This is a genomic window from Yoonia sp. KMU-150, from assembly GCF_056858355.1.
This window is the reverse complement of the sequence record NZ_JBXEQF010000001.1, coordinates 112,671-225,803: the sequence shown is the minus strand read 5'-3', so window position 1 is coordinate 225,803 and position 113,133 is coordinate 112,671. Positions and strand designations below refer to the sequence as shown.

113 protein-coding genes (2 of these 113 running past the window's edge) are annotated in these 113,133 nt (G+C 60.7%); 69 read left to right on the top strand and 44 right to left on the bottom strand.

Going from position 1 to position 113,133, the window contains the following annotated elements:
* The 3 genes from AC04PH_RS01105 to AC04PH_RS01095 form a co-directional block, all read right to left on the bottom strand.
* Positions 1–463, bottom strand: the 5' portion of a protein-coding gene (locus tag AC04PH_RS01105; protein WP_483063899.1) for a heme biosynthesis HemY N-terminal domain-containing protein. Its footprint begins 1,007 nt before the window's first position; only the first 463 of its 1,470 coding nucleotides appear in the window; the start codon lies at positions 461–463; the stop codon falls past the left edge of the window.
* 11 nt (positions 464–474) lie between these two features.
* Entirely contained in the window at positions 475–1,698 is a 1,224-nt protein-coding gene (locus tag AC04PH_RS01100; protein ID WP_483063898.1) for a COG4223 family protein, read from the bottom strand.
* An 89-nt stretch (positions 1,699–1,787) separates the two neighbouring features.
* Positions 1,788–2,468: a uroporphyrinogen-III synthase gene (locus AC04PH_RS01095; RefSeq protein WP_483063897.1), complete on the bottom strand. Its 681-nt coding sequence runs from the start codon at positions 2,466–2,468 to the stop codon at positions 1,788–1,790.
* A gap of 115 nt (positions 2,469–2,583) precedes the next feature.
* Between AC04PH_RS01095 and tsaD the strand changes: the two genes are divergently transcribed.
* From tsaD to AC04PH_RS01070, 5 genes are all read left to right on the top strand, one after another.
* Positions 2,584–3,663 (top strand): tRNA (adenosine(37)-N6)-threonylcarbamoyltransferase complex transferase subunit TsaD, encoded by a 1,080-nt coding sequence (gene tsaD / locus AC04PH_RS01090; protein ID WP_483063896.1) that lies wholly within the window; start codon positions 2,584–2,586, stop codon positions 3,661–3,663.
* Positions 3,660–4,616 (top strand): NAD(P)H-dependent glycerol-3-phosphate dehydrogenase, encoded by a 957-nt coding sequence (locus AC04PH_RS01085; RefSeq protein WP_483063895.1) that lies wholly within the window; start codon positions 3,660–3,662, stop codon positions 4,614–4,616. Before tsaD ends, AC04PH_RS01085 begins: the two co-directional genes overlap by 4 nt.
* Position 4,617: 1 nt before the next feature.
* Positions 4,618–4,890, top strand: a complete 273-nt coding sequence (locus AC04PH_RS01080) for a YciI family protein (protein ID WP_483063894.1) — start codon at positions 4,618–4,620, stop codon at positions 4,888–4,890.
* Complete coding sequence (locus tag AC04PH_RS01075) at positions 4,890–5,309, top strand: EVE domain-containing protein (protein WP_483063893.1); 420 nt, start codon at positions 4,890–4,892, stop codon at positions 5,307–5,309. The genes AC04PH_RS01080 and AC04PH_RS01075 overlap by 1 nt, the downstream gene beginning before the upstream one ends.
* A 70-nt stretch (positions 5,310–5,379) precedes the next feature.
* Positions 5,380–5,778, top strand: a complete 399-nt coding sequence (locus AC04PH_RS01070; RefSeq protein ID WP_483063892.1) for a DUF1761 domain-containing protein — start codon at positions 5,380–5,382, stop codon at positions 5,776–5,778.
* A gap of 49 nt (positions 5,779–5,827) precedes the next feature.
* Here AC04PH_RS01070 and AC04PH_RS01065 read toward each other — a convergent pair whose 3' ends face one another.
* The 4 genes from AC04PH_RS01065 to ahcY all read right to left on the bottom strand — a co-directional run bounded on the left by AC04PH_RS01065 (position 5,828) and on the right by ahcY (position 9,023).
* On the bottom strand, positions 5,828–6,169 hold the full coding sequence (locus AC04PH_RS01065) for a DUF2853 family protein (RefSeq protein ID WP_483063891.1): 342 nt from the start codon (positions 6,167–6,169) through the stop codon (positions 5,828–5,830).
* Positions 6,170–6,324: 155 nt separating this feature from the next.
* The gene (locus tag AC04PH_RS01060; protein ID WP_483066123.1) at positions 6,325–6,741 is read right to left on the bottom strand and encodes a VOC family protein; all 417 of its coding nucleotides are present in this window, start codon (positions 6,739–6,741) and stop codon (positions 6,325–6,327) included.
* 141 nt (positions 6,742–6,882) lie between these two features.
* Positions 6,883–7,566, bottom strand: coding sequence for an extensin-like domain-containing protein (locus tag AC04PH_RS01055; protein ID WP_483066122.1), 684 nt, complete (start codon positions 7,564–7,566; stop codon positions 6,883–6,885).
* 68 nt (positions 7,567–7,634) lie between these two features.
* Positions 7,635–9,023 (bottom strand): adenosylhomocysteinase, encoded by a 1,389-nt coding sequence (gene ahcY, locus AC04PH_RS01050; RefSeq protein WP_483063890.1) that lies wholly within the window; start codon positions 9,021–9,023, stop codon positions 7,635–7,637.
* Between the two features lie 108 nt (positions 9,024–9,131).
* On the opposite strand from ahcY, the gene AC04PH_RS01045 reads away from it, so the two are divergent.
* Positions 9,132–9,722, top strand: coding sequence for an HD domain-containing protein (locus AC04PH_RS01045; RefSeq protein ID WP_483063889.1), 591 nt, complete (start codon positions 9,132–9,134; stop codon positions 9,720–9,722).
* Positions 9,719–10,186 carry a GNAT family N-acetyltransferase gene (locus AC04PH_RS01040; protein WP_483063888.1) on the top strand — a complete coding sequence of 156 codons (468 nt, stop codon included), beginning with the start codon at positions 9,719–9,721 and terminating at the stop codon, positions 10,184–10,186. Before AC04PH_RS01045 ends, AC04PH_RS01040 begins: the two co-directional genes overlap by 4 nt.
* On the opposite strand, the gene AC04PH_RS01035 is transcribed toward AC04PH_RS01040, so the two are convergent.
* The gene (locus AC04PH_RS01035; protein ID WP_483063887.1) at positions 10,187–10,351 is read right to left on the bottom strand and encodes a hypothetical protein; all 165 of its coding nucleotides are present in this window, start codon (positions 10,349–10,351) and stop codon (positions 10,187–10,189) included. It lies immediately after the preceding gene.
* 106 nt (positions 10,352–10,457) lie between these two features.
* Here AC04PH_RS01035 and AC04PH_RS01030 point away from each other — a divergent pair, with 106 nt between their 5' ends.
* Positions 10,458–11,327, top strand: coding sequence for a LysR family transcriptional regulator (locus AC04PH_RS01030; protein WP_483063886.1), 870 nt, complete (start codon positions 10,458–10,460; stop codon positions 11,325–11,327).
* On the opposite strand, the gene AC04PH_RS01025 is transcribed toward AC04PH_RS01030, so the two are convergent.
* Positions 11,324–11,872: an ActR/PrrA/RegA family redox response regulator transcription factor gene (locus tag AC04PH_RS01025; RefSeq protein ID WP_483063885.1), complete on the bottom strand. Its 549-nt coding sequence runs from the start codon at positions 11,870–11,872 to the stop codon at positions 11,324–11,326. The two genes, AC04PH_RS01030 and AC04PH_RS01025, sit on opposite strands and share 4 nt — an antisense overlap.
* Positions 11,873–11,934: 62 nt before the next feature.
* Positions 11,935–12,546, bottom strand: coding sequence for an SCO family protein (locus tag AC04PH_RS01020; protein ID WP_483063884.1), 612 nt, complete (start codon positions 12,544–12,546; stop codon positions 11,935–11,937).
* Between the two features lie 96 nt (positions 12,547–12,642).
* Between AC04PH_RS01020 and regB the strand changes: the two genes are divergently transcribed.
* The 9 genes from regB (at position 12,643) to hslV (ending at position 25,169) form a co-directional block, all read left to right on the top strand.
* The gene (regB, locus tag AC04PH_RS01015) at positions 12,643–14,013 is read left to right on the top strand and encodes a sensor histidine kinase RegB (protein WP_483063883.1); all 1,371 of its coding nucleotides are present in this window, start codon (positions 12,643–12,645) and stop codon (positions 14,011–14,013) included.
* 82 nt (positions 14,014–14,095) lie between these two features.
* Positions 14,096–15,664: a PAS-domain containing protein gene (locus tag AC04PH_RS01010; protein ID WP_483063882.1), complete on the top strand. Its 1,569-nt coding sequence runs from the start codon at positions 14,096–14,098 to the stop codon at positions 15,662–15,664.
* A gap of 39 nt (positions 15,665–15,703) precedes the next feature.
* Complete coding sequence (tsaE, locus tag AC04PH_RS01005) at positions 15,704–16,168, top strand: tRNA (adenosine(37)-N6)-threonylcarbamoyltransferase complex ATPase subunit type 1 TsaE (protein WP_483063881.1); 465 nt, start codon at positions 15,704–15,706, stop codon at positions 16,166–16,168.
* Positions 16,161–17,138, top strand: a complete 978-nt coding sequence (locus tag AC04PH_RS01000) for an aminoglycoside phosphotransferase family protein (protein ID WP_483063880.1) — start codon at positions 16,161–16,163, stop codon at positions 17,136–17,138. Before tsaE ends, AC04PH_RS01000 begins: the two co-directional genes overlap by 8 nt.
* Entirely contained in the window at positions 17,135–17,812 is a 678-nt protein-coding gene (locus tag AC04PH_RS00995; RefSeq protein WP_483063879.1) for a nucleotidyltransferase family protein, read from the top strand. Before AC04PH_RS01000 ends, AC04PH_RS00995 begins: the two co-directional genes overlap by 4 nt.
* Positions 17,805–20,747, top strand: a complete 2,943-nt coding sequence (gene addB, locus AC04PH_RS00990; protein WP_483063878.1) for a double-strand break repair protein AddB — start codon at positions 17,805–17,807, stop codon at positions 20,745–20,747. Before AC04PH_RS00995 ends, addB begins: the two co-directional genes overlap by 8 nt.
* Positions 20,744–24,124 carry a double-strand break repair helicase AddA gene (addA, locus tag AC04PH_RS00985; RefSeq protein ID WP_483063877.1) on the top strand — a complete coding sequence of 1,127 codons (3,381 nt, stop codon included), beginning with the start codon at positions 20,744–20,746 and terminating at the stop codon, positions 24,122–24,124. The genes addB and addA overlap by 4 nt, the downstream gene beginning before the upstream one ends.
* A 26-nt stretch (positions 24,125–24,150) precedes the next feature.
* Positions 24,151–24,486 carry a thioredoxin gene (gene trxA, locus AC04PH_RS00980; RefSeq protein WP_483063876.1) on the top strand — a complete coding sequence of 112 codons (336 nt, stop codon included), beginning with the start codon at positions 24,151–24,153 and terminating at the stop codon, positions 24,484–24,486.
* 125 nt (positions 24,487–24,611) lie between these two features.
* Entirely contained in the window at positions 24,612–25,169 is a 558-nt protein-coding gene (gene hslV, locus AC04PH_RS00975) for an ATP-dependent protease subunit HslV (RefSeq protein ID WP_483063875.1), read from the top strand.
* Here hslV and AC04PH_RS00970 read toward each other — a convergent pair.
* Entirely contained in the window at positions 25,166–25,531 is a 366-nt protein-coding gene (locus AC04PH_RS00970; protein ID WP_483063874.1) for a DM13 domain-containing protein, read from the bottom strand. The genes hslV and AC04PH_RS00970 overlap by 4 nt on opposite strands.
* 170 nt (positions 25,532–25,701) lie before the next feature.
* Between AC04PH_RS00970 and AC04PH_RS00965 the strand changes: the two genes are divergently transcribed.
* From AC04PH_RS00965 to AC04PH_RS00955, 3 genes are read left to right on the top strand one after another with little or no spacing between them, the layout of a single operon-like run.
* Positions 25,702–26,766, top strand: coding sequence for a hypothetical protein (locus AC04PH_RS00965; protein ID WP_483063873.1), 1,065 nt, complete (start codon positions 25,702–25,704; stop codon positions 26,764–26,766).
* 10 nt (positions 26,767–26,776) lie between these two features.
* Complete coding sequence (gene hslU / locus AC04PH_RS00960) at positions 26,777–28,087, top strand: ATP-dependent protease ATPase subunit HslU (RefSeq protein ID WP_483063872.1); 1,311 nt, start codon at positions 26,777–26,779, stop codon at positions 28,085–28,087.
* 39 nt (positions 28,088–28,126) lie between these two features.
* Entirely contained in the window at positions 28,127–29,362 is a 1,236-nt protein-coding gene (locus AC04PH_RS00955; protein ID WP_483063871.1) for an MFS transporter, read from the top strand.
* On the opposite strand, the gene AC04PH_RS00950 is transcribed toward AC04PH_RS00955, so the two are convergent.
* From AC04PH_RS00950 to AC04PH_RS00940, 3 genes are read right to left on the bottom strand one after another with little or no spacing between them, the layout of a single operon-like run.
* Positions 29,345–29,947, bottom strand: coding sequence for a Smr/MutS family protein (locus tag AC04PH_RS00950; RefSeq protein ID WP_483063870.1), 603 nt, complete (start codon positions 29,945–29,947; stop codon positions 29,345–29,347). The two genes, AC04PH_RS00955 and AC04PH_RS00950, sit on opposite strands and share 18 nt — an antisense overlap.
* Positions 29,947–30,960: a murein transglycosylase A gene (gene mltA, locus AC04PH_RS00945; RefSeq protein ID WP_483066121.1), complete on the bottom strand. Its 1,014-nt coding sequence runs from the start codon at positions 30,958–30,960 to the stop codon at positions 29,947–29,949. Before mltA ends, AC04PH_RS00950 begins: the two co-directional genes overlap by 1 nt.
* 45 nt (positions 30,961–31,005) lie before the next feature.
* Positions 31,006–31,665 (bottom strand): Tim44/TimA family putative adaptor protein, encoded by a 660-nt coding sequence (locus AC04PH_RS00940; protein ID WP_483066120.1) that lies wholly within the window; start codon positions 31,663–31,665, stop codon positions 31,006–31,008.
* Between the two features lie 112 nt (positions 31,666–31,777).
* Here AC04PH_RS00940 and AC04PH_RS00935 point away from each other — a divergent pair, with 112 nt between their 5' ends.
* Entirely contained in the window at positions 31,778–32,260 is a 483-nt protein-coding gene (locus tag AC04PH_RS00935) for an FxsA family protein (protein ID WP_483063869.1), read from the top strand.
* Between the two features lie 102 nt (positions 32,261–32,362).
* A complete protein-coding gene (gene secB / locus AC04PH_RS00930; protein WP_483063868.1) occupies positions 32,363–32,884 on the top strand; it encodes a protein-export chaperone SecB in 522 nt (173 codons plus the stop codon).
* A gap of 18 nt (positions 32,885–32,902) precedes the next feature.
* Here secB and dnaQ read toward each other — a convergent pair whose 3' ends face one another.
* Genes dnaQ through AC04PH_RS00910 form a run of 4 tightly spaced genes read right to left on the bottom strand, consistent with a single transcriptional unit; the run spans position 32,903 to position 35,649 of the window.
* A complete protein-coding gene (dnaQ, locus tag AC04PH_RS00925; RefSeq protein ID WP_483063867.1) occupies positions 32,903–33,637 on the bottom strand; it encodes a DNA polymerase III subunit epsilon in 735 nt (244 codons plus the stop codon).
* Positions 33,630–34,223, bottom strand: a complete 594-nt coding sequence (gene coaE, locus AC04PH_RS00920; RefSeq protein WP_483063866.1) for a dephospho-CoA kinase — start codon at positions 34,221–34,223, stop codon at positions 33,630–33,632. The genes dnaQ and coaE overlap by 8 nt, the downstream gene beginning before the upstream one ends.
* Positions 34,223–35,053 carry a shikimate dehydrogenase gene (locus AC04PH_RS00915; protein WP_483063865.1) on the bottom strand — a complete coding sequence of 277 codons (831 nt, stop codon included), beginning with the start codon at positions 35,051–35,053 and terminating at the stop codon, positions 34,223–34,225. Before AC04PH_RS00915 ends, coaE begins: the two co-directional genes overlap by 1 nt.
* Positions 35,050–35,649, bottom strand: coding sequence for a Maf family protein (locus AC04PH_RS00910; protein WP_483063864.1), 600 nt, complete (start codon positions 35,647–35,649; stop codon positions 35,050–35,052). The genes AC04PH_RS00915 and AC04PH_RS00910 overlap by 4 nt, the downstream gene beginning before the upstream one ends.
* Before the next feature lie 404 nt (positions 35,650–36,053).
* Between AC04PH_RS00910 and hemJ the strand changes: the two genes are divergently transcribed.
* The 7 genes from hemJ (at position 36,054) to AC04PH_RS00875 (ending at position 43,419) form a co-directional block, all read left to right on the top strand.
* On the top strand, positions 36,054–36,500 hold the full coding sequence (hemJ, locus tag AC04PH_RS00905; RefSeq protein ID WP_483063863.1) for a protoporphyrinogen oxidase HemJ: 447 nt from the start codon (positions 36,054–36,056) through the stop codon (positions 36,498–36,500).
* Between the two features lie 130 nt (positions 36,501–36,630).
* Positions 36,631–37,905 (top strand): transcription termination factor Rho, encoded by a 1,275-nt coding sequence (gene rho, locus AC04PH_RS00900; RefSeq protein WP_483063862.1) that lies wholly within the window; start codon positions 36,631–36,633, stop codon positions 37,903–37,905.
* Positions 37,906–37,935: 30 nt separating this feature from the next.
* Positions 37,936–39,216, top strand: coding sequence for a tRNA uridine-5-carboxymethylaminomethyl(34) synthesis GTPase MnmE (gene mnmE / locus AC04PH_RS00895; RefSeq protein WP_483063861.1), 1,281 nt, complete (start codon positions 37,936–37,938; stop codon positions 39,214–39,216).
* 11 nt (positions 39,217–39,227) lie between these two features.
* Entirely contained in the window at positions 39,228–41,096 is a 1,869-nt protein-coding gene (gene mnmG, locus AC04PH_RS00890; RefSeq protein ID WP_483063860.1) for a tRNA uridine-5-carboxymethylaminomethyl(34) synthesis enzyme MnmG, read from the top strand.
* A complete protein-coding gene (rsmG, locus tag AC04PH_RS00885; protein WP_483063859.1) occupies positions 41,093–41,710 on the top strand; it encodes a 16S rRNA (guanine(527)-N(7))-methyltransferase RsmG in 618 nt (205 codons plus the stop codon). The genes mnmG and rsmG overlap by 4 nt, the downstream gene beginning before the upstream one ends.
* Positions 41,703–42,530, top strand: coding sequence for a ParA family protein (locus AC04PH_RS00880; protein WP_483063858.1), 828 nt, complete (start codon positions 41,703–41,705; stop codon positions 42,528–42,530). Before rsmG ends, AC04PH_RS00880 begins: the two co-directional genes overlap by 8 nt.
* Positions 42,523–43,419, top strand: coding sequence for a ParB/RepB/Spo0J family partition protein (locus tag AC04PH_RS00875; protein WP_483063857.1), 897 nt, complete (start codon positions 42,523–42,525; stop codon positions 43,417–43,419). Before AC04PH_RS00880 ends, AC04PH_RS00875 begins: the two co-directional genes overlap by 8 nt.
* A gap of 9 nt (positions 43,420–43,428) precedes the next feature.
* Here AC04PH_RS00875 and hemW read toward each other — a convergent pair whose 3' ends face one another.
* From hemW to rph, 3 genes are read right to left on the bottom strand one after another with little or no spacing between them, the layout of a single operon-like run.
* Positions 43,429–44,616, bottom strand: coding sequence for a radical SAM family heme chaperone HemW (hemW, locus tag AC04PH_RS00870; RefSeq protein WP_483063856.1), 1,188 nt, complete (start codon positions 44,614–44,616; stop codon positions 43,429–43,431).
* Positions 44,579–45,187: an RdgB/HAM1 family non-canonical purine NTP pyrophosphatase gene (rdgB, locus tag AC04PH_RS00865; RefSeq protein ID WP_483063855.1), complete on the bottom strand. Its 609-nt coding sequence runs from the start codon at positions 45,185–45,187 to the stop codon at positions 44,579–44,581. Before rdgB ends, hemW begins: the two co-directional genes overlap by 38 nt.
* A complete protein-coding gene (gene rph / locus AC04PH_RS00860) occupies positions 45,187–45,894 on the bottom strand; it encodes a ribonuclease PH (RefSeq protein ID WP_483063854.1) in 708 nt (235 codons plus the stop codon). Before rph ends, rdgB begins: the two co-directional genes overlap by 1 nt.
* A 117-nt stretch (positions 45,895–46,011) precedes the next feature.
* On the opposite strand from rph, the gene hrcA reads away from it, so the two are divergent.
* Together hrcA and AC04PH_RS00850 are read left to right on the top strand one after the other, a co-directional pair.
* Positions 46,012–47,076: a heat-inducible transcriptional repressor HrcA gene (gene hrcA, locus AC04PH_RS00855; protein ID WP_483063853.1), complete on the top strand. Its 1,065-nt coding sequence runs from the start codon at positions 46,012–46,014 to the stop codon at positions 47,074–47,076.
* 23 nt (positions 47,077–47,099) lie between these two features.
* Positions 47,100–47,651 carry a nucleotide exchange factor GrpE gene (locus AC04PH_RS00850; RefSeq protein ID WP_483063852.1) on the top strand — a complete coding sequence of 184 codons (552 nt, stop codon included), beginning with the start codon at positions 47,100–47,102 and terminating at the stop codon, positions 47,649–47,651.
* Here AC04PH_RS00850 and mutS read toward each other — a convergent pair.
* A complete protein-coding gene (mutS, locus tag AC04PH_RS00845) occupies positions 47,648–50,281 on the bottom strand; it encodes a DNA mismatch repair protein MutS (protein ID WP_483063851.1) in 2,634 nt (877 codons plus the stop codon). The two genes, AC04PH_RS00850 and mutS, sit on opposite strands and share 4 nt — an antisense overlap.
* Positions 50,282–50,406: 125 nt before the next feature.
* Between mutS and AC04PH_RS00840 the strand changes: the two genes are divergently transcribed.
* The 5 genes from AC04PH_RS00840 to AC04PH_RS00820 all read left to right on the top strand — a co-directional run bounded on the left by AC04PH_RS00840 (position 50,407) and on the right by AC04PH_RS00820 (position 55,953).
* Positions 50,407–52,662 carry an NADP-dependent malic enzyme gene (locus AC04PH_RS00840; RefSeq protein WP_483063850.1) on the top strand — a complete coding sequence of 752 codons (2,256 nt, stop codon included), beginning with the start codon at positions 50,407–50,409 and terminating at the stop codon, positions 52,660–52,662.
* A 29-nt stretch (positions 52,663–52,691) separates the two neighbouring features.
* The gene (locus AC04PH_RS00835) at positions 52,692–53,558 is read left to right on the top strand and encodes a ribokinase (RefSeq protein ID WP_483063849.1); all 867 of its coding nucleotides are present in this window, start codon (positions 52,692–52,694) and stop codon (positions 53,556–53,558) included.
* Positions 53,559–53,785: 227 nt separating this feature from the next.
* Positions 53,786–54,685, top strand: a complete 900-nt coding sequence (locus AC04PH_RS00830; RefSeq protein ID WP_483063848.1) for a D-amino acid aminotransferase — start codon at positions 53,786–53,788, stop codon at positions 54,683–54,685.
* Positions 54,686–54,724: 39 nt separating this feature from the next.
* Positions 54,725–55,426: a sulfotransferase-like domain-containing protein gene (locus AC04PH_RS00825; protein WP_483063847.1), complete on the top strand. Its 702-nt coding sequence runs from the start codon at positions 54,725–54,727 to the stop codon at positions 55,424–55,426.
* Between the two features lie 113 nt (positions 55,427–55,539).
* Entirely contained in the window at positions 55,540–55,953 is a 414-nt protein-coding gene (locus AC04PH_RS00820; protein ID WP_483063846.1) for a DUF7282 domain-containing protein, read from the top strand.
* A 59-nt stretch (positions 55,954–56,012) separates the two neighbouring features.
* Here the strand turns inward: AC04PH_RS00820 and AC04PH_RS00815 are convergent, their stop codons facing one another.
* Positions 56,013–57,230 (bottom strand): argininosuccinate synthase, encoded by a 1,218-nt coding sequence (locus AC04PH_RS00815; protein ID WP_483063845.1) that lies wholly within the window; start codon positions 57,228–57,230, stop codon positions 56,013–56,015.
* Positions 57,231–57,368: 138 nt separating this feature from the next.
* On the opposite strand from AC04PH_RS00815, the gene AC04PH_RS00810 reads away from it, so the two are divergent.
* Positions 57,369–58,145 carry a hypothetical protein gene (locus tag AC04PH_RS00810; protein ID WP_483063844.1) on the top strand — a complete coding sequence of 259 codons (777 nt, stop codon included), beginning with the start codon at positions 57,369–57,371 and terminating at the stop codon, positions 58,143–58,145.
* Here the strand turns inward: AC04PH_RS00810 and AC04PH_RS00805 are convergent.
* Entirely contained in the window at positions 58,142–58,579 is a 438-nt protein-coding gene (locus AC04PH_RS00805; RefSeq protein ID WP_483063843.1) for an NUDIX domain-containing protein, read from the bottom strand. The genes AC04PH_RS00810 and AC04PH_RS00805 overlap by 4 nt on opposite strands.
* 78 nt (positions 58,580–58,657) lie before the next feature.
* Between AC04PH_RS00805 and hslO the strand changes: the two genes are divergently transcribed.
* The 8 genes from hslO to AC04PH_RS00765 all read left to right on the top strand — a co-directional run bounded on the left by hslO (position 58,658) and on the right by AC04PH_RS00765 (position 67,443).
* Positions 58,658–59,650 carry an Hsp33 family molecular chaperone HslO gene (gene hslO / locus AC04PH_RS00800; protein ID WP_483063842.1) on the top strand — a complete coding sequence of 331 codons (993 nt, stop codon included), beginning with the start codon at positions 58,658–58,660 and terminating at the stop codon, positions 59,648–59,650.
* A 16-nt stretch (positions 59,651–59,666) separates the two neighbouring features.
* A complete protein-coding gene (locus AC04PH_RS00795) occupies positions 59,667–60,230 on the top strand; it encodes a CoA pyrophosphatase (RefSeq protein WP_483063841.1) in 564 nt (187 codons plus the stop codon).
* Entirely contained in the window at positions 60,227–61,369 is a 1,143-nt protein-coding gene (locus AC04PH_RS00790; protein WP_483063840.1) for a CCA tRNA nucleotidyltransferase, read from the top strand. Before AC04PH_RS00795 ends, AC04PH_RS00790 begins: the two co-directional genes overlap by 4 nt.
* Entirely contained in the window at positions 61,362–61,946 is a 585-nt protein-coding gene (locus tag AC04PH_RS00785; RefSeq protein WP_483063839.1) for a LysE family translocator, read from the top strand. The genes AC04PH_RS00790 and AC04PH_RS00785 overlap by 8 nt, the downstream gene beginning before the upstream one ends.
* A gap of 48 nt (positions 61,947–61,994) precedes the next feature.
* Entirely contained in the window at positions 61,995–63,830 is a 1,836-nt protein-coding gene (locus tag AC04PH_RS00780) for an ABC transporter ATP-binding protein (protein ID WP_483063838.1), read from the top strand.
* Complete coding sequence (locus AC04PH_RS00775; RefSeq protein ID WP_483063837.1) at positions 63,827–65,659, top strand: ABC transporter ATP-binding protein; 1,833 nt, start codon at positions 63,827–63,829, stop codon at positions 65,657–65,659. Before AC04PH_RS00780 ends, AC04PH_RS00775 begins: the two co-directional genes overlap by 4 nt.
* Positions 65,659–66,861, top strand: coding sequence for a class I SAM-dependent RNA methyltransferase (locus AC04PH_RS00770; protein ID WP_483063836.1), 1,203 nt, complete (start codon positions 65,659–65,661; stop codon positions 66,859–66,861). Before AC04PH_RS00775 ends, AC04PH_RS00770 begins: the two co-directional genes overlap by 1 nt.
* Positions 66,862–66,951: 90 nt before the next feature.
* Positions 66,952–67,443, top strand: coding sequence for a L,D-transpeptidase family protein (locus tag AC04PH_RS00765; protein ID WP_483063835.1), 492 nt, complete (start codon positions 66,952–66,954; stop codon positions 67,441–67,443).
* Between the two features lie 9 nt (positions 67,444–67,452).
* Here AC04PH_RS00765 and dalA read toward each other — a convergent pair whose 3' ends face one another.
* Positions 67,453–68,043, bottom strand: coding sequence for a divisome-associated lipoprotein DalA (gene dalA / locus AC04PH_RS00760; RefSeq protein ID WP_483063834.1), 591 nt, complete (start codon positions 68,041–68,043; stop codon positions 67,453–67,455).
* 155 nt (positions 68,044–68,198) lie between these two features.
* Here dalA and AC04PH_RS00755 point away from each other — a divergent pair, with 155 nt between their 5' ends.
* Complete coding sequence (locus AC04PH_RS00755; RefSeq protein WP_483063833.1) at positions 68,199–68,792, top strand: L,D-transpeptidase; 594 nt, start codon at positions 68,199–68,201, stop codon at positions 68,790–68,792.
* Positions 68,793–68,894: 102 nt separating this feature from the next.
* Here AC04PH_RS00755 and hemH read toward each other — a convergent pair whose 3' ends face one another.
* Both hemH and AC04PH_RS00745 read right to left on the bottom strand, forming a co-directional pair.
* A complete protein-coding gene (gene hemH / locus AC04PH_RS00750) occupies positions 68,895–69,965 on the bottom strand; it encodes a ferrochelatase (protein WP_483066119.1) in 1,071 nt (356 codons plus the stop codon).
* Positions 69,966–70,026: 61 nt separating this feature from the next.
* The gene (locus tag AC04PH_RS00745) at positions 70,027–70,860 is read right to left on the bottom strand and encodes a methyltransferase domain-containing protein (protein WP_483063832.1); all 834 of its coding nucleotides are present in this window, start codon (positions 70,858–70,860) and stop codon (positions 70,027–70,029) included.
* 23 nt (positions 70,861–70,883) lie between these two features.
* On the opposite strand from AC04PH_RS00745, the gene AC04PH_RS00740 reads away from it, so the two are divergent.
* Genes AC04PH_RS00740 through AC04PH_RS00725 form a run of 4 tightly spaced genes read left to right on the top strand, consistent with a single transcriptional unit; the run spans position 70,884 to position 73,173 of the window.
* On the top strand, positions 70,884–71,606 hold the full coding sequence (locus AC04PH_RS00740; RefSeq protein WP_483066118.1) for a double zinc ribbon domain-containing protein: 723 nt from the start codon (positions 70,884–70,886) through the stop codon (positions 71,604–71,606).
* 33 nt (positions 71,607–71,639) lie between these two features.
* The gene (gene grxC, locus AC04PH_RS00735; RefSeq protein ID WP_483063831.1) at positions 71,640–71,897 is read left to right on the top strand and encodes a glutaredoxin 3; all 258 of its coding nucleotides are present in this window, start codon (positions 71,640–71,642) and stop codon (positions 71,895–71,897) included.
* Entirely contained in the window at positions 71,894–72,727 is an 834-nt protein-coding gene (locus AC04PH_RS00730) for a carbon-nitrogen hydrolase family protein (protein ID WP_483063830.1), read from the top strand. The genes grxC and AC04PH_RS00730 overlap by 4 nt, the downstream gene beginning before the upstream one ends.
* The gene (locus tag AC04PH_RS00725; RefSeq protein ID WP_483063829.1) at positions 72,724–73,173 is read left to right on the top strand and encodes a MarR family winged helix-turn-helix transcriptional regulator; all 450 of its coding nucleotides are present in this window, start codon (positions 72,724–72,726) and stop codon (positions 73,171–73,173) included. The genes AC04PH_RS00730 and AC04PH_RS00725 overlap by 4 nt, the downstream gene beginning before the upstream one ends.
* Before the next feature lie 30 nt (positions 73,174–73,203).
* Here AC04PH_RS00725 and ubiG read toward each other — a convergent pair whose 3' ends face one another.
* Complete coding sequence (ubiG, locus tag AC04PH_RS00720) at positions 73,204–73,950, bottom strand: bifunctional 2-polyprenyl-6-hydroxyphenol methylase/3-demethylubiquinol 3-O-methyltransferase UbiG (protein WP_483063828.1); 747 nt, start codon at positions 73,948–73,950, stop codon at positions 73,204–73,206.
* 79 nt (positions 73,951–74,029) lie between these two features.
* Here ubiG and pip point away from each other — a divergent pair, with 79 nt between their 5' ends.
* From pip to infB, 9 genes are all read left to right on the top strand, one after another.
* The gene (gene pip / locus AC04PH_RS00715) at positions 74,030–75,019 is read left to right on the top strand and encodes a prolyl aminopeptidase (protein WP_483063827.1); all 990 of its coding nucleotides are present in this window, start codon (positions 74,030–74,032) and stop codon (positions 75,017–75,019) included.
* 59 nt (positions 75,020–75,078) lie between these two features.
* Positions 75,079–76,068, top strand: a complete 990-nt coding sequence (locus AC04PH_RS00710; RefSeq protein WP_483063826.1) for an ABC transporter permease — start codon at positions 75,079–75,081, stop codon at positions 76,066–76,068.
* Positions 76,065–77,279, top strand: a complete 1,215-nt coding sequence (locus AC04PH_RS00705) for an ABC transporter permease (protein ID WP_483063825.1) — start codon at positions 76,065–76,067, stop codon at positions 77,277–77,279. The genes AC04PH_RS00710 and AC04PH_RS00705 overlap by 4 nt, the downstream gene beginning before the upstream one ends.
* Positions 77,276–78,922, top strand: coding sequence for an ABC transporter ATP-binding protein (locus AC04PH_RS00700; RefSeq protein WP_483063824.1), 1,647 nt, complete (start codon positions 77,276–77,278; stop codon positions 78,920–78,922). Before AC04PH_RS00705 ends, AC04PH_RS00700 begins: the two co-directional genes overlap by 4 nt.
* 74 nt (positions 78,923–78,996) lie before the next feature.
* Positions 78,997–80,538, top strand: a complete 1,542-nt coding sequence (locus AC04PH_RS00695; RefSeq protein WP_483063823.1) for an ABC transporter substrate-binding protein — start codon at positions 78,997–78,999, stop codon at positions 80,536–80,538.
* Between the two features lie 225 nt (positions 80,539–80,763).
* Positions 80,764–81,408, top strand: coding sequence for a ribosome maturation factor RimP (gene rimP / locus AC04PH_RS00690; protein ID WP_483063822.1), 645 nt, complete (start codon positions 80,764–80,766; stop codon positions 81,406–81,408).
* Entirely contained in the window at positions 81,408–83,018 is a 1,611-nt protein-coding gene (nusA, locus tag AC04PH_RS00685) for a transcription termination factor NusA (RefSeq protein WP_483063821.1), read from the top strand. Before rimP ends, nusA begins: the two co-directional genes overlap by 1 nt.
* A gap of 22 nt (positions 83,019–83,040) precedes the next feature.
* Complete coding sequence (locus AC04PH_RS00680; protein ID WP_483066117.1) at positions 83,041–83,697, top strand: RNA-binding protein; 657 nt, start codon at positions 83,041–83,043, stop codon at positions 83,695–83,697.
* A complete protein-coding gene (infB, locus tag AC04PH_RS00675) occupies positions 83,687–86,167 on the top strand; it encodes a translation initiation factor IF-2 (protein ID WP_483063820.1) in 2,481 nt (826 codons plus the stop codon). The genes AC04PH_RS00680 and infB overlap by 11 nt, the downstream gene beginning before the upstream one ends.
* A 120-nt stretch (positions 86,168–86,287) precedes the next feature.
* On the opposite strand, the gene mutT is transcribed toward infB, so the two are convergent.
* From mutT to AC04PH_RS00660, 3 genes are read right to left on the bottom strand one after another with little or no spacing between them, the layout of a single operon-like run.
* On the bottom strand, positions 86,288–86,686 hold the full coding sequence (gene mutT, locus AC04PH_RS00670; protein ID WP_483063819.1) for an 8-oxo-dGTP diphosphatase MutT: 399 nt from the start codon (positions 86,684–86,686) through the stop codon (positions 86,288–86,290).
* The gene (gene argJ / locus AC04PH_RS00665; protein ID WP_483063818.1) at positions 86,683–87,897 is read right to left on the bottom strand and encodes a bifunctional glutamate N-acetyltransferase/amino-acid acetyltransferase ArgJ; all 1,215 of its coding nucleotides are present in this window, start codon (positions 87,895–87,897) and stop codon (positions 86,683–86,685) included. The genes mutT and argJ overlap by 4 nt, the downstream gene beginning before the upstream one ends.
* 3 nt (positions 87,898–87,900) lie before the next feature.
* On the bottom strand, positions 87,901–88,749 hold the full coding sequence (locus tag AC04PH_RS00660; protein WP_483063817.1) for a peptidylprolyl isomerase: 849 nt from the start codon (positions 88,747–88,749) through the stop codon (positions 87,901–87,903).
* 184 nt (positions 88,750–88,933) lie between these two features.
* Between AC04PH_RS00660 and secA the strand changes: the two genes are divergently transcribed.
* From secA to AC04PH_RS00645, 3 genes are all read left to right on the top strand, one after another.
* The gene (gene secA, locus AC04PH_RS00655; protein WP_483063816.1) at positions 88,934–91,639 is read left to right on the top strand and encodes a preprotein translocase subunit SecA; all 2,706 of its coding nucleotides are present in this window, start codon (positions 88,934–88,936) and stop codon (positions 91,637–91,639) included.
* Between the two features lie 130 nt (positions 91,640–91,769).
* Entirely contained in the window at positions 91,770–92,801 is a 1,032-nt protein-coding gene (locus AC04PH_RS00650; RefSeq protein ID WP_483063815.1) for a hypothetical protein, read from the top strand.
* Positions 92,798–94,390: a phosphate ABC transporter substrate-binding/OmpA family protein gene (locus AC04PH_RS00645; protein ID WP_483063814.1), complete on the top strand. Its 1,593-nt coding sequence runs from the start codon at positions 92,798–92,800 to the stop codon at positions 94,388–94,390. The genes AC04PH_RS00650 and AC04PH_RS00645 overlap by 4 nt, the downstream gene beginning before the upstream one ends.
* Here the strand turns inward: AC04PH_RS00645 and radC are convergent.
* The 6 genes from radC to AC04PH_RS00615 all read right to left on the bottom strand — a co-directional run bounded on the left by radC (position 94,382) and on the right by AC04PH_RS00615 (position 100,610).
* The gene (radC, locus tag AC04PH_RS00640; RefSeq protein ID WP_483063813.1) at positions 94,382–95,152 is read right to left on the bottom strand and encodes a RadC family protein; all 771 of its coding nucleotides are present in this window, start codon (positions 95,150–95,152) and stop codon (positions 94,382–94,384) included. The genes AC04PH_RS00645 and radC overlap by 9 nt on opposite strands.
* 89 nt (positions 95,153–95,241) lie before the next feature.
* Positions 95,242–96,387, bottom strand: a complete 1,146-nt coding sequence (gene dnaJ, locus AC04PH_RS00635) for a molecular chaperone DnaJ (protein ID WP_483063812.1) — start codon at positions 96,385–96,387, stop codon at positions 95,242–95,244.
* Between the two features lie 72 nt (positions 96,388–96,459).
* Entirely contained in the window at positions 96,460–98,382 is a 1,923-nt protein-coding gene (gene dnaK, locus AC04PH_RS00630; protein WP_483063811.1) for a molecular chaperone DnaK, read from the bottom strand.
* A gap of 182 nt (positions 98,383–98,564) precedes the next feature.
* On the bottom strand, positions 98,565–99,035 hold the full coding sequence (locus AC04PH_RS00625; RefSeq protein ID WP_483063810.1) for a GNAT family N-acetyltransferase: 471 nt from the start codon (positions 99,033–99,035) through the stop codon (positions 98,565–98,567).
* 148 nt (positions 99,036–99,183) lie between these two features.
* On the bottom strand, positions 99,184–99,792 hold the full coding sequence (locus AC04PH_RS00620; RefSeq protein ID WP_483063809.1) for a hypothetical protein: 609 nt from the start codon (positions 99,790–99,792) through the stop codon (positions 99,184–99,186).
* Positions 99,789–100,610, bottom strand: coding sequence for an ABC transporter permease (locus tag AC04PH_RS00615; protein WP_483063808.1), 822 nt, complete (start codon positions 100,608–100,610; stop codon positions 99,789–99,791). Before AC04PH_RS00615 ends, AC04PH_RS00620 begins: the two co-directional genes overlap by 4 nt.
* Before the next feature lie 168 nt (positions 100,611–100,778).
* Here AC04PH_RS00615 and cysQ point away from each other — a divergent pair, with 168 nt between their 5' ends.
* The 7 genes from cysQ (at position 100,779) to AC04PH_RS00580 (ending at position 108,808) form a co-directional block, all read left to right on the top strand.
* Positions 100,779–101,576: a 3'(2'),5'-bisphosphate nucleotidase CysQ gene (cysQ, locus tag AC04PH_RS00610; RefSeq protein WP_483063807.1), complete on the top strand. Its 798-nt coding sequence runs from the start codon at positions 100,779–100,781 to the stop codon at positions 101,574–101,576.
* Complete coding sequence (locus tag AC04PH_RS00605; protein WP_483063806.1) at positions 101,576–102,376, top strand: 3-deoxy-manno-octulosonate cytidylyltransferase family protein; 801 nt, start codon at positions 101,576–101,578, stop codon at positions 102,374–102,376. The genes cysQ and AC04PH_RS00605 overlap by 1 nt, the downstream gene beginning before the upstream one ends.
* 223 nt (positions 102,377–102,599) lie before the next feature.
* Complete coding sequence (gene galU, locus AC04PH_RS00600) at positions 102,600–103,493, top strand: UTP--glucose-1-phosphate uridylyltransferase GalU (RefSeq protein ID WP_483063805.1); 894 nt, start codon at positions 102,600–102,602, stop codon at positions 103,491–103,493.
* Between the two features lie 5 nt (positions 103,494–103,498).
* Positions 103,499–104,515 carry a glycosyltransferase family 2 protein gene (locus AC04PH_RS00595; RefSeq protein WP_483063804.1) on the top strand — a complete coding sequence of 339 codons (1,017 nt, stop codon included), beginning with the start codon at positions 103,499–103,501 and terminating at the stop codon, positions 104,513–104,515.
* A gap of 164 nt (positions 104,516–104,679) precedes the next feature.
* Entirely contained in the window at positions 104,680–105,666 is a 987-nt protein-coding gene (locus AC04PH_RS00590; protein ID WP_483063803.1) for a glycosyltransferase family 2 protein, read from the top strand.
* Positions 105,663–107,360, top strand: a complete 1,698-nt coding sequence (locus AC04PH_RS00585; RefSeq protein WP_483063802.1) for a DUF5927 domain-containing protein — start codon at positions 105,663–105,665, stop codon at positions 107,358–107,360. The genes AC04PH_RS00590 and AC04PH_RS00585 overlap by 4 nt, the downstream gene beginning before the upstream one ends.
* Before the next feature lie 2 nt (positions 107,361–107,362).
* Positions 107,363–108,808, top strand: coding sequence for a sulfotransferase family 2 domain-containing protein (locus tag AC04PH_RS00580; protein ID WP_483063801.1), 1,446 nt, complete (start codon positions 107,363–107,365; stop codon positions 108,806–108,808).
* On the opposite strand, the gene AC04PH_RS00575 is transcribed toward AC04PH_RS00580, so the two are convergent.
* The 7 genes from AC04PH_RS00575 to AC04PH_RS00545 all read right to left on the bottom strand — a co-directional run.
* On the bottom strand, positions 108,809–109,273 hold the full coding sequence (locus AC04PH_RS00575; protein WP_483063800.1) for a PTS sugar transporter subunit IIA: 465 nt from the start codon (positions 109,271–109,273) through the stop codon (positions 108,809–108,811).
* A gap of 24 nt (positions 109,274–109,297) precedes the next feature.
* On the bottom strand, positions 109,298–109,873 hold the full coding sequence (gene hpf / locus AC04PH_RS00570) for a ribosome hibernation-promoting factor, HPF/YfiA family (protein ID WP_483063799.1): 576 nt from the start codon (positions 109,871–109,873) through the stop codon (positions 109,298–109,300).
* A gap of 238 nt (positions 109,874–110,111) precedes the next feature.
* A complete protein-coding gene (lptB, locus tag AC04PH_RS00565) occupies positions 110,112–110,873 on the bottom strand; it encodes an LPS export ABC transporter ATP-binding protein (protein ID WP_483063798.1) in 762 nt (253 codons plus the stop codon).
* Entirely contained in the window at positions 110,873–111,346 is a 474-nt protein-coding gene (locus tag AC04PH_RS00560; protein WP_483063797.1) for an LptA/OstA family protein, read from the bottom strand. The genes lptB and AC04PH_RS00560 overlap by 1 nt, the downstream gene beginning before the upstream one ends.
* Positions 111,347–111,365: 19 nt before the next feature.
* A complete protein-coding gene (locus AC04PH_RS00555) occupies positions 111,366–111,965 on the bottom strand; it encodes a hypothetical protein (RefSeq protein WP_483063796.1) in 600 nt (199 codons plus the stop codon).
* A 3-nt stretch (positions 111,966–111,968) separates the two neighbouring features.
* Positions 111,969–112,928 carry a KpsF/GutQ family sugar-phosphate isomerase gene (locus tag AC04PH_RS00550; protein ID WP_483063795.1) on the bottom strand — a complete coding sequence of 320 codons (960 nt, stop codon included), beginning with the start codon at positions 112,926–112,928 and terminating at the stop codon, positions 111,969–111,971.
* Between the two features lie 11 nt (positions 112,929–112,939).
* Positions 112,940–113,133, bottom strand: the 3' portion of a protein-coding gene (locus tag AC04PH_RS00545; RefSeq protein ID WP_483063794.1) for a ribonuclease D. It continues 418 nt past the right edge of the window; 194 of the gene's 612 nt are visible here — the last part of the coding sequence; its start codon lies off the right edge, out of view; its stop codon occupies positions 112,940–112,942.

Sequence of the window (113,133 nt, the reverse complement as noted above, 5' to 3'; positions counted from 1 at the left end):
GGCGCTTGTAGCTTTCCTCCGCCTTCTTGCGGTCTCCCGTCAGTTCTGCGGCCTGAGCAGTCAGCAGGGTCGTCAGCTGTGGCTGATCAAGATACTTGTCAGCGCGTGCGGCCTTGGTCATCGCCAGGTGCCCCTCGCCCGAGGCAAGGGCCACCATCCCCTCCGACAGCGCCTCATACCCCTTGCGCTCGCGATTGCGGTCGAAGTACCGGGAAATCGCGGTCTCGTCTCCGTTCAGGAAATGATAGGTGGCGACAAGAAATTTCAGAAGTTTGAGTGCAAGCCAGACCAGCACCACCAGTGCGACCAGCGCAAACACCAGTTCAAGGATCGACAGCGAAAGCTCGATCCCGCCGACAGAGATGACCGCGCCGCCATCGACGGAAAGCAGCTGCGTCGCCCCGAAGGTCAGCGCGGTGATTGCGGCCACAAAGGCCAGTATTTTGATCAGAGACCAGAGCATCACGTCCGCCTTCAGTTATCGTTAATGGATTGGGAAAGTGTTTCGACGGCGTCTAGCGCGGATTTGCGTGTTTCGGCCCGGGCACGCCAATCGGACAACGTGCCGCGCACGACCTCCGGCAAGGCGTCGACTTCGGTCAGTGTCGTATCCAGATCGCCGTTGCGCAATGCGGCCTCGGCGCGCGACAGAACGGCGTCGACGCCGCTACCCTCCTGGGGCGTCACGGATCGCACGTTAAGCTGGCTGCGCAGAAAACCTGTCAGGCCACCGGGCTCCCCTTCGTCCGTCCCTTCCGTTCTGGCCGTGGCCAGAGCCTGCCGTGCCGCAGCGGGAAAATCTGCCTGCAACTGACCTAAAGTCGGCACGCCATCGGCGGCCTCAGATAGACCGGCAGGGATCGGCACATCCACGGCATCCTCAAGATCGGGTAGAACCTCGGCAAAAGGTGCACCGTCGGACAGGGCTGCCTGCACGCGGGCGAGCGCCGCCCGCGCGGTCGCGGCGCGCGCATTGTCGATTGCGTTCTGTTCGATAGCCGCGGCCTCATCGCGCGTGGCCTGCAACGCAGCGGCGGCATCCGCAGCCATTTGCTCCGTCTGTGCGCGCAACTCGTCCAGATCACGCTGAAATGCGGCGACCGCGCTGGCCTGCAGCGTTCCATCGGCGCTTGGCTGCTTTTCGACAGCTTCGAGCCTTTCATCGAGATCGCTGATCCGCGTGTCGAGGGCGGAAAATTCCGACGTCGTCGTTTCAGACAGCGCGGTAATCTGATCGCTGAGCGGGGTCATGTCGGGTATCTCTACGGGTTCGGCAATCGCGGCCTGAATCTCTGCGATATCACTGGCCTGATTTGCCACCTGCTGTTCGAGCGGCACGTCGATCACGGGGCGCTGCAGATAGGCGACACCGTAACCGATACCACCGGCGATCAGGCCACCGAGGATCATCGGCAAGAGCACGTTGTTTTCACGGCTCGTGTCGGCGTAAACGGGCGCAGGGGCGGGTTCGGTTACAACCGTCGTATCTGGCTCTGGCTTTGCGTCCTCCGCCCGGTCGGGTTCGGCAACAGGTTCGTTGTCTTTGTCTGCCGTGACATCCTCTGCGACAGGGTCGGGAGTGGTGACCGCGTCGTTGCCGTCGCTTGTCTCGTCTTTTGGGAGCGTTTCTGAGGTGACAGGGGATGAGGTCGCGTCGTCGGTCACCTCGGTCTGGCTCTTCTTCGTGCGTTTCGCCAAGTTCTCACCCTTCCTTCACTTCCGCGCAGCCTTCCGACTGGCCTGCCTGCCACCGTAGCCCGCCACGGCGGCACCCTCAAGCCGCGGCGTTACTGTTTCAACGCGTCATAGGCACGACCGGTTGCATCGGCCATCCCCTCCAGATCCGGCGTCGCCGATATCGTGACGCTGGCCACGCCCGTCACCGACAACACGTCCGCAACCTGCGCACTGATGGCGACGACATGAACTGCCATGTTTTCGGTCAACGCCTGTGCCAGAATAAGTGCGGTCCGCGGCGAAAATAACGGGGCAATCACAGGAGCATTTCCCCGCAGTGCCGCCTCTGCCTGCGAGGTCAGCGGTAACGGCACCTGATCATAAGCGACGAGCGTCTGGCAATCCCGACCAAGCGCTGCACTGAAGTCCACGCGCCTGTGACGGCCAGCCACGTGCAACAGCGGGCCGCTTGGCGCCTCGCGCTGCAGTAATGCCAGAAGCGTCGCAGCATCACCCGACGCCGCGCGGGTAACAAAACCTGCAGCCTGCGCCGCCAGGGCGGTCCGCGTCCCGACGCACCACGCCGTCGCCTCCCGCGAAACACCGATCCGGTCGATCTGCGCCACACCGTTGATAGACGTAAAGATGATATGGGCCGGGTCGTGGTCCAAAGGCGCGAAGGCACATGGGACGATGTCCAATAGCGGCGACAGGATGACCTTTACCGGTCCCGAAACCGCAGCTCGCATTCGCACCACCGTCTCGGGAGCAGAAGCGGTCGGGCGCGTCACAAGTAGTATCGGTGTCACCGGACCCTCCGCTTTGATCCGGGAGATACGCACCCGGCATTGTTTGACGCAACGGTGAATGTTACCTGCGAACTATCGACTTGCAACAGGCACACCCATGCGCGCGCTGACCCTTCTTGGCATCGAAAGCAGCTGTGACGACACAGCCGCCGCCGTCGTGCGTGGCCGGAACATATTATCGTCGGTCGTTTTCGGACAAACACAACTGCACGCCGAATTTGGCGGCGTCGTTCCCGAAATTGCCGCGCGCGCACACGCAGAAAAGCTCGATTTCATTATAGAACAGGCTCTGTCACAGGCGAAAACGCCGCTTTCCGCGATCGACGGTATTGCCGTCACGGCAGGACCGGGGCTGATCGGCGGCGTCCTGTCCGGGGTCATGTGTGCCAAGGGGCTGGCCGCTGCGACCGGGCTGCCGCTGATCGGGGTCAATCATCTTGCCGGGCACGCGCTGACGCCGCGTCTGACCGACGATGTGGCATACCCCTATCTGACGTTGCTGGTGTCCGGCGGTCATTGCCAGTTCCTCGTCGTAAAGGATGTCGATGATTTCGTGCGCCTGGGCGGTACCATCGACGACGCCCCCGGCGAAGCGTTCGACAAGACGGCCCGCATTCTCGGTCTCCCGCAACCCGGTGGGCCAGCGATCGAAAGTGCCGCCGCAGCAGGCGATTCCACGCGCTTTCCTTTGCCGCGACCGCTGCTCAGTCAACCGGGCTGCGATATGTCGTTTTCGGGGCTGAAGACTGCAATGCTGCGCGCGCGTGACGGGGTGATCGCGGAAAAGGGCGGTCTATCACCGCAGGATCAGGCCGATCTGGCAGCGGGGTTTCAGTCGGCCGTTGCCGATATTCTCGCCGAAAAGTCACGCCGCGCCATCGACACCTATCTTGCGCTCCGCCCAGCCGTTCCGGTATTGGCTGTCGCTGGCGGTGTGGCTGCAAACCTCACAATCCGCAGCGCGATTTCGCGGGTTTGCGCCAATTTAGAGACTGAATTCGTGGCACCGCCACTGGCGTTGTGTACGGACAACGCCGCAATGATCGCCTATGTGGGTATTGAGCGCATGGCGCGCGGCCTGATCGACGATCTTACCCTGTCTGCCCGTCCACGCTGGCCTCTCGATAGTCAGGCCACGCCAATGCTGGGTCACGGCAAGAAGGGAGCAAAGGCATGAGGATCGGGGTCATCGGTGCGGGTGCCTTCGGCACGGCGCTCGCCTGCGCCTGGGCGAAGGCGGGGCGCGACGTAACCCTTTGGGCGCGCGATGCAGTCGCACTCGACGCCATGGCACAAACGCGGCAAACCCTCCGATTGCCCGGGATCACCTTTCCTGCGAAACTTGCGTTTTCGCCTGTGCTAGAGACACTTTTTGCCTGCGATATCTTGATACTCGCAATCCCTGCGCAGACGGTGCGGGCATTCGTCAGCACCCATGCGACGGCCCTATCCGACCATACCGTCATCGCGGCCTGCAAGGGGATCGATGTGACGTCCATGACAGGGCCGGTAAGTACCATCCGGCATGCCCTGCCCCGTTGCACAGCCGGAATTCTGACCGGGCCAAGTTTTGCGATTGATATCGCAAAAGGGTTACCGACTGCGGTGACCCTCGCCGTGACCGACCGCGCCGAGGACCTGCAGAAGGCTCTGGCCACTCAGGTGCTGCGCATCTACTGGACCGACGATACCATCGGTGCCGAACTGGGCGGTGCGCTCAAGAACGTGATGGCGATCGCCTGCGGTGTGTCCATGGGTGCGGGACTTGGAGAAAGCGCCCGCGCCGCACTCATGACGCGCGGCTTTGCCGAGATGCAGCGGCTCGCCGCCCGGCTGGGGGCAGAGGAAACGACATTGGCTGGCCTCTCCGGCTTTGGCGATCTGGCGTTGACCTGCACATCGGAAGGGTCAAGAAACTACCGTCTGGGCCAATCCATCGGCGCGGCCACGGCGTTCGACCCGAAAACCACCGTCGAAGGTGCGGCGACGGCCAAAGCCGTGCGTGCGCTTGCCGCCAAGCTGGACATCGACATGCCGATCTGCACAGTCGTTGCCGACCTGATCGAGACAAAAATCAGCGTGGCGGACGCGCTCGACGCGCTTTTGTCGCGCCCATTAAAGGAAGAATGACATGCGAATTGCCCTGATCACGCGCGACAAAGACGGCGCACTGCAAACACGCCTCGATAACCGCGATGCGCATTTGGCCTATATCAGGGAAACCGGTGTCGTCGAAATGGCCGGCCCGTTTCTGGACGAGGATGGAACGATGTGCGGCTCTCTCATCATCCTTGATGTTGCAGATATGGCTGCCGCCCGGACGTGGGCAGACAACGATCCCTATCAAAAGGCAGGTCTCTTTCAGTCGGTGACGTTGCAAGCCTGGAAAAAGGTGATCGGCTGATGGCCTACTGGTTGTTCAAATCCGAACCCGACGTCTTTGGCTGGGACGATCTGGTGGCCAAGGGTAAAGCTGGAGAAGAGTGGGATGGTGTGCGCAATTATCAGGCGCGCAATCACATGCGCGACATGACCGTCGGCGATCTTGGGTTCTACTATCACTCACGCAGCGGTCTCGAAATCGTCGGCATCGCAGAGGTCTGCGCCGCCGCACACCCCGACAGCACGACCGATGACGACCGCTGGGAGTGCGTGGATATCAGGGCCGTGCGCCCCTTCGAAAAGCCGGTCTCGCTTGACCAGATCAAGAACACGGCGTCCCTGAGCGGCATGGTGCTCGTCAAGAACTCCCGTCTGTCGGTTCAGCCCGTGACCCAGGACGAATGGGAAACGATCTGCAGGATGGGCGACACAAAGCCCTAGGAAAAGCGGGCGTTTCTGGTCCAGACTGATCTTACCAGACCGCAGGAACACAAAACCACGGGAGAGCCCAATGGGATTTTTATCGGTTATCGTCGCGGCCATCGCGACATTCGCTTTTGGCGCCGGGTACTACATGGCCCTCGCCAAGCCCTGGATGGCAGTCGCGGACATTAAGGTCGGTCCGGACGGACAGCCTGAAAACAGCAGCGATCCTATGCCGTATATCGTGTCCTTTATCATGATCGTGCTGGTCGCCGGCATGATGCGCCACACGTTTGCCCTATCGGGAATCGACACCGTTGGCAAAGGGCTGGTTTCAGGCCTCGGCGTCGGCGCATTCTTCATCAGCCCGTGGATTTTCATCAATACCGGCTATTCCAATCGCCCGTGGATGCTCGCGCTGATCGACAGTGGCTATGCGACACTCGGTTGCGGAATCATGGGGCTGGTGCTGGCACTGTTCGCCTGAACGCAAAACGCCCGCCGGAGTGGCGGGCGTTTGATGGGTGCGGAGAAAATCAACCGTAAACGGCTTCTTTCCCGAAATGCTTGGTCAGCATGTAGTAGATCACGGCGCGATACTTGTTGCGCTCTGACTTGCCATAGGTCTCGATTACGGAGTGAATCGCCGTCATCAGTTCGGGGCTGTCGGGCAGGCCCAGCTTTTTCATCAAGAAGTTCTTCTTGACGGTTTCAAGCTCGGATTCCTGACTACCGGCCACCGTCTGCGCGTCGGCATTATAAATCGCGGGACCGCAACCGATGGTGACTTTGGTCAGCAGATCCATGTCAGGCTGCATCCCGCATTTGTTCTTCAGATCATCTGCGTATTTCGCGATCCAGTCGTCTCTTTTTCCCATGTCGTCGTCCCCAGTTCTTTTTGCATTTGGCCGCAGTCAGGCCGGTTTTGGCGCGGCACGTGTGCAGCGTTGGCCGGATGGTAAGGTCTGTCGGCGCGATTGGTAAAGAAAAATCACGGGGAAAAGGCGGCGTTCCGCCTCACACGCGCGCAGGTCTACCCATCGCGCTCAGGTTCTTCGGGGTTGCTTGAGAAAAGAGCGATCTTGTTGCCCTGCGGATCGCGAAGATACGCGACAAAGAATCGAGGTCCATAGGCGGCGCGAAATCCCGGCTGACCCTCGTCTGTCCCGCCTGCAAGAAGCGCGGCGGCATGGAGTTCACGAACCTGTTGCTGGCCGGACAATTCGAACGCGACCATGGTGCCGTTGCCAGCAGAGGCAGGATGTCCATCGAATGTCGGTTTGACGTAGAAATCCGGCAGGATCGGCGATTGGCCTGTAGCAACCGGCAGGGCGTAGCTGAGCCCCTCGGCCCCTTCTTGTACACCGTACCCGAGCGCCGGAAGAAACGCGTCGTAGAAGCGTTTCGCAGCGGAAATATCGTCCGCTCCAACTGTGATATATCCGATCATCTGATCCGCAACACCTTCCATCATGGGTTTCCGACGCAAGGCTACGGCAAGCGCCCGGCGGCGACCAGAACCTAAACCTGTGTAATCCGTTGTCCCGGCAGGGCTACGACCGCATTTGCGGATCGTGCCAAAGCCCGCAATCTACCGGCAAAGCCCCCAGCCAGTCGACTGCAGATGAAAATGATCCGCGTGCAAGGTATTGTAGTCGGGCGAAAGCGTCACGCGAAACCAATCGCAGGACGTATCGCGCGCGGCGCGCAGGAACGCGGACCCGCTGTCCCCTGCACCCCAGTCATGCAGCAAACGCAGACGTGTGCCATCAGCAAAGCGAAAGCCCGCAATGTCGATGGCATTTGCTGTCGCATGGGTGCTCCATCTGCCGGAGTTGCCGGACGACGTGCGCATCTGTCGGCAGTTATAGCTGCCGATGTGGTCGATCCGGGTCAGATCGGTACCAAGCAAGGCACGGGCTGCCGGTTGTAGGCCATGCCGCTCCCACATCGCCATTCGCAACGCGATGCCACAGGTCGTTTCGACATCGGCAATGTCGCTTCGGCCCACACGATGTACCTCGACCCGGTCGCGGATATGACAATTCTCCCCCGCCTCGAAATCGGTGCGCGGTGTTACCCCGCCATCGAGTGCCGCGACACAGGCATCCAGCGAGCGCGTTGCGTTCGCCAGCTTCCACGATGTCAGGGGCGACAGCTCGTGCGACACATGCAACGGCACCGTCGGGTTCCATTCCCGCGGCAATGGGCTGTCCTCGACCAGTACCAATGCGGCCCCGATGATCGTGCCCATCACCAGCAAAGACAAAAACACCGCCCCGACAATACTGCCGCGGCGGTGCTTTTTCTTTGGTTCGTCGTCGGGTTTCAACCCAGCCCCGCCTAGTAGCGGTAGTGCTCAGGCTTGAACGGTCCCTCCGGCGTGACACCGATATAAGATGCCTGCTCACTGCTCAGTTGCGACAGCTTCACGCCGATGCGGTCCAGATGCAGACGCGCGACCTTTTCATCCAGATGCTTGGGCAGGATATATACGCCCGGCTTATACTCGTCGCCCTTGGTGAACAATTCGATCTGCGCCAGCACCTGGTTGGTGAAGGATGCCGACATCACGAACGACGGGTGGCCGGTGGCGTTGCCAAGGTTCAGCAGGCGGCCCTCGGACAGCAAGATCAAGCGGTTGCCGTTCGGCATCTCGATCATGTCGACCTGTTCCTTGATGTTGGTCCACTTATGGTTCTTGAGGGACGCCACCTGAATTTCGTTGTCGAAATGGCCGATATTGCCGACGATGGCCATGTCCTTCATCTCGCGCATATGCTCGATGCGGATCACGTCCTTGTTGCCGGTCGTGGTCACGAAGATATCCGCCGTGGCGACCACGTCTTCCAGCGTCGTGACCTGAAAGCCGTCCATCGCCGCCTGCAATGCGCAAATCGGGTCGACCTCGGTCACAATCACGCGGGCGCCGGCCCCCTTCAGCGACGCGGCAGAGCCCTTGCCCACATCGCCGTAACCCATCACCACAGCAACCTTGCCGGCCATCATCGTATCGGTCGCACGGCGGATACCATCAACCAGCGATTCCTTGCAGCCGTATTTGTTGTCGAACTTCGATTTCGTCACAGAATCGTTCACGTTGATCGCAGGGAACGGCAGCTGACCTTCGCGCTGCAGCTCGTACAGGCGGTGCACGCCCGTGGTCGTTTCCTCGGACACGCCCAGGATCGCGTCGCGTGTTTTTGCAAACCAGTCGGGGCTTTCCGCCATCCGCTTCTGAATCTGCTTCTTGATGACTTCCTCTTCTTCGGAGGTCGGCACCGCCAGCACATCCTCGCCCGCTTCCATGCGCGCACCCAGCAGGATGTAGAGCGTCGCATCGCCGCCGTCGTCGAGGATCATGTTGCAGCCTTCGGGGAAGGCGAAGGACTTGTCGAGGTAATCCCAGTGCTCTTCAAGGCTTTGCCCTTTGATCGCAAAAACGGGAACGCCCGCCTCGGCAATCGCCGCCGCCGCGTGGTCCTGCGTGGAAAAGATGTTGCACGACGCCCAGCGCACATCGGCACCCAGTTCGACAAGCGTCTCGATCAACACGGCGGTCTGGATCGTCATGTGCAGGGATCCGACGATCCGCGCGCCCTTCAGCGGTTGGCTTTCACCGTATTCCTCGCGCAACGCCATCAGTCCGGGCATTTCGGTTTCAGCGATATCCAGTTCTTTGCGGCCAAAGCCTGCAAGCGCGATATCCTTAACGACGTAGTCCTTTGCCATGCTCTCGCATCCTCATATCAACAGTTGTCGCGCGTCTATCACCACAGCTGCTTGTCGACAATGTGGCAGGTTGCGGCATAAATGGCGGCGCAAGACAATGAGGCGCGTATGAAACAGCCAAGGGCATGGCAAAGGATGCTTTCGGGTCGCAGGCTCGACCTGCTCGACCCGACGCCGATGGACATCGAGATTTCCGACATTGCCCATGGTCTGGCCTTTGTCGCCCGCTGGAATGGTCAGACGAAGGGGGAATTCGCCTATTCGGTCGCAGAGCACTCCATTCTGGTGGCCGACATATTTGCGCTGCAAAACCCGAAGGCACCGGTGAAATGGCGATTGGCCGCTCTCCTGCATGACGCGCCGGAGTATGTCATCGGCGACATGATCAGCCCGGTGAAGGCCGCCGTGGGTCCCGGTTACGGGGCGCTTGACGAAAGGTTGACAGCGGCGATCCACATACGTTTCGGTCTGCCCGCCCAACTTCCCGTAACGATCAAAAGGCAGATCAAGAAAGCCGACAAACTTTCGGCCTGGCTCGAGGCGACGCAGATCGCGGGATTCCTCTCGTCCGAGGCCGACCGCTTTTTCGGTAAACAGGACCCGGACGTCACAAAGCGGTTCAAAATCAGGTTGCGTCCTCCGGTCGAAACGCGCAACGCATTCACCCAACGCCATGCCGAGTTGATGGAGCAACTATGACCCTGACCGTCCGCCGCACCAAAGTCGCCGACCTGCCTGCGCTCGCCGATCTTTTCAATCACACGGTGCGGATGGGCGGCACGACCGCCCATGAGGAAGAATGGTCAGTGGAGGAGTTCACCGCACATTACTATGACGATCCGGTCATGGTGCATACAGTGCTGAACGACGACCGCCCCATCGGTCTGCAAGCGGTTTTTGAAAAGGGCGAGGGTCTGTCCATCGGCAGCTTCACCGACCAGCGCAATCCGGTACGCGGTGCCGGGCGTATGATGTTCAATGCGACCCGCAGGGCCGCAGCGGCTGCCGGATACCGCTGGATCGACGCCAAGATCAGGGCCGACAATGTGCCCGGGCTGGCGTACTACTCCAAGATGGGCTTTGAGGATTTTAAGGTCGACGAAGGTGTCCCGCTGGCGGATGGGACACCTGTCGACCGGATCACCAAGCGTATGGTGCTGTAGTTACCACAGGCTGCCGGCGTTGCGCATCGCCCGCCGGTGGCGCTCCAGCTCCTCGCGCTGCAGCTGTCGCCCGGTCTTGCGGGCATCGTCGTCTTTCCAATGGCGGGGTGCGTCCCATTCTGTCCTTGTCGCGGTGCGGAACATGGCGTTGAATACTGAAAGCATGGCTAAAGTCCTTCTCTGACTTGTTTGATGTGATGTATTGTGAATAAGAGTATTTTGCCTCTAACGCTAATCAGGAAGAATTCTAAAATGTTAGTTTTGCTTTCATATGGACTGGCGTGATGTTCCATCACTCCCGGCGCTGCGCGCGTTCGAAGCTGCGGCCCGTGCCGGATCGTTCAGCGCCGCCGCGCGGGAACTGAACGTGACCCATGCGGCCGTCGCACAGCATGTTCGCACGCTGGAAACCCATTTCGGCGTGTCCCTGCTACGCCGCGCTGGCAAGGGTATGGCGCTGACCGACGCAGGCGCGCGCCTTGCGTCAGATTTGTCCGACGGCTTCGCGCAGATCGTGCGGGGTGTGCAGGCGCTGGCGCAGGACGTGACTGACAGCCCGTTGAAGCTGACCGTCACGCCGACGTTCGCCGACAACTGGCTAATGCCGCGGCTTTCCGATTTCTGGGAAAAGCATCCGGAGATTACCGTGACGATGACGCCGGAGAACACCGTTACCGATCTCAAGCGCGATGGCTATGACATGGCGATCCGCTACGGCATGGGCACCTGGCCCGGGCTGACGTCAACGTTTCTGGTTTCAGCAGATTATGTAATCGTCAGCGCACCCGCCTTGCTGGGTGAGCGCAAGGCGCGCAGTTTCGCCGACTTTCAGGATATCCCTTGGGTTTTTGAAAAGATGCACCGCGAACATCGCAAGTGGGCGATTGAAAACGGTCTCGATCTGGCTTGCTGCCAACTCAAGGAACTGGCGACGCTGAACATGGTGCTTGCGGCCGTGCGGGCCGGCGCCGCGATGTCGGTCGTGTCACGCGCGCTGGTCCTCGACGATCTGGCGACAGGCCGTCTCGTCGCGGTGACGGAAGAAAAACGCGAGGGCCTCGGCTATTATATTGCGACGCTGCCGGGGGTCCTGAGCCCGAAGGTCAAGACATTCCGGTCTTGGCTGCTCAGGCAGCCCTAACGCGGGCTGCGCTTGGCCAGGATACGCTGCAACGTCCGACGATGCATGCTCAACCGCCGCGCCGTTTCGGACACGTTGCGATCACACATTTCATAGACGCGCTGGATATGTTCCCACCGGACCCGGTCCGCACTCATGGGGTTTTCGGGCGGCGGCGGCAGTGCCTCATCGCGGCACAGCAGTGCGTTGGTCACATCGGTCGCGTCGGCGGGCTTAGCCAGATAATCTGTGGCACCGATCTTGACGGCGGCCACGGCGGTTGCGATCGCCCCGTAACCGGTCAAAACGACGATGCGGCTTTCGGGCCTGCGCGCGCGCAGCGTTTCCACCACATCGAGCCCGTTACCGTCCTTCAAACGCAGATCGACCACCGCGTAGGCTGGCGGACGGGCTGTCGCGATGGCATTGCCGCCCGCAACGGAATCTGCGGTTTCGACCGAAAATCCCCGCTTTTCCATCGCCTTGGCAAGGCGTTTCAGAAAGGCTTCGTCATCATCGACCAACAGCAGGCTGGGGTCTTCGCCAAGGTCGAGTGGGTCAGTCATTGCGCGGCATCCTTTGCCAATGGTCCTGCCCAAAAGCTAGGCCTGATAACGACCCCGTCAACTCAGGCCGCGGCAGCGTAACAGGCGATGGTTTCCGCGATATCCTCGGGCGCGGCGTCCTGTCGAAAGAACTCCACAAAACCGACATCCGGCAACGTCAGATAGCTGAAGGTCGTATGATCCATCAAGTAGTACTCGGGATCGTCGTCAGCCTTCTGGTAAAATGTCTTGTAGGCCCGCGATGCCGCCGCCACCTGGTCTTCACTCCCGGTCAACCCGATCATTCGGTCATGAAAGTTATCGGTAAAGCCCCGAACGACTTCGGGCGTGTCACGGGCGGGGTCGATTGAAATGAAAACCGGCGTGACCGCCACACCCTGCTCATCCAAGATATCGACCGCCTGCGCATTGCGCATCACGTCGAGCGGGCAGACATCGGGGCAGAATGTATAGCCAAAGTAGATCAGCGCGGGTTCGGTAATGACGTCCGCGTCGGTGACGGTGCGGCCCGTCTCGTCCACCAGCGTGAACGGTCCGCCGATGTCGCCGCCGGCCACGCTGCTCGTCGCGCAATCAGCGAAAGCGGTCCGCGCGCCCAACTGCGTGACCAGCAGCGTCGCACCCAGCCCGGCCAGAACGACGCCCGCGGCACCGATGGCAATGAAACGTGACATATTGAAGCTCCCTTATCCTGCGCGTTGCATCATTCATGTGTGCCACTTTATCAATGGTTCACTGTGCCGCAGGCCAATCAAACCAGCGTGACCCGCATGAGCGTGACAGACGATCAGCTTTTCGACGAGTACGAACCCAGCAACTGGGTCCGTTTGCGCACCCTGGTCCGCCTGCGTTGGTATGCCATCGCGGGCCAGACCTTCGCGACGCTAGTGGCATTGTACGTCTATCAGCTGCAGTTGCAGACCGGATATATCGCCGTGACCATCGGTGCCTCCGTCCTGGCCAACGTGGTATTCGCATTTCTGTATGCCGAAAGCCGCCGGATGTCGGAGCGCGAGGCGTTTCTAGTCTTCGCCTTCGACATCGCCCAGCTTGGCCTGCTGCTGTTTTTGAGCGGCGGCCTGAACAACCCCTTCGCGATGCTGCTGCTCGCCCCGGTCACCATCGCGGCAGCCGTGCTTCACCTGCGCAGCACGATCATCCTCGGCTCTCTTGCCATTGTCCTGATCACGGTGTTGAGCCGGTATCATATCCCGCTATTGACGGCAGAGGGTGATCCACTGACCCTGCCCCGCCTGTTCCAGTTCGGATTCTGGATCGCGCTGACGATCGGCATGGTGTTTCTGGCAATCTACGCGCGCCAGGTCACGATCGAGATGCACACGATGAGCGAGGCGCTGCTGGCGACGCAACTGGCCCTGTCGCGCGCACAGAAGCTGACGGATCTGGGCGGCGTCGTCGCGGCGGCGGCGCATGAGCTGGGGACGCCGCTGGCGACAATCAAACTGGTCAGTGCCGAACTGGCCGAGGAGCTGCGCGACCTGCCCGACGCCCAGGACGATATAAAGCTGATCCGGCAAGAGGCCGACCGGTGCCGCGATATCCTTCAATCAATGGGGCGTGCGGGCAAGGACGATCTGCACCTGCGCAATGCGCCGCTTGAAACGGTCGTGCGTGAGGCGGCAGAGCCGCATATGGACCGCGGCAAACTGGTACTGATCGACGTCGCCGCCGAGGATGATCGACCACTCACACAGCCGGTGATTCCGCGTCGCCCGGAAACGGTCCACGGCTTGCGCAATCTGATCCAAAACGCTGTCGACTTTGCCGATGAGCGCGTGGAAATCGACGTGATCTGGTCCGACAGCCACATCACGGTCCGGATCGCCGATGATGGCGGCGGATTTCCTCCTTCGGTGCTGGGCCGTATCGGGGAACCGCTGGGCCGTCAGCGCCGGAGCCAGGATGGCCAGCGCAGGCCGGGATATCGCGGCATGGGCCTGGGTCTGTTCATCGCAAAGACCCTGTTGGAACGGACCGGTGCCGTGCTGCACTTCAACAATGCGCGGACCGCAGGACAGGCGACGGGAGCCGTCGTGGCGGTCAGCTGGGCACGGACACCGGCCGACCACGCAACGACAGGTCAGGTCGCACCACTGGGCGACAATCAACCTTTCGTCTAATTCTGAGTTCAACCACACGTTTACCGTGCATTAACTTTCTCTTCCCATATTCGAGTCGAATTGGGAGGGTGCGTTGGGCTCGTTGACATTCTTGGATCTGATGATGCTGGCCGCCTTGGCCGCGCTGGGTGCGGGGCTGATCACCTTTGCGGTGATCGCCACCACGACACGCAAACAGCACATCTCGCAGCAGCCCGCGGATGGCATTTCCTTCCTTCTCAGGGACGGGCAACTGGTCGACGCGACCGCCCGCGCCCAGGATATGATCGCAGGACGCCCATCCCGCATGACGGATATCGCCGCCATACAACGCGCTTTGGGCGGGCAGTTCCCCGACCTGGACCATACACTTCTGACGACCCCGCCCGATACCGTGCTTACACTCGATACGGCAGGTGCCAGTGACGACACCCTGACCCTTTCGGGGCAAGGCGACGCAATAAGGGTGACATTGCATCAGACACCTCATGCGCCGCGCGCATCCGTCGATACCGGCACCAGGTCAGAGCTTGCATTTCTGCGACGTTTGGCAGAAGCAGCGCCGCTCCAGATTTGGCAACAGAACTCCCAAGGGCATCTGCAATGGGCAAACGGGGCCTATCTTGCAACCTCGGACCAGCTGCATGCTGTTGCCGGCGCAGAAGGCCAGACATGGCCGGATCGCCCCCTGTTTGACGATTTGCACCTCGATGTGCCGCCCGATAACCCAATTGTCCGGCGCAGGGCGCTGAAATTGCCCTCCCAGACCGCAGAAAGCTGGTTCGACGTGACGTCGCTCCGCGATGGCGACAGCACGATCCACTTTGCAATCAGCGCCGACAGCACGGTCGTGATGGAACAGGCCAAGCGTACGTTGCTGCAGACCTTCGGCAAAACCTTTGCCAGCCTGTCGACAGGACTCGCGATCTTCAACGAAAAGCGCCAGCTGACGATCTTCAACCCCGCGCTGATGGACCTGACCGGCATGACCGTCGACTTTCTTTCCGGGCGACCGACAATCGATATGTTTCTCGATATGCTGCGGGAAGAACGGCTTTTGCCCGAACCGAAAAACTATGCCTCCTGGCGCGAACAGTTTTCCGCGCTTGAGGATGCGGCGCTGCGCGGCATTTACAGCGAAATCTGGAATCTGCCCGATGGGCTGACCTATCGCGTGACCGGCAAGCCGCAGGGCGACGGCGCGTTCGCCTTTTTCTTCGAGGATATCAGTGCAGAGGTCTCTTTGACCCGCCGGTTCCGGTCGGAAATCGAAACCGGTCAAGCCGTGCTGGATACCCTGCCGGATGCAATCGCCGTTTTTTCCGCAACCGGTGCGCTTGTGATGTCCAATGCCGCCTATGACGATCTGTGGGACATGCAGCAGTTCGGCTTGATGGGACGGCAGGACATTCGCGCCGAGGCTGCCGTTTGGCAGAAGAAGTGCGCCGCAGCGCCGACCTGGGACGCGCTGCGTGACTACATCGGTCAGCCTGGTGATCGCACGGACTGGCAGGCTGTCGCCGTTCTCGACGATGGCCGACGGCTGGGTTGTGCCGCGCGCCCTGTCGCCGGGGGCAAGACGTTGGTCACGTTCAGCACCGCCAGACAAAGCAGCCCGCGCATCCAGATGCTGACACGCGAGGACCCGGCCCTGATGGTCGGCAAGCGATAGGGGCTTGCAGGCCCGCACCGACCCCATAGTCTGTCCGCCATGGCAGACCGGCATTTCAAACGCACACTTAACTCGGAAGAGGATACCCAGGCCCTCGCTCGCCGGATCGCGCCCCTTCTGGGTGCGGGCGATGTGCTGCTGTTGTCCGGTGCGATCGGTGCCGGAAAATCGGCTTTTGCCCGCGCCCTGATCCGCGCCCGTATCGGTGAGCATGAGGATGTGCCGTCGCCGACGTTCACGCTGGTCCAGACCTATCAGGACGGCCCGGTCGAGATCTGGCATTGCGATCTTTACCGGCTGACCCATCCCGACGAGGCATTCGAGCTGGGGCTTGCCGACGCCTTCACGACGGCGATTTGTCTGATCGAGTGGCCCGACCGTCTGGGCCGGGACCAGCCGGACGGCGCGCTCTTGCTCGAATTTTCCGCTGAACAAACGGGCCACTGTATCAGCGGCATACTCGATACCGCGTGGAACGCCCGGTTGGGTCAGATTCTTGACTGACCGCGCGTCCCTGATCACCGCCCGTCTGGGTGCGACACCCTGGGGGGACTGGACCGACAGCGCGATTGCCGCCGACGCCTCTGCCCGCAGCTACAACCGCCGCACAGGCCCGCGGGGACAGAGCGTCATCGTGATGGATGCACCCCCCGCACGAGGCGAAGACACCGGGCGCTTTGTCGCATTGGCGCGATTCCTGCACGAACATGGCCTGGCCGCACCGCAAATCCTGCTGGACGATCATGCGCTGGGCCTACTGGTACTGGAAGATCTGGGCCCTACAGATTTTGCTCTCCAATCAACCGCGACACCGGACAGCACATCAGTGCTTTACGAGGCGGCAACCGATGTTCTGATCGCGCTGCATCGCCTGCCCGCGCCAGATGGACTGATCAGCCTTGACCCGGAAACCGGTGGCCAGATGGTCGCGATCACGGCGGAATGGTATGCTAAAAATGCCGATCCCGGCCAGATCACGCTTGCGATGGCGGACCATCTGCACAAACTGGCACCAAAGCCCGACACTCTCGCGCTGCGCGATTTTCATGCCGAAAACCTGATCTGGCGAGCTGACGAAACAGGTCTCCGTCGCGTCGGCCTGCTGGACTTTCAGGATGCGTTTCTCGCGCCTGCAGGCTACGATCTGGCATCGCTGCTGCGCGATGCCCGGCGCGACGTTTCACCGACGGTTTGCGCGCGTGCGATCACGCGCTACGCCGATGCGACCGGAATTGACCGGCGTACGTTCGCTGCGCAATTCGCCTGCCTTGCGGTCCAGCGAAACCTGCGAATCCTTGGCGTTTTCGCGCGCCTTGTCCGGTATCATGGGAAACATAAATACCTCGCCTTCATCCCGCGGGTCTGGTCCCATATCCAGACCGATCTTGCGTACCCGGCCCTCGCCGGTTTGCGGACGGTCGTCGCCGAAACACTGCCCCCGCCCGACGCCTCGACACTGAAAGACCTCCTGTGACGCCAATCCTCCTTTTCGCAGCCGGGCTTGGGTCGCGGATGCGGCCACTGACCGATGATCGGCCAAAGCCACTGGTCACGGTCGCGGGTCGCCCCTTGCTCGACCATGCCCGTACGCTGATTCCGGCTCAGGGCGTCGGCCCTTGCGTCGTCAATTTGCACTACAAGGCAGATATGATCCGCGCCCATCTCGCAGGCGAAGGATTCTCGTTTTCCGACGAGACCGACCACCTACGCGACACGGGCGGCGGGTTGCGCCATGCGATGCCGCTTCTGGGGTCAAGCCCGGTTCTGACCCTCAACACAGATGCGGTGTGGCGCGACGGCGATCCCATTGGCCAGCTTCTATCGGCTTGGGCTGATCATATGGAGGCGCTACTGCTGCTGGCCCCGCCGGACCGCGCCATCGGCCACAAGGGCGCGGGCGATTTTCTGATCGACGCCCATGGCCGACTGGAGCGGGGACCGGGCGCTATCTATACCGGGCTGCAGATGATCCGCACCGACACGTTGCCCAAAGTTGCAGACACCGCGTTCTCGATGAATGTCGTGTGGGATGCGATGCAGCGACGCGACGGCCTCTACGGTATCGAATACGACGGGCGATGGTGTGATGTCGGCCAACCGGACAGCATCCCGCTCGCCGAAGCCATGCTGGAGGACCGCGATGTCTGAGCCATCCGCCACAGGTCGTGTCTTTGGCATCCCGCCCGGCGTGGATTTCGCACAAGCGGTCATCGACGGGCTGACCGCGCGGTTCGCCGCAAAATCACCTGTGGAATTCGCCCGAATACGCATTTTCGTGAACACGACCCGGATGCAGCGCCGCATGCGCGACGTGTTCGACGCCGGCCCCCCGCGCCTGTTGCCGCGCATTCAAGTGCTCACCGATCTTGCGATGGAGCCTCAGGTGCTGGGTCTTGCGCCGCCCGTTTCGCCCCTGCGCAGGCGTCTCGAGTTGTCGCAGTTCGTCGCGGCCCTGCTAGAACAGGAACCTGATCTTGCACCCCGTGCGGCGCTCTATGATCTGTCCGACAGTCTGGCCCGTTTGATGGATGAAATGCAGGGCGAGGGTGTATTGCCCGAAGTGATCCGCGCGCTCGATGTGACCGACCAGTCCCATCACTGGGACCGCGCGCTGCGCTTTCTGTCGATCATCACGCCCTATTTTAACCCCGACACGACACAACCGGACAAGGAAGCCCGGCAAAGACGTGTGATCGAGACATTGGATGCTGTCTGGCGCGATCAGCCGCCTGACGCGCCGATCATCGTTGCAGGCTCGACCGGGTCGCGCGGAGCGACCGCGATTTTCATGCACCGTGTCGCGCGCCTCCCGCAGGGTGCCGTGATCCTGCCGGGGTTTGATTTCGAAACGCCGGGCAAGGTCTGGTCAGCGATGCAGGCAGAGCGGGGAGGCGAGGATCACCCACAATTCCGGTTCCGCAAGCTGATGGATCGTATGGCGCTGACGCCGGAGGATATTCTACCCTGGACCGACACCGTTCCACCCAATCCGGCCCGGAACAGGCTGGTATCCCTCTCTCTGCGTCCTGCACCGGTCACCGACCAGTGGCTGCAGGACGGGCCATCGCTGGGCGATCTGACCGCCGCGACCGCTGGGCTGACACTGGTCGAGGCACCAAGCCCGCGCGCCGAGGCGGAAGCGATCGCACTCCGCCTGCGGCAGGCCGTCGAAGACGGAATCACCGCCGCGTTGATCACCCCGGACAGAATGTTGACCCGGCAGGTGACGGCGGCGCTCGACCGATGGGACATCACGCCGGACGACAGCGCGGGCACACCCCTGCCCCTGTCGCCGCCCGGACGCTTTCTGCGCCATGTAGCCAATGCGCTCGCAGCACCGCTGACCGGAGAGGCTCTGCTGACGCTTCTGAAACATCCGCTCTGCCACAGCGATGGCAGCGACAGGAACAATCATCTGCGATATACGCGCGACCTTGAACTGCATCTACGCCGGAACGGCCCGCTTTATCCAACGGCGCAAACGCTCCACGGTTTTGCAGCAGGCAAATCGGACGCAAGACAGGCGTGGGCGGCCTGGGTCGGCGGCCGGATCGACTCGCTGGCCCTGTCCGACACGGCCCCGCTGACCGACCACACCGACCGCCTGATCCATATCGCCGAGCAATGCGCAGCAGGGCCGATTGCAATCGACGGGGCAGGTGCGCTTTGGGATACGGCCGCAGGCCGCGAGGCGCATAGCGTCTGTCAAACCCTCCAGCGCGAAGCCGACGCCGGCGGCATCATGTCACCGCGAGATTTCACGGCGCTTTTCGGTGCGGTCCTGTCCGAAGGTGTGGTCCGTGACCGCGATGCCGGGCATCCCCGGATTCTGATCTGGGGCACGTTGGAAGCGCGTGTTCAGGGGGCCGATCTGGTCATCCTTGGCGGGCTGAACGAAGGGGTCTGGCCCGAGGCACCGGCACCTGACCCGTGGCTAAACCGGTCCATGCGGGCCAAGGCTGGGTTGTTGCTGCCGGAACGCAGGATCGGCCTGTCTGCACACGACTATCAACAAGCCATCGCCGGGGCCCAGGTCTGGCTGACTCGCGCAAAACGCTCGTCGGATGCGGAAACCGTGCCATCGCGCTGGGTCAACCGTCTGCTTAATCTGCTTACCGGGTTGCCGGATCAGGGCGGTCGGGATGCGGTGGCGCGCATGCGTGCCGACGGCCAGCGATGGCTGTCGATGGCAGCTTGCCTGTCAGAACCCGCAGCGCCCAAGACAGCGGCACATCGACCATCCCCACAACCACCGGTGGCCGCCCGTCCGCGCACGCTTTCGGTCACGCGCATCAAGACGCTGATCCGCGATCCTTATGCGATCTACGCCGAAAAGGTGCTTCGGCTGAAACCGCTCAACCCGCTGATGCCGCAGCCGGATGCCCCGATGCGCGGCACGATAATCCATAAAATCCTCGAACGCTTCATCGCTGAAAATCCAGATGCGACAGATCCCGCATCACGTGCACGACTGCTTGAAATCGCGGACATCCAGTTTGGCGCACAGTGTCCCTGGCCCACGGTCCGCGCCCTATGGCGCGCGCGTCTCGAACGGGTTGTCGACCTGTTCCTTGCGGGCGAGGCCGAAAGGCAGGCCCGCGGCAGGGTCGTCGCACTGGAGCAATACGGCGAAATGCCGGTGGCTGCCGCCGGCGTCACGATTACCTGCAAGGCCGACCGCTTCGATCTGACAGAAGGCGGAGACGCGCTGATCTATGACTACAAGACCGGCACGGTGCCGACAAAGGCGATGCAGAAAGCCTTTGACAAGCAGCTGCTGGTCGAAGCGGTGATGGTCGAACGGGGCGCATTCGAAAAACTTGGACATCCGCAGGTCTCCGACGCAACCTTTGTCGCGGTGAACACCGCGATGAAAGACAGCGCCGCACCGCTGTCCGAGACGTCGACCGCCCAGATCCATGCGGAACTGGAACAGCACCTGCAGTACTGGAACGACGTGAACAGTGGCTATACCGCGCGGCGCGCCTTACAATTACGCACCGATTTCAGCCCTTACGATCACCTGTCGCGTTTCGGCGAATGGAAAGCCGGTGACGATCCGGTGGCAGAGGTGATGTCATGATCCGCGACGCTGCATCGCAGGCGCAGGTTGACGCTGCCGACCCCCGCAACTCGACCTGGCTTTCTGCCAACGCCGGGTCAGGCAAGACCCGCGTGCTGACGGATCGTGTGGCGCGGTTGTTGCTCGACGGCGTCGACCCGCAGAACATCCTTTGCCTGACCTACACCAAGGCCGCCGCCGCCGAAATGCAGAACCGCCTTTTCCAACGATTGGGCGACTGGGCCATGATGCCGGACAAGGCCCTGCGCGAAGATCTCAAGGTGTTGGGGGTCGACCGCGATATCGCCGCCGAGGACCTTTCTGGCGCACGCACTCTCTTTGCCAGTGCCATCGAAACGCCCGGCGGGCTGAAAATCCAGACGATCCACTCGTTTTGCGCGGGCGTCCTGCGCCGCTTCCCCCTCGAAGCGCAGGTCAGCCCGCAATTCCGCGAGATGGAGGAGCGGGAGGCCGAACTGCTACGGGCCGAGGTCGTAGATGACCTTGTGGCTGGGCCGCACGCCCACGTCGTGCACGGGCTGCTGCACCATTTCACCGGCGACGATCTGTCAAAGCTGACGGCAGAGATCGCGGCACGGCGCGATGCCTTTGCGGCACCGCCAACGGATGCCACGCTGCGCACACTTTTCAACGTCTCGCCGAACCTCACTCTCGATGCATTGCGCGATGCCGTTTTCGACAACGGGGGATTGGCCGCGATCCAACAGCTTGCTCAAATCTGCGCCACCGGCTCCAGTACCGAGATCACCGCATCTGCCAAACTTGCGAAAGTGACCGGTGACGCCCGCGATCTCGCCATTCTCGAAGATGTTTTTCTGAACAAGAGCGGGGCTTCGATCCATCAGGCCAAAATCGGAAAGTTCCCGGTCAAGGCCACGCGAGAGGCCCACCCAGCCCTCATCGACACCGTCAACATCATCATGGAAACGGTGGAGCAGGCACGCCCGGATCGCCTCGCGCTGCTGGCGCTGGCACGGACGCAGGCGCTCTACAGTTTTGGAACACTATTCGTCCCCGCCTACGAGGCGAAAAAGCTTATGCACGGTGCGCTCGATTTCGACGATCTGATTCGCAAGACCCGCGCCCTTCTGACCGACGCCAAGCTGGCGCAATGGGTGCTGTTCCGGCTCGACGGCGGGATCGACCATCTGCTGGTGGACGAGGCGCAGGATACCAGCCCGACACAATGGGCCGTGATCGAACAGTTGACGCAGGAATTCACGGCCGGCGTCGGTACCGACCCTGACCGTCGCCGCACCATCTTCGTCGTCGGCGACAAGAAGCAGTCGATATATTCGTTTCAGGGGGCCGACCCCGACGCCTTTGACCGGATGAAGGATCACTTCAGCACCGGTTTGGCACAATCCGCGCAGCATCTGCACACCCGGTCGCTGGATTATTCATTCCGATCATCACAGGCGATCCTGCGGGTGGTCGATACTACCTTTACCGGGGATCGCGCCGTGGGCCTGGACAAGCAGGTGTCCCACATCGCGTTCAAGGGCGATATGCCCGGCCGCGTCGACCTGTGGCCGGTGATCACGGACGAGAGCGCAAAAACCGAGATCGACTGGACGCAGCCCGTCGATCATCTTGGCGACGATCATGTCGCGGTTCGGATGGCGAACCGCGTGGCGCGTGAAATCAAGAGAATGATCGCCCAGGAGACCCTGCCTGTCGAAATCGGTAACACCGGCACCTATCAGAAACGCGCGATCACCGAAGGCGATATCCTGATCCTCGTGCAACGCCGGTCCGATCTGTTTTCCGAGATCATTCGCGCCTGCAAGGCCGCCGGGCTGGAAGTCGCCGGTGCGGACCGTCTGCGCGTGGGTGCCGAACTGGCGGTCAAGGATCTGGCCGCCGTTCTGCAATTCCTCGCACTGCCCGAAGACGACCTGTCGCTGGCCAATGCGCTGAAATCACCGCTTTTCGGCTGGACCGAGCAGGATCTCTTCACGCTCGCGCATCACCGGCCCGACAAGACCTATTTGTGGGAGGCGCTGCGCACCCGGACCGACTGCCCCGAAACACTTGCCATCCTGACCGACCTGCGCAATCAGGCCGACTTTCTGCGCCCCTACGACCTGATCGAACGCATCCTGACCCGGCACGACGGTCGCCGTAATCTTCTGGCCCGTCTAGGCAGCGAGGCCGAAGACGGTATCGACGCGCTGCTGTCGCAGGCCCTCGCCTATGAAAGCACCGGCGTGCCGTCGCTGACCGGTTTCCTCACCTGGATGGAAACCGACGACGTCGAGGTCAAGCGCCAGATGGACAGTCAGGGCAACCGCATCCGCGTGATGACCGTGCACGGTGCCAAGGGGCTGGAGGCTCCCATCGTTTTCCTGCCCGACACCGCCCAGCGCGACAATCAGGCCAAGGCCGAACTTTACCCGGCCGGACAGCACGTCGTCTGGAAAACGAACAAGGATGCCGCGCCACCGGCGATTGAAAGGCTGCGCGAGGGGATCGTTGCTCGACAGGCGCGCGAGCGGATGCGCCTGCTTTATGTCGCGATGACGCGGGCCGAGAAATGGCTGATCGTGGGGGCCGCGGGCAAGGTCGGCGATGGTGACGCCAGCTGGTACAATATCGTCGCCGACGGAATGAAGCATGCCGGTGACGTCTCTGTGCGCAGCGGCGGAATGGACATCCGCCGCGTCGGTCATCTGGACTGGAACGCATTGGACCTTGTGCAGGTGCACCAAGCCCCTGCCAAGCGGATCGCACCGCCTGCTTTCGGGCCAGTGGCTATGACCAGCGCCGCACGCACCATATCACCCTCGGACCTGGGTGGTGCGAAAGTGCTGCCGGGCGACCCGGGCACTGACGACGAATACGGCGCAAAACAGCGCGGACGCCAGATGCATGTGCTGCTGGAACATCTGCCGCACGTGTCCCCGGTAAACCGTGCGGACATCGGTCGGCAGTTGGTCGCGGCGCTGGACGATCCGGGCAATCACGCGCTTGTCGACGAGGCGATCGCCCTGCTCGGGACCGATGCCCTTGCCGACATCTGGACATCCGACGCCTTGGTCGAGGTCGGCGTTACCGCCCCGCTGCCCGACGGGCGACGGCTGCATGGCTACATTGATCGGCTGATCGTGACCGATACCACCGTTCTTGCGATTGACTACAAGACCAACAGGCTCGTACCTGACGGGCCGGCGCAGGTTCCCGACGGGTTGCTGCGGCAAATGGGTGCCTATGATATGGGATTGCGACAGATTTTCCCCGATCACACCATCGAGACGGCGATCCTTTGGACCCAGACCGCCACGCTGATGCGGCTGCCCGCGTCGCTTGTTTCATCCGCTCTTGCGCACGTGATCACGGACGATCCGCACCTTGACCATCCGCCGGGCGGTTCATAGGTTCCGGGTCTAACAATTCTGACCCCATGAGGAGAGCCGTTATGGCCACAGTCGCAGTCACCGATTCCACTTTCGACGCCGAAGTGCGCCAGTCCGATATCCCCGTCGTCGTGGATTTCTGGGCCGAATGGTGTGGCCCCTGCAAACAGATCGGCCCCGCCCTGGAAGAGCTGTCGGCCGAGATGGACGGCAAGGTGAAGATCGTCAAAGTGAACGTCGACGAGAACCCCAACTCCCCCGGCCAGATGGGCGTGCGCGGTATTCCGGCCCTGTTCCTGTTCAAGGACGGCGAGGTCGTGTCGAACAAGACCGGTGCGGCACCCAAGGCCGCCATTGAAGGCTGGATCAAAGACTCCATCTGATTTCGGCGAGAACCGGATTGAAAGGGCGTCCCATCGGGGCGCCCTTTTGCATCGGGAATGTCCGAACCTTGTCACTCACGCGGCCCGCCGCCATATAGAATCCAACACAGGAAAGGACCCGCATTATGGCTGACACAGATTTTCCCGGCTGGCACGGCACGACGATCATCGGCGTGCGCAAGGGTGGCAAAGTCGTGATCGCCGGTGACGGGCAGGTCAGTCTGGGCCAGACTGTCATCAAGGGCACGGCACGCAAGGTCCGCCGTCTGTCACCCGGCGGGATGGACGTGATCGCGGGCTTTGCCGGGTCTACGGCGGATGCCTTCACCCTGCTTGAACGTCTGGAAAAGAAGCTGGAGGCGACGCCCGGTCAGCTTGCCCGCGCAAGCGTGGAACTGGCAAAGGACTGGCGCACCGATAAATACCTCCAAAAGCTGGAGGCGATGCTGATCGTCAGCGACGGCAAGGACCTGTTCGTCATCACAGGCGCGGGTGATGTGCTGGAACCCGAACACGATATCGCCGCCATCGGGTCGGGCGGCAACTTTGCCCTCGCCGCCGGGCGCGCTCTGATGGACAGCGACCGCGATGCAGAGGATATCGCCCGCACCGCGATGGCGATTGCCGCCGATATCTGTGTCTATACCAACGGCAATCTCACGGTCGAAACGCTGGGCGGTTAACCGACCGGGGCGACGCCAAGGCCCACGTTGAACCGCTCGCACCAGATATAGACTTCATTATAGTCGTCCGGGTTCACACCTGCGGGCAGGCTGTATTTCTGGGCACCTGAATTGCTTTCCAGCGCGCCCATCAGCGTGTTGGGGTCATAGACGCCGTCACGGCCCAACGCGACCTTGGGGTCGGGCGCGCCGTCAAAGCTGAAATCGGCAAGCAGTTGCACACCATCGGCGGCAATCTCGGCTGTGCCGGATGTGGCGTGGCCGTTCAGCCCGGTGAACGTACCTAGCCGCCCGTGGCCACCCGCAAAGGCAGGCAGCGCGGTGACGGCAAGGGTGGAAGCGAGAAAAGTGCGGCGGTCCATTGGAAATCTCCTGTCAGTGTTCGTGTTGGCCGCAACGCTAGCGTCCTGCACAAATTCACGCTACGGCCTGCACGGGTTTGTGATGAACGTGTCAGCAGGGGCAAAGATGCGCCGACGCCTTGGCGTCCGCGGATGCAGCCCATAAGTAGAACGCAGCAAAGGACCGCAACATGATCGAACGCGACGACCTGAAAGCCGCCATCGGTGCCGGCATCCTGACGGAAGCGCAGGCCGCGTCGCTCGCGTCCCTGTCAGACAGCAGGCGCGGCGCGCGCGAAAACCTGCGCGCCGGCGATGAACCGTTCGAACTGTTCAAGGGCTTCAACGAGATTTTCATCGTCGTGGGCCTGCTGATTCTCGCCACGGGCTGGATCGGCGTCGCCGGGTTTTCCTTCGTATCCAACATCACCAACCCACAGCAGGCCGCGCTGAGCTTTGGCGGCATCGGAGCCGTTTTCCTCTGGTTGTTGTCAGAATATTTCGTGCGCAGACGGCGCATGGTCGCCCCAGCCATCGCGCTGTCGGTCCTGTTCGCGATGAACGCGGGCTTTGCCCTCACGCTTTATTTCGCCGAACCCTTCATGGTCGCGCAAGAAGACTACGGCAGCCTGCCATTCCCGATGATCCTCGGCACTCTGGCGCTTTTCATCTACTGGTTCCGGTTCCGTGTCCCCTTCGCCATGGCGATGATCGCCGTCGGTGTTTTCATCGTCGCGATCCTGATCGCCGCAAACAGCGGCGGGACCCCCACCAGCCCTGCCGATCTGTTCCTGCTGTCGGCAGGCGGGCCGTTCGCCTGGATCACCCTGCTCGTCGGTTTCGGTGTGTTCGCCGTGGCGATGATGTTCGATATGTCGGATCCGCACCGCGTTACCCGTCGGTCCGCCAATGGGTTCTGGCTGCACGTCGTTGCCGCCCCTGCCCTCGTCAACACCATCGCCCTTTCGCTGCTTGATCAGGATTCGGGCATGGCAAATATGCTTCTGCTTGTCGTGCTGCTCGTCTTTGCCCTCGTCGCGATCGTCATCGACCGCCGGTCGTTCCTGATCGCTGCGATCGGCTATATCGTGGCCCTCGCCGCCACGGTGATCGAGGGCGACGGCGCCGCGTTGACTGTCCTGATACTTGGCATCGTTCTTCTTCTTCTCGGTGCGTTCTGGGAACGGATCCGTGCGCGTCTGCTGCGCCTGATGCCCGGGTTCGTGCCGCTGCACCGCCTGCCCCCTTCCGTATGAAAGACCCGTTATGACTGACCTGACCCCCCGCGAAATCGTGTCCGAACTGGACCGCTTCATCATCGGCCAGAAGGACGCAAAACGCGCTGTCGCCGTAGCCCTGCGCAACCGTTGGCGGCGCAAACAGCTGGGCGACGATCTGCGCGACGAGGTCTATCCCAAGAACATCCTGATGATCGGGCCGACCGGCGTCGGCAAAACTGAAATCTCGCGCCGTCTGGCGAAACTGGCGCGTGCGCCGTTCATCAAGGTCGAGGCGACGAAATTCACCGAGGTCGGCTATGTAGGGCGCGACGTCGAACAGATCGTTCGCGATCTTGTCGATACTGCGATCCTCGATACCCGCGAACACATGCGCGACGACGTGAAGGCCCGCGCCCAGCAGGCCGCCGAAGACCGCGTCGTCACAGCCATCGCCGGTGAGGACGCGCGCGAAAGCACGCGCGACATGTTCCGCAAGAAGCTGAAGTCCGGCGAACTCGATGATACCGTCATCGAGCTGGAGCTGACCGACACCTCAAACCCGATAGGCGGCTTCGAAATACCCGGTCAGCCGGGCACGGGCATGGGTGGCATGATGAACCTGGGTGACCTGTTCGGCAAGATGGGCATGAACCGGACCGTCAAGAAGAAGATGACGGTGGCCGACAGCTACGACGCGCTGATCGCAGACGAGGCAGACAAGCTGCTGGACGACGAAGCCGTCAAAAAAGCTGCGCTTGAAGCTGTGGAACAATCCGGCATCGTGTTCCTGGATGAGATCGACAAGGTCTGTGCGAAATCCGACGCGCGCGGTGCGGATGTATCGCGCGAGGGCGTCCAGCGCGACCTGCTGCCACTGATCGAAGGCACGACCGTCAGCACGAAACACGGGCCGATCAAGACCGACCATATCCTGTTCATCGCATCGGGCGCGTTCCACGTCGCCAAACCGTCGGACCTGTTGCCCGAATTGCAGGGTCGCCTGCCGATCCGCGTCGAACTGCGCGCACTGACCGAAGACGACTTCGTCCGCATTCTGACCGAAACCGACAACGCGCTGACGCTGCAATACACCGCGCTGATGAAGACCGAAGAGGTCACTGTCACCTTCGCACCTGAAGGGATCGCCGCCCTCGCAAAGATCGCGGCGGAGGTGAACGAAGCGGTGGAAAACATCGGTGCGCGCAGACTCTACACGGTGATGGAACGTGTGTTCGAGGATCTGTCGTTCACCGCCCCCGACCGCAACGGCGAGGACATTACCGTCGATGCCGATTTCGTCGAAACCCATCTGGGCGAACTCGCCCGGTCGACAGATGTCAGCCGCTACGTGCTTTAGGGCTTTCACCCGGCGCGCAACAGGATCATCTAGGGCGGCATGAGCCAGCCCACCGGTTACTTCGCTTTCATCCGCGACAACGCGCCCTTCCTCGCGACGGGCGCGGTACTCTCGTTTCTGTCCAGCTTCGGGCAGACGTTCTTCATCTCGATCTTCGGCGGTGACATCCGTGCCGCCTTTGACCTGTCGAACGGCGATTGGGGTGCGATCTACATGATCGGCACCGCAGCATCCGCGGCCTGCATGATCTATGCGGGTGGTCTGGCGGACCGCTTCCGGGTCAAGGCGCTGGGCACGGTCGTCATCGCTCTGCTGGCGGTGGCCTGTAGTGCTATGGCGCTGAACACGGCCGCCGGCGCGCTGGTATTCGTGATCTTCGCGCTCCGGTTTCTTGGTCAGGGCATGACGACACACGTGGCGGTGGTCGCCATGGCGCGCTGGTTCATTGCGGCACGCGGGCGGGCGCTGGCCGTCGCGGCACTGGGGTTCATGCTGGGCGAGGCGACGCTGCCGCTGATCATGGTCTGGCTGAAATCCATGATAGACTGGCGCACGCTTTGGCTGGGCTTCGCGCTGTTCTGCCTGCTCATGATCCCGGTGCTGCGCCGCTTGCTGCGCCTCGAACGCACTCCGGCCGCCGCCGCGGCAGAGGATCAATCCACCGGTCTGGGTGGTCGCCACTGGACCCGATCAGAGGCATTGCGCAACCCGATCTTCTGGGCCATGGCCCCCGCAGTCATGTCATTTTCCGGCTTCGGGACTGCATTCTGGTTCCATCAAGTGCATTTCGCCGAAATCAAGGGATGGTCGCACCTGTCGCTCGTCGCGGTTTTCCCGCTCGGCACGATCATGCTGGCGGTCTCGACCATTGTCTTCGGTTGGTTGATCGACAGGCTGGGCGCGGTCAGGCTACTTCCGTTCTACCTGATTCCATACGTACTGGCCTTTGTCCTGCATTGGTACGCGCCCACTTTGGGTTGGACCGCGCTAGCGGTCATCCTGATGGGTATGGCAGGGGGCGGCCAGTCGACGCTGCTCAACGCCTGCTGGGCTGAATTCTATGGCACCGCGAACCTGGGGTCGATCAAGGCGGCGGTGACTGCGCTGATGGTGCTCGGCTCCGCACTCGGTCCCGGCATCAGCGGCTGGCTGATCGACGCAGGCGTGGGGTTCGAGGTGCAGATGCTGGGTTATGCCGCCATCTTCGCCAGTGCGGCCCTTTTGCTGCTTTATCCGGTCGCGGCGTCACGCCGGTGGTCAGCGCGCCCGGCGTAGATAGACGTAATAGGCCCCATGCCCGCCATGCCGGATATGTGCGGGCGTGATCTGCAGAACGACCGGCCTCATGGGTGGCAAAGCCAGCCATTGCGGCACCTGATGCCGCAGCACCCCGTGTCGGACCGGGATCGGCCCACCGTCGTCACGATCCTTGCCCTTGCCGGTGATCACCAGCACCAGACGCTTGCCCGCCGCATGTGCGTTCAGGATGAACCCGACGAGCGCGGGATGCGCCTCGGCCATCGTCATGCCGTGCAGGTCGATGCGGCCTTCGGGCTTCAGCTTGCCGCGTGTCATACGCCCGTAGGATTTGTGGTCCATGTTGACCGGCGCGGCGTTCAGCCGTTGTCCGATCGGCGACAGCAGGTCATGCCCGCGTGACGCATCCGCCCGCTCGCCCACCCGGAACTGCGGAACCGGTGCTGTATCCTGTACCGTGCCGTGTGCCGGTGCCTGAAATCGCGGGGGTTCGGTATCGGCAGGTTTCGGTTCAGCTACCGGACCCGACAGCGGCACGGTCTGCCCGGCGACATGATCCCACAGCGCCCGCTCCTGCGGGGAAAGATGCCGAGGCTTGCGCATCACTGTACACCGTCAAGCGTGTCCGACAGCATGGCATAAGCCGTCTGGATCGGCAGCAATACCACGATCCGGCCACCGTCCTTGATCCGCCCGGCATCACGCCCCGCCGTCACTCCGGTGCCGAAAAAAATATCCGCCCGCTGCGCGCCCTTGATCGCCGATCCTGTGTCCTGTGCGATCATCAGCCGGTTCAGCGGCTCCGCCCCGTTCTTTTCGATCCAGACCGGCGCGCCCAGCCGCACGATGGACGGGTCCACCGCAATCGACCGTATCGCGGTGATCGACCGGTTCATCGCGCCCAGCGGTCCGCGCTCTGCCGGCACCTCGTTCACGTCACGAAAAAACACGAAACTGTCGTTGACCCACAGCAGCTCGCGCCCTTCCTCGGGGTTGGCCGCCACCCAGGATCGGATCACATCTGCCGACACCTGATGCGGCTCGTAAACACCGCGGCGGACAAGTTCCTGCCCGACAGACGAATAGTCCCGCCCGTTCTTACCGGCATATCCGACGCGAATAACCCGCCCGCTGGGCAGTCTGATCCGTCCGGATCCCTGCACCATCAGGAAAAATGCGTCGACGGGATCGGCCAGCCAGGCAATCTCAAGACCACGCCCGGCCAATGCGCCGGTCTCCTCGATCTCGCGCCGGGTCAGGTAGGGCTGCCCATCGACGACGTCCTCGGGCAAGCGGTAAATCGGATACTGGTATTCACCGCCCTGCGTGAGTGCGCCACGCAATTCCGGCTCATAGTAACCGGTAAACAGCATCGGCTCACCGTCCTCCATCAGGACCGGCTGAAAGAACAATTCGAAGAATTCGCGCGGTGCCGGGCCCGACCGCGCATAACGGCACAGGTTGGCCCATTCGGTGTCGGGCAGATCACCACAGGTCATCAAAAACGTATCAAGCGCCGCTTGGTGGTCATCCTCGGCCCAGCCTGCCAGATCGTCAAACGTCAAAAGCGTGTGGGTGACCTGTGCCACGGCAGACCCCGCCAGTATCGACCCCATCCAAAGACCGGCCGCAAGCGCGACGCTATCCCGGACGGGCCGCATTTATTCACCCGTGGCAACAAGCCGCCAGTTCGGATCGTTCGCGCTCATATCGCGGGCGAAGGTCCAGACATCTTTTTGGCGCTTCACCTCTGTATCGCTGCCCTCGACAATGTCGCCCCCGGCGTCACGCACGACGTAGGTGAGCTCACCCGTAAACCGCACGGTAATCTCTGCTTCCTTGGTATCGGCATCGAAAGTCGCATCGTTGATGCCTAGATTACTCACGCCGACAAATTTCGCGTCGATGGTCAGCTTCTGCGCCTCCCGCTCGTCGATGACGGACTGGAAGGCCTCGAACACATCCTCGGAAATGAATGGTGTCACGCTGGACAGATCACCGCGCTCGAACGCCATGAGGATCATCTCATAGGCGCCCTTGGCACCCCCAAGAAATTCACCCACGTGAAACGATGGATCGGCGCGTTTCATGTCGGCCAGTGCGTGTGCCGCCGGGCTGTCCTCCGGCACGTGATCCGCGATATCCGTATCGGGACCGCCTTCTATCACGTCGAAATCGTGCTTGCGGCGCTTTTCCGGCAGTTGCGGCGCAGTCGGCGGCTTCTCGAATCCCTCGCGCGTTCCCAGCACGCCGCGCAGGCGCAGGATCAAAAAAACGGCGATCGCCGCCAGAACCAGAAGCTGGATAATCGGAGAGTTCATCAGGACCTCATCAAGGGCAGGCATGGAAACATCGTGTTACCGTCCTTATGTAGGGTGGCGATAGGGTCGAGTCCACCTTGCCCCCGAAACTGTGCGCAGAAGGATCGAAACCATGTGGTTGTTGCTGGCATTCATCGCCGTTCCACTCATCGAAATTGCCCTGTTCATTCAGGTCGGCGGCATCATCGGCCTCTGGCCGACCCTTGCCATCGTTCTCGTTACGGCGGTGCTGGGGTCATGGCTCGTCAGATCGCAGGGCGCGCGCGAATTGTCCAACGTACGCAGTTCCTTTTCGGAAATGCGGGACCCGACCGAACCGCTTGCGAATGGTGCCATGATCCTGTTTGCCGGGGCGCTGCTTCTGACGCCGGGCTTCTTCACCGATGCTGTCGGCTTTGCCCTGCTGTTACCGCCAGTACGGGCCGCGACCTATCGGTTCCTGCGGACCCGGATCAAGGTCCAGTCCTTCGAAGGTGCCGGACCGCATCCCGCACAGCCACGCGGCCCACGCGACCGGGTGATCGACGGCGAGTATGAGGATGTCACGACCGCAAAGAAGCCGACGCATGGCCCATCGGAATGGACGAAGCACTGACACGGGACCATATGATCCAATAACTTTACATTGAGACCCCCCGCAGCGCCTGTTAGGTACGGCGCGACCTATTTTCACACCTATTACTCCGGAGGCACTTCCATGTCCGACACGCCAGAAACACCCGAATCCACCGACGCGGCGCAGGCCCAGCAGGCGCAGATCAAAAGCCGCGTCATGGCGCAGTATATCCGCGATATGTCCTTCGAGAACATACTGGCGCAGAAGGGTGTCAGCGGCGACGCGACGCCGGAAATCAAGGTGCAGGTGAATCTGGATGCCCGCAAGCGCGGCACCGAAGGCCAGTTCGAGGTCATCACAAAACTGAACGTAACCAGCAACGCCAAGGACGGCGGCGCACCCCTGTTCGTGCTGGAGCTGGAATATGCCGGCATCTTTGCCATCGAGGGCGTGCCGGAAGACCAGTTGCACCCCTATCTGCTGATCGAATGCCCGCGCATCACTTTCCCCTTCGTGCGCCGCATCGTCAGCGACATCACGCGCGACGGTGGCTTCCCGCCACTGAACCTTGAGACGATCGACTTCCTGGCGCTCTACCGCGCCGAACTGGCCCGCCGCGTCGAGGCGCAGAAGGCGGAAAAGGAAGAACCGCTGATCAACTGATCAGCGACAGCGACGTCCTCAGTCGCCAAGTTTACGCCAAATCGCATCGCCGCCCAGCTTTTCCACAAAAGCACGATGGGCGGCGATTTCCGTTTCGGTCAGGCGCGGCGGCAACGGCTCCGGACGCGGCTGGGGCCGCCAGTCGCTTTGCGCAGCTGTCCCTTTGGCGCGGTCGGTATTCTGCGCCAGCGCAAAGTCGGGCTGACGCCCGCCGATCAGTTCCAGATAGACTTCTGCCAGAATTTCACTGTCCAGCAAGGCACCGTGCAGAGTGCGGTTGGTATTGTCGACGCCGAAGCGACGACAAAGCGCGTCCAGTGACGCGGGCGAGCCGGGAAACTTGCGCCGCGCGATGGCAAGCGTGTCCACGGTCTGATCCATCGGCAACAGCGGACGATGCGCCCAGCCCAATTCCGCGTTCAGGAATTTCATGTCGAAGGCGGCGTTGTGGATCACCAGTTTAGCGTCGCCGACAAAATCGACGAACGCCTGTGCAACGTCGGCAAACAGCGGCTTGTCGCGCAGCGTAACCTGCCCTGGCTTCACGGGCTGCGGCGGCTCGAGCAGGTCCGGCCCGATGCCATGCACGGAGAACGCGCCATCAGGCATCGACCGCTGCGGATTGATATACTGGTGATAGGTTCGCCCGGTCGGAACGTGCCCGATAAGTTCGACCGCGCCGATCTCGACGATCCGGTCGCCTTCGGCAGGTTCGAACCCTGTCGTTTCTGTATCCAGTACGATTTCACGCATGTCGCGATTTCCTGAGTGATCTGACGAGGTTTTGCACCGCAAGGCGCGCGCCGTCCAGCGTCCGGGTTTCGATAATATGGTCCGCGCGGGTGCGTTTTTCCGCATCCGGCATTTGACGCGCCTTGATCAGATCGAACTGGGCTGCCGTCATGCCGGGGCGGGCAAGCACACGGGCGCGTTGCACGTCTTCGGGGGCCGACACCACGACAGTGATATCCAGCCAATCCGCGGCGCCGGTCTCAAACAGCAGCGGAATATCCAGCACGACAAAATCGGCCGCTGCATGACGCTTCAGAAACCTTTGCCTATCTGCCGCGACAAGAGGATGAACGATCTTTTCAAGCTGACCGATCAGATCGGGGTCTGCCGCGATCTTGGCCTTCAAGACACTGCGATCGACAGCGCCGTCGACGATCGCCTCGGGAACCAGCGCACCTACCGCATCGACACCGGCACCGCCGCGCGCGTAAATTCGGTGCACGGCTGCATCCGCATCCCAGACAGGCAGGCCTTCCTCGGCGAACATCTCTACAGTCGTCGATTTTCCCATGCCGATTGACCCGGTAAGTCCGATGGTTCGGGCCATCACAGCACCGCCGCGCGTGTCGCGTCATCGACCTGCGGGCGCACGCCGAACCAGCGTTCGAACCCTGGCACGCCCTGATGCAGCAGCATCCCAAGCCCATCGACGGTCACGCATCCCATCTCCCTGGCGGTGTGCAGCAAGCCGGTTTCCAGCGGCGTGTAGACGATGTCGTTCACGACAGTGCCGCGCTGCAATCCGTCCAGTGGGATACGCAGTTCCGGCTGTCCGGTCATTCCAAGCGATGTCGTGTTCACGACAAGAGCCGCGTCCTCCAGAACGTTGCCCGCCTGCACCCAGTCCGTCACCGTGATCCGCGCGCCGAATTCTGCACGCAACGCTTCTGCCTTCGGGCGGGTGCGGTTCGACAGATAGATTTCCGGCACGCCGGCATCGGCAAGGGCGACGATCACCGCCCGCGCCGCGCCGCCGGCCCCCAGAACGACCGCCGGACCGTCCTTGGCCGACCAGCCGGGTGCGCCTTGACGCAGGTTCGCCATGAATCCGTAACCGTCGGTATTGTCGGCATAGATTTTGCCGTCGCTTTTGAAAATGAGCGTGTTGGCCGCGCCGATCAGCGTGGCCCGATCACTGATCTGATCGGCAATCGAAAGGACCGTAACCTTGTGCGGAATCGTCACGTTCGCACCGACGAAACCCATCATCGGCAGGGTGCGGATCACCTGGGCAAGGTTATCTTCGGTCACATGCAGGGGAACGTAGGCACCCAGCAATCCGTATTGCCGCAGCCAATGCCGGTGCAGTCGCGGTGACCGGGAATGGGCAATCGGGTTACCGATCACACCGGCAAGGGGGATCTTGTGCGGGGTCATGTCGGCAACGCTCCTCTCAGACGCAAATATGACAGGAGTTCAAGTAACGGCAGACCAAGCACATTGAAATAGTCGCCTTCGATACGTGAAAACAGACGAACACCCTCCTCCTCCAGCTTGTAACTGCCGACAGCATGGCGAATGCTGTCCCAGTTGCGGGCCACGTAGTCATCCAGATAGTGATCGCTTGCCGCATGCATATGCAGACGCACGACGCCGACGTGGCGCCACTGCGGCTGATCCTCCGCATAGATCACCGCTGCAGAGAGAAGCGCGTGCCGCCCGCCGCGCAAGGCCCGCAACTGGGCGATTGCATCGGCTGGCGTTTCCGGCTTGGTTAGAATTTCGCTGTCATGAGCAAGTATCTGGTCACACCCGATCACAAGCGCATCGGGATGCCGCGCAGACACCCGGCGAGCCTTCATCTCGGCCAGCGCATCCGCGATGTCGCGCGGGCCTGCTCCTTCAGCCGTCATCGCAGCCCGCATGCCCTCTTCGTCCACACGCGCAACATCGACCGTAAAGGGCACAGCCGCCTGCCGCAGCAAGGTGGCGCGGATCGTGGAACCGGAGGCAAGAACGATAGTTTGCGTCATGGGGATAACCTATTGGAAAATCCATGTGGGAGCTATGTGCGAAACGGTGCCCGGCTTCATGTCGCCCCGGTCGTGTTAATGGCCTCACGGGATATGCACATTCGGACCCACACAGATCCACAACTGATAATGATAAATCGGCGCTGTGCAGGAATCGCATACCACCCACGAGTCAACTGCTAAAATGTTGAATTATCGCCACACTAGTATCAATTTAACCTATTGATAATTATAATAATATCATCAATATTCGTCGTCTTCAGAAAATTATGCTTTGCATCTGTTGCGGTGGATAAGTCGGAGGATCAAAAAAGAAACCACAGAAACTGGCGACACTACCTACAACATCATCTTTCTTATCTTTAATTATATATTAAGAAGAAAAACCCGGACGGAGCGCGCCCATGGACATACTCGGACCTCTCTATCCATGGATCAAGGCCCTGCATATCGCGGCGGTGATTTCATGGATGGCCGGGATTTTCTATCTTCCCCGGTTGTTCGTCTATCATGCAGAGCGGGGCACGCCCGGGTCAGAATTGGACCGGACGTTTCAGACGATGGAACTGAAACTGTTGCGGGTCATCATGACGCCGGCGATGATCGTCAGCTGGATTGCCGGTCTGGTTCTGATCGGAATGGGGATGTTCGATTGGGGGTCCCTCTGGTCCTGGGTGAAACTGGGTGCGGTGATCATGATGACGGTGTTTCATATGTGGCTTGCCGGGCGTCGCAAAGACTTCGCGGCTGGCACGAACATCCGCTCCGGCCGCGATTATAGAATTGCCAACGAGGTGCCGACCGTGCTGATGCTGGTGATCGTGATCATGGTCGTGGCACGCCCGTTCTAGTGCGCTGCTGTCCGACGATTGACTTCACGGTGGCAAGGGCGTAAGCAAATCGCGCTGCCCGTCCGGGCGACGCATTTTCCAGACCTGACCTGAACACAGCGCGGCCCCCTGCCGTGCATTGGATATTTTCATGACAACAGACCGTTTGAACCTTGCCGACCTGAAGGCGCAAAGTCCCAAGGACCTTCTATCGCTCGCCGAAGAGCTCGAGATCGAGAATGCCTCGACCATGCGCAAGGGTGACATGATGTTCGCGATCCTGCGTGAACGTGCGGACGAAGAATGGGTGATCGGCGGCGACGGCGTGCTGGAAGTGGTGCAGGACGGTTTCGGCTTTCTGCGCTCGCCGGAGGCAAACTATTTGCCTGGCCCTGATGATATCTATGTTTCGCCCGACATGATCCGAAAACACTCGCTGCGCACCGGTGATACGGTCGAGGGTGTGATGAAGGAACCGACGGAAAACGAACGCTATTTCGCGCTGACCTCAGTGGAATCGATCAACTTCGAGGAACCGGAGCGCGCCAAACACAAGGTGGCCTTCGACAATCTGACACCGCTCTACCCCGATGAGCGGCTGAACATGGAAGTGACGTCGGAGAATAATTCGAAGGACCGCTCGGCCCGGATCATCGACTTGGTCGCGCCGATCGGGAAGGGACAGCGTTCGCTGATCGTCGCCCCGCCACGCACCGGTAAAACGGTGCTGCTGCAGAACATCGCGAACTCGATCGAAAAGAATCATCCCGAGTGCTATCTGATCGTGTTGTTGATCGACGAGCGGCCGGAGGAAGTCACCGACATGCAGCGGTCGGTCAAGGGGGAGGTCGTGTCGTCGACCTTCGATGAACCTGCGTCGCGCCACGTGGCGGTGTCCGAGATGGTGATCGAAAAGGCCAAGCGTCTTGTGGAACACAAACGCGACGTTGTGATCCTGCTCGACTCGATTACCCGCTTGGGTCGTGCGTTCAACACGACCGTGCCGTCATCGGGCAAGGTGTTGACGGGCGGTGTTGATGCCAATGCGCTGCAGCGGCCCAAGCGGTTCTTCGGTGCTGCACGTAACATCGAGGAAGGCGGATCGCTGACCATCATCGCGACAGCATTGATCGACACTGGCAGCCGTATGGACGAGGTGATCTTCGAGGAATTCAAGGGCACGGGTAACAGCGAAATCGTGCTTGATCGCAAGGTTGCCGACAAGCGAGTATTCCCTGCGATGGACATCCTGAAATCCGGTACCCGGAAAGAGGAACTGCTGGTCGACAAGACCGATTTGGCGAAGACCTACGTTCTGCGTCGCATCCTGAACCCGATGGGCACGACGGACGGTATCGAATTCCTTATCGGAAAGCTGAAGCAGACGAAAACGAACGCAGACTTCTTCGATTCGATGAATACATAAATTACTGTTTTATAACAGTGAGTTAATAATATGGATACGATATTCGCCCTTGCGACTGCGCAAGGCCGGGCCGGCGTCGCGATTGTGCGTGTGTCTGGTCCTGCGGCAACGGATGCGTGTGGCCGTTTGATGACGGGGCTGCCGAAGCGTCGTGGAATACGGTCTTTGGTGGGCGCGGATGGCGTTCTGCTGGACGAGGCCCTGATCCTGAATTTTCCGGCAGGGCAGAGCTTTACCGGTGAGGATGTGGTCGAGCTGCATTTGCACGGCAGCCCCGCAATCGTTGCTGCCGTCTTGCGGGAACTGGGTGGGATCGAAGGTTTGCGTCAGGCTGAGGCTGGTGAGTTCACGCGACGCGCAATGGAAAACGGATACCTCGATCTCGCGCAGGTCGAGGGCCTGGCCGATCTGATCGACGCGGAAACCGAGGCACAACGACGCCAGGCACTGCGCGTCTTTTCCGGGGCCTTGGGCCAACGCGCGGAAGCGTGGCGCGCTGACTTGATCAGGGCGACGGCGCTGATCGAGGCCACGATTGATTTTGTGGATGAAGATGTGCCGGTCGATGTCCTTCCCGACGTTAGGGATTTGTTGATCGGTGTGCAGGAAGACATGGCGCGCGAGGCCGCCGGTGTTGCCACAGCAGAGCGTGTGCGCGACGGGTTCGAGGTGGCTATCGTCGGATCGCCGAACGCCGGAAAATCGACGCTTTTGAATCGTCTGGCCGGACGGGATGCGGCGATCACTTCTGATGTTGCGGGCACTACCCGGGACGTGATCGAGGTGAGAATGGATCTGGGCGGTTTGCCGGTGACGTTACTGGATACGGCTGGGCTACGCGACACCGATGATCAGGTGGAGCAGCTCGGCATTGCGCGCGCCGTCGCACGGGCGCATTCTGCAGACCTGCGGATTTTTCTGGGTGCGGCGAACGGCTTGCGTGGTATCGTTCCACAGCAGGAAGATATCTTTGTGGCGCCGAAGGCCGATGTTGCGCCGGGCAGCGGTTTTGGTATTTCGGCTAAAACGGGTGCCGGAATCGACGCATTGGTCAATATGGTGACGGAAATTCTGCAAAAACGAGCGCAGGGTGCCGGAATCGCAATGCGCGAGCGGCACAGGGTGGCGATGCTGGACGCGGTCCGATATATATCCGAGGCGTTATCGCGTTCGGACGCGGGAATCGCGCAGGCGGATTTGATCGGAGAAGACCTGCGATCTGCCGTAAGATCGGTCGATTCCCTGATTGGCCGCGTAGATGTTGAGCATGTACTGGACGAGATATTCTCGAGTTTCTGCATCGGAAAGTAGGAGTGTTTCACGTGAAACATTTTGACGTCATCGTCATCGGAGGCGGTCACGCCGGGGCCGAGGCGGCCCACGCTTCTGCGCGTAGCGGTGCCAGCACGGCATTGGTCACGCTAAAGAAAGAAGCAATTGGCGTAATGTCCTGTAACCCGGCAATTGGCGGGTTGGGAAAGGGGCACCTCGTTCGTGAGATCGACGCCTTGGACGGTGTGATGGGCCGTGTGGCCGATCGTGCGGGTATTCAGTTTCGGTTGTTGAACCGTACCAAAGGCCCTGCGGTCCAAGGGCCGCGGGCGCAGGCGGATCGCAAGATCTATCGACTTGAAATGCAGAAAGAGATTGCAACTGTTTCTGATCTCGCCGTGATCGAGGGTGAGGTCGCCGATCTGATCATGGAGCGGAACGTGGTTTGCGGTGTCCGGCTGGCGGACGAGAGCGAAATTTGTGCATCAGCAGTTATCTTGACGACTGGTACCTTTTTGCGCGGTGTCATTCATATCGGGAACGTCGCAAAGTCTGGCGGTCGGATGGGTGAGCAACCATCAATACGTCTGGCTGAGCGCCTTGATGGGTTTGCGTTGCCGCTCGGACGCCTGAAGACCGGGACGCCTCCGCGGCTCGATGGCAGAACCATTCGCTGGGACCTGTTGGAAAGCCAGCCGGGAGATCAGGATCCGACATTCTTTTCGTTTCTGTCGCGGCAGATATCTGCGCCGCAGGTCGTCTGCGGCATTACGCATACCAATGAAAAGACGCATGAGATTATTCGGCGAAATCTGGATAAGTCAGCCATGTATGGCGGCCACATCGACGGCGTCGGGCCACGATATTGCCCGTCGATCGAGGACAAGGTCGTCCGCTTTGCCGACAAGGCGTCGCATCAGATTTTCCTGGAGCCGGAAGGGGCTGACGACCATACCGTCTATCCCAACGGGATTTCTACGTCTCTTCCTGTTGACGTTCAGGTTGATTATGTCCATTCGATTTACGGACTTGAGGATGCTGAAATTCTACAACCGGGGTACGCTATCGAATATGATTATGTCGATCCACGTGCGTTGCGCCCCAGCCTGGAACTCAAAGATGTGCCCGGACTCTACCTTGCGGGCCAGATCAACGGAACGACCGGATATGAGGAAGCCGCGGCACAAGGGCTTGTCGCAGGTCTGAACGCAGCGCGTGCGGCGCGTGGCGACGCTGCGGTGAGTTTCAGCCGGCGCGAATCTTACATCGGCGTTATGATCGACGATCTCGTTATGCGCGGAGTCACCGAACCTTATCGCATGTTCACGTCACGGGCCGAGTTCCGGTTGTCTCTGCGCGCGGACAACGCAGATCAGCGCTTGACTGAAATGGGCCGCAATCTTGGATGTGTTTCGGATACGCGCTGGGCAGTGTTTTCTGAGAAAATGAATAACATCAGCGATGCAAAAAAAGATTTGGCCAGCCAACAGATTGCAGCCAAAGACATCGCCGCCACAGGTGCTAAACTAAACCCAAGTGGACCAGCGCGATCAGCATTGGAAGCTTTGGAACTTGCCGATTTCGGGATAGAGCAGCTGGCGTCGGTTTCGGATATATCTCAAGATTGGCCTCAAGACGTGCTGGAGCAAATCAAACGCGACGCACTATATGCAAATTATATCAGCCGACAGGCACGGGATATCGCTGCGATGGAGCGCGATGAAAATCAGACGATACCGGACGATACGCCATATCTTCGCATTCCGGGGCTTTCGACTGAACTTGCCACAAAACTTGCAAAGACCCGGCCGGCCACACTTGCTCATGCCAGTCGGATCGATGGCATGACACCCGCCGCATTGATGCTTTTGCTTAGCTGGCTACGAAAGCCGAAACCGGATCTGGATGCCAGCGCATGACGTCACATTTGGTTGGCGGACAGTATGTTTCACGTGAAACATTTGAAACGCTTGAGGAATTTGCCGCGCTTATCCGAAAGTGGACAGGTAAGATAAACCTGATCGCACCGGGGACTCAGGCCGATCTCTGGCAGCGCCATATTGTCGACTCGGCGCAACTGATGACGCACGCTCCCGCAACATTTGACAGTTGGGTCGATTTGGGAAGCGGCGGTGGGCTGCCAGGCGTTGTCGTCGCCATAATCGGAAAGCAATCCCACCCCAACACCGCATTCACTTTGATTGAAAGTGATCAGCGCAAGGCGACATTTCTGCGTACTGTCGTACGTGAGTTGACTATCAACATATCGGTTATATCACAACGGATAGAAGAAACACCGTCAGTTGGCGCAGATGTGGTATCCGCACGTGCACTCACGTCGCTGCGCGAATTGCTCGGCCCGATCCGGCACCATATGTCTCCGACGGGGATTGCACTGCTTCACAAAGGGCGTCGCCATGCGGAAGAGATTGCTGCAGCGCGTGCTGATTGGGACTTTGAACTGACGCAATACCCAAGTATCACCGACCCGGACGCGCGCATTCTCTCAATCAAAAGGATCAGTCGTGGCTGACACTTCTCCCACAAGCGGGCCCCGCATTTTTGCCGTCGCGAATCAGAAAGGCGGCGTCGGTAAGACGACCACGACGATCAATCTTGGCGCGGCGCTCGCGGCCGAAGGGCGCCGCGTTTTGCTGGTGGATCTCGACCCTCAGGGCAACGCCTCGACCGGTCTGGGGATCGAGGCGGATGCCCGTGACGTAACAACCTATGATCTGCTCGCCGGCGACGCGACCCTCGCCGAAGCGATCATGCCGACCGCAATTGAAAATCTGCATATTATACCGGCCACGACAGATCTTAGCTCTGCCGATATCGAGCTGATCTCGAACGAAAAGCGCAGCTATCTGCTTCACGATGCGCTCAGACAGATCGGAATTGACCAGTTTCATTTGGATTTTATCCTGATCGACTGCCCACCCTCGCTGAACGTGCTCACCGTCAACGCCATGGTTGCGGCACATGCGATCATCGTGCCGCTGCAAAGCGAATTTTTCGCGCTCGAAGGCCTGTCGCAACTGATGCTGACCCTGCGTGAGGTGCGCCAGACGGCCAACCCCGACCTGCGCATCGAGGGCGTCGCGCTCACGATGTACGACAGTCGCAACAACCTCTCCCAGCAGGTCGAGGCGGACGCCCGCGCCAACCTCGGCGAGCTGGTGTTCGAGACCGTCATCCCACGCAATGTCCGCCTGAGCGAGGCACCTTCGTTCGCCATGCCGGTCCTGCAGTATGATCCGCAGTCCAAGGGCAGCCAGGCCTACCTGGCGCTGGCGCGAGAAATCATGGCGCGGAACCAGCGCCCCCAGACGAGAAAGGCACAACATGGCTGATCGACCCAACAAATCGCGGGGCCTTGGCCGGGGCCTGTCGGCGCTGATGGCGGATGTCAATCCGGAAGGCGGTGCACAGGCACCGGATCGTCCGCGACGGCCCGATCAAATGATCCCAGTGGAACGGATTCAGCCGAACCCGGATCAGCCCCGCCGCACGTTCTCCGATGATGCGCTGGCAGAGCTTGCGGCGTCGATTCGCGAGAAAGGCATTATCCAGCCGCTGATCGTGCGCCCTGCGCCAAACCAGCCGGACCGTTTCGAGATTGTCGCGGGGGAACGCCGCTGGCGTGCTGCTCAGCTCGCCCAATTACACGAGATCCCCGTACTCGTGCGCAACTTCGACGATACCGAAGTGCTCGAAGTCGCGATCATCGAAAACATCCAGCGGGCCGACCTGAACCCCGTGGACGAGGCCGCCGGTTACAGGCAGTTGATGGACAAATTCGGCCACACCCAGGATCAGATGGCGCAGGCCATGGGCAAGAGCCGCAGTCACATCGCCAACCTGCTCCGCCTGCTCACCCTCCCCGACGATGTACAGGGTTACCTGACAGACGGACGCTTGACCGGCGGGCATGCCCGCGCGCTTGTCGGGCATCCCGACGCGAGCAAGCTCGCGCGCGAGGTGATCCAGCGCGGGCTTTCGGTCCGCGAGACCGAGCGACTGGTCAAGGCTCCGAACACAAAGGGAAAAAGCAAGGGCGGCACCGCGTCCGCACCATCGAAAGACGCCGACACGATCCAGATCGAAAAGGAACTGTCCGCCGCGCTCGGAATGAAGGTCAGTATCGACCACAAGGCGGGTGGTGACGGTGGCAAGATGACCCTGCACTATCGCACGCTGGACCAGCTCGACGATCTGCTCAGCGTGCTGGCCGGGGCATAGCACGGCATCCTACGCCTGCAACAAGCGCCCAAGGACAGCGTTCAGCACGGGACGACCCGCTTCAGTCGTCCGCAAGCGGTCGTGAACGACTTCAACCATCCCGATACCCTCTAAGTAATTAATATTATTAATATATTTTTCTTCTGTCAGAGTTGCGAGTCGATCCATGTCGACACCCTCGGTCAGGCGCAGCCCCATCAAAAGGTACTCCGTCGCAACCTCATCCGGGCTGAGCGCATCGCGCGCGATTTCTCCGGTTCCCCGTTCCGTCACCGCAGCCATCCATGCACCCGGTGCGCGGTGCGCTTCGGTCGCAAACCGCCGCCCGTTCAATGTCACACGCCCATGTGCGCCAGGCCCGATCCCGGCATAGTCACCATAGCGCCAGTAGATCAGGTTGTGCCGGCTTTCCTGCCCCGGTTTTGCGTGATTAGACACTTCATAACCTGCAAAGCCCGCGGCCCCACAAACCTCCTGCGTTAGCAGATACATATCGGTGGCGCTGTCTTCGTCCGGTAATCCGCGTAGCTTTCCGGCGGCATAGCGGTCACCGAAGGCAGTGCCGTCCTCGATAGTCAGCTGGTAAAGCGACAGGTGGTCAATCGCGAGGCCAAGCGCCCGGTCAAGTTCCGCACGCCAGGCCTCTACCGTCTGCCCCTGCCGCGCATAGATCAGGTCAAAGCTGACCCTGTCGAATATCCCGCGGGCGGTATCGAACGCCGCCATCGCTTCCTGTGTAGTGTGCAGCCGCCCCAGCGCCTTGAGGTCCCCGTCGTTCAGGGCCTGCACACCCATCGAAATCCGGTTCACCCCCGCGTCGCGATATCCGCCAAAGCGTCCTGCCTCGACTGACGTGGGATTCGCCTCCAGCGTGATTTCGATGTCGTTGGACGCGGGCCATGTCGCGCGCACCTTGCGCAGGATCGCGTCTACCAGATCGGGGTCCATCATGCTGGGTGTGCCGCCGCCGAAGAACACCGACCGCAGAACCCGGCCTTCCGTTTCGGCACCGACACAGGCAATCTCGCTCAGATAGGCATCGCGCCACTTGGCTTGGTCGATCCGTGAAACGACGTGGCTGTTGAAATCGCAATACGGACACTTCGCCTGACAAAACGGCCAGTGGATATAGAGACCAAAGCCGCCATTTTCCCAGTCTTCACGCAAAGCAGCCCGCAACCAGCTTGCGGAACGCATCTGCCCGGTGGCTGATCTTGTTCTTTTCCCAGCGGTCCATCTCGCCGCAGGTCAGCGCATACCCGTCCGGCTGGAACATCGGATCATAGCCGTGCCCCTGATCGCCCCGCATCGGCCAGACAACCTGCCCTTCCATCACGCCGGGAAACACCTCGTCGTGTCCGTCCGGCCAGGCCAGTACAAGCGTGCTGCAAAACCTTGCAGTGCGCGGGTGTGGCGCGTCGATCTTCTCAAGTTCATTCCAGGTGCGCGTCATCGCCATTTCAAAATCGCGCCCGGTCGGAGTTTCGGCCCAATCTGCGGTATAGACACCCGGCGCGCCGTTCAGCGCATCGACCTCGATTCCGCTGTCATCGGCCAGCGCAGGCAATCCGGTGGCCTTCGCCGCCGCTTGGGCCTTGATCCGCGCGTTGCCTACGAACGTCGTTTCGGTTTCTTCCGGCTCCGGCAGCCCGTGATCGGTGTTGGAGGTCAGCGTGATGCCGTATGGCTCCAGCAGGTCGCGCATCTCCTCCAGTTTGCCCTGGTTGTGCGTCGCGACCACAAGCGCCTTGCCGTCGAAACGCCGCATCAGCTGACAGCCGCCAACTGGATCTCGCGCAACTCGCCCACACCCTTTTCCGCCAGATCAAGCAGCCCGTTCATCTGATCGCGCGTAAAGGTCGACCCCTCCGCCGACATCTGTACCTCGATCAGCTTGCCGCCTGTCATGACGAAATTGCCGTCGACACCTGCCTCGCTGTCTTCGGGGTAATCGAGGTCGAGGACCTCCTGCCCCGCGTAAATCCCGCAGGAAATCGCCGCAACAGGGTCGATCAGCGGATCACTCGTGATGACACCGGCTTTCATCAACTGGTTCACAGCCAGATTCAACGCGACCCATCCACCGGTGATCGACGCGCAGCGCGTGCCCCCATCGGCCTGGATTACGTCGCAATCGACAGTGATCTGCCGCTCGCCCAGCGCCACGCGGTCGACGCCCGCGCGCAGGGACCGTCCAATCAGGCGCTGGATTTCCTGTGTCCGCCCGGACTGCCCGTTCTTGGCCTCGCGCCGCATCCGCGTGTTCGTGGCGCGTGGCAGCATACCGTATTCCGCCGTCACCCAGCCCAGACCTGAATTGCGCATGAACGGCGGCACCTTTTCGTCGACTGACGCGGTGCATAGCACATGCGTATCCCCGCATTTGATCAGACAGGACCCTTCGGCGTGGCGTGTCACTCCGGTTTCGATGGTCACGTTGCGCATTTCGTTCGTCTGGCGGCCGGATGGGCGCATGTCGGTCTCTCCTGTTCGGTTGCGCATTCCCGATACGCTGCCCATATCCGAATTCCAAGTCTGATTGACGCGCGGACACCGATCGCCCTAGTTTGCATGACTGCAGGAACGGGTTTCATGAGCGAAAAAACACCGCAGATCGACGAACTCAATGCCCGGTCGCGCGAAGTGTTTCAGCGCGTCGTCGAAGGCTACCTCGAAACCGGCGCGCCCGTCGGGTCGCGCACGCTGACCCGAACCCTCACCGAACAGGTCAGCGCCGCAACCGTGCGCAACGTCATGCAGGATCTCGAATACCTGGGGCTTCTCGGCAGCCCGCACACCAGCGCGGGCCGGGTGCCGACGCAGCTGGGTCTGCGGATGTTCGTCGACGGCTTGCTCGAAGTTGGAGATCTCGATGGTGCCGACCGAGAAAAGATCGATAAAACGTTCGGCACCAACGATGCCGATGTCGCAACCGTTCTGGACCGTGTCGGCTCTGCTCTGTCCGGCGTCACGCACGGCGCGAGCCTCGTCCTGACGCCCAAGCACGAGGCCCCGATCCGTCATATCGACTTCGTATCTCTCTCCCGTGACCGCGCGCTGGTGGTCCTCGTCTTCGATGACGGGCACGTCGAAAACCGCCTGTTCACACCCCCGGCCGGTCAGACGCCGTCTTCCATGCGCGAGGCGGCGAATTTCCTTAACGCTATCGCCGCCGGCCATACCCTGTCCGATCTCTCGACCGTCATCGCCCGCGAAATCGCCGCCCGTCGGCAAGAGATCGACGCGCTGGCCGCCGAGCTGGTCGAAAACGGCCTTGTCATGTGGGAAAACGAGGGCCAGCCGAGCGAGCGCCTGATCGTACGCGGTCGCGGTAATTTGCTGTCCGACCACGAGAACGAAGCCGACCTGGACCGCATCCGCACGCTCTTTGACGATCTGGAGCGCAAGCGCGACATCGCCAGCTTCCTCGACCTTGCGGACGATGCAGAAGGCGTGCGCATTTTTATCGGGTCAGAGAACAAACTTTTCTCACTTTCGGGTTCCTCTCTGGTGGTTTCTCCATATATGAACGCCGATCAGAGGATCATTGGCGCCGTCGGCGTCATTGGTCCGACACGACTGAATTACGGGCGCATCGTGCCCATTGTGAACTACACCGCGCAACTGGTCGGCAAGATGATCGCAGATCGAACTTAGCGGCCAGTCCTGAAGGGAATACCATGTCTGACGAAAACGACGAACCGATGAGCCTCGATGAACTCGCCGCCGAAGCGGACGAAATTGATCTGGACGCGCAGGCTTTCGAGGAAATCGAGGCCCTCAAGGCAGAGCGTGACGACTTCCGCGACAAATTCATGCGCGCGTTGGCCGATACCGAGAACACCCGCAAGCGGGCTGAACGTGATCGGCGCGAAGCCGAAAACTACGGTGGCTCGAAACTCGCCCGCGATATGCTGCCGATCTACGACAACCTGCGCCGCGCGCTGCAGTCCTCTGCCGATGCCGAGAAAGACGCAAATGCCGCGCTTCTCGAAGGGGTCGAGTTGACGATGAAGGAACTGATCAGTGTCTTCAAAAAGCACGGAATCGACCCTATCGTGCCCGAAGTTGGCGATAAATTCGATCCGCAACTGCATCAGGCCATGTTCGAGGCCCCGGTGCCCGGCACCAAGGCAGGCGAGATCATTCAGGTCATGACCGAAGGTTTCATGCTGCACGACCGTCTGTTGCGTCCCGCGCAGGTCGGCGTCTCGTCGACCCCTGCGTCCTAATCGCGGGTCATGCCGCGTAGCTCGTAGATCAGCGCCAGCGCTTCGCGTGGCGTCAGCTGGTCGGGCAACACATTTTTCAACCGCGCCTCCACCTCTGACGGCGCGGTTTTTTGTGCCGATGGCGCAGGCGTCGCGGCAAAGAGCGGCAGGTCGTCGATAATCGCCTTGCGGTTCACGCCCCCTTCCCGCTCACCTTTTTCCAATGCTTCCAGCACGACCTTCGCGCGTTCCACGACCGACTGCGGCAGCCCGGCCAAGCGCGCCACCTGCACACCATAACTCCGGTCCGCCGTACCCTTGCGGACCTCATGCAGGAAGATCACGTCGCCTTCCCACTCCTTCACCGCAACCGTCGCGTTATCGACACCGTCGAGTTTCGCCGAAAGCGCCGCCATCTCGTGGTAATGCGTGGCAAATAACGCGCGGCAGCGGTTTACGTCATGCAGATGCTCAAGTGTCGCCCAGGCAATCGAGAGCCCATCATAGGTCGCCGTGCCGCGCCCAATTTCATCCAATATGACCAGCGCCCGGTCATCCGCCTGATTCAAGATCGCAGCCGTTTCCACCATCTCGACCATGAACGTCGATCGCCCGCGCGCCAGATCGTCCGATGCGCCGACCCGGCTGAAAATCTGGCTGACGATGCCAATGTGCGCGGCCGATGCAGGCACGAAACTGCCCATTTGGGCCAGAACGGCGATTAGCGCGTTTTGCCGCAGGAAAGTCGATTTACCGGCCATGTTCGGCCCGGTCAGCAGCCAGATGCCATGCTCCGAAAGATCGCAGTCATTTGCGATGAATGGCGCGCCGTCGCGGGTCAGCGCCGCCTCGACCACCGGGTGCCGCCCTCCCGCGATGTCAAACGCCCGGCTCTCGTCCATGTGCGGCCGTGCCCAGTTTTCACGATGCGCCAGATGCGCAAGGCTCGCGGCCAGATCGAACTCCGACAGCGCCCGCGACAATGTGCCAAGCGGCCCGGCCTGCGCGAGGATCGCCTGCGTCAGATCGCCATAAAGCCGCTTTTCGATCTCCAATGCCCTGCCCCCGGCGTTCAATATCCGGGTCTCGATCTCGGACAGTTCGACAGTTGTGAAACGCACCTGATTGGCCGTCGTTTGCCGATGGATGAAGGTCTCGTTCAACGGAGCTGCCATCATTTTGTCGGCATGGGTCGCCGTCGTCTCGATGAAGTAGCCCAGGACATTGTTGTGCTTGATCTTCAATGACGAAACACCCGACAGCTCCACAAACTCCGCCTGCATCTGCGCGATCACGCTGCGCCCTTCGTCGCGCAACTTGCGTGCCTCATCGAGATCGGCGTCATACCCGGCCGCAATAAAGCCGCCGTCGCGCGCCAACAGCGGCGGCTCCGCGACGAGGGCTGCATCAAGCAGCCCCAGCAAGCCCTCGTGCCCCTGCAATCCATTGCGCGCCTGTTCCAGCAGATCCGGCAGATCGCCCGAAAGTGTCGAATTCAGTGTCTGTGCACGCCCGATCGTGTTGCGGATCGCGGCCAGATCCCGTGGTCCACCGCGGTCCAGTGCCAGTCGCGAAAGCGCCCGATCCAGATCGTGCACGCCCTTCAGGTGGTCGCGAATGTCTGCGGTCAGGCGCATTTCGCCGGTCAGGCATGCCACGCAATCCTGTCGTGCCGCGATCGTCGGCAGATGACAGGATGGTGACGACAGCCGCCGCTCCAACAGGCGTGCGCCACCGGCGGTGACGGTCTGGTCCACGCATTGCAAAAGTGACCCGCCCTTGCCGCCCGCCATTCCCTGCGTCAGTTCCAGCGACCGCCGCGTCGCCGCGTCAATCTGCATCGTCGCGCGTTGCCCCTCCTGAACCGGTGGGCGCAACAGCGGCAGGTTACCTTTCTGCGTGATCTCCAGATATTCCGCGACGGCCGACATCGCGGCAATCTCTGCCCGTGAAAAGGAACCATAGGCATCCAGCGATCCGACCCTGTAGAGCGCCTGCAACCGCTTTTCACCGGCCGTACTGTCAAAGGCCGCGGCACCCAATGTCGTCAGCGCGGCACCTGTGTCAGATACCATATCGCCATATTCAGACTCTGTTCCGTCACTCACAATCACTTCGCGCGGGGTCAGCCGGGCCAGTTCCGGCCCCAGTGCCACACGCGGGCAAGGCATCACGTGAAACGCACCGGTCGAGATATCGACCCAGGCCAGTGCGCCCGCATCACGCACGGTGGCATAGGCTGCCAGAAAGTTGTGCCGCCGCGCGTCCAGCAGGGAATCTTCGGTCAGCGTACCGGGTGTCACCAGCCGCACCACATCGCGCTTGACGACAGCCTTGTAGCCCCGTTTTTTCGCGTCGGCCGGGTTTTCCATCTGCTCGCAGACAGCCACGCGGAACCCCTTGCGGATCAGCGTCAGCAAATACCCTTCGGCGGCATGAACAGGCACGCCGCACATCGGTATGTCGTTGCCGTCATGCTTGCCGCGTTTGGTCAGCGCGATATCCAGCGCCTCTGCCGCGGCGACGGCATCGTCAAAGAACATCTCGTAGAAATCGCCCATGCGATAGAACAGCAGCGCGTCCGGGTAATCGGCTTTCAGTCCCAGATACTGTGCCATCATCGGCGTTGTGCCGTCTTTTGCCGCGCTCATGTGATCCCCGCACCTGTTGGCCGGACAATACCAGCCCCTGTTAGCGCCGAAACCCCAAAATCAACCTGTTGCCCCTGCCCGCGCATCGCCCCTACATTGATCGAACGCCAAGGGGAGAGGACGCGATGGCCAAGACCAGAATGACCCGCGAGGACGCGCTGACATTCCACATTTCACCGACGCCGGGAAAGTGGGAAATCCAGGCCACTGTGCCGATGACGACGCAGCGCGACCTGTCGCTGGCCTATTCCCCCGGCGTCGCGATCCCCTGCGAGGAAATCCACGCCGATCCCGCCACCGCCTATGATTATACCAACAAGGGCAACCTCGTCGCCGTGATCTCGAACGGCACCGCGGTGCTGGGCCTCGGCAATCTTGGGGCACTGGCGTCCAAGCCGGTGATGGAGGGCAAGGCGGTTCTGTTCAAACGCTTCGCCGACGTGAATTCGATCGACGTCGAACTGGACACCGAAGACCCGGATGCTTTCTGTAACGCCGTGAAGCTGATGGGGCCGACTTTCGGCGGCATCAACCTTGAAGACATCAAGGCCCCCGAATGCTTCATCATCGAACAGCGCTTGAAAGAGGAAATGGACATTCCCGTTTTCCACGACGATCAGCACGGCACCGCCGTGATCTGTGCCGCCGGTCTGATCAACGCGCTGCATATCTCCGGTAAGAAAATCGAGGACGTGAAAATCGTGCTCAACGGGGCAGGGGCCGCGGGTATCGCCTGTCTCGAATTGCTCAAGGCGATGGGCGCCAAGCACGACAACTGCATCATGTGCGACACCAAGGGCGTGATCTATCAGGGCCGCACCGAAGGCATGAACCAGTGGAAATCCGCGCACGCCGCCACCACCGATACCCGCACCCTGGCCGAGGCGATGGGCGGTTGTGACGTGTTCCTTGGTGTGTCGGCCAAGGGTGCCGTCACACAGGACATGGTCGCCTCCATGGCCGAAAACGCCGTCATCTTCGCGATGGCCAACCCCGACCCGGAAATCACACCCGAAGAGGCGCACGCCGTCCGCGAAGACGTGATCGTCGCCACCGGTCGTTCGGATTACCCCAATCAGGTCAATAACGTGCTTGGCTTCCCCTATCTTTTCCGGGGCGCGCTCGACATCCACGCCCGCGCGATCAACGACGAGATGAAAATCGCCTGCGCACAAGCGCTTGCCGATCTTGCCCGCGAGGATGTGCCGGATGAGGTTGCGATGGCCTACGGCAAGAAACTGACCTTCGGGCGCGACTATATTATCCCCACGCCCTTCGATCCGCGCTTGATCCACCGCATTCCCACCGCCGTCGCCCGTGCGGGCATGGACACCGGCGTCGCCCGCCGCCCGATCGTGGATATGGAGGCTTATGAAGTTACGCTGAAATCGCGCATGGATCCGACAGCCTCCATGCTGCGCAACCTCAACGCCCGTGCGCGTGCGAACCAGTCCACGGTCATCTTTGCCGAAGGCGACGATCCCCGCGTGCTGCGTGCTGCCGTGCTCTACCAGCGATCAGGGTTGGGCAAGGCCCTCGTCGTGGGCCGTGAGGACGATGTCAAAGCCAAGCTGACGGCAGAAGGTCTGGCCGACGCCGTGTCGGAACTTACAATCGTAAACGCCGCCAATACGCCTTACTTGGACACGTATAAGACCTTTCTTTACGACCGGCTCCAGCGCAAGGGCTTCGACGCGCAGGACGTGCACCGCCTGGCCGCGCGCGACCGGCATGTCTTTGCCGCGCTGATGCTCGCCCACGGCCATGCCGACGGAATGGTCACCGGGGCCACGCGCAAATCGAACCACGTGCTCGACTTGATCAATCACGTCTTCGATGCCCAGCCGCATGATGGCGCGGTCGGTGTGACGGCTGTGCTACACAAAGGGCGTATCGTGTTGATCTCGGACACGCTGGTGCACGAGTGGCCAGATGAAAATGACCTTGCCGATATTGCGGAGCGTGGCGCATCCGTGGCTCGCGACCTTGGGTTGGAACCGCGAGTTGCCTTCCTGTCGTTCTCGACTTTCGGGCATCCGGTGTCGGAACGCGCCGAAAAAATGCACGCGGCACCCAAGGTGCTCGACGCGCGCGGTGCTGACTTCGAATACGAAGGCGAGATGACGGTTGATGTCGCTCTGAACACCAAGGCACAGGAGGCGTATCCCTTCCAGCGCCTGACCGGCCCCGCCAATGTGCTGGTCGTGCCCGCGCGCCACTCTGCCTCGATTTCGGTAAAACTGATGCAGGAGATGGCCGGTGCGACGGTCATCGGCCCGATTTTGTCCGGTGTGGGCAAACCGGTGCAGATCTGCTCGACGGTGTCGACGGTCAACGACATCATGAACATGGCCATCATCGCCGCCTGCAAGGTCGGCTAGGCGCAGCGCCAGGGAAGAGGAACAGCGACGTGGCGATCTGGAATCTCGGCTCCATTAACGAAGACATCGTCTATTCCGTGCCGCATATCCCGGCACCCGGCGAAACGCTCGCCTCCACGGGTCGCGAGGTCTTCTTGGGCGGGAAGGGGGCGAACATGTCCGTCGCTGCCGCCCGTGCCGCGGCACGCGTCAATCACATCGGTGCTGTCGGTAATGGTGCCAAATGGACGGCCGAGCGTCTGCTGGAATACGGCGTCGATACGCGCCATATCGCGACACTCGACACCGACGCGGCACAGGCGATCATCATTGTCGATAATGACGGCGAAAACGCGATTATTCTGCACCCGGGCGCAAACGGGGAGATACCGCAAGCCACGCTGCAAGAGGCACTGTCAGAGGCGCAGACAGGCGACTGGTTCATCACTCAGAACGAAACCAATCTGCAGCGCACGGGTGCCACGCTCGCGCGGAAAATGGGGATGCGCGTCGCCTACGCCGCCGCGCCTTTCGATGCCGACAGGGTACAGGCGGTGCTCGATGTGCTCGATTTCCTGATCCTAAACGCGGTCGAGGCGGACCAGTTGGAACAGGCTACGGGCAAGGGTCCTTCAGATATCGGTGTGATGGATGTCATCGTTACGTTGGGGGCCGATGGCGCAGACTGGTATCACCGCGGCACAAAAAAACATTTCGACGCGATAAAAGTCGACCCTGTCGACACCACCGGGGCCGGGGACACGTTCACCGGTTATCTGCTGGCCGGCATCGACAGGGGGATGCCGATGGAACAGGCCATCGGTCAGGCGCTCAAGGCGGGCGCGCTGATGGTCACACGCCGTGGCACGGCGGATGCGATTCCTGATTTGTCAGAAGTGCAGGCATTTGATCCATAGCCGCCTTTGACGGATGCGCCTGCATCAGCAGCCCGACCCCTATGGCGACCACTAGAACCATTGCTTTTGCGGCCTGTAGCGAAACACGCATGGGACCCTCCATTCTATCTGATCAGCCTGCGACCGGTGGCCCGACGTAGCAATTCACCAGCCCGTGACCTCACGACCAGTTTACCACTTGGCCCCTGCGCGGGATCGTCCTAGCGTCGCATCGCAGGGAGGACCAAATGACTGATCACCAAACGACCCATCAGGCCGCCGAGGACGCCCGCAATGCCGACATTCTGATCTATGTGGACGGGCAGCTTTTGCCCCGGTCGCAGGCCGTCGTCAGTGTCTATGACAGCGGTTTCATGCTGGGTGACGGCGTATGGGAAGGCCTGCGCCTGCATGACGGCACATGGACCTTCGCCGACGAACATCTCGACAGGTTGTTCGAGGCGGCGAAAGCGATCGATCTTGATATCGGTATGGACCGGAACAGTGTCTTTGCAGCATTGTTAGAGACCCAGAACGCCAATGGCATGACCACCGATGCCCACGCGCGCCTGATGGTGACACGTGGTGTGAAAATACGCCCGTTCCAGCACCCGTCGCTCTCTCAATCCGGTCCGACCTTCGTGATCATCGTGGAACATTCCAAACCTGCGCTGGGCCGCCCGATCAACCTAGCAACCGTGCCGCATCAACGCGGCCTGCCGATGACCCAGGACCCGAAGCTGAACAGTCACTCCAAGCTGAACTGCATTCTTGCCTGTATCGCCGCGCAAAAGGCCGGCGCGGACGAGGCGCTGATGCTGGATGTGCATGGCTTCGTGAACACCACCAACGCCTGTAACTTCTTTATCGTTCGCAAGGGCGAAGTGTGGACCAGCACCGGCGACTACTGCATGAACGGCATCACCCGGCAAAAGGTTATCGACCTGTGCCGCGCCAACGACATCCCCGTGTTCGAGCGTAACTTTTCTCTCGTCGATACCTACGGCGCTGACGAGGCGTTTTTGACCGGCACCTTTGGCGCACAAACCCCCGTCGGGTCAATCGACGGACGGCAGATCGGAACCGGGCAGCTAGGTCCCGTTACGGAGCGGATCCGCGCGCTTTACGCAAATCTGGTGCACGGGTAGTGCACGCCCGGTGCACGCGATTCATACGAGGGATTTGCCATGAAAATTGCCATGTGGTCCGGCCCGCGCAACCTGTCGACCGCGATGATGTATGCCTTTGGCAACCGGCCGGATTTCGCCGTCTGGGACGAACCGTTCTACGCGGCGTATCTCAGGCAGACCGGTATTGAACACCCGATGGCCGCAGAGATCATTGCCGGTCACGATAGCGATCCCGCAAGCGTCGCAGCACGCATTTCAGGGTCTATCCCGGGCGAAAAGGCACATCTCTATCTGAAAGTCATGCCACACCAGATGCGCAATGACTTCCCCCGCGATTGGATGGCCGAATGTGTCCATGTCCACCTCATTCGTCACCCTGCACGGGTGATCGCAAGTTATGGCGCCAAGCGCGAGGACATCACCGACGACGACATCGGCTTCCGGCAGCAGGCGGAACTGTATGATGAAATCGGTGGCGTTGTTATCGACAGCGCCGACATTCGCGCAAATCCCGAACGCACACTGCGCCTGCTTTGCGATGCACTTTCACTCTCCTTCGACCCCGACATGCTGCGCTGGCCTGCCGGCCCGAAAACAGCAGACGGTGTATGGGCCGCGCATTGGTACGGTTCCGTCCACCGCAGCGAGGGTTTTGCCGGCGCGGAAGGTCCCTTGCCCGACCTTACCGGCAGGGATGCGCTCCTTTTGCAGCGCGCGATGCCGTTTTACAGTGATCTCACGAAAGCCAAACTATCCTGATCTTTCAGTATGTTGGCGTCTTTCTGCAATCTGCCGTGAAACTTTGTGTTCCTTTTGTGCGTGGATTCCACAATCGCCGAAGATGTTTCGGCCAATTTGTGGGAGATAACGATATGAAAAAGACTCTGATGACTACCTTCGCGCTGATGGCAACGGCCTCGGTGGCATTTGCTGACGGCCACGCCACCGCGTCGGTCACCGCCGCTGATCAGGACGTCTCGAACGGCGTCGTCAGCGCCGAGACTGTCATGGCGATGGAGAACGGCTGGCTGGTCGTTCACCGCACCGATGCCGACATGGCACCCGGCCCCGTGGTCGGCCATGCACCGCTGCGCGCTGGCGAAAACACCGACGTTGCTGCGATCCTGACCGAAGAAGTCGCATCGGGCGACATGCTGATGCTGATGGTTCACTCCGAGGCAGGCGGCACGCAGACAGGCATTTTTGAATACACGCTGGGCGCGACCGAAGACGGTCCCATCCGCATCGATGATGCGCTGGTGATGCAGGTCATCACCGCCGAGTAATTCAAAAGTATCGTGTTAATGAGTGACGGAGCCCCCTGCGCAGGCAGGGGGCTCTTTTTTCAGTTGTGGCGGCGGTTGCGCGCAGCGAGCAGCTTTAGCCGAAGCGCGTTCAGCTGGATAAAGCCTTGCGCGTCGGTCTGGTCATAAGCACCGGCATCTTCCTCGAACGTCACATGCGCCTCGGAATAAAGCGAGTGGTCTGACCAGCGGGCAACTGTCGAAACCGACCCTTTGTAGAGTTTCACGCGTACGGTCCCGGATACATGCTCCTGGCTCTTGTCGATCAGAGCTTGCAGCATTTCACGCTCTGGCGAAAACCAGAAACCGTTGTAGATCAGTTCCGCATAACGCGGCATGATGCTGTCCTTGAGGTGGCCCGCGCCGGAGTCCAGCGTGATCTGCTCGATACCGCGGTGCGCCTCGAGCAGGACGGTGCCGCCCGGCGTCTCATAGATGCCGCGTGATTTCATGCCGACGAAGCGGTTCTCGACCAGATCAAGACGGCCGACGCCGTGTTTGCCGCCAATCTCATTCAGTTTGGTCAGGATGGCGGCAGGCGACATGGTCTCGCCATTGATAGACACTGCATCGCCCCGTTCGAACCCGATCTCGACCACTTCGGGCGTATCGGGCGCATCCTCGGGAGCGACGGTGCGCTGATAGACGTAATCAGGTGCTTCCTGCGCGGGATCCTCCAGCACCTTGCCTTCGGACGACGTGTGCAGCAGGTTCGCATCGACGCTGAACGGAGCTTCGCCGCGCTTGTCCTTGGCGACGGGGATCTGGTTTTTTTCTGCAAACTCGATCAGCCGCGTGCGGCTTGTCAGGTCCCACTCGCGCCAAGGGGCGATGACCTTGATTTCCGGATTCAGTGCGTAAGCGGCCAATTCAAACCGCACCTGATCGTTGCCCTTGCCGGTGGCGCCGTGGGCCACGGCGTCGGCTCCTTCGGCGGCGGCGATTTCGACCAGACGCTTGGAAATCAGCGGGCGCGCGATGGAGGTGCCCAACAGATAAAGCCCTTCATAGAGCGCGTTGGCGCGGAACATCGGAAACACGAAATCACGCACGAATTCCTCGCGCAGGTCTTCGATGTAGATGGACGAGGCACCCATCATTTCGGCCTTTTTGCGCGCGGGTTCCAACTCCTCTCCCTGACCCAGATCGGCAGTGAAGGTCACGACCTCACAGCCGTATTCCGTCTGCAGCCACTTGAGGATGATCGACGTGTCGAGACCGCCGGAATAGGCGAGGACGACTTTCTTGGGAGCGGACATGATGACAGGCCTTTTGAATCTGTGGCGATTGGCACGCGGGTTAGAGGTTTTCGGCGTGATGAGCAAGGATCGCACGTTGACCGGCCCGGCAGATGGTGGCACCTGCGAAAGAGGTTTGTACTATTCCGGGGTTGCATCATGGCATTTCGTCTTTTTCTCCATTCCTTCCAGACGATCTTTGGAAATCTGCGCGAGGCGCTGACAATTTCTGTGATCCCCTTCGGCGTATTGATCGCTGTTTCCTTCCTGTTCGGGATGGGGATGGAATCAGCCGTAGGTGCCGCACCTTCGGCCGGTCAGGTGACCGGCGCCATCGTGCTCTCGATTGCATCGCTTTTCGTCTTCGGTTTCATTGCGGTCAGCTGGCATCGCTATGTCCTGCTCGAAGAGCAACCTGCGTTGTTCGGCTCGCCTGCAACCGCCCGCGCATTTCCCTATATCGGCACATCGATCCTGTTGGCGCTGTGGCTTTTCATGATTTTTCTGCCGATCTTTCTGATCGCGTCTTTCGCACTCTTCCCTTTTCTCCAAGTCGACGCTGCCAATCCCACGGCAGCAATCAACTTTGGTCTCGGCGGCTTTGCAGTGCAGGTGATCATGGGCACAATCTTCGGTACCATTGCCTTCATGTATTCGATGGTTTTGCCGGCTTCCGCTTTGGATCGGCCCATGACGTTCAGGGAGTCGCGCCTGGCGACGAGCAGATTGGGCTTTGACCTGGTGCTGGTCACCTTGCTGATCGTGGTGTTCAACACGGTTGCAAATACGGTTCTGGTGCTGCTGCTTTCGGGCGTGTCGGGAATCTTGTTGTTGATCCTGTCCCTGGCCGTACAGTGGTTGGTCATGATGGTCGGGATCAGCATCCTGACCTCGCTATACGGTCACCTTGTCGAGGGGCGCGACCTCCCGGCCTAGCCGGTCAGCCGCGCGACAAAGGCGGCATCTCCCGCGTTGTAGAGCAGGGAGGGTGCCAGGCTGGCCTCGATCCACATCGCCGTATGGCCCGCCTCGCGCGGGGGGCCGTGCGGACGGACGGGTTTGGCCAGATAGACGTGGCACAGTTTTTCTGCATAAACGCCATACTCCGGCATATACGCAAATCGCCTGAAAGCGCCGATCTTGCGCGGTGCGGCGATGCGCCAGCCGGTCTCCTCGAACACCTCGCGGTGGAGCGCCTGCAAGGGGCTTTCGCCGGGGTCGATGCCACCGCCGGGCAGCTGGTACTCAAAATGCGGATCGCCCTGATAGGTCAGCAAAAGCCGTCCCGCGCCGGGTAGAATCGCATATACGCCCGGCCGGTGAATATACCGCCGCCCGCGTTGCGGCGTATCGCCATACCGTCTGATCATGGCCTGCCCCCTTGGACCGTTGCCTTGCCCCGCCTATATACCCGCGATATGCCAATTCCTGATATGTAAGGAAAGACCATGACCATAGGCGCGATTGCCTGGGACGATACCGTCCTGCCGTTTCAACTCGATGCATCCGATATCCGCGGCCGTGTGGCGCGGCTGGATGGGGTATTGGAAGAGGTGCTGAAGCAGCACGATTATCCCCCGGCAATCGAGGCGCTGGTGGCGGAAATGTCGCTGCTGACCGCGATGATAGGTCAATCGATGAAATTGCGCTGGAAGCTGTCGCTTCAGGTGCGCGGCGATGGACCCGCCCGGCTGATCGCGACCGACTATTTCGCCCCCACGGATGATGGAAAGCCTGCTGAGGTCCGCGCTTACGCCAGCTTCGATGCGGACAGGATCGACCCGCATGGACCGGCCTTCGCCCAGATCGGTAAGGGGTATTTCGCGATCCTGATTCATCAGGGCGAGGACATGCAGCCCTATCAGGGTATCACTCCGATTGCAGGCGGATCGCTGTCGGCCTGTGCAGAGACTTATTTCGCGCAGTCAGAACAGCTGCCGACTCGCTTTGCGCTGACCTACGGCGAAGCGCAGACGCCCGGCGAAGGGGCGGCTTGGCGCGCGGGCGGGATCATGTTGCAGCAGATGCCGAAGGCATCGCCCTCCGCACAGCAACAGGATGCGGTGCGCGAGGACGGTCTGGCCGATCCGGCCGATTTTCTGGATGCCGAGGAGCACGAGGACTGGACACGCGCCAACGCACTGCTCGATACCGTCGAGGAGATGGAGCTGATCGGCCCCTCCGTCGCGCCGACGGATCTGCTTGTGCGCCTTTTCCACGAGGAACGGCCGCGCGTGTTCGATGCCAAGCAAATCCGCTTTGGCTGCACTTGTTCGCGTGAGAAGGTCGAACAATCGCTGTCGATCTATTCGGCCAAGGATCTGGCCACGATGACAAAGGATGACGGCACGATCACTGCCGACTGCCAGTTCTGCGGGGCGCATTACGTTTTCGACGACCCGTCACAACTGGGGTTCGAGGCGCAGGATGGGGGCGCCTGATTACAGATCAATCTTGATGGATGCGCTGTCGGCGACCGGCAGTGCATCGTCGGACTTTGACCTTAACAAGGACATCGATCTGCCGCCGGCGCGCAAACTGACACCAGCCGCGGTGCTTGTCGCGTTTCGCGCCGACACCGGCAATCTGGTGCTGACGACGCGCTCTGCCCGGTTGAAACATCATCCGGGGCAAATCGCCTTTGCCGGTGGTCGGCAGGACCCCGGCGACGCGACGCCGACACTAGCCGCCCTGCGCGAGGCCGAAGAAGAGATCGGCCTGCATCGCGATCAGGTCGAGGTGCTGGGCACGCTTCCTGCGCATGAAACCGTGACCGGATACAACGTCACGCCAGTGCTTGCGCTGATTCTCGGGAACTTCACGCCTGTGCCGGAGGCCGGCGAAGTCAGCGAAGTGTTCGAGGTGCCGTTCGCCCATGTCACCGATATTGATCGCTTTCGGGTCGAAGGGCGGCGTTGGCAGGGACGGCGGCGGCACTATTACACGGTGCCATTCGGCCCCTATTATATCTGGGGTGCCACCGCCCGAATCCTGCGCGCGCTGGCAGAGCGGATCGCATGACTCGAATCGCCGCAGAATGGCTTGAGTCAGACCCTGCACAAAGGGTTTGCGCCGTTTTGGCGGGTGCGGGACATCAGGTTTGGTTTGTCGGCGGGTGTGTGCGCAACGCGCTGCTGGGCGCGCCTGTCTCTGATCTGGACCTGTCGACGGACGCACGGCCCGATCGCGTCATGGCGTTGGCTGAAGAGGCAGGTTTCAAGGCGATCCCGACCGGGATCGATCATGGCACCGTCACGGTGGTGGCCGATGGTCGTCCGTTCGAAATCACGACATTCCGGCGTGACGTGGCAACTGACGGCCGCCGCGCAGTCGTGACGTTTTCCGATGACATGATCGACGATGCACGCCGCCGCGATTTCACGATGAACGCACTCTATTGTGGCGCGGATGGACGTGTGGTGGACCCGTTGGGGCAAGGTCTGGCCGATCTTGAAGCGCGGCGTCTGCGGTTTATCGAAAATGCGGATCGACGGATCAAAGAGGACTATCTGCGCATCCTACGGTTCTTTCGCTTCCATGCTTGGTACGGCGACCCTGAAAGAGGCATCGACCCCGAGGGTTTGGCGGCCTGTGCTGCAAACATCGACGGGTTGGCGCGACTGTCGCCCGAGCGTGTCGGTCAGGAGGTGTTGAAACTGCTCGCTGCGCCTGATCCGGCCCCCGCTGTCGCGTCGATGGCGGCTACCGGTGCGTTGGCGCAAATATTACCTGGCGCGGGGCACAGCGCACTTGCGGTGTTGGTTCATGATGAGGCGGTGCTTAATCTGCAGCCCGACCCGATCCGCCGCCTTGCGGTCTTGGGCGGTGAGGAAGTCACGAACCGGCTACGGTTGTCCAGACAAGACGCGCAGCGGTTTGCGCTGATCTGCGCGGGCGGTGCCACGGGAGAGGTCGCCTATCGACACGGGGTCGATGTTGCGGTCGATGCGCTGGCGGTCGCTGCGGCTATGACGGGACAGGAACCAGACACTGAAAAGGCCAAATTTGCCCGATTTGCCGCAGCGCAGGTCTTTCCGGTTTCGGCAAACGACTTGATGCCGGCCTTGTCCGGGCCTGCACTGGGGGAAGCCTTGAAGGTGGCGGAGCGGCGCTGGATTGCTTCCGGCTTTACGTTGAGCAAAGAAGACCTGATTGGCTGAATTGCTGCCCCTGTTCGGGTTCGTTTTTCTGGGCCTGTTTTCGCCCGGACCGAACGTGATCCTGCTGACGGCGTCCGGTGCACGTTTCGGATTTCGTCCGACCGTACCGCATATCATCGGTGTGGCGCTCGGCGTCGGGGTCATCGCAGGGGTGACTGCCTTGGGTGTCGGCGCGCTTTTACAGGCCGCGCCGCGTCTGACACTGGTTCTGAAACTGGTGGCCGCGGCGTGGATCGCGTGGATGGCGTGGAAGTTGTGGCAGGCCGACGCGTTGGCGGCCCGCAGGGTTGGGGACCGCCCATTCACATTTGTCGAGGCAGTGCTGTTCCAATGGATCAATCCCAAGATCTGGGCCGTCGCCTTGTCTGCAATGGCGTTTGTCGAAACGCTGTCGCCATTGGTGCAGGCCATCACCTTGTCTGTCGCATTCAGCGGTATCAACCTGTTCGTTTGCCTGTTCTGGACCGCTGCCGGTGCGGTCCTTTCATACCTTCTGCAAAACCCTGTCGCATGGCGTGCGTTCATGCGGGTCATGGCCGTGGCGCTGGCGGGATTTTCACTGTTGGTTTTCCTTTAGCGCCAAAGCCCCTATATCGGGTATTCAACGTTCAAAGGCAGACTCAGCGTGTTTCGGTTTTTCGAAAACCTCGTCGATCCCTATACGCCCTATCAGGAAACCGACCGCCCACCGCAGCGGTTGCGTCCGTTTCTGCTCGACTACGCGCGCCCGTTCAGAAAAGTGTTCTGGGTAACGGGTTTGCTGTCGATCATCATCGCGGGGGTCGAGGTTTGGCTGTTGAGCTACCTTGGGCGTCTTGTGAATATTCTCGCCGAGGGTAACCCGGGCGAGATCTGGCGCACGCACGGGCTGGAGTTTCTGCTTGTCGCTCTTTTCCTGCTGACCCTGCGCCCGGTATTGCAGGTGGTGCAGGTTGCCTTGTTGAACCAGTCGATTTTGCCCAACTTCGGTACCCTTGTGCGCTGGCGCGCGCACCGACAGGTGATGCGGCAGTCGGTAGGGTGGTTCGAGAATGACTTTGCCGGGCGCATCGCCAACCGGATCATGCAGACACCGCCTGCGGCGGGCGAGGTGGTGTTCCAGATTTTCGACGCGATCACGTTTTCGATTGCCTACCTGATCGGTGCGTTGATCCTGTTGGGCGATGCGGACCTGCGACTGATCATCCCGATGCTGGCCTGGTTCATACCCTACCTGTTCCTGCTGCGCTGGGTCGTCCGGCGGATCGGTCCCGCGTCCGAGGCCGCGTCGAACGCGCGCAGCGCCGTTACCGGGCGCGTCGTCGATAGCTACACCAATATCCATGCGGTCAAGATGTTTGCGCATCACGACCGCGAAATCACCTACGCCAAGGAAGCCATCGAAGAGGCGCGCCGCACATTCCAGATCGAAATGCGGCTTTACACGATCATGGATGTTGCGCTGACGGTATTGAACGGCGTGCTGATCGTGGGCGTCGTCGGCTGGGCCGTCTGGCTTTGGTCGCAGGGCTCGGCTGCGATCGGTGTGGTCGCCGCAGCGACGGCGCTGACATTGCGGATGAACGGCATGTCGGGCTGGATCATGTGGGCGGTGTCGAACTTTTTCCGGGAACTGGGGGTCGTAGCCGAAGGCATGCAGACCATCGCGCAACCGATCAGCCTGTTGGACAAGTCTGGTGCGCGCGCGCTTGCGGTGCCCGAAGGTGCAGTCGAAATCGACCACCTGGAACATCACTACGGTCGCCAGACGGGTGGAATAGAGTCTGTTTCCCTGAAAATACCTGCGGGTCAGAAAGTTGGGCTTGTCGGCCAGTCAGGCGCGGGGAAATCCACGCTCGTGAAACTTCTGTTGCGGTTCTATGACGCAGAGAAAGGGCGCATTCTGATCGACGGACAGGATATTTCACAGGTCAGTCAGGAAAGTCTGCGGCGTGCTATCGGTATGGTACAGCAGGAAAGCACGCTGCTACACAGGTCTGTCCGCGACAATATTCTGTACGGCAATCCGCAAGCCAGTGAGGACGAAATGTTGGCCGCGGCAAGGAAAGCCGAGGCACATGACTTCATCCTCGATCTTGCGGACAGTGAAGGGCGAACCGGCTACGACGCACGCGTCGGTGAGCGCGGCGTGAAGCTGTCGGGCGGGCAAAGGCAGCGGATTACGCTGGCCCGCGTGATGCTGAAGGACGCGCCGATCCTCTTGCTTGACGAAGCGACGAGCGCCCTCGACTCAGAGGTCGAGGCGGCGATTCAGGAAACGCTCTATGGTATGATGGAAGGCAAGACCGTAATCGCGGTGGCGCATCGTTTATCGACCATTGCGCAGATGGACCGGATTATCGTCATGGATCAGGGCCGGATTATCGAGGACGGCACCCATGACAGTCTCCTTGCGGACGAAGGCCAGTACGCAAGGTTCTGGGCGCGACAATCTGGCGGGTTTCTGGGGCAGGGCACATGAAGATCACTGAATGGATCAGCCCGTTTGCCCCTGCTGACGGACCGCCGCCCAAGACCATCGCGGCCTTCATGCACTGGGGACTCAAGGGCAGTTATCCAGCAATATTCGCGGGGTCCGCCGTCTCTGTCGTTTCAGGTTTGATCGAGGTCGCATCCGCCCTGATGCTGGGTCTCGTGATTGATGCCGCGCTGGCCGGATCGACCGAAGGCTTCTTTGCCGAAAATACGGGGCTGATCTTGGGCGTTTCGGTGTTTTTCCTGCTGTTTCGCCCGTTGTGGCTGGGCCTTTCGGGCATCATGCAATCGGTGGTGATCGGCCCGGCCGTGTCGACGCTCATCCTGTCGCGCCTGCACCGCCACACACTCGGGCAGTCGGTGTCGTTCTTCGATGACGACTTTGCTGGGCGTATTTCGCAAAAGCAGATGCAGGCGGCAAGCGCGCTGATGAACCTTGTCGTCGAATTCGTGCACACCGTCGTTTTCGCGCTGTCTTCGGTGGTCGGTTCGCTGGTTCTGGTCATGACTTTGGACTGGCGCGCAGGTCTTGCGCTGGGCCTTTGGTTCGCCGCCTACGTGATGTTCCTGCGGTTCTTTATGCCGCGGATCAGGGCTGCATCGAAAGTGCGGGCCGGTGCGGCGGCAACGGTATCTGGGCAGATCGTCGACACCATCGGCAATATCAAGACCGTGAAACTGTTCGCGCACGACCGGCACGAAGATCAGGCGGCGATTGCCGCGCTGGAAGATGCGCGGCAGGCAGGGATCAAATGGGGCTGGGTTTCGGCAAGTTTCCGCGGCTCGCTGATGGTTCTGTCCGGCGTTCTGCCGTTGTTGCTGGTCGGGGTGACGCTGCTGGTCTGGACGAACGGCGGAGCGTCTGCCGGTGACATTGCCGTCGCGGGCACGATCGGCTTGCGTCTGGCGCAGATGACCGGGTGGGTCAGCTTTACACTGATGGGCATGTACGGAAACGTGGGTGTGCTGGAAGATGCCGTCGGCACGTTGTCAGGGGACCAGACCCTGAAGGATGCGCCCGACGCAACAGAACTTGTGGTCGAGCGTGGCGAGATCAGGCTGGAGAATGTCCATTTCGCCTATGACGGCAGCCGCAATGGCATTCACGACCTGTCCCTCACACTGCAGAGCGGTGAAAAGCTGGGGATCGTCGGTGGGTCAGGTGCCGGGAAGTCGACGCTCGTCGCACTGCTGCTCCGGCTGTACGATCTGGACGGCGGGCGCATCCTGATTGACGGTCAGGACATTGCGCAGGTCACGCAGGAGAGTCTGCGGCGACAGATCAGCATGGTCACGCAGGAAACCGCGATGTTCAACCGGTCGGCCCATGAGAACATCGGCTATGGAACACCCGATGCGACGGAAGCCGAGGTGATCGAGGCAGCCCGACAGGCCGAGGCACATGAATTCATCACTGATCTTCGCGATTTCAAGGATCGCAGCGGTTATGACGCGCATCTGGGTGAGCGGGGGGTGAAGCTGTCCGGCGGCCAGCGCCAACGCATCGCAATTGCCCGGACGATCCTGAAAGACGCGCCGATCCTTGTTTTGGACGAGGCGACAAGCGCACTCGATTCCGAGGTCGAGGCGGCGATTCAATCAGCGTTGGAGTCTGTCATGGACGGCAAAACCGTGATCGCGATCGCGCATCGTCTGTCGACTTTGGCCCGTATGGACAGGATCGTCGTGCTGGACGCCGGACGTATCGTCGAGGAAGGCACGCACCGTGCGTTGCTGGCCAAGGACGGGCTTTATGCCCGATACTGGAACCGGCAATCGGGCGGATTCATCAACGTTCAGGATGCGGCGGAGTAATGGCACGGGTCGAGGGGCTGACTCATCTGGGGATGGGCAAACTGGATGATGGACGCACGCTTCTGCCACGTGTCCTGCCCGGCGAAGAGGTGACTGTCGCTCAGGATGGCACGGTGCGTATCGTGACACCTTCGGTGGCGCGTGTGTCGCCACCCTGTCGCCATTTCAAATCCTGCGGCGGATGCGCAATGCAACATGCGTCCGATCCGTTCGTCGCGGAGTGGAAGCAGGATATCGTACGTCGTGCATTGGCGGCGCGTGGGCTTGCACCACCGTTTCGCGCTCTGCACACGTCGCCGCCACAGTCGCGACGGCGGGCAAAGCTGTCCGGGCGGCGGACAAAGAAAGGTGTCATGCTTGGGTTTCATGCGCGCGCATCCGACACATTGGTGTCGGTGCTTGACTGCCAGCTGGTGACCCCGGGCATCCGCGAGACGTTTCCGGCGCTGGAAGCACTGATCCCGCTGGCCTGTTCGCGCAAGGGTGAGATCGCGTTCACGGTGACGGAAAGCGCAAATGGTGCAGACGTTCTGATCGAGACCGATAAGCCCCTGACAGGCGAGTTAAGGATCATGCTTGCCGCATTCGCGCAAAGCCACAGGTTGGCGCGGCTGGTCTGGCAAGACGAGGTGATCGTGACGATGGCTCAACCCGCGCACTGGATCGGCTCTGCCGAAGTGATCCCGCCGCCGGGCGCGTTCCTGCAGGCCACTGCGGACGGCGAAGCGGCGCTTCTGGCTGCTGTGTCGGAGATTACCGCCGATGCCGACCGGATCGTCGATCTGTTTTGTGGTGTCGGCACCTTTGCCTTGCCGCTGGCGCGCACAGCCGAGGTGCATGCCGTGGAGGGCGAGGCAGAGATGACCGCGGCGCTTGACCGGGCATGGCGCGCCGCGCCCGGTTTGAAACGCGTCACGACAGAGACGCGCGACCTGTTCCGCCGCCCGTTAGAGCCGGACGAACTGGCGCGGTTCGACGCAGCGGTCATCGACCCGCCGCGCGCAGGGGCAGAGGCGCAGGTCGATGCCATAGCCCGATCCGGCGTGGCGACCGTTGCGATGGTGTCGTGCAACCCGGTAACCTTTGCGCGCGACGCGGCGACGCTTGCAGAGAGCGGATTCGCTTTGAACTGGGTGCAGGTCGTTGACCAGTTTCGCTGGTCGCCGCATGTCGAGGTTGTGGCATCGTTCACACGCACGTGATTTCGTCGGCCATCACGGTGCTTTGAAAAAAATCCGACTTCGTCTAGGACAGAAAAAAGCGGCAAGACCGTATCTGTGTGGGGCAGGGTCATGATTTCACGACGTGCGATGTTGCTGGTGACGGCTGCGGCGATGACCGGATGCACCGCCAGTAAATTCAAAAGCTACAGCGGGCCGCCGGTCACCCGCGTTCAGATATTCAAATCATTAGGTGTCATGCAGCTGATGAGCGGCGAGCGGTTGCTGCGTCGCTACAACTTCGAATTGGGGTTTGCGCCAGAGGGACACAAGCAATTCGAAGGCGACGGGCGTACACCGGAAGGTCTTTACTACATCGACCGCCGCAACCCCAACAGCCGCTTTCATCTGTCGCTTGGCATCTCCTATCCCAATGCTGCCGATATCGCATATGCACGGGCCAACGGGCGCAGCCCGGGCGGCGATATCTTTATCCACGGCACGCCAAGCAACTATATGGGCGAAGATGACTGGACTTGGGGCTGCGTTGCCGTGACCAATGACGAGATGGAAGACATCTACGCGATGGTACGCGACGGCACCCCGGTTTACATCTATCCCTGATCCGACTCGTCAGCCTTGGAAGGTCGACCCTATTACCGGGGTGCCCAGCGGTGTGATCGTCGGTGCGCCGGTCACAGGTGATGTTCCGGGGGCACTTCCGACGGACAATGTCCACCAGATCTTGCCAGCAGGTTCCTGATACCAGGCAAATCCGATCCGCCGCGCAGCGGGGTCGAGAATGACCGCCCGGGTATCGGGTTCCTGCATCCATGCGGCGAGAGTCTGTAATTCTGTCTCGTAGGACTCGGAGATGTTCTCGCCAAGAAGACGCCCGGTGAACCCGGCGCGGCGCGCACGATCCAGCGGCGACGATCCGTCGGAACCGAAAAGCCATGGCCGGTTCTGCACCGACATATCCCGCGAATGTGTCGCCGCAGAGGCGATCAGTTCGGAGTCGAGCGCGACCGGTGCCACACCGGCGGCCTGTCGCAATGCATTGATGCTTTCTTCCATACGAAACTGGATTGCATCCACGTCTTCGGGTGCGATCGGATATATCTGTGGCAAAGGGAGCCCGTCAGGACCGATCCGCGCAGATGGTGTTGTGCAGGCAACAAGGCCAGCCGCGGCCAACCCAAGACAAAATGAACGACGCTGCATCTGAAAACCCGCGATAATTTCGCTTCTCTTAGCGACAATAGAACCACACTTCAAACATCCTTCGGCCATGTTCCGCCAATATGACGGATGTTTGAATTGCCGCGTTGCAAGACAGGCACTAAATACCAACGCAGATTGAAAAGCAGGATAGAAAAATGACGCAAGATCGCTTCAATACCTTTTCCCGCCGCGGCTTTCTGGCTGCCGGCGCTGCTGCAGTCGGCACGGGCGCCCTGGCCCAGACTGCAAACTCCACCGAGATCGAGCGCGATATCGGCAGCGCCGTAACGCGCAATACGGCCAGCTTTCGTGCGCTCGACTGGCGTCCGTATTTCAGCAATCTGAACGGCGGCGCGATCCTGTGCGACATGGAAAGCCGTGCGCTGCATTATTGGTCCGCCGATGAGAGCGTTTACAAGCTCTACCCGACATCGGTGCCGCTGTCAGAGGATCTGACCCGGCGCGGCCGGACAGAGGTGATCCGCAAGGTCGAGGGGCCAAGCTGGGCACCGACGCCTGCGATGCGCGAACGCAACCCCGAATGGCCCGAGCGGATCGGACCCGGACCGGACAACCCGCTCGGCACGCATGCGCTGTATCTGTCCTGGCAGTACTACCGCATCCACGGCACCCATGACACGCGCAAGATCGGACGCCGGTCGTCGAATGGCTGCATCGGCCTTTACAACGAACATATCGCCGAGCTTTACGCTCTTGCGACGACAGGCACGCAGGTCATGCTGATTTAAGCAGTCTGTGCGCGTGCTGAAATGAATGAACGGCGGGTCGATTGGCCCGCCGTTTCGTTTTTGATCACGGCAATGGATCGGTGAGGCTGATCGTCGCCACCCCTATTGATTGACCCATCCCAGCAGGTTCTTGTCGATCAGGCTCGACAACGCGGCGATATGGGCATCGTCGTCGTTGAGGCAGGGAATGTAGGTGAAGTGTTCGCCGCCAGCCTCTTCGAAACTTTCCTTGATCTCCTCGTTGATCTCTTCCAGCGTTTCGATGCAATCGGCCGAAAAGGCAGGTGCGCAAACGGCGATGTTTTTGACGCCGTCCTCTCTTGCAAGCCGGGCGACCTCTTCGACAGTGTAGGGTTTCAACCATTCTTCGGGACCGAATTTCGACTGGAAGGTCGTCACGATTTGCGTGTCGTCCCAGCCCAGACGCTCCTTCAGCAAGCGCGTCGTTTTCTGGCACTGGCAGTGATAGGGGTCACCCTCACGCAGGTACCGCTCGGGGACGCCGTGGTATGAACAGATCAGCTTTTCCGGTTTGACCGTCGTCGCCCCATAGGCTGTCTCAATCGACTGGGCAAGCGCGTCGATATAGGCCGGGTCCTCGAAATAGGGTTCGACCACGCGCGCTACGGGCTGCCACTTTTCCTGCATCAACGCGCGGAAGAACTGATCGTTTGCGGTGGCGGAGGTGGCTCCGGCGTAGTGGGGATAGAGCGGAAAGAAGAGTATCTTGGTACACCCCGCCTCGACCATCTCGCGGACCTTGGACTTGGTCGATGGATTGCCGTAGCGCATGCAGAAATCGACGATCACATCGTCGCCGTAACGGGCCTGCATCTTGGCGCGGATCGCGGACGTCTGCTGTTTGGTGATTGTGAGGAGCGGGCTTTCATCGGCATCGGTGTTCCAGATCGACCGGTAGGCCGCGCCGGAGGTAAAGGGCCGTTTGCTCAGAATGACAAGCTGCAGCAAAGGCTGCCAGAGCCATGCCGAATAGTCGACGACACGTTTGTCGGACAAAAATTCGCTCAGGTACCGACGCATCGACCAATAGTCCGTGCCGTCGGGCGTGCCGAGGTTGGCAAGCAACACCCCAATGCGCGCTGGCTTGATTTTCGGATGATCAGGCGGTGCGTGGTATGGGCATTTGGCAGTGGTCATGGACGTATCCGTCATTGCATCAAACATAGGTCACCCGTCAGTAGCGCTATTGGCGGGGCAGTTAAATCAGATACGGTCAATCGGAGATATCGGATTGACCAAAGCCGCGTTCCGCCACGCCAAGAGCATCCGATAGTCTGGCCGCGGCGCTGCCGGGTCGCAGTGGTTGCGGTTGCGATGGATCGGGCGCCCAACCAGTCAGCGTGATCAGTTCGAAAGTGGCCGGAACACGTCCGCCGTCGTCACCAAATGTGCTTGCATAGATGCCTGCAGCCTTGGTCAGGATAATACGACGGGTGATGTGCCGGATCCGTGCGGAGAGCGCATTGGTTTCCCCCATCGCCCGCAGGTCGTGCATCAGGTGCAGCGCGTGGGTGTAGCTGGCGGTAAGGCTTGTGCCATCGGCGACGGGCAGCGCGAACCCGGCGCGCTGCAACAATGCGCCCAGATCCCGGATTTCGCCCATCGGCGCGACCCGCGGCGACAGACCGCCGGTGATCTGGACTTCGGCCTGACCAAGGGCTGCGCGCAATTCGTGCAGAGTCTGTCCACCCAAACAAGCACCCAGAAACAGGCCGTCGGGTCGCAGCGCGTGCCGACACTGCACGAGCTGACCGACGGGATCGTTCGCCCAATGCAGGGCCATGGCGTGAATGACCAGATCGTGGGTCCCCGGCTTCAACGTCAGCGTGTCGTCATCGGGTACGACCAGCGCGTTCGGGAAAGCGGCCTGCCAGAAATCGGGATGGCCTGTCACGATTGCTGGGGACGTAAAGGTTTTGTTAACCTCCTCAAGTCTTTCCTTGATTTCATCGTCCACGATCCTGTGAAGAAACAAGGCTTCGGTGTTCGCCCTGTCGCGATAGCGGGCAAGGGCGGTCCGGTCGGTTAGGTGTGGCGACGATGTCATGGAGGTCATTTAGGGGCAGCACTATCAAGTTGCAAAGCATCATTCGCGCCATCTATCCGGCGCAATGCGTGGCCTGCGATGCGCAGACCGAGGCAGAACACGGGCTGTGCGGAACCTGCTGGCGCGAGACGCGGTTTATCGGAGGGCTGGTCTGTGACACCTGCGGAACACCTTTGCCCGGGGACGCGCCCGACGAGGCGGTGCAATGTGACGATTGCATGACCATCGCCAGACCCTGGAGCAGGGGTCGTGCTGCGCTGGTCTATGACGGGGTCGGACGCCGGCTGGTTCTTGGACTGAAACACGGGGATCGGCTTGACCTCAGCTACCCGGCCGCTTGTTGGATGGCCCGGGCGGCCGAACCCCTATTTACTCCCGAAACGATGATCGTGCCGGTGCCGTTGCATTGGACCCGGTTGCTCAAGCGGCGCTACAATCAGGCGGCCGTGCTGTCGCAGGATCTGGGCAAGATCGTGGGCTTGCCGGTGTGTGTCGATGCGTTGGTGCGCCCGCGCCGCACCAGGCCACTGGAAGGGCACAGCCGGGCCGACCGCTTTTCAGCGCTGACGGATGCAATCAGGGCGTGGCCCGACCGCGTGCCGCTGTTGCAGGGACGCGATGTGTTGATCGTCGATGACGTCATGACCTCCGGAGCGACGCTTGCCGCCGCAGCGGAGGCCACGCTTGCCGCGGGCGCCCGGCAGTGTTGTGTCGTGACACTGGCAAGAGTCGCCAAAGACACCTAGATTGGTCTGACACGCCGCCGAAGGAACAGGTAAATGGCCCCTATCGAGATGTACATCAAACCCGGCTGCCCGTTTTGCCATGCTGCTGTGCGTTTGCTCGACCAAAAGAACGCCGCCTATACGACTATCAATATTCTTGCACAGCCAGCCCGCAGGCCCGAGATGATCCAACGTGCGAATGGCCGCACGACGGTGCCGCAGATTTTCATCGGGGGGCAGCATATCGGCGGGTTCGATGATCTGAGCGCGCTTCATGCGCGCGGCAAGCTGGATGCCTTGCTGGCGGCATGAAGGTCGCGCTGCTCCAGATGACGTCGTCGGACGATCCGGCGGCCAACCTGCCTGAAACGCTTGCGATGATCCGCGATGCGGCGGAAAAGGGCGCAGAGCTGATCGCGACACCGGAAGTGACCAATTGCGTATCAAACAGCCGCAGCCGCCAGAAACAGGTGCTTCAGCACGAGGCGGATGACATCACGCTTGCGGCGATACGCGATGAGGCACGGGCGCTGGGCGTCTGGGTCTCGATCGGGTCGTTGGGATTGCTGACCGACGATGCGGATGGACGCTTTGCCAACCGGCAGTTTCTGATCGACCCGGATGGGACGATCGTGGCGCGCTATGACAAGATACATATGTTCGATGTGAACGTGACCGAGACCGAAACCTTTCGCGAGTCCGAAGGGTATCGCCCCGGATCGCGGGCGGTTCTGGCCGATACGCCTCTCGGGTACATCGGTCTGGCGATCTGCTATGATGTGCGCTTTGCGTATCTGTTTCGCGATCTCGCACAGGCGGGGGCGAAGGTTCTGATGATTCCGGCCGCGTTTTCGCCGGTGACAGGTGCCGCGCATTGGGAAACGCTCTTGCGGGCACGGGCCATTGAAACGGGGTGTTTCGTGATCGCCGCCGCCCAGACCGGCACCCATGCCGCGACCACGGGCAAGCCTCGCAAGACCCATGGACACAGCATGGTCGTGGCCCCCTGGGGCGAGGTGTTGGTCGATGCGGGGACCGAACCGGGTGTCACATGTGTTGATATCGATCTTGCAGACGTGTCTGATGCGCGCAACCGCGTGCCTGCGCTGACCCACGACAGAGACTATACCCGCCCGTCATGACCGATGCCGCCCACAATCTTGCCGTAACCCTGTTCAGCGAGATTCTGGCAGTGGACCAGCTGGCGCGCGCGCGGCTGACGAAGGTTCTGCCAAAGGGCATGGAGCTGTCGCATTTTTCGGTGCTGAACCATCTGGCTTATGCAGGTGAAGAAAAATCACCGGCGGAGCTAGCCCGGACATTTCATCTGACCCGGGGTGCGATGACGAATACGCTGGCCAAACTGCAATGGGCCGGATGGGTGCACGTGCGACCCGACTGGGACGATGCACGTCGCAAAATGGTCGCGATCAGCCCGGCAGGGCGCGCGGTGCGGGATGCCGCGATTACAGGCATCGCGCCGCTGATCGACGGTATCGTCGACCGGGTCGGTGCCGACAAGGCGCGTGCAACGCTGCCGGTCCTGCGCGAGATGCGCCTGAGCCTGAGCGAACCCGGAAAAGACTGAGGAGGTTCTGGCGCGCAGCGTCATGCGGGATCACGCCTTCAGGCTGGCAGTAACGTAGTTGCACGACAGGTCGGTGTCGGAAATGCTCCAGTCCCAGGCGATCGGATTGAACTTGAAGCCCTTGCGATCCACCGGGTCGAGCCCGGCCTGGCGCAGCAGGTCGAACAGTTCATCCGGGGTGATGAACTTTGACCATTCGTGCGTTCCTTTCGGCAGCCACCGCATGATCCATTCGGCCCCGACGATCGCCATCGCAAAACTCTTCGGATTGCGGTTGAGCGTCGAGCAGATGTGCAGCCCGCCGGGTTTCAGCAGCTGCTGACAAGCCGTCAGGTATCCCAGCGAGTCGGCGACGTGTTCGACTACTTCCATGTTCAGAACGACGTCAAATTGCTCGCCGCTTTCGGCTAGTGCTTCTGCAGTGGTGTGCCGGTAGTCGATGGCGAGGCCGGATTGGTCTGCATGGATGCGCGCGACAGGGATGTTGCCCGCCGCGGCATCCGCACCGACGACCTCAGCACCGAGCCGCGCCATAGGCTCGCAAAGCAACCCGCCACCGCAGCCGATATCGAGGATACGCAGCCCTTTGAACGGGTGCGGCGCGTCAAGATCGCGTCCGAACTCTGCAGCGATCTGGCGGGTGATATAGTCGAGTCGGCACGGATTGAGCATGTGGAGTGGCTTGAATTTCCCTTCCAGATCCCACCATTCGGCCGCCATTGCTTCGAACTTGGCAATTTCGGCTGGATCCACGGTGTTAGTGGCGTCTGCGGTCATGATGTGGCCCCTCGATGCGTGTCGCTTGAACGGTCGTCCGGTCATGGCGTCCCGGCGCAACACGTTATATAGGACGGATATGGACAAGGTCTTAGGTCAAAAACGCGCAGGGGCGCATTTATACCCGCCGATCGACCCCTATGATCAGCGGATGCTGGACGTCGGCGACGGGCATACGGTTTATGTCGAGCAATGCGGCAACCCGGACGGGATGCCGGTGGTCGTTCTGCACGGCGGACCGGGCGGCGGGTGCAGCCCGGCGATGCGGCGCTATTTCGATCCGACACGCTATCGCATCGTGCTGTTCGATCAGCGTGGCTGTGGTCGCTCGCGGCCCCACGCCAGCGTCACGGACAATACGACATGGCACCTTGTCGCTGACATAGAGATGATCCGCGACACGCTGGGTATCGACCGCTGGATCGTCTTTGGCGGCAGTTGGGGCGCGACGCTGGCGCTGATCTATGCACAGGCGCATAACGATAGAGCCGCGGCCCTTGCGCTGCGCGGCGTTTTCCTGATGACCCAGCCGGAACTGGACTGGTTCTATGGCGGCGGTGCCGCACGGTTCTGGCCCGACCTGTGGGCGAAGTTCGCCGGTTTGATCCCGACGGAAGAGCAGGACGATCTGATCGCAGCCTATCATGAACGTTTGTTTTCCGGCGACCTGCAGACGGAAATCCGGTTTGCACGGGCCTGGGCTGGTTGGGAAAACGCGCTGGCGGCAATCGGCAGCGATGGCGTGACGGGCGAGAGCGCGGGTGACTACGCACGCGCTTTCGCGCGGCTTGAAAATCACTATTTCCAGAACGCTGGTTTCCTGACCCAGGATCAGCAAATCCTCAATCGCATGGACCGTCTGGCCGATATTCCGGGCGTGATCGTGCAGGGCAGGTATGACATGATCTGTCCGCCCGCATCGGCCTACAAGCTGGCGGCAGGATGGCCCAAGGGCCGGCTGGTGATGATCGGGCGTGCCGGTCACGCCCTGTCAGAGCCGGGGATCAGCGCAGAGCTTGTCCGCACGATGGACCTGATGGCGGATAAACGGGAGATTCTGGGCCTTTAGGGTTTACAGGTCGTTTTCAGACCTTAGTCTGCGCAACGACCAACCGGGGAAATCAGACATTGAGCAATGTCCTGTCGATCATCTTGCAGCGTCTCGCGCTGGGGTTTCTGACGCTGCTGATCGTTTCGATCGTCATCTTTACCGCCGTGAACCTGCTGCCGGGCGACTTTGCAGAATCCATTCTGGGGCAGGGCGCGACACCGGAGTCGGTCGCGTCCATCCGCGAAGATCTTGGACTCGATCAGGGGCCGGTCACGCGATACCTGTCCTGGTTGGGCGGGATGTTGACCGGTGATCTCGGCACGCCCTTTTCGCAGCTGATGTTCGCGCAGCAAATGGGCGGTGCCGGCGATGTGACGGTGCTTGACCAGATCGCACCACGGCTGGGCAATACGCTGTTTCTTGCGGGTGTCACGGCGATGATCGCCGTGCCTGTCGCGGTAACGCTGGGTGTTCTGGCGGCGCTTTACCGCAACACGGTGTTTGACCGCGCGGCGAACGTGGCCACGCTTTCGAGCATTTCCAGTCCCGAATTCTTCATGGCGTATATCCTGATCCTGATACTCGCCGTGATCAATCCGATCCTGCCGTCGCTGTCCAACATCTATGACGGGATGCCGTTCGGCGAGCGGCTGCAGAAAACGCTGCTGCCTGCGCTGACGCTTACGCTGGTGGTTACGGCGCATATGATGCGGATGACGCGGGCGGCGATCATCAATCTGCTGGCCTCGCCCTACATCGAAATGGCGCGGCTCAAGGGTATGTCACCGATACGGGTGATCGTGAAGCATGCGTTACCTAACGCGCTGGCCCCGATCATCAACGTGATCGCGCTGAACCTGGCGTATCTGGTGACGGGCGTCGTCGTGGTCGAGGTGGTGTTTGTTTATCCCGGTATTGGCCAGCTGTTCGTGGACAGCGTGAAAATCCGCGACATCCCCGTAGTGCAAGCCTGCTGCCTGATCTTCGCCGCTGCATATATCCTGCTGAACCTGACCGCTGACGTGCTTTCGATCCTCAGCAATCCGCGACTAAGGCATCCGAAATGATCTTTGAAAGCGCACTTGCGAATGTGGCTGTCTGGTTGGTGGCGATTGCCGCGCTGGGCTGGGCACTGCGGTTCGCCGGGCAGATGATTACCGGCAACGCGCCCTATTGGCGCGATATGCCGTACGGCGTGGCCTTTGGATATATTCTGGCAGCGGCTATCCTGCTGTTTCTGGTGCGGGGATATGTCGCCAGCCTGAGTGACGATCCGGCGACCGCGAACACCTATTTCTTCCTGCGGGTCGCGATCAATGCATTCGTCATTTTTGCCGTGGCGGCATGGCTGTTCAAGCTGCTTGGTCGCACGGTGGGCACAAACTGGAGCAAAAAAATGTTCCGTTCGATGCCATTGACGGCGTCGTTCGGAATATTGGTGATCATCCTTTACGTTTTTGTAGCGATCTTTGCGGGTGTCCTCGCACCCTATGGTCAGGATCAGATCATTCAGGGCGTGGCCGCGAATATCGTGGCCGGGGGCGATCCGGCTCTGGGCGGCAATCCCGAATTCCCGCTGGGGACTGATCAGATCGGTCGCGATATCCTTAGCCGCCTGATCTACGGCGCGCAAAACACCGTCGGGATCGCCTTTGTCACGACCGTATTGGCATTCCTGCTCGGCGGAACCTTCGGCTTTCTGGCGGCGACGATCGGCGGTTGGCTGGATCAGGTGTTGTCGCGTGCGGTCGACGTGCTGATGGCGATTCCGTCGTTGATTTTCGCGCTTCTGCTGATGACCATCGCAAGCGTCTGGTCCACCGAACTGGGTATTCCGCTGACGATTTTCATGATCCTGATCATCGCCGTGATCGACAGCACCCGTGTTTACCGTCTTGCCCGTGCGGTCGGGCAGAACATTGTCGTGATGGACTATATCGAGGCGGCGAAGCTGCGTGGCGAAGGCATGGGATACCTGATGTTCCGCGAAATCCTGCCCAATGCGACCGCCCCGTTGCTTGCCGAATTCGGTCTGCGGTTTTGCTTTGTGTTCCTGACGATCGCATCGCTGTCGTTCCTGGGTGTGGGGATCCAGCCGCCGCTGGCGGACTGGGGGACGATGGTGCGCGATCTGGCGGGCTTCATCAACTATGCGCAGTTCGCGCCGCAAGCCTCCGTCACGCCACTGCTGGCCGCCGGCGCTATCGCGCTTCTGACGGTCGCGGTGAATTTCGTCGTCGACTGGATGCTGCATAAATCGTCGGGGTTGAAGGAATGAGCGATCAGCTGGTCAAAATTCGCGACCTTTGGCTGGAGGGACGCAGCGACGAAACCTGGAACCCGATCATCAACGGCGTCGATCTCGACCTGAAAAAGGGCGAGGTCCTGGGGCTGATCGGGGAATCCGGTGCTGGCAAATCCACCCTGGGTTTGGCCGCGATGGGTTACACCCGCGACGGTGTGCGGATTTCCAAGGGGTCTGTCGCGTTCGACGGGATCGACCTGTTGACGGCCTCTGCCGCGACAAAGCGCAGCCTGCTGGGCAAGCGGATCGCCTATGTCGCGCAGTCCGCAGCGGCGAGCTTCAACCCGGCGCACAAAATACTTGAACAGCATATCGAAGGTCCGACCCGTCACAAGGTCATGAGCAAGGCGGAGAGCGAACGCGATGGCATGGACCTTTATGCCAAGCTGCGTCTGCCGAATCCCGATGAAATCGGGTTTCGATATCCGCATCAGGTGTCGGGCGGGCAGTTGCAACGGGCCATGACCGCGATGGCGATGTCGTGCCGCCCGGATCTGATCATCTTTGATGAGCCCACGACCGCGCTGGATGTGACCACGCAGATCGAAGTGCTGGCGGCAATCCGCAATATCGTGGACGAATTCGACACGGCGGCGATCTATATCACGCACGACCTTGCCGTCGTTGCGCAGATGGCTGACCGGATCAAGGTGCTGCTGAAGGGCGACGAGGTTGAAACCGCGGACACCCGCACGATGCTGTCCGCCCCGACCGAGGATTACACCAAGTCGCTTTGGGCCGTGCGCGAATTTGAACGGCCCGCCAAACCACCCGTTGTTGGCGATGCGGTGCCGGTGGTGGCCGTCCGTAACGTCGACGCATCCTACGGCACCATTCCGGTTCTGTTCGACGTCAGCTTCGATATGCACGCGGGCCGCACCGTTGCGGTGGTGGGCGAGTCCGGCTCTGGCAAATCGACCACGGCGCGTTGCATCACCGGTCTATTGCCGCCGACATCGGGGCAGATACTTTTCGATGGGGAACCCGTGCCCGCGAACTATCGCAAGCGATCCAAGGATCAGTTGCGACAGGTGCAGATGATCTACCAGATGGCAGATACTGCGCTGAACCCGCGCGTGACTGTCGGCAACATCATCGCGCGGCCTGTTCAGTTCTACAGCGGGTTGTCCGGGCGCAAGCTGCGTGCGCGGGTCGACGAGCTGATGGAGCAGATCGAGCTGCCGTCAGCCCAGTTTTACAACCGGCTGCCATCCGAGCTTTCGGGCGGGCAAAAGCAACGGATCGGCATTGCCCGCGCTCTGGCCGCCGACCCCAAGTTCATTATCTGCGACGAGGTGACATCGGCACTGGACCAACTGGTCGCCGAAGGAATTCTGCGCCTGCTGGCGCGTTTGCAGGACGAGCTGTCGCTTTCCTATATGTTCATCACCCATGATCTCGCCACCGTGCGGGCCATTGCGGATGAGGTCGTGGTGATGAAGGATGGACGGGTGATCGAACAGGGACCGAAACGGGATATGTTCACGCCACCGCACCACCCTTACACCGACCTTTTGCTGTCTTCGGTTCCCGAAATGGACCCGGATTGGCTGACCAATCTTCTGGCGGAACGCGGAGTTGATAACATCGGCGATGCAGCCGTTGATAAGATGTAATCACGAATCACCCGTTTGCGCGGGCGACACAACGGGGCAAAAGCCCCGATTTAGACAACTAGGGAGACGACACTATGAATGGAATTAGCAGACGCGGTCTTTTGAAGACCGGTGTTGCCGCCGGCGTTCTGGGCCTGACAGGGATGCCCCTGCGCGCGCAGACCCGTGGTGGAAAACTGACCGCCGGTCTGGGCGGTGCAAACACATCCGATAGCTGGGATGGCCGGACACATTCGGACATTTTCATGATCGCAGCGGCGCACGGCACGGTCTTTGACTGTCTGACCGAAGTCGCGGCAGACGGTTCGCTGAAAGGCGAGTTGGCGGAAAGCTGGGAAGCATCTGCAGACGCAAAGACATGGACGTTCAAGCTGCGTCAGGGCGTGACTTTCCACAATGGTAAGGCGTTCGGCGCAGACGACGTGATCGCATCGCTGAACATGCACGTCGAAGAGGGCGCGCAGTCCGCGGCCCAGCCGATCGTGGCCGCCATCGACGAAATGAAAAAGATCAACGATCACGAGGTCGAGTTTACGCTGGCCTCCGGTAACGCCGACTTCCCCTACCTGATGTCCGACTATCACATCCTGATGTTCCCGGCCGGCATGATCGAGGAAGCGATCCAGCAGGGCATCGGTACCGGTCTTTATGCTGTCGAGAGCTTCGATCCCGGCGTGCGCATGACTGCCAAACGTGTCACCGACCACTACAAGGGCGACAGTGCCGGCTTCTTCGACGAGGTGGAGTTCATCGCGATCAACGACAACACCGCCCGGATGAACGCGCTGATGACGGGTCAGGTCGATGCAATCAACAGGATCGACTTCAAGACAGAGGCGCTTTTGAACGCGAACCCCAATGTCCGCATTCAGGAAGTGACCGGAAACCAGCACTACACGTTCCCGATGCTGACAGACGTGAACCCGTTCGATCAGGTCCACATTCGTCAGGCGCTCAAGTACGGTATCAACCGCGAAGAGATGGTCGAGAAAATCCTGCTGGGTCACGGTCAGGTCGGTAACGACTCGCCCATCGGTCCCGCCAACCAGTACTACGCCGCCGATATGGAGCAGTTGGCCTACGACCCCGACAAGGCAAAGTTCCACCTCGAACAGGCTGGCATGACATCGCTGGACATCGATCTGTCGGCGTCCAACGCGGCATTCGAAGGCGCTGTCGACGCAGCCCAGCTGTTCCAGGCATCTGCCAGCGCGGCGGGCATCAACATCAACGTCATTCAGGAACCGGCTGACGGCTATTGGTCCAACGTCTGGAACACCAAGCCGTTCTGCGCGTGCTACTGGTCGGGTCGCGCGACCGAGGACTGGATGTTCTCGACCGCATATGAAGCTGGCGTGCCGTGGAACGATACCAACTGGGATCACCCACGTTTCCAGGAACTGCTGCTGTCGGCCCGTGCCGAACTCGACAGCGACGTACGTCGCGAGCAGTACACGGAAATGCAGCAGATCCTGCGTGACGAAGGCGGTGTCCTGTTGCCGATGTTCGCGAACTACGTTCAGGCCGTGAACAACCGGATCGTGTCTCCCGATACGGTCGGTAACCTTTGGCAGATGGACAACGCCCGCATGGCCGAGCGTTGGTCGGTCGCATAAGGCCCCGTTGATATGATCGAAGCGCCCCGTCGGAAACGGCGGGGCGTTTTTCTTTGTGGCGCGTTCGGTTTGGTCATCCTTGCGACGAAACGATACAGGGCTTGCAGACTCACCCCGGGCGGCCTATATCCTCTTCAACACCGGCGCAGGCTTCCACCCCCTGCACCACCGAAATCGCAACGGGCCGTGTGCCCGTTTTTTTGTGTCTGAAGCAGAGTTGAGACCATGAACGACCTGATCGCCAAGGCGGCGATTGACCGCCGTATCACCGAAATCATCACCCCTGTCGTCGAAGACATGGGGTTCGAGGTCGTGCGCGTGCGGTTGATGACGGGCAAGGAGAGCACGTTGCAGGTCATGGCGCAGAAACCCGACGGCACCATCGAGGTCGATGAATGCGGTCAGATCAGCACCGCGATTTCAGCGGTGTTGGATGTCGAGGATCCGATCCTGGATGCCTACACGCTGGAGGTTTCAAGCCCCGGTATCGACCGCCCGCTGACCCGGCTCAAGGATTTCGATCAATGGGAAGGGTTCGAGGCCAAGGTCGAAACTGAGGAATTGATCGATGGGCGTCGCCGATTCAAGGGACAATTGGCCGGCACCGAAGGCGACGAGATTCTGATCACTATCGAGGAAGGCACCATCGGGCTGAAATTCGCCTGGTTGTCCGACGCCAAGCTCGTTCTGACCGATGATCTGATCCGCGACGTGCTGCGCGGCCGCAAGGACGCCGGGCAGATCGAAGAAAGCCAATTCGACGAGATCGAAACCATTATCGACAGTGATGACAACGTGGCCCCCGCCAAGGCGGGCAAGTCCAAACAGCGCCCGAGCAAAGCCAATGGCGCATCCAAGGAGAAGAACTGATGGCAATTACCTCCGCCAACCAGCTTGAGTTGTTGCAGACCGCAGAGGCCGTGGCCCGCGAAAAGATGATCGACCCCGCGTTGGTTATCGAGGCGATGGAAGAAAGCCTCGCGCGTGCGGCCAAGTCGCGTTACGGCGCTGAAATGGACATCCGCGTCTCCATCGACCGCAAGACCGGCCGTGCCACCTTTACCCGCGTGCGCACCGTGGTCGAGGATGAAGAACTTGAGAATTATCAGGCGGAATTTACCGTCGAGCAGGCCAAGCAGTACATGGAAAACCCCGAAGTCGGTCAGCAGCTGATCGAGGAAGTGCCGCCGGTCGAGCTGGGCCGGATCGCCGCGCAATCGGCCAAACAGGTTATCCTGCAAAAGGTCCGCGAAGCAGAGCGTGACAAGCAATACGAAGAATTCAAGGATCGCGCAGGCACGATCATCAACTGCCTGGTCAAGCGTGAAGAATACGGCAACGTCATTGTTGATATGAACCCCGGCGAAGGTATCTTGCGCCGCAACGAAAAGATCGGTCGCGAGGCATACCGCCCGAACGAGCGTATCCGCTGTTACATCAAGGACGTGCGCCGCGAACAGCGTGGCCCGCAGATTTTCCTGAGCCGCACCGCGCCGGAATTCATGGCCGAGTTGTTCAAGATGGAAGTGCCGGAAATCTATGAGGGCATTATCGAGATCAAGGCCGTCGCCCGTGACCCCGGTAGCCGTGCGAAGATCGCCGTGATCTCCTACGACAACTCCATCGACCCCGTCGGTGCTTGCGTGGGTATGCGCGGCAGCCGCGTGCAGGCCGTCGTGAACGAGCTTCAGGGCGAAAAGATCGATATCATCCCCTGGAACGAGGATATGCCGACCTTCCTCGTGAACGCGTTGCAGCCCGCCGAGGTCTCCAAGGTGGTTCTGGACGAGGAAGCCGGCAAGATCGAGGTCGTCGTGCCGGAAGAGCAGCTTTCGCTCGCCATCGGTCGTCGGGGTCAGAACGTGCGGCTTGCGTCGCAGCTGACCGGCCTCGACATCGACATCATGACCGAGGAAGAGGAATCCAAGCGTCGTCAGGCCGAATTCGAATTGCGTACCAAGCTGTTCATGGAGACGCTCGATCTGGATGAATTCTTTGCGCAGTTGCTGGTTTCCGAAGGGTTCACCAACCTGGAAGAAGTCGCTTATGTCGAGTTGGACGAATTGCTGGTGATCGAAGGCGTCGACGAGGACACGGCAGGCGAATTGCAGGCCCGTGCCCGTGACTATCTGGACGCGCAGAACAAGAAGGCCATGGAAGCGGCGATCGCCACGGGTGTCGAGCAGTCCCTGATCGACTTCGAAGGGTTGACGCCTCAAATGCTCGAGGCGCTGGGCAAGGACGGTGTAAAAACGCTGGAAGACTTTGCGACCTGCGCCGACTGGGAACTGGCCGGTGGCTGGACCACGGTGGATGGCGAGCGCATCAAGGACGACGGAGTGCTTGAACCCTTCGACGTGTCGCTGGAAGAGGCACAGGATATGGTCATGACGGCCCGCGTGATGCTGGGTTGGGTCGATCCTGCCGATCTCGAGGCGGACACCGAAGACGACGTCGCGGAAGAGGAAGCGGAGGCCTGATTTTCAGGCTCTCCCCTTGAACATGGCGCGCGGCGGCCAACATAAGACCAACCCGGACGGTGCGGAACGCAAGTGCATCGTGACAGGCGAGGTGCAGCCAAAGGCGGGCTTGATCCGCTTCGTGGTTGGCCCCGATGCGCAGGTCTATCCCGATATCTTGGGAAAACTGCCGGGGCGTGGTATGTATGTGACCGCTGATCGGCAGGTGCTGGAACAGGCCCGCAATGGCCAGTTTTCCCGCAGCGCGAAACAGGCGGTCACTATACCTGACGGGCTGGTCGGCGAGGTCGAAAAACAACTCGCCCGTCGTGTCGTCGATCTGGTGGCTCTTGCAAGAAAAGCGGGCCGCGCGGTCTGTGGCTTCGAAAAGGTCAAGGGCTGGCTGGCGGGTGGCGAAAATGTCCGTGTGCTGATGCAGGCCTCTGACGGGTCGGAACGCGGAAAGACAAAGTTGTGGACGCCCGAAGGTGCCAGATATTTCGGGTGTTTGACCGCTCGGGAATTGGGTTTGGCATTCGGGCGGCAAAGTGTGATACATGGCGCGCTCTCGACTGGTGGACTCGGCAATCGTGTTGTAGAGGAAGCCACAAGACTTGCGGGTTTGCGCGGTATTGATGGGCGCGGAATTGACGGTGGCAAAGCGGCCGCCGGGAAGGAACAGAAGCTAAATGAGCGATAACGACGGCAAGAAAACACTCGGTCTTGGCGGCTCCCGTCCGGGGAGCGTGAAGCAGAGTTTCAGCCACGGGCGCACGAAGAACGTGGTGGTGGAGACCAAGCGCAAGCGCGTTGTGGTGCCAAAGCCGGGTGCCGCAAAGCCGACCACCGGGGCAAGCCCTGCGGTCAGCCGTGATCCGTCCAAACGGCCCGCGGGCATTTCGGATGTCGAACTCGAACGCCGGATGAAGGCGCTTGCCCTGGCCAAAGCCCGCGAAGCCGAAGAAGCGGAAAAGCGCGAAGCCGAAGAGAGAGCGCGTGCGGAAGAGCGCGAAGCCCGTCGCGCCGAGGCGGAGGCCAAGGAAGCCGAGGACCGCGAGCGTGAAGAGCGCGCCAAGGCGAAAGCCGACGAGGAAGAGCGCAAGAAGGCAGCCGATGCGGCCAAGAAGTCGGCACCTGCCGCCGACCCTGCGTCGATTCCCGGAGAGGCTGCGATACCGCGCCCTGCCGCAGGTGCGCGCAAGGTCGACCGTGAACGCGACAATCGCAACGAGAAGAATACAAAGTCGAAGCCGGGCCGCGAAGGCGATGGCCGCCGCGGCGGCAAGCTGACGCTGAGCGCGGCGACAGCGGGTCGCGAGGGTGGACGCCAGCGGTCGATGGCCGCGATGAAGCGCAAGCAGGACCGCGCCCGCGCCAAGGCGATGGGTGTCTCTGCCGAGCGTGAAAAGGTTTACCGCGAAGTGGCGCTGCCCGAAGCGATCACCGTATCCGAACTTGCCGCCCGTATGACCGAACGTGTCGCCGATGTCGTCAAGGCGTTGATGAACAACGGTATCATGGCGACCCAGACCCAGACGATCGATGCGGATACAGCCGAACTGATTATCGAGGAATTCGGCCACACCGTCGTGCGTGTATCGGATGCCGACGTGGAACAGTCCATCGCACAGGAAGAAGATAAAGAAGAAGACCTCAAGCCGCGCGCGCCGATCATCACCATCATGGGCCACGTCGACCACGGCAAAACCTCGCTGCTTGATGCGATCCGCAAGACGCGGGTCGTGCAGGGCGAGGCCGGTGGCATAACGCAGCACATTGGGGCTTATCAGGTCACGACGGAAGGTGGGCAAGTGCTCTCGTTCCTCGACACGCCAGGCCACGCGGCGTTCACGTCGATGCGGTCGCGAGGGGCGCAGGTGACGGACATTGTCGTCCTCGTAGTCGCTGCCGACGATGCGGTGATGCCGCAGACGATCGAGGCGATCAATCACGCCAAGGCTGCCGACGTTCCGATGATCGTCGCGATCAACAAGATCGACCGCCCGGCCGCAAACCCCGACAAGGTCCGCACGGACCTGCTTCAGCATGAAGTCATCGTCGAGAAAATGTCGGGTGACGTTCAGGACATCGAGGTGTCCGCGATCACCGGTGACGGTCTTGACGATCTGCTTGAAGCGATTGCGCTGCAGGCCGAAATCCTTGAACTCAAGGCCAACCCCGACCGCGCTGCCATGGGTGCCGTGATCGAAGCGCAGCTGGACGTGGGGCGTGGCCCCGTCGCCACGGTTCTGGTGCAGAACGGCACGTTGCGCCGCGGCGATATCTTTGTCGTCGGCGAACAGTGGGGCAAGGTCCGCGCGCTGATCGACGACAAGGGTGACCGCGTCGAAGAGGCGGGCCCATCGGTGCCGGTCGAGGTTCTGGGTCTGAACGGAACACCAGAGGCTGGCGATGTCCTGAACGTCGTCGAGACCGAGGCGCAGGCACGCGAAATCGCGGAATACCGCGAGAAAGCCGCCAAGGACAAACGCGCCGCAGCCGGTGCCGCCACGACGCTGGAACAGCTGATGGCGAATGCGAAGGCCAACGAGGACGTCAGCGAATTGCCGATTCTGGTCAAGGCGGACGTGCAGGGCTCTGCCGAAGCGATCGTGCAGGCGATGGAAAAGATCGGCAACGACGAGGTGCGCGTGCGCGTGCTCCACTCCGGGGTCGGCGCGATCACGGAATCCGACATCGGCCTGGCCGAAGCATCGGGCGCACCAGTGTTCGGCTTCAACGTGCGTGCCAACGCATCGGCGCGAAACACTGCGAACCAGAAGGGCGTGGAGATCCGCTATTATTCGGTGATCTACGACCTCGTGGATGATGTGAAAGCGGCCGCTTCGGGTCTGCTGTCCGCCGAAATCCGCGAAAAGTTCATCGGTTATGCGACCATCAAGGACGTGTTCAAGGTGTCCAACGTCGGCAAGGTCGCCGGGTGTCTGGTCACCGAAGGCGTCGCCCGTCGGTCAGCGGGTGTTCGCCTGCTGCGCGACAACGTGGTCATTCACGAAGGCACGCTGAAAACGCTGAAACGCTTCAAGGACGAGGTTGCCGAGGTGCAGTCCGGTCAGGAATGCGGGATGGCGTTCGAGAACTATGAGGACATTCGCGCCGACGATGTAATCGAGATTTTCGAGCGCGAAGAGGTCGAACGGAACCTTTAAGATACCGGTGGCGTGAAACCCCACCCTACGATAAATGAAAGGGCGGCTCCGGCGACGGGGCCGTCTTTTTTTGTTGTAACTGCGGGAGCCTCCGGCGGGAGTATTTCCGGCAAGATAATACTAGAGCCAGTCGCGCAGGATCGGGATTAACGGAATATCGGCAGGCGGCATCGGGTAATCCTTGAGGTCGCGCGCATGAACCCACTTCAACGTTTGACCTTCTTGCGCCTGTGGCGTCCCACTCCATTTCCGGCAGGCAAAGAGCGGCATCAGCAGGTGGAAGTCGTCGTACTCATGCGAGGCGAAGGTCAGGGGTGCAAGGCAGGATGCCCAAGTGTCGATACCAAGTTCTTCCTGCAATTCGCGGATCAGTGCGTATTCGGGCGTCTCGCCCGGTTCGACCTTTCCACCGGGGAACTCCCAAAGACCAGCCATGGATTTATCCGGCGGGCGCTGGGCAAGCAACACACGCCCATCCACATCAATCAGGGCGACCGCCGAAACGAGGATCGTCTTCACGACCGGTAGTCGGCGTTGATGCGGATATATTCGTGGGTCAGATCGCAGGTGCAGACGGTGCTGGTGCCGTCGCCCAGACCCAGATCGACGTTGATCGTCAGGTCCTGCTGCTTCATGTAGGCGGCACCGGCTTCCTCGGTATAGTCGGGCGACACCCAGCCCTCTTCCGCCACCAGAATATCGCCGAAGCGGATGCTGAGACGGTCCCGATCCGCCTGCGCGCCGGATTTTCCGACAGCCATGACGATACGGCCCCAATTCGGGTCCTCGCCCGCGATGGCCGTTTTGACCAGAGGCGAATTAGCCGTGGCGAGCGCCACCAGCCGCGCATCGGAGTCCGTCGCCGCGCCAGTGACATTGACGGTCACAAATTTGGTGGCACCCTCGCCGTCGCGCACAACTTGATGTGCAAGATCCAGCATGACCGCGTGAAGCGCCTCGCCGAAGTCGTCGTTCCCTGCAACGTCGACACCCGACGCGCCGGTCGCGGCGATCATCAGACTGTCGGAGGTCGAGGTGTCGCTGTCCACCGTGATGCAGTTGAAGGTGCGGTCGTTCAGACGCGACACGAGCGCCTGCAAATCGGGTTGCCCGATCCGCGCGTCGGTGAAGATATACACCAGCATCGTCGCCATATCAGGCGCAATCATACCGGAGCCTTTGGCGATGCCGGCGATTTTCACATCCTTGCCGCCAATCCTCACGGAGCGCGTCGCACCCTTGGGAAACGTGTCGGTCGTCATGATCGCCTTGGCAGCGGCGTTCAGCCCGCCTGCGTCCTGTGCGCCGTTTAGTTCGTCCAATTTCGCCACGATCTTTTCGTGTGGCAGCCGCTGTCCGATCACGCCAGTGGATGCAGTGAATACGCGGTTCGCGTCAATGCCTGTGACGTCGGATACGCCCTTGCACAGTGCGGCCACGGACCCCTCGCCATGCTTTCCGGTAAAGGCGTTGGAGTTTCCCGAGTTCACCAGAATCGCGGCAGGGCCGTCGCTGCTTGCCGCCAGCTTACTCTGGCAGTCCAGCACGTTGGCCGACCTGGTGGCGGAGCGGGTGAAGACACCCGCCACGCTGCTACCATCAGCGATCAGCGCAAGCATTACATCGGTGCGATCGGTGCGTTTGATCCCCGCTGCCGCCGCCGCGAAGGTCACGCCTTCGATGACCGGCAGGTCGGGAAATGACGCGGGCGCAAGCGGTGACAAGGGCATGGCTTATGGCTCCAGCAAGTCGAGGTTCGAGATCAGAGCGGGATCGAAGGCACCCTCTTCCGGACGGGTCACTGCGGTTGCGTCCTCCAGCGCCGTCAGGCGTTCCTGAATCGCGGCCTCCTGCAGCTCACCCGTCAATTCCCGGCGCACGCTATCCAGCGATGGTGGCTCTGCTGTGCGGGTTTCGTTCAGCTTGATGACGTGCCATCCGAATTGTGTCTGGACCGGCCCTGCGACAGCACCGACTTCCATATCCATCACGGCACTTTCGAACTCGGGCACCATCTGGCCCGCGCCGAACCAGCCAAGATTGCCACCGTTCGGGCCGGTCGGACCGGTGGAAACATCGCGCGCGACATCGGCAAATTCTTCGCCGTCGTCCTCCACCCGCGCTTTGGCCGCAATGGCCTCTTCCTCGGTTTCGACGAGCAGGTGAGAGGCGTTGTATTCCATACCCGCTTCGGTATCCGCAAAGCGTGCGTCGTATGCAGCCTGCAGGGCTTCCTCGGTCACCGCGCCGTTCGTGATATCGTTGATGACCTCACCGGCCATCAGAGTGCGCCGCTCGTTCTCCAGCGCGTATTCGACGCGCGCCGGAGTCTCTTCCAGCGAGTCGGCCAGCAGCTGCTGCTGGATCAGCTGGTCCAGCACACCTTGAAACAGCACCTCGTCCGGCAGTTGCGCATATTGCTGCGGCAGTTGCGCGCGGGTGATGATCATCTGGCCAAGCGTGATTTCGGTGTCCCCGACGGTGGCGACCACGGTATCGGCGGTCGCGTCCTGTGCGGAAGCGCTGGTGGCCAGCCCGGCGAACAGCACGACAGTGCCCAGAAGTGTTGTGTGTATGCGCATCGAGCGCCTCCTATACCTGTGCGGACGGCCCGCGACGTTGACACTTTATGACCCCGCCCTTACATCCCTTGCAGGCTTTCGAGGGGGCCGAACTTGGCCCTTTGTAGGTGGCCCGCGCAGGGCCTACAAGCGACCTCCTCTCAAATAGACGTCAGACAGGCGCAGCGGCGCTATCGGAGAGAATATGCTCGGACTTGGAACCGTCGCCAAAAAGGTTTTTGGCACCGCGAACGACCGAAAGATCAAGGCGGTCCGCCCGCTGGTTGCAAAGATCAACGCGCTGGAACCCGAATTCGAAGCCCTGTCCGACGACGAGATCAAGCAACGCACCGAGGCTTTGGCGCAGCGCGCAATGGGCGGTGAGAAGCTCGATGATATCCTGCCCGAGGCCTTTGCCAACTGTCGCGAGGCCGCCCGCCGCGCGCTGGGCCTTCGCGCCTTCGACACACAGCTTCTGGGCGCGATCTTCCTGCATCAGGGCAATATCTCGGAACAGAAAACAGGCGAAGGCAAGACCCTCACCGCGACCTTTGCGGCCTATCTAAATGCGCTGTCCGGCAAGGGTGTGCATATCGTCACCGTCAACGATTACCTGGCGAAACGAGACGCGGAATGGATGGCCAAGGTCTATGGCGCGCTGGGTCTGACGACAGGCGTCGTCTATCCACAGCAGCCCGAGGACGAAAAGCACAAGGCCTATCGCTGCGATATCACCTATGCCACCAACAACGAGTTGGGCTTTGACTATCTGCGCGACAATATGAAATCGGAACTGTCTCAGATGATGCAGCGCCCGCACAACTTTGCTATCGTGGACGAGGTCGACAGCATTCTGATCGACGAGGCCCGCACCCCGCTCATCATCTCTGGCCCGGCACAGGACCGCAGCCAGATGTACCTGGAAATCAACCGCGTGATCCCGGACGTGTCCGAAGAACACTACACGATTGACGAGAAGTCCCGTCAGGCAACCTTCACCGACGAGGGCAACGACTGGCTGGAAGAAAAGCTGTCGCAGCGCGGTCTGCTGCCCGAGGGGCAAACGCTTTATGACCCCGAAAGCGCCACGCTGGTGCATCACACCAGTCAGGCGTTGAAGGCGCATAAGCTCTTTACCAAGGACAAGGACTATATCGTCCGCGACCAGGAGGTCGTGCTTATCGACGAATTTACGGGCCGTATGATGACGGGCCGCCGCCTGTCGGACGGTCTGCACCAGGCGATCGAGGCCAAGGAAGGCGTGTCGATCAAGCCGGAAAACGTGACGCTCGCCTCCGTCACCTTTCAGAACTATTTCCGCCTGTACGAGAAACTTGCCGGGATGACCGGCACCGCCCTGACAGAGGCCGAGGAATTCAAGGAAATCTATAACCTTGGCGTGGTCGAGGTGCCGACGAACCGGCCCATCGCACGTCAGGATGATAACGACATGGTGTTCCGCACCGCGCGCGAGAAATTCGACGGTGTCGTAAAGGAGATCAAGGAGGCCAACGAGAAGGGGCAGCCGATCCTTGTCGGCACGACCTCCATCGAAAAATCCGAATTTCTGTCCCAGATGCTGACCAAGGAAGGGATCAAGCACAACGTGCTCAACGCCCGCCAGCACGAGCAGGAAGCGCAGATCATCGCCGATGCCGGCAAGTTCGGCGCGGTGACCATCGCCACGAACATGGCCGGACGCGGCACCGACATCCAGCTTGGCGGCAACGTCGAGATGAAGGTGCTCGAAGCGATGGCCGCCGATCCGGAGGCCGATCCCGACGCGCTGCGCTCGCGGATCGAGGCCGAGACGGCGGAGGAAAAGGAAAAGGTCAAGGCAGCGGGCGGCTTGTTCGTGCTTGCCACGGAACGCCATGAAAGCCGCCGGATCGACAACCAGCTACGCGGACGCTCGGGGCGTCAGGGTGACCCGGGGCGGTCGCTGTTCCTGCTGTCGCTTGAAGATGATCTGATGCGGATCTTCGGGTCCGAGCGGCTCGACAAGGTGCTGTCGACGCTAGGCATGAAGGAAGGCGAGGCGATCGTGCATCCTTGGGTGAACAAATCGCTTGAGCGCGCGCAGGCAAAGGTCGAAGGACGCAACTTCGATATCCGAAAGCAGCTGCTAAAATTTGACGACGTGATGAACGAGCAGCGCAAGGTGATCTTCTCCCAGCGCCTCGAAATCATGGAAAGCAAGGACCTGTCTGAGATCGTCCAGGATATGCGCCACCAGGTGATCGACGATCTGGTCGCGCAATATATGCCCGCAAAAACCTATGCCGATCAGTGGGATACAGAAGGGCTTTATGCCGCCGTCATCCAGAACCTCGGGATCGACGTGCCCGTGATACAATGGGCGGACGAAGAAGGCGTCGATGACGACGTTGTTCGTGAGCGACTGGAGGAGGCATCGGATAAGCACATGGCCGAAAAGCTGGCTGCGTTCGGTGAAGAAACGATGCGCAACGTCGAAAAGCAACTTGTCCTGCAAACAATCGACGCGAAATGGCGCGAGCACCTGTTGACGCTGGAACACCTGCGCTCTGTCGTCGGTTTCCGAGGTTACGCCCAGCGCGATCCACTGAATGAATACAAGACCGAAGGGTTTCAGCTGTTCGAGCGTCTGCTGGACAGTCTGCGCACGGATGTGACGCAAAAACTGGCGCAAATCCGTCCGATGAGTCAGGAAGAACAGCAGCAGATGATCGCCCAGATGCGGGCCCAGCAGGAAGAGGCCGCTGCCGATGCAAAGGCGCGCGCGACGAGCGCCGCTTCGCCGACCGGTGCCACGCCCCGCGACGGCTTTGTCGAGGACGATCCGTCAACATGGGGCGAACCGGGGCGCAACGATGCCTGTCCCTGTGGCTCAGGCAAGAAATTCAAGCACTGTCATGGTCGGCTTGCCTGAATTGAAATGACCGGACTACCGGCATGGTTGTGCCGTATTTCTGTCACCACAATACCTTGGTCACGTCCATCTGACGTCACCGTCGCGCGACACAGTGTTTCCAAATCCGAACTGGATAGGGACAAATGTGATGGCGAGACCAAAGAAACTGATGACGGCCGTGACGACGTTTTCGACGGCGTTGGGTATTGGCTTTGTCATGCAATATGGCGATGCCGTCGCGGCCCGTTTCCTGCCCGGTGACGAGGTAGACCGGATCAGCGAGGAACAGGCACGTACACTCGCGGCCCTGCGGCCCGCGACGCAGGGATTCGCCGATCCGCTGACCGCGATCCCAGCCGATGCCGACGTTGACGCAATTCTCGGCAATGCCGAAGCCGTCATGATCGATGCGCCCGTGCATACACCCGTCCGCGTCGCCAGCGTCGAGGAATTGACACCGCCGACGCTCGATCTGCCGCAGGCGCTGGAACCGACTGCTGCCTGCGATATCACGATGTCCGCAACGACGGTCGGGATGGCGATGGTCGATGTGGCACTTGCCGCACCTTGCCATGTCGACACCGATTTTGTTTTGCATCATCAGGGCATGATGTTTTCCGCACTGACCGACGATGGCGGACAATTCTCCCTGACCGTACCGGCGCTGGCCGAAACAGCTGTTTTTGTGGCGGCTTTCCCCGACGATCAGGGAGCGGTCGCACAGACCGATGTGCCGGATCTGGCACAATTCGACCGGGCCGTCTTGCAATGGCAGGGACAGGACGGCATGCAGCTTCACGCGCTCGAATTCGGTGCCGATTATGGTGAGACAGGCCATATCTCGGCGGTTTCGGTGGGTAACATGACACAGCTTGAAGCCGGCGCGGGGGGATATCTGACCACACTTGGTGATCGCCGCGCCACCGAACCTTTCCTGGCCGAGGTCTATACATTCCCGACTGGGCGTGCTGCTCGGAATGGTGCAGTGAAGCTGAATGTCGAGGCCGAGATCACGGCAGAAAACTGTGGACGTGACGTCGCCGCGCAAAGCATGCAGATCATGCCGGGACAGGACCCCGACGCAACCGATCTGACGATGACCATGCCCGGCTGTGACGCCATCGGTGAATTTCTTGTGTTGAAAAATATGTTCGAGGACCTGACACTCGCGGCGAGATGACGCGTGACAGACACGAGACCCTTTGGGACAGTTTGAAACGTGCGGCGATTTTCGCCGCACTTTTCGTTTCTGCGCCGATTGCCCAGGCGCAGGAGGTCACACTGACATCACCCGGCGGAGGACTGGAATTGACAGGCCGGGTCATGGGGTATGACGGCCAGTTCCTGCAGGTCGAAACGGAATATGGTGCGCTGACGCTGGACTATGCAAGTGTGCGTTGCGCTGGTACCGCGTGTCCGGATGCGGAGAACTTTCTCCCAACGGTACGTCTGTCCGGCGAGGCTGCAATGGCGGCGGTCTTGCTGCCCGCCCTCGTCGATAGTTTTGCGCGAAGCCGGGGACAATCGACCACGACGGTGCAGGTCGATGACGCCCGTTTTGCGATAATGCTGGCTGACGCAGATGGCGACGTTCAGGCGGAATTTCAATTTCATACCGCAAACACGGCAGAAGGCTTCGCCGACTTCATCGCGTTGGAAGCCGATCTCGTCATGGCCAGCCGAGAGGTGCGCGACTCTGAACGGGACCGCGCCGCCGAAGTGGGTCTGGGGCGTCTGGATGATCCAGCGCAAAGCCGGATTATCGGGATTGACGCACTTGTGCCGGTTACGTCCGCGGGCTGGCCGGTGACGGACATTTCGTTGCGGGATCTGGCGGCGGCTTTCAGGGGCGATATCACGAACTGGCGTCAGATGGATGGCCCCGACCTTCCCGTGACGCTGCATCTTGGCCCTGCGCGGGACGGACAGATGCAGGGTTTTCTGGATCGGGTGGTGCGCCTTGGCAATCATGATCTGACAGAGGATGTCACGCACCATGCCGGCAGTGATGCGATGGCACGCGCCGTTGCGTCCGAACCGGGTGCACTTGGCGTCATGTCTTTCAGTGATATGGGGTTTGCTCAGCCGATGGTGCTGCGCGATGCCTGCGGGATTGTCGCAACGCCTGTCTTGACGACCCTGAAGACAGAAGACTATCCGCTGACCGCGCCGCTGTTTCTTTATCTGCCTTCGCGCCGCATGCCCGCGGTCGTTGGTGAGTTTCTTGTCTATTTACGGACCCCGCAGGCGCAACTGGTCGTGCGTCGTGCGGGATATGTCGATCAGGGTGCGATTCCGATCCCGCTCGATGCGCAGGGTCAGCGGTTTGTGAACGCAATCGCCGCCGCTGGCGAGGATATTCCGCTGACGGAACTGCAGCGTATGGTCCGTGTGCTTGCACCGCGTACACGGATGTCGACCAGCTTTCGCTTCAAAGTGGGATCGACCCGGCTTGATGCGCAATCGCGCTCCGGGTTGACCAACCTTGCGCAGTCGATCCGCGATGGATCCTACGCTGGCCAAAGCCTCTTACTTGTCGGATTCAGCGATGGGCGGGGCGGGGCCGTCGCCAATCGCGATCTTGCCGCAGCCCGCGCCGAGGCGGTCAAACGCGCACTGATCGCCGTTCTGGGGCAGGTTCCGGCCGATGTACAGCTTGAGACAGAGGCCTTTGGCGAGGCGCTTCCGATGGGGTGTGACGATACCGAATGGGGCCGCCAGATGAATCGGCGCGTCGAATTGTGGGTGACCCAACAGGTATCAGAGTAATCCCGCGCTCCGGAACGACAGTTCGCGTGATTTGCCAATGATCAGATGATCATGCAGCGTGATGCCCACCGCGTTGGCCGCCGTATTGATCTGTGCGGTCATGTCGATATCGGCCCGGGACGGTGTCGGATCGCCGGAAGGGTGGTTATGCACAAGTATGAGGGACGCTGCGTTCAGTTCGAGCGCCCGCTTGACCACCTCGCGCGGATAGACCGGAACATGATCGATGGTTCCTTTCGCCTGTTCCTCATCCGCGATCAGCACATTCTTGGTATCGAGAAAGAGTATGCGGAACTGCTCTGTCTCGCGGTGGGCCATGACCGTGTGGCAATAGTCGAGCAGCGCATCCCAGCCTGAAACCACATGCCGCTTGATGACACGCGCACGGGCCATGCGGTGGGCTGCAGCCTCTATAATCTTGAGATCACAGGCGACGGCCGCGCCAACCCCGCCAATCTGGCGCAATTGCGATGTCGGGGCCGACAACACCCGGTTCAAATCGCCGAACTTCTTCAAGAGCGCATGGGCGATCGGTTTGACGTCACCCCGCCCGATTGCGCGAAACAGCAGCAACTCCAATAATTCGTAGTCGGGGATCGCGTCTGATCCGCCCGCTGTAAACCTGTCCCGCAGTCTTTGACGATGTCCGACGATGTAGGACGGCAGCTTTTCCTTGCGTAGCTGAACGTTTGCAGGACGTTCGATCACCTCGAACGTGTCGTCATCATCGAAGAGAGACAGGGTTTCGTCGATCTGAAACATAGAAAGAACATGACATGATTCTGATTAACAGAGTCTGAATCTGTTGGCCGTGACGATATGAGAATGGGGCGGCTGATGCCGCCACCTCGCTATCCCTTCATGCCGTCCCAGAAGCTCTTGACGCTTTTGAAAAAGCTGGAACCCTGCGGATTGTTTTCCGCCGCTATCTCGTCAAATTCGCGCAGAATCTCGCGCTGTCGCGATGTCAGGTTGACCGGTGTTTCGACTGCAAGTTCGATCAGCATATCGCCCGGTTGACCGCCGCGCAGGCCGGGCATCCCCTTTGATCGCAGGCGCATCTGGCGACCCGATTGCGACCCTTCGGGGATTTTCACGCGTGAGCGGCCGCCGTCAATCGTCGGAACCTCGATCTCACCGCCAAGCGCGGCAGAGGCCATGCTGACCGGCACGCGACAATAGAGCGTCGTGCCGTCGCGTTCGAACAGCTTGTGTGCGTTCACCTCGATAAAGATGTACAGGTCACCCGTCGGTCCGCCGCGCATCCCTGCCTCACCCTCACCGGCAAGCCGGATCCGGGTACCGGTTTCGACCCCGGCGGGGATGTTCACCGAAAGCGATTTTTCTTTCTCGACACGCCCATGCCCGTGGCAGGTCTTGCAGGGGTTCTTGATCGTCTGACCCATACCGTTACAGGTCGGGCAGGTGCGCTCGACGGTAAAGAAACCCTGCTGTGCACGGACCTTGCCCATACCCGAGCATGTCGGGCAGGTTTGGGGTTCCGAACCGCCCTCGGCCCCGCTTCCGTTGCAGCTGTCACAGCTTACGGCGGTCGGCACGGTGATCGTTTTCTGCATTCCATTGAATGCATCTTCGAGATCAATCCGAAGGTTGTAGCGCAGGTCATTGCCGCGTTGTGCACGCGATCCGCCGCCGCGCCCGCGCCCGCCCATCATGTCGCCGAACAGATCGTCGAACACGTCTGAAAACGCGCTGCTGAAATCGCCGTGCCCGCCGCGCGTACCTCCGCCCGCGCTGGCCCCTATACCGCCTTCGAACGCGGCGTGGCCATAGCGATCATAGGCGGCCTTCTTCTCGGCACTTTTCAGCACTTCATAGGCTTCGTTCGCTTCCTTGAACTGTGCCTCAGCCTTGGGATTGTCGGCGTTGCGGTCGGGGTGCAGCTCTTTCGCCTTTTGACGATAGGCTTTCTTGATCTCGTCGGCGCTTGCGCCCTTCGAGACCCCGAGCGTTTCATAATAATCGCGTTTTGCCATCTGTTTTTCCCCCTTGGGAACAGGAATGACCGGCCCGGATCAACGGACCGGTCATTCACAAGGCCAAGGGCCTTAGTCGCGCTTGTTGTCGCCGTCGAGGTCTTCGAAGTCGGCATCGACGATATCGTCATCGCCGGCTTCGTCAGCACCCTTCATTTCAGGCTCGGCACCGTCCTCGGCTTCTTGGCTGGCCTTGTAGATCGCCTCGCCCAGCTTCATCGCGGCTTCGGTCACGTTCTGGATGCCGGACTTGATCTTGTCCGCGGACGCATCGTCTTTTTCCAGATCGTCCTTCAGCGCGGCAATGGCCAGTTCGATCGCTTCCACGGTGGTCGGGTCCACCTTGTCGGAATGCTCTTCCAGAGACTTTTCGGTCGAGTGGATGAGGCTTTCGGCCTGGTTGCGGGCGTCGACCATTTCGCGACGTGCCTTGTCGGCCTCCGCATTTTCCTCGGCGTCGCGCACCATGGCTTCGATATCCTCGTCCGACAGACCACCGGACGCCTGAATCGTAATCGTCTGCTCCTTGCCGGTGCCTTTGTCCTTGGCACCGACCGACACGATGCCGTTGGCGTCGATGTCGAAGGTTACCTCGATTTGTGGCAAGCCCCGTGGGGCTGGCGGAATGTCTTCGAGGTTGAACTGGCCCAGCATCTTGTTGTCGGATGCCATCTCACGCTCACCCTGGAACACCCGGATCGTCACGGCGTTCTGGTTGTCCTCGGCGGTCGAGAAAACCTGGGACTTCTTCGTCGGGATCGTCGTGTTACGGTCGATCAGGCGAGTGAAGACCCCACCCAGGGTTTCGATGCCCAGCGACAGCGGCGTCACGTCCAGCAGGACCACGTCCTTCACATCGCCTTGCAGAACGCCGGCCTGAATGGCGGCACCCATGGCGACGACCTCGTCGGGGTTCACACCCTGATGCGGTTTCTTGCCGAAGAATTTTTCGACTTCCTCCTGCACCTTGGGCATCCGGGTCATACCACCGACCAGCACGACCTCGTCGATATCGTCCTTGGACAGACCGGCATCTTTCAGCGCGGCCTGACATGGCTTGATCGAGGATTTGATCAGATCGCCGACCAGGCTTTCCAGCTTGGCGCGGGTCAGCTTCATGACCATGTGCAGCGGCGCACCGTTGGAGCCCATGGAGATAAACGGCTGGTTGATCTCGGTGGACGACGAAGAAGACAACTCGATCTTCGCTTTTTCGGCTGCTTCCTTCAAACGCTGCAGCGCCATCTTGTCCTTGGTCAGGTCGACGTTGTGCTCTTTCTTGAACTCGTCGGCGAGGTAGTTGACGATGCGCATGTCAAAGTCTTCGCCACCCAGGAACGTGTCACCGTTGGTGGATTTCACTTCGAACAGGCCGTCGTCGATCTCTAGGATTGTTACGTCGAACGTACCACCGCCAAGGTCATAGACCGCGATGGTTTTCGTCTCTTTCTTGTCCAGACCATAAGCTAGGGCGGCGGCTGTCGGCTCGTTGATGATGCGTAGCACTTCGAGGCCGGCGATCTTGCCTGCGTCCTTCGTGGCCTGACGCTGGGCGTCGTTGAAGTAGGCAGGCACAGTGATGACGGCCTGCGTAACTTCCTCGCCAAGGTAGGATTCAGCGGTTTCTTTCATCTTGCCGAGGATGAAGGCCGAAATTTGAGACGGGGAGTATTTCTCACCCTTCGATTCGACCCAAGCATCGCCGTTGCCACCGTCGACGACGGCGAACGGCATGTTCTTCTTGTCCTTGGCCAGATCCTTGTCGTCGAACCGGCGCCCGATCAGACGCTTGACTGCAAAGATGGTGTTTTCGGGGTTGGTCACGGCCTGACGCTTGGCGGGCTGGCCGACCAGACGTTCATCATCCGTGAACGCAACGATGGATGGGGTAGTGCGGGCACCTTCGGCATTCTCAACGACCCGCGGCTTTGCGCCGTCCATGATCGCGATGCAGGAGTTGGTGGTCCCGAGGTCGATTCCGATGACTTTAGCCATGTTTTCAAATCCCTTGCTTGAGGCGGTTTGAGCGGCGCGAACCCTTGATCGGCACCCGCGCCAGATTTCACGACACGAGCGGGCGACAGGATCGCCGTTTCGTGATCAAGGCGTATATAGGGACGGCTCCGGAACCCTGCAAGCGTCGCAGACCCGGCAAAATTGCCAAAAAATGCAGATTCTTACGATGAAAGCTGCTGTGCGAAGCTGACCTTGCCGACACCAGCTTCATAGTAATCCGGAATGTGGGCCACACGGGCGAGTCCCATCCGTTCATAGAATGCGCGTTGCCCTTCGAATTCGGGAATATCGGCGGTCTCGATAAGCAGCATCCGAACATTTTTCCGGCGTAACGCGTCGCGGGTCGCGTTGATCAGGTCGGCACCGATCCCGCTGCACTGTAATGCGGGTAATACGGCAAGCGCCAGCAGGTTCCATGTCCGGTCAGTCATACGTTCCGGTGCGCTATAGGCGAGGCCAACAGCGGTGCCGTCAGTTTCGCAAACGAGCCACAGGTCGTGGTCGGTTTTGTCGAGATAGCCCGCAACCATGGCGTCGAGCATGTCGGACGGAAACAGCTCGGTCTCGTCAAGCACAGTTTTCAGGGCGGGCAAGTCTGCGGCGGTCAGCGGGCGGATGGTATATTGTGTCATGATAAATCCGGCGATGTGGGTGATGTGTGGGAATGTCTGATGATGCCGCGCAAATATGCTGTGCGGATCAGAGAAAGGTCGGGTGTCGCCGAGACGTGATCACCTAAACATCAGGACGGCATCGCCGTAAACCGCGGATCGTACCGCGTCAGTAGTTGGTCGCGTCCAGCGAGCAGCATCCCGACTGCACATAACTGCGGTCGGGCGCTTCGGTATAGAGCATCCCTTTCCAGCCGAATTCCCGGTCGCTCATTCCGTCGTCGCAGTAGCCTCTTTGCACGATCAGGGTGCGGTTCAGGGTCGGACCCTCCTGAAAGACTGCGATGGCACCATTGGATGCACTGTGGTTGGAGATCATTTCGATGTCGCGCCGCTCCATTCCCATTTCGCGGTATTCGTCGCCACGGACGGTGACGTTCAGGTTCCAGAACGGCTCTGTCCCCGAACAGGACATGGGGCGCGGGAATTCGTATGGGCTGTTGTGCCCCATGCGTTCGAGATAGCGCATGGAGACCCAGCCATTTCGTTCTCCTAGGCCGACGAGCCCCCATTTGCCATCGGACGTCGTTCGCAGCACCTCGATGTTCAACTGATAGGCGTAGTAGTCGCCGATGACCGGCGCGTTTGCCGATGGTTCCGCCCGGATGTTCAGTCGGTCGTCGGAGGCCACGTCGCGCACGTTGTAGGCATCGGGGAATTGTTGCGCCAGGGCAGGCGTGGTGCAAAGCATCAGAGCAAGTGAAATATGTTTGATCATCGTCCGGCGTTCCATGAGAGGGATGCGTTCTTACGCGTGTAAAATTCGCCCATCAACCCGATCATGATCAGGCCAAGCCCGATATAGAACGGGTAGGACGAAGAGGTGAAATTCGGGTTGTAGTGCAAAAAGACATAGCCGCGGGTCTGGTCGACGATGTGGAACAGCGGGTTCCAGTCGAATAGCACGAGCATGGAATGGGGCAGGGCATTGGCCACGAACATCTTGCCCGACGCAATCATGTTGACGCGGCCATAGATGCTGGTGCCGATGCGCGCGAAATCAGGCGCCCATGGCTTGATCGCCAAAAAGACGAGGCCGACGCCCACACCGGCCATCCAGGCCGTCAGCAGCATCCCCATCGCGCCGATCGGGTCGTCGATCACGACGGGGGTGAAGGCGACATGATAGATGAACAGGATCACGACCAGCGACAGCACCTGAATATAAAGTGAGGAGATCGCGGCGGCGCAGATTGCGATGAACGTCGTCATTGGCGCGTGCTGCATCATCGGCGACGCCGGCCCTTCGGAGCCCACGACAGCGCCCATCGCCTTGGTATGGGTCATGAACATGAAGATGCCGGACATGATGTAGAGCAGGAAATCGCCGCGGATCGCTGCCCCCCGCACACCAAGCAGAGCGAAAAGTGCATAGAACGTCAGCACGAAAACCACGGTCTGAAACATATTCATCACAAGGCCCATCAGCGCGTTGCGATGATCCTTGCGCAGATCGCGCACGACGGAGTGATAGATCAGCTCTGCGATGGTAAACGCCGTGCGGGCGTTCGTTCTGCGCGTCTCCACCTGAAACATTGTCGAATTATCCTGCCGTCATGCACCTGGTTTGCGCGCTGTCTGTTGATGATACACGAAAATCTTGCCCATCGCATATCTCCCCATCATAAGGGGGCAACCCTGCAAAAACAATGAATGACGCAGCAGGGTCATGCGCGTCGGATAGCAGGTAATAAGGGCAGAACTATGGATTTCGCGGAGCTAAGTGATGTGATGCGCCGCCTCGCACTGGAAGCGGGCGACCAGATCATGGAAATCTACAATAGCCCCGATTTCGACGTCCGCGCCAAGAGCGACGACAGCCCGGTGACGGCCGCCGACGAGGCGGCGGATGCGATCATCAGCGCGGGACTGCGCGAGGCTTTTCCCGACGTGGCGCTGGTGACCGAAGAGCAGGCCGCATCCCACAGCGTCGATGCAGATACATTCCTGATCGTCGATCCGCTTGACGGCACCAAGGAGTTCATCAAGCGTCGTGGCGATTTCACCGTGAACATCGCCTATGTCGTGGATGGCGTGCCACTGCGCGGTGTCGTCTATGCGCCTGCGCGCGGTCGACTGTTCTACACGCAGGCTGACGGCGCGTCGGTCGAGGAAACCGGTGAATTCGCAAAATCCGCCGCCGGACCGGTGACCCCGATCAAGGTCTCAACCCCTGATAATGCGACACTCCTCGTCGTCGCGTCCAAATCCCACCGCGATCAGGCGACCGAAGACTACATCAACAAATACAACGTCGCCGACAGCAAGAGCGCCGGGTCGTCTCTGAAATTCTGCCTGATCGCGACAGGAGAGGCCGACATCTACCCTCGCGTCGGGCGCACGATGGAATGGGATACTGCGGCGGGTCATGCTGTGCTGACCGGGGCCGGCGGGCATGTGGTGCGGTTCGATGATCATACACCGCTGACTTATGGCAAGGACGGCTACGCCAATCCGTTCTTCATCGCATATGCACCCGGCGTCGATCTGAAAGCACCCTGATGTCCGTCCTGCTCGTCATCCCAGCCCGCTACGCGTCCACTCGCTACCCCGGCAAGCCATTGGTCGAACTGCGCGGCGCGGGCGGAGAGGCAAGGAGCCTGATCCGCCGCTCCTGGGATGCCGCGATGCAGGTGTCGGGTGTCGACAGGGTCGTGGTCGCCACCGACGATGACCGGATCAAGTCAGCGGCAGAAACATTCGACGCAGAAGTCGTGATGACGCCTGCGACTTGCGCCAACGGAACTGAACGTTGCGCCGCAGCACTCGATGTCTTGGGCGGCGGTTACGACATCGTGGTCAATCTGCAGGGCGATGCGCCGCTGACCCCGGCTTGGTTCGTCGAGGACCTGATCGCGGGTCTGCGCGCGAACCCGAAAGCCGATGTGGCGACGCCGGTGCTACGGACGGAAGGTCGCGCACTGCGCGGGTTTCTTGAAGATCGCCGCGCCGGGCGTGTCGGCGGCACGACCGCCGTGTTCGGCGCGCATCATAACGCGCTCTACTTTTCGAAAGAGGTCATACCCTATACGGGTCAGGCATATTCCGACGACGCGGAAACACCCGTCTTTCATCATGTCGGCGTCTATGCTTATCGCCCGTCCGCACTGAACGCCTATACAGGCTGGTCCGCAGGACCGCTCGAAACTCTCGAAGGACTGGAACAACTGCGCTTTCTGGAGCAGGGCGTGCCTGTGCTCTGCGTCGAGGTCGATGCTCGCGAGCGGCAATTCTGGGAGTTGAACAACCCCGAAGACGTGCCGCGCATCGAAAAGATGCTGTCCGATATGGGAATCGCGTGAATATGTGCGGGGCCCCGCCAATACGCAGCGTCACGTAAGTTTGACGCGCATACGTCAGAATTCACCGTTACAATGATCGCGCAGTGCCAGAAAATGTGCGTTGTGTTGCCATATGTCGACCACATTGATGTTTCTAAATGGTGGACAACCGCTGCGGCGAAGCAGGACTGTTTCGCGTTTGTGTCGGTGGATGGTAGATGAGTAAGACTGAGGGGCCTCTGTCATGAAGAGAAAAGTAACCAAGGCAATCTTTCCGGTCGCAGGGCTTGGCACGCGGTTTCTGCCCGCGACGAAGTCGGTCCCGAAAGAGATCATGACGCTGGTCGACCGTCCGCTCATCCAATATGCCATCGACGAGGCTCGTGCGGCCGGCATCAAGGAATTCATCTTCGTGACCTCGCGTGGCAAGGGTGCGCTGGAGGACTACTTCGATCACGCCCCGGACCTTGAGGCATCCCTGCGCAAATCCGGAAAGACGGACCTGCTCGACACCCTCAAGCAGACCAATATGGACAGCGGTGCGATCGCCTATATCCGCCAGCACAAGGCGCTTGGCCTTGGTCATGCCGTCTGGTGCGCGCGCCGCCTTATCGGCAACGAGCCCTTCGCGGTCATCCTGCCCGACGATGTGATCGCATCCGAAAAGCCCTGCTTGCAGCAAATGGTCGAAGCCTACGAGGAAACTGGTGGTTCCATGGTCGCCGCGATGGAAGTGGCGCCGGAGCGGGCGTCATCCTATGGCGTCCTCGACGTGGCTGAGGATCGCGGCAACACCGTGGCCGTCGGGGGCATGGTCGAAAAGCCCGCCCCCGGCACAGCGCCTTCAAATCTAGCGGTGATCGGCCGATATATTTTATCGCCAAAAGTCTTGAACAATTTCAACAAGATCGAAAAGGGTGCGGGCGGCGAGTTACAACTGACCGATGCCATCGCCGAGGAAATCAATCAGGGCCGTGACGTGCACGGTTTCCGGTTCCAGGGTCAGCGGTTCGACTGCGGATCGAAAGCGGGTTTCCTTCAGGCGACCGTCGCCTTTGCACTGGCCCGCGACGACCTGCGTGAAGAGCTTTACGACTATATGGCACAGATGGTGTCCATGCAGACCGCAGCCCAGTAACGGCCATGATCGGAAGCGCCCTGCAGGCTTATCGCTTGCGCCTGCGGCGTCTGCGTTTTCTGCTGCGCGCACGCCGCAAGTCACGACAGTTACGCACTGTTCAGGATCGCACCGGTACTATTCGCAAAGGCGATATCCTCTGCTTCGCCACCGTGCGGAACGAAGCGCTGCGCCTGCCGTATTGGTTCGAACATTACCGCGCGCTGGGCGTGTCGCATTTCATGATCGTCGACAACGACAGCGACGATGGCACGACAGACTATCTCGCCACGCAGCCCGACGTTTCGCTCTGGCATACCGCCGACAGCTACAAGCTCTCGCGCTTCGGCATGGACTGGCTGACCTGGCTTCACCGTAGATATGCGCACGGGTATTGGGCGCTGACCGTCGACGCCGATGAGTTGCTGGTGTTTCCCGGTTATCCCCAGACGGACCTTCCCGCATTGACGCAGACCCTTTCTGCGATGGGCGTCGCCTCTTTCGGCGCAATCATGCTCGACCTCTATCCAAAGGGGCCGGTGTCCCACGCAGACTACCAAGCGGGCCAGAACCCGGTCGACGTCATCCCATGGTTTGACCCGGACATTCGCACCAAGCCGAACGACAAATTCGGCAGTCTGTGGATTCAGGGCGGTGTACGCGACCGCGTCTTTTTCGCCGACAGGCCAGAGCGGGCACCGACGTTGAACAAGGTGCCGCTAGTCAACTGGCAGCGCGGTTATGCCTATGTGACGTCGACCCATCATATGTTGCCGCGCAGGCTCAACCGGGTGTTCGCCAAACAGGGCGCAAGGCAACCATCGGGTGTCTTGCTGCATACGAAGTTTCTCAACACGATCGCCGCGAAATCGCAGGAAGAACTGACCCGCAAACAGCATTTCGAAAACAGCAGCCTTTATCAAACCTACTACAAGGCGCTGATCGACGATCCCGACCTGTGGTTTTCCGGCTCCGTGCGCTACACCGGACCTGAGCAACTGGAAGCGCTCGGCCTGATGTCCAAAGGCGACGACGCCGGCTGAAACGCCTTGAAACTGTTGCCAAAACCGCAACGATCACTATTGATCGTTTCCAATACGTCACTTTTCGGCGCATCGCAAAGCGACTCTTAAACCTGTCGCGTCATCCTGTGTGGATACGGCACACGACCAAAGGACCGGATTTGGGTGCATGGGCATCATATCGGATGAGGTTGCAGCGCAAGCGCTGGCAACTTCGCGCGTTTCGCAAACGGCGCGAATTGACGCGCGTGGCCGACCGCACGAAACAGATCCGTCCCGGCGACGTTCTCTTGTTCTGCACCCTGCGGAACGAGGAAGTGCGCCTGCATTACTTTCTGCAGTACTATCGCAATCTGGGCGTGAACCACTTCATCTTTGTGGACAACGGCAGCACTGACGGCGGGCGCGAATTGCTCGAAGCGCAGCCGGATGTATCGCTCTGGTCGACCGACGCCAGCTACAAGAACGCGCGCTATGGCGTGGATTGGCTGACGTGGTTGCAGCGCAAGCATGGTGACGGCCATTGGTGTCTGACGGTCGATCCCGACGAATTTTTCGTCTATCCGTTCTGCGATACGCGGTCGGTGCGAGCGCTGACAGACTGGCTCGACTCCGCAAATATCCGGTCCTTCGGAGCCGTGATGCTGGATATGTATCCCAAGGGACCGATCAACGACACGCCCTACGAGCGCCGCACCGACCCGCTTGAGATCGCGTCGTGGTTCGATGCCGGCAACTACACGATTTCGCGCAACCCCCGGTATCGCAACCTGTGGATACAGGGCGGGCCCCGCGCGCGCGTATTCTTCCGCGATGCGCCGAAAGACGCGCCTGCCTTGAACAAGATACCGCTTGTGAAATGGGATCGCCGCTATGCCTATGTCAGTTCCACCCACATGCTGTTGCCGCGCGGGCTGAACCTTGTTTATGACGACATGGGCGGGGAAAAGGCATCGGGCGCACTGTTGCACACAAAATTCCTCGATACATTCGCCGTGAAGGCGCGCGAAGAACTGGCGCGCGGCGAACATTATGCCCAAAGCGCCGAATACAAGGCCTATGCAGACGGACTGCAGGACAACCCGGACCTGTGGTGCAAGTGGTCGGAGAAATACATCAACTGGCGGCAGCTGGAAATCCTCGGCATCATGTCCAAGGGGAACTGGGCATGACCGTCGGTGTCGTCATGCTGGTCCATACCGCACTGGACCGGGCCGAGCAGGTGATCCGCCATTGGGTCAAAGGCGGCTGCCCCGTCGTCGTGCATGTCGATCTGAATGTCGGCAAGCAGACCCACGATGCATTTATTGGAAATCTGTCGGACCTGGAGAATGTGAAATTCTCGAAGAGGCACCGCTGCGAATGGGGCATGTGGGGTCTGGTCGCCGCGACGCAGGACGCGTCGGAAATGATGTTGCGGAGCTTTCCAAACGTGCGGCATGTCTATCTTGCGTCGGGCGCGTGCCTGCCGCTGCGCCCGGTCAAGGATCTGCGCCGCTATCTCGATAGTCGCCCCCGCACCGATTTCATCGAAAGCGCCACCACATCCGAAGTCGCATGGACGGTCGGCGGCCTCGACCGCGAGAGGTTCACGCTGCGGTTTCCGTTTTCCTGGCGCAAGCATCGAGTCCTGTTCGATGCCTACGTCAACTTCCAGCGTCGCATCCGTTTCAGACGACGTATCCCCGACGGGATCGTGCCGCACATGGGATCGCAGTGGTGGTGCCTGACCCGGCAAACCCTCTCCGCGATCCTGCAAGACCCGGCGCGCAAGACTTACGATACCTATTTCAGGCGGGTCTGGATTCCCGATGAAAGCTACTTCCAGACTCTCGTCCGGCTCTATTCACCAAATATCGAAAGCCGGTCGTTGACGCTGTCGAAATTCGATTTTCAGGGCAAGCCGCATATTTTCTATGATGACCACCTGCAACTGCTTCGGCGGTCTGACTGCTTTGTCGCGCGCAAGATATGGCCCCATGCAACGCGGCTTTATCAGACGTTCCTGAACGGCGACGTGTCCCCGATGAAAGGGGCCGAACCGAACCCCGGCAAGATCGACCGAATTTTCGCCAAGGCGGTGGACAGGCGGACACGCGGTCGTCCGGGCCTCTATATGCAAAGCCGGTTCCCGAACCGCCACTACGAAAACGGGATTACCTGTTCGCCCTATTCGGTGTTTCAGGGCTTTTCCGAGTTGTTCGAAAATTTCGAACCCTGGCTGGCCAAGGCATCACAGGCGCGGGTGCACGGGCATCTGTTTCATCCGGAACGGGCGATCTTTGACGGGATGCAGCCGCATTTTCAGGGCGCGCTGTCCGATAGTGCCGCATTGCGCGACTACAACCCGCAGCTGTTTCTGACGAACCTGATCTGGAACACACGCGGCGAACGGCAAGGATTTCAGTTCAGTCCGGGCGATGCGCAACCGATCAGAGAGGTGATCGCTCGGGATCAGAATGCCCACGTCGCGATTATTTCGGGCGCTTGGGCTGTGCCGTTGTTCCAGTCAAACCGCGACTTCGCCGATCTGCGGCAAGAAGCGGCGCGCCTGCAAATGATCGAGAACGATCATCTGAATCTGCTGCGGTCCTCGGATACAAAGGCGCGGGTGCGGATATGGACCATGGCGGAGTTTATCGAATCTCCGATGGAGGCCTTGCAAAGCGTCGTGGACGAGATGGCGGGCAAGGCCGGGCCACACCTGACCGAAGCGCCCCGCATGCAGGACCTGCAGGGCTTTGGCCAGTTCCTGCAAAACCTGAAAAACCAGGGTATGCATCCCTATCTGATGGGTGATTTCCCGGTCGACAACGGCGTGACGGCGCAAAAGCCCAAGACCCGCAAACCCTATCTGGTGCGGTGACGATGGCGCGCTTTGACTATTTTGTCGTCTTTGCCGAAATGCGCACGGGTTCCAACTTTCTCGAAGCGAACCTCAATCAGTTCGATGGCATCATCTGCCATGGCGAGGCGTTCAACCCCAGCTTCATCGGCTATCCCAATGTCGACAATATCCTCGGCATCAGCCAGCCGGAGCGAGATGCCAACCCGCGGCACCTGATTGATACGATAAAAAGCAAGAGTGGCGGTCTGGGCGGATTTCGGTTCTTCAACGATCACGATGCGCGCGCGCTTGAAATCTGCCTGCCCGATCCGCGCTGCGCCAAGATCATCCTGACCCGCAATCCTGTCGACAGCTTCGTCAGCTGGAAAATTGCGCAGGCCACCGGACAGTGGAAGCTGACCAACGTCAAGAACGCCCGCAGCCAGCAAGTCGCGTTCGACCCCGCCGAATTCGAAACGCATCTTGAAAACCTGCAGGCCTTTCAGGTGCATCTCCTCGGTGGATTGCAGAAGACCGGGCAGACAGCGTTCTTCGTGTCCTACGAAGACTTGCAGGACGTGGATGTCATGAACGGCATCGCCACGTTTCTTGGTGTCGACGCACGGATCGACGCGCTCGACAAGAAGCTGAAAAAGCAAAATCCCGAACCGCTGTCCGCCAAGGTCACCAATTTTCCTCAGATGGAAGCGTCGCTGGCGCGGCTTGACCGGTTCAACCTGACCCGAACTCCCAATTTCGAACCGCGGCGCGGACCGAATACGCCCGGCTATGTAGCCGCGGCCGTCAGCCCGCTCTTGTATCTACCGCTGAAATCCGGGCCGGATGACACGGTGAAACAGTGGATGGCACAACTCGATGACCGAACGATCAACGATCTCCAGACCGGGTTTTCCCAGACGACGTTGCGGCAGTGGCTGACCGACACACCGGGGCATCGCACCTTTACGGTCGTGCGCCATCCTGTCGCCCGGGCCCACGCCGCCTTTTGCAACAAGATCATGGCAATGCGTGCCGACAGCTTTCCCGAGATCAGGCAGACCCTGCGCAAGATCCACAAGTTACCGCTGCCCGATTACGCGCCGGACCCCGCGACAGACAAGCGATATGGCTTCGCGGAACACAAGGCTGCGTTTCTGTCGTTCCTTGCCTTTCTGCAGAACAACTTGTCGGCACAGACCGCGATCCGTGTCGATCCGGCGTGGGCTAGCCAGATCAGCCTGCTGCAGGGGTTCGCGACATTCGGCCTGCCGGACCTGATTGTCCGGGAAGAGCGCCTGCAGCAGGATCTTGCGATCCTCGCCAGTCAGGTCGGACATGACACGATGCCCGCAGTCGCGGAGGATACGACGCTGATGCAAACATGGCTTGTGCAAATCTATGATGCGGAGGTCGAGGCAGCGGCGCGTTCCGCCTGCCAGAAAGACTATGTCGCGTTCGGATTCGGTGACTACGCACCGTGTCGCTGATCAGGCCGCCTGAATCGCGTTCTGCTCTGTCAGGATCGTGTGAAGTGTCGCGGCGTCGGTGTTGGCCCGCAGCTTGGCCTGCACATTGGGGTCGCGCATCGTGCGCGATACCAGCGCCAGCGCCTTGAGGTGATTGACCCCTGCAGATTGCGGCGCCAGCAAGGCGAACACAAGATCGACGGGCTGCCGGTCGATCGCATCGAAATCCAGTGGCTTGTCGAGCCGCAGGAAAATACCGCTGACGCTTTCGACATCTTCCATGCGAGCATGGGGCAGGGCGATCCCATGCCCCACCCCTGTCGGACCAAGATTCTCGCGATCGACAAGCGCGTCGATCACATCACCGGCACGAAAGCCGTATGATTGCTCGGCAACGTCGCCAAGGTCGTGAAACAGGCGCTTCTTGCTCGTGCAGGACGTGATCACCTTAACGGCGTCGGCTTTGAGTATCATTGATAGATCCATATATCCTGCTTTCACGAAACCGGTTCATCCCGTCTTGCGCGGGTCGATCCAGCCTATATTTCCGTCTTCACGTCTATAAACTACGTTAATGCCGCTGTGTTTTTCGTTGGTAAAAACCAACACCGGGGCGTCGGCCAACTCCATCTGCATCACTGCCTCGCCAACCGACAGCGATGGAATCTTCTGCTCCATCTCCGCGATGATCATGGCGCTTACCTGATCCTGTTCGGCCTCTCCCGACTCATCCGATGGAGCGAGGATATAGGACCCGGCGTCAGAGAGTTCAACAGGCTGTGAACGCTCGCGGTGGTGGTCTTTCAACCGGCGCTTGTAGCGGCGCAACTGCTTGTCCATCTTCTCGCAGCACCCGTCGAACGCGGCGTAGATCTCGTTGGCATGGTCCTTTGCCTGTGCCGTCAGCCCGGTGGACAGGTGCACGACAGTCTCGCACACGAACTCATGGCCCGACTTGGAAAACACTACATAGGCTTCTGTCGGGCGCCCGGCGTATTTGTCTACCGTGGCCCCCAGCTCCGTGCGTACATGGGTCTGCAACGCCTCGCCGATGTCGATCTGTTTACCGCTGATCTGATACCGCATCGTTTCTCCTAACTTGACTTGGGTGCAGGGCGCACGCACACGGGAATAGCCCGCGCTATCCGGCGTCGCTGCACATTCTGGAAAACGATAACGCTTGGTAATTCAAAGGCTTATACTCTCCGTCAGGCGCGAAAGCCTGCCCGGATATGCGTCGAAGAACCAAGTCTGTCATCCTCTCCATTTGGCGACGAACCCGTCTGGTTGTCAATGATTCAGAGGTTAACCGGTTCCCGATGCGTCAATTCACGCGGAAACCCTGGCCCAGATAAACCCGGCGAACGTTCTCGTCGCGCACGACTTCTTCGGTGGTGCCGCTCATCAGCACCTTGCCGTCATGCAGGATGTATGCCCGGTCCACGATCTGCAGCGTTTCCTGCACGTTGTGGTCCGTGATCAGCACGCCGATGCCGCGCTTCTTCAGGTCCGCGACCAGATGTCTGATCTCGCCCACCGCGATGGGATCGACCCCGGCAAAGGGTTCGTCCAGCAGCACATAGCTGGGGCCCGCCGCTAGACAGCGCGCGATTTCCGCCCGTCTGCGTTCACCACCCGACAGCGCCAGCGCGGGCGCGCGGCGCAGGTGTTCGATGGAAAACTCCGACAAGAGTTGTTCCAGCCGTTCGCGGCGCTTGTGCGGGTCCGGCACCGCAATTTCCAATATGGCCTTGATGTTGTCCTCGACGGACAGCCCCCGAAAGATCGACATCTCTTGCGGCAGATAGCCGATCCCCAGCTTCGCGCGGCGGTACATCGGCAAGGCGGTTACATCGCGCCCGTCGATGATCACCTTGCCACCTTCTGGCGTCACAAGGCCTGCAATGGCGTAAAAACACGTCGTCTTGCCCGATCCGTTCGGCCCCAGCAGGGCGACGACCTCTCCCCGGCCCAACTCCATGCTCACGTCGCGGATTACCAGCCGCTTGCGATAGCTTTTGCGCAGGTTGACGATCTGCAGCCCGACATCGCCGTCCTGCACGGTCAGGGCAGGTTGGTCAGCCATCAATTATTGCCTTGATTGAACACTGTGCGCACGCGACCCTGCATCCGGGCCGATCCGTCCGCAACGTTGATCGTCATCTGGTCCGCCGCGAGCGCGCTGGCCCCTTGGGTCAACAACACCTCGCCCGACAGCTTCAGCGTGCCATCGGTCAGGTTGTAGTCCGCACTCTGCGCCTCCGCCGCCTCGGTCGCGGTCACGAAGGTCACGCCGCCGGAAGCGAGGAGTTGCGCGATCTCGCCGGTGGCATCGTCATAGACCACGCGGATGCTTCCCGCCGACATCCGCAGGTCGCCCTGGCCTACGACGACGTTGCCGGAGAACTCAGCCGTGCCGCTGTCCTGGTCGACGGTCAGGTTATCGGCGGAAACCTCGACCTGCGCACTGGAATCGACCCGCAGACCGCCCAGGTCGATATTGGTCTGTGCTTGGGCGGGCAGGGCCAGGACGGCCAATACGGCGAATAGTCTGAACACGGTTGCGGGCCTCTCTCGCCTATTGTTGCGGCGTGTATAGCAGGTGCACGCCATCTGTGAACAGCATCCGCTGCCCGGTGCCATCCGGCGCGGTTTCGATCCTGATGCGCCCGGCGGTCAACGCGCCGTAAGGGGCCTGAATTTCCAGCGCGCCCTCGGACGTCACCACCCCACTGTTCAGATCGGCACTTAGCCCGATTGTTTCCATCACATAGCCGTCGGAGGATGTCATCCGCGCAAGCCCCTCCAGCTGTGCGATGTTACGCTGGGTGTCGATCACGCTCATCCCCGAGGTGATGTCGATGCGGTTCCCCTGCGGTCCGTCCAGCGACATTTCCAGCGATTCGATCAGCACGTCAGCGGGGTTTGCGCTGTCAGGACGCGCGTTCCGCGCCGCGATGGTCACGATGCCGCCATTGTCGGTGACGCCGGAAAACCGCGGGGCGGTGATGCTCTGATCTCGGGCAATCGCGGCGATATCGGTAATCGGCACCGTCGTCGCCTCGCCACCGTCACGCGCGAACAGGAACAGCGTCGACAGCAACGCCAGCGCCGACAACGGCAGGATGATCTTGGCCCAGCCGACCAGTTGCGAATGAAAGTTGTCCTGCGCCACCATGGGCTACACCACGCCGGCCCGCAGGCAGTCGTGGATATGCAGCACGCCGATCACGTTGCGTGATGTTGCGGGGTCCACGACGAACAGGCACGTGATCTTGCCCGACATTTCCGCGACCGCCGCCTCGGCGAGGCTGTCGGGCCCCACGGTGCGCGGGTCGCGCGTCATCACTTCACCTGCCGTGCGAGACAGCAAGCCGTCCATGTGCCGCCGCAAGTCGCCATCGGTCACGACACCCGCCAGCCGGTGATCGTCATCCAGCACCGCGGCCACGCCAAACCCCTTCTGGCTGATCGTCAACAGCACATCGCTCATCGGGGTGTCCATACCCACGAGCGGCAGCGCCTCACCATCGTGCATCAGGTCACGGACCCGCGACAGCCGCGCGCCCAGCTTGCCGCCGGGGTGGAATTCGCGGAAATTCTCCGGTGTGAAATCACGCGCCTCCATCAAGGCGATGGCAAGCGCGTCGCCCACCGCCAGCGACATGGTCGTCGATACCGTCGGCACCGCACCTGTGCCGCAGGCCTCTCCCAGTTGCGGGATGTTGATGCGGATATCCGCCTGCGTGCCCAATGTGCTGTCCGCCCGGCTGGTCAGCGCGATCAACGGGATGTCGAACCGCCGGGTATAGGTCACCAGATGCGCCAATTCCGGCGCTTCCCCCGAGTTCGACAGGGCCAGCACGACGTCGCCCGATGTCACCATGCCCAGATCGCCATGGCTTGCTTCTGCCGGGTGCACGAACTGCGCGGGCGTGCCTGTCGAAGCCAGCGTCGCGGCGATCTTGCGCGCGATATGGCCTGATTTACCCATGCCGGACACGATCACCCGGCCCTTGGCAGACAGAATGATCCCAACCGTCTCGGCAAAACCGTCGCCCAGCGCATCGGCGAGGGCGTTCAGCGCTTCGGCCTCCTGCCGGATGACCCGGCGGGCGATGTCCAAAGGATCGTGTTTCATTTCCCCGGGCATCAGTGCGAAAAGATGTCCTGCTCAGGCCAGCCGGCCAGATCGAGCCGCGCGCGCATCGGCAGGAAATCGAAACAGGCCTGCGCCATATCTGCCCGCCCCTCGCGCGCCAGCTTGGCATCCAGCGCCTCGCGTAACTGATGCAGATAAAGGACGTCCGACGCTGCATAGTCCAGCTGCGCCTCGGTCAGCGTTT

Bases quoted from the DNA above. Each gene is read 5' to 3' on its own strand.
- tsaD (WP_483063896.1), top strand. From the start codon at position 2,584: ATGCGCGCGCTGACCCTTCTTGGCATCGAAAGCAGCTGTGACGACACA.
- AC04PH_RS01085 (WP_483063895.1), top strand. From the start codon at position 3,660: ATGAGGATCGGGGTCATCGGTGCGGGTGCCTTCGGCACGGCGCTCGCC.
- AC04PH_RS01080 (WP_483063894.1), top strand. From the start codon at position 4,618: ATGCGAATTGCCCTGATCACGCGCGACAAAGACGGCGCACTGCAAACA.
- AC04PH_RS01075 (WP_483063893.1), top strand. From the start codon at position 4,890: ATGGCCTACTGGTTGTTCAAATCCGAACCCGACGTCTTTGGCTGGGAC.
- AC04PH_RS01070 (WP_483063892.1), top strand. From the start codon at position 5,380: ATGGGATTTTTATCGGTTATCGTCGCGGCCATCGCGACATTCGCTTTT.
- AC04PH_RS01065 (WP_483063891.1), bottom strand. From the start codon at position 6,169: ATGGGAAAAAGAGACGACTGGATCGCGAAATACGCAGATGATCTGAAG.
- AC04PH_RS01060 (WP_483066123.1), bottom strand. From the start codon at position 6,741: ATGATCGGATATATCACAGTTGGAGCGGACGATATTTCCGCTGCGAAA.
- ahcY (WP_483063890.1), bottom strand. From the start codon at position 9,023: ATGGCAAAGGACTACGTCGTTAAGGATATCGCGCTTGCAGGCTTTGGC.
- AC04PH_RS01045 (WP_483063889.1), top strand. From the start codon at position 9,132: ATGAAACAGCCAAGGGCATGGCAAAGGATGCTTTCGGGTCGCAGGCTC.
- AC04PH_RS01040 (WP_483063888.1), top strand. From the start codon at position 9,719: ATGACCCTGACCGTCCGCCGCACCAAAGTCGCCGACCTGCCTGCGCTC.
- AC04PH_RS01035 (WP_483063887.1), bottom strand. From the start codon at position 10,351: ATGCTTTCAGTATTCAACGCCATGTTCCGCACCGCGACAAGGACAGAA.
- AC04PH_RS01030 (WP_483063886.1), top strand. From the start codon at position 10,458: ATGGACTGGCGTGATGTTCCATCACTCCCGGCGCTGCGCGCGTTCGAA.
- AC04PH_RS01025 (WP_483063885.1), bottom strand. From the start codon at position 11,872: ATGACTGACCCACTCGACCTTGGCGAAGACCCCAGCCTGCTGTTGGTC.
- AC04PH_RS01020 (WP_483063884.1), bottom strand. From the start codon at position 12,546: ATGTCACGTTTCATTGCCATCGGTGCCGCGGGCGTCGTTCTGGCCGGG.
- regB (WP_483063883.1), top strand. From the start codon at position 12,643: ATGAGCGTGACAGACGATCAGCTTTTCGACGAGTACGAACCCAGCAAC.
- tsaE (WP_483063881.1), top strand. From the start codon at position 15,704: ATGGCAGACCGGCATTTCAAACGCACACTTAACTCGGAAGAGGATACC.
- addB (WP_483063878.1), top strand. From the start codon at position 17,805: ATGTCTGAGCCATCCGCCACAGGTCGTGTCTTTGGCATCCCGCCCGGC.
- addA (WP_483063877.1), top strand. From the start codon at position 20,744: ATGATCCGCGACGCTGCATCGCAGGCGCAGGTTGACGCTGCCGACCCC.
- trxA (WP_483063876.1), top strand. From the start codon at position 24,151: ATGAGGAGAGCCGTTATGGCCACAGTCGCAGTCACCGATTCCACTTTC.
- hslV (WP_483063875.1), top strand. From the start codon at position 24,612: ATGGCTGACACAGATTTTCCCGGCTGGCACGGCACGACGATCATCGGC.
- AC04PH_RS00970 (WP_483063874.1), bottom strand. From the start codon at position 25,531: ATGGACCGCCGCACTTTTCTCGCTTCCACCCTTGCCGTCACCGCGCTG.
- AC04PH_RS00965 (WP_483063873.1), top strand. From the start codon at position 25,702: ATGATCGAACGCGACGACCTGAAAGCCGCCATCGGTGCCGGCATCCTG.
- hslU (WP_483063872.1), top strand. From the start codon at position 26,777: ATGACTGACCTGACCCCCCGCGAAATCGTGTCCGAACTGGACCGCTTC.
- AC04PH_RS00955 (WP_483063871.1), top strand. From the start codon at position 28,127: ATGAGCCAGCCCACCGGTTACTTCGCTTTCATCCGCGACAACGCGCCC.
- AC04PH_RS00950 (WP_483063870.1), bottom strand. From the start codon at position 29,947: ATGCGCAAGCCTCGGCATCTTTCCCCGCAGGAGCGGGCGCTGTGGGAT.
- mltA (WP_483066121.1), bottom strand. From the start codon at position 30,960: ATGGGGTCGATACTGGCGGGGTCTGCCGTGGCACAGGTCACCCACACG.
- AC04PH_RS00940 (WP_483066120.1), bottom strand. From the start codon at position 31,665: ATGAACTCTCCGATTATCCAGCTTCTGGTTCTGGCGGCGATCGCCGTT.
- AC04PH_RS00935 (WP_483063869.1), top strand. From the start codon at position 31,778: ATGTGGTTGTTGCTGGCATTCATCGCCGTTCCACTCATCGAAATTGCC.
- secB (WP_483063868.1), top strand. From the start codon at position 32,363: ATGTCCGACACGCCAGAAACACCCGAATCCACCGACGCGGCGCAGGCC.
- dnaQ (WP_483063867.1), bottom strand. From the start codon at position 33,637: ATGCGTGAAATCGTACTGGATACAGAAACGACAGGGTTCGAACCTGCC.
- coaE (WP_483063866.1), bottom strand. From the start codon at position 34,223: ATGGCCCGAACCATCGGACTTACCGGGTCAATCGGCATGGGAAAATCG.
- AC04PH_RS00915 (WP_483063865.1), bottom strand. From the start codon at position 35,053: ATGACCCCGCACAAGATCCCCCTTGCCGGTGTGATCGGTAACCCGATT.
- AC04PH_RS00910 (WP_483063864.1), bottom strand. From the start codon at position 35,649: ATGACGCAAACTATCGTTCTTGCCTCCGGTTCCACGATCCGCGCCACC.
- hemJ (WP_483063863.1), top strand. From the start codon at position 36,054: ATGGACATACTCGGACCTCTCTATCCATGGATCAAGGCCCTGCATATC.
- rho (WP_483063862.1), top strand. From the start codon at position 36,631: ATGACAACAGACCGTTTGAACCTTGCCGACCTGAAGGCGCAAAGTCCC.
- mnmE (WP_483063861.1), top strand. From the start codon at position 37,936: ATGGATACGATATTCGCCCTTGCGACTGCGCAAGGCCGGGCCGGCGTC.
- rsmG (WP_483063859.1), top strand. From the start codon at position 41,093: ATGACGTCACATTTGGTTGGCGGACAGTATGTTTCACGTGAAACATTT.
- AC04PH_RS00875 (WP_483063857.1), top strand. From the start codon at position 42,523: ATGGCTGATCGACCCAACAAATCGCGGGGCCTTGGCCGGGGCCTGTCG.
- hemW (WP_483063856.1), bottom strand. From the start codon at position 44,616: ATGCGTTCCGCAAGCTGGTTGCGGGCTGCTTTGCGTGAAGACTGGGAA.
- rdgB (WP_483063855.1), bottom strand. From the start codon at position 45,187: ATGCGGCGTTTCGACGGCAAGGCGCTTGTGGTCGCGACGCACAACCAG.
- rph (WP_483063854.1), bottom strand. From the start codon at position 45,894: ATGCGCCCATCCGGCCGCCAGACGAACGAAATGCGCAACGTGACCATC.
- hrcA (WP_483063853.1), top strand. From the start codon at position 46,012: ATGAGCGAAAAAACACCGCAGATCGACGAACTCAATGCCCGGTCGCGC.
- AC04PH_RS00850 (WP_483063852.1), top strand. From the start codon at position 47,100: ATGTCTGACGAAAACGACGAACCGATGAGCCTCGATGAACTCGCCGCC.
- mutS (WP_483063851.1), bottom strand. From the start codon at position 50,281: ATGAGCGCGGCAAAAGACGGCACAACGCCGATGATGGCACAGTATCTG.
- AC04PH_RS00840 (WP_483063850.1), top strand. From the start codon at position 50,407: ATGGCCAAGACCAGAATGACCCGCGAGGACGCGCTGACATTCCACATT.
- AC04PH_RS00830 (WP_483063848.1), top strand. From the start codon at position 53,786: ATGACTGATCACCAAACGACCCATCAGGCCGCCGAGGACGCCCGCAAT.
- AC04PH_RS00825 (WP_483063847.1), top strand. From the start codon at position 54,725: ATGAAAATTGCCATGTGGTCCGGCCCGCGCAACCTGTCGACCGCGATG.
- AC04PH_RS00820 (WP_483063846.1), top strand. From the start codon at position 55,540: ATGAAAAAGACTCTGATGACTACCTTCGCGCTGATGGCAACGGCCTCG.
- AC04PH_RS00815 (WP_483063845.1), bottom strand. From the start codon at position 57,230: ATGTCCGCTCCCAAGAAAGTCGTCCTCGCCTATTCCGGCGGTCTCGAC.
- AC04PH_RS00810 (WP_483063844.1), top strand. From the start codon at position 57,369: ATGGCATTTCGTCTTTTTCTCCATTCCTTCCAGACGATCTTTGGAAAT.
- AC04PH_RS00805 (WP_483063843.1), bottom strand. From the start codon at position 58,579: ATGATCAGACGGTATGGCGATACGCCGCAACGCGGGCGGCGGTATATT.
- hslO (WP_483063842.1), top strand. From the start codon at position 58,658: ATGACCATAGGCGCGATTGCCTGGGACGATACCGTCCTGCCGTTTCAA.
- AC04PH_RS00795 (WP_483063841.1), top strand. From the start codon at position 59,667: ATGGATGCGCTGTCGGCGACCGGCAGTGCATCGTCGGACTTTGACCTT.
- AC04PH_RS00790 (WP_483063840.1), top strand. From the start codon at position 60,227: ATGACTCGAATCGCCGCAGAATGGCTTGAGTCAGACCCTGCACAAAGG.
- AC04PH_RS00775 (WP_483063837.1), top strand. From the start codon at position 63,827: ATGAAGATCACTGAATGGATCAGCCCGTTTGCCCCTGCTGACGGACCG.
- AC04PH_RS00770 (WP_483063836.1), top strand. From the start codon at position 65,659: ATGGCACGGGTCGAGGGGCTGACTCATCTGGGGATGGGCAAACTGGAT.
- AC04PH_RS00765 (WP_483063835.1), top strand. From the start codon at position 66,952: ATGATTTCACGACGTGCGATGTTGCTGGTGACGGCTGCGGCGATGACC.
- dalA (WP_483063834.1), bottom strand. From the start codon at position 68,043: ATGCAGCGTCGTTCATTTTGTCTTGGGTTGGCCGCGGCTGGCCTTGTT.
- AC04PH_RS00755 (WP_483063833.1), top strand. From the start codon at position 68,199: ATGACGCAAGATCGCTTCAATACCTTTTCCCGCCGCGGCTTTCTGGCT.
- hemH (WP_483066119.1), bottom strand. From the start codon at position 69,965: ATGACGGATACGTCCATGACCACTGCCAAATGCCCATACCACGCACCG.
- AC04PH_RS00745 (WP_483063832.1), bottom strand. From the start codon at position 70,860: ATGACATCGTCGCCACACCTAACCGACCGGACCGCCCTTGCCCGCTAT.
- grxC (WP_483063831.1), top strand. From the start codon at position 71,640: ATGGCCCCTATCGAGATGTACATCAAACCCGGCTGCCCGTTTTGCCAT.
- AC04PH_RS00730 (WP_483063830.1), top strand. From the start codon at position 71,894: ATGAAGGTCGCGCTGCTCCAGATGACGTCGTCGGACGATCCGGCGGCC.
- AC04PH_RS00725 (WP_483063829.1), top strand. From the start codon at position 72,724: ATGACCGATGCCGCCCACAATCTTGCCGTAACCCTGTTCAGCGAGATT.
- ubiG (WP_483063828.1), bottom strand. From the start codon at position 73,950: ATGACCGCAGACGCCACTAACACCGTGGATCCAGCCGAAATTGCCAAG.
- pip (WP_483063827.1), top strand. From the start codon at position 74,030: ATGGACAAGGTCTTAGGTCAAAAACGCGCAGGGGCGCATTTATACCCG.
- AC04PH_RS00705 (WP_483063825.1), top strand. From the start codon at position 76,065: ATGATCTTTGAAAGCGCACTTGCGAATGTGGCTGTCTGGTTGGTGGCG.
- AC04PH_RS00700 (WP_483063824.1), top strand. From the start codon at position 77,276: ATGAGCGATCAGCTGGTCAAAATTCGCGACCTTTGGCTGGAGGGACGC.
- AC04PH_RS00695 (WP_483063823.1), top strand. From the start codon at position 78,997: ATGAATGGAATTAGCAGACGCGGTCTTTTGAAGACCGGTGTTGCCGCC.
- rimP (WP_483063822.1), top strand. From the start codon at position 80,764: ATGAACGACCTGATCGCCAAGGCGGCGATTGACCGCCGTATCACCGAA.
- nusA (WP_483063821.1), top strand. From the start codon at position 81,408: ATGGCAATTACCTCCGCCAACCAGCTTGAGTTGTTGCAGACCGCAGAG.
- AC04PH_RS00680 (WP_483066117.1), top strand. From the start codon at position 83,041: ATGGCGCGCGGCGGCCAACATAAGACCAACCCGGACGGTGCGGAACGC.
- infB (WP_483063820.1), top strand. From the start codon at position 83,687: ATGAGCGATAACGACGGCAAGAAAACACTCGGTCTTGGCGGCTCCCGT.
- argJ (WP_483063818.1), bottom strand. From the start codon at position 87,897: ATGCCCTTGTCACCGCTTGCGCCCGCGTCATTTCCCGACCTGCCGGTC.
- AC04PH_RS00660 (WP_483063817.1), bottom strand. From the start codon at position 88,749: ATGCGCATACACACAACACTTCTGGGCACTGTCGTGCTGTTCGCCGGG.
- secA (WP_483063816.1), top strand. From the start codon at position 88,934: ATGCTCGGACTTGGAACCGTCGCCAAAAAGGTTTTTGGCACCGCGAAC.
- AC04PH_RS00650 (WP_483063815.1), top strand. From the start codon at position 91,770: ATGGCGAGACCAAAGAAACTGATGACGGCCGTGACGACGTTTTCGACG.
- AC04PH_RS00645 (WP_483063814.1), top strand. From the start codon at position 92,798: ATGACGCGTGACAGACACGAGACCCTTTGGGACAGTTTGAAACGTGCG.
- radC (WP_483063813.1), bottom strand. From the start codon at position 95,152: ATGTTTCAGATCGACGAAACCCTGTCTCTCTTCGATGATGACGACACG.
- dnaJ (WP_483063812.1), bottom strand. From the start codon at position 96,387: ATGGCAAAACGCGATTATTATGAAACGCTCGGGGTCTCGAAGGGCGCA.
- dnaK (WP_483063811.1), bottom strand. From the start codon at position 98,382: ATGGCTAAAGTCATCGGAATCGACCTCGGGACCACCAACTCCTGCATC.
- AC04PH_RS00625 (WP_483063810.1), bottom strand. From the start codon at position 99,035: ATGACACAATATACCATCCGCCCGCTGACCGCCGCAGACTTGCCCGCC.
- AC04PH_RS00620 (WP_483063809.1), bottom strand. From the start codon at position 99,792: ATGATCAAACATATTTCACTTGCTCTGATGCTTTGCACCACGCCTGCC.
- AC04PH_RS00615 (WP_483063808.1), bottom strand. From the start codon at position 100,610: ATGTTTCAGGTGGAGACGCGCAGAACGAACGCCCGCACGGCGTTTACC.
- cysQ (WP_483063807.1), top strand. From the start codon at position 100,779: ATGGATTTCGCGGAGCTAAGTGATGTGATGCGCCGCCTCGCACTGGAA.
- AC04PH_RS00605 (WP_483063806.1), top strand. From the start codon at position 101,576: ATGTCCGTCCTGCTCGTCATCCCAGCCCGCTACGCGTCCACTCGCTAC.
- galU (WP_483063805.1), top strand. From the start codon at position 102,600: ATGAAGAGAAAAGTAACCAAGGCAATCTTTCCGGTCGCAGGGCTTGGC.
- AC04PH_RS00595 (WP_483063804.1), top strand. From the start codon at position 103,499: ATGATCGGAAGCGCCCTGCAGGCTTATCGCTTGCGCCTGCGGCGTCTG.
- AC04PH_RS00590 (WP_483063803.1), top strand. From the start codon at position 104,680: ATGAGGTTGCAGCGCAAGCGCTGGCAACTTCGCGCGTTTCGCAAACGG.
- AC04PH_RS00585 (WP_483063802.1), top strand. From the start codon at position 105,663: ATGACCGTCGGTGTCGTCATGCTGGTCCATACCGCACTGGACCGGGCC.
- AC04PH_RS00580 (WP_483063801.1), top strand. From the start codon at position 107,363: ATGGCGCGCTTTGACTATTTTGTCGTCTTTGCCGAAATGCGCACGGGT.
- AC04PH_RS00575 (WP_483063800.1), bottom strand. From the start codon at position 109,273: ATGGATCTATCAATGATACTCAAAGCCGACGCCGTTAAGGTGATCACG.
- hpf (WP_483063799.1), bottom strand. From the start codon at position 109,873: ATGCGGTATCAGATCAGCGGTAAACAGATCGACATCGGCGAGGCGTTG.
- lptB (WP_483063798.1), bottom strand. From the start codon at position 110,873: ATGGCTGACCAACCTGCCCTGACCGTGCAGGACGGCGATGTCGGGCTG.
- AC04PH_RS00555 (WP_483063796.1), bottom strand. From the start codon at position 111,965: ATGGTGGCGCAGGACAACTTTCATTCGCAACTGGTCGGCTGGGCCAAG.
- AC04PH_RS00550 (WP_483063795.1), bottom strand. From the start codon at position 112,928: ATGAAACACGATCCTTTGGACATCGCCCGCCGGGTCATCCGGCAGGAG.